The 115,343-nt window shown below is 71.7% G+C and carries 94 protein-coding genes and 1 pseudogene (2 of these 95 only partly in view); 40 read left to right on the top strand and 55 right to left on the bottom strand.

The features are described 5' to 3' along the window. Positions 1 to 1,053, bottom strand: partial view of a PP2C family protein-serine/threonine phosphatase gene (locus AMK10_RS32380; RefSeq protein WP_073752547.1) — the 5' portion only. Its footprint begins 144 nt before the window's first position; 1,053 of the gene's 1,197 nt are visible here — the first part of the coding sequence; it begins with the start codon at positions 1,051 to 1,053; its stop codon lies off the left edge, out of view. Positions 1,054 to 1,419: 366 nt separating this feature from the next. Between AMK10_RS32380 and AMK10_RS32375 the strand changes: the two genes are divergently transcribed. Next, positions 1,420 to 2,967: a glycoside hydrolase family 43 protein gene (locus tag AMK10_RS32375; RefSeq protein ID WP_073752545.1), complete on the top strand. Its 1,548-nt coding sequence runs from the start codon at positions 1,420 to 1,422 to the stop codon at positions 2,965 to 2,967. Between the two features lie 63 nt (positions 2,968 to 3,030). On the opposite strand, the gene AMK10_RS32370 is transcribed toward AMK10_RS32375, so the two are convergent. Beyond that, positions 3,031 to 3,372, bottom strand: a complete 342-nt coding sequence (locus AMK10_RS32370; RefSeq protein ID WP_073752543.1) for a GNAT family N-acetyltransferase — start codon at positions 3,370 to 3,372, stop codon at positions 3,031 to 3,033. Continuing rightward, positions 3,369 to 4,364 carry a pirin family protein gene (locus AMK10_RS32365; RefSeq protein WP_073752541.1) on the bottom strand — a complete coding sequence of 332 codons (996 nt, stop codon included), beginning with the start codon at positions 4,362 to 4,364 and terminating at the stop codon, positions 3,369 to 3,371. The genes AMK10_RS32370 and AMK10_RS32365 overlap by 4 nt, the downstream gene beginning before the upstream one ends. A 123-nt stretch (positions 4,365 to 4,487) precedes the next feature. Here AMK10_RS32365 and AMK10_RS32360 point away from each other — a divergent pair, with 123 nt between their 5' ends. From AMK10_RS32360 to AMK10_RS32345, 4 genes are all read left to right on the top strand, one after another. Next, complete coding sequence (locus AMK10_RS32360) at positions 4,488 to 4,976, top strand: carboxymuconolactone decarboxylase family protein (RefSeq protein WP_073752539.1); 489 nt, start codon at positions 4,488 to 4,490, stop codon at positions 4,974 to 4,976. A 173-nt stretch (positions 4,977 to 5,149) separates the two neighbouring features. Next, positions 5,150 to 6,682 (top strand): phytoene desaturase family protein, encoded by a 1,533-nt coding sequence (gene crtI, locus AMK10_RS32355; protein WP_073752537.1) that lies wholly within the window; start codon positions 5,150 to 5,152, stop codon positions 6,680 to 6,682. After that, positions 6,679 to 7,665: a phytoene/squalene synthase family protein gene (locus AMK10_RS32350; RefSeq protein ID WP_073752535.1), complete on the top strand. Its 987-nt coding sequence runs from the start codon at positions 6,679 to 6,681 to the stop codon at positions 7,663 to 7,665. The genes crtI and AMK10_RS32350 overlap by 4 nt, the downstream gene beginning before the upstream one ends. Continuing rightward, positions 7,662 to 8,678 (top strand): DUF5914 domain-containing protein, encoded by a 1,017-nt coding sequence (locus AMK10_RS32345; RefSeq protein ID WP_073752533.1) that lies wholly within the window; start codon positions 7,662 to 7,664, stop codon positions 8,676 to 8,678. The genes AMK10_RS32350 and AMK10_RS32345 overlap by 4 nt, the downstream gene beginning before the upstream one ends. Before the next feature lie 9 nt (positions 8,679 to 8,687). Here AMK10_RS32345 and AMK10_RS32340 read toward each other — a convergent pair whose 3' ends face one another. The 4 genes from AMK10_RS32340 to AMK10_RS32325 all read right to left on the bottom strand — a co-directional run bounded on the left by AMK10_RS32340 (position 8,688) and on the right by AMK10_RS32325 (position 14,378). Then, positions 8,688 to 10,232, bottom strand: coding sequence for an FAD-dependent oxidoreductase (locus AMK10_RS32340; RefSeq protein WP_073752531.1), 1,545 nt, complete (start codon positions 10,230 to 10,232; stop codon positions 8,688 to 8,690). Continuing rightward, the gene (locus AMK10_RS32335; protein WP_382563820.1) at positions 10,229 to 11,413 is read right to left on the bottom strand and encodes a lycopene cyclase family protein; all 1,185 of its coding nucleotides are present in this window, start codon (positions 11,411 to 11,413) and stop codon (positions 10,229 to 10,231) included. The genes AMK10_RS32340 and AMK10_RS32335 overlap by 4 nt, the downstream gene beginning before the upstream one ends. A gap of 17 nt (positions 11,414 to 11,430) precedes the next feature. Continuing rightward, positions 11,431 to 12,696: an NAD(P)/FAD-dependent oxidoreductase gene (locus tag AMK10_RS32330; RefSeq protein WP_073752527.1), complete on the bottom strand. Its 1,266-nt coding sequence runs from the start codon at positions 12,694 to 12,696 to the stop codon at positions 11,431 to 11,433. Positions 12,697 to 12,839: 143 nt separating this feature from the next. Next, positions 12,840 to 14,378 carry an alpha/beta hydrolase gene (locus tag AMK10_RS32325; RefSeq protein ID WP_073752937.1) on the bottom strand — a complete coding sequence of 513 codons (1,539 nt, stop codon included), beginning with the start codon at positions 14,376 to 14,378 and terminating at the stop codon, positions 12,840 to 12,842. Between the two features lie 92 nt (positions 14,379 to 14,470). Here AMK10_RS32325 and AMK10_RS32320 point away from each other — a divergent pair, with 92 nt between their 5' ends. Beyond that, complete coding sequence (locus AMK10_RS32320; protein WP_073752525.1) at positions 14,471 to 15,442, top strand: MerR family transcriptional regulator; 972 nt, start codon at positions 14,471 to 14,473, stop codon at positions 15,440 to 15,442. Between the two features lie 14 nt (positions 15,443 to 15,456). Here AMK10_RS32320 and AMK10_RS32315 read toward each other — a convergent pair whose 3' ends face one another. From AMK10_RS32315 to AMK10_RS32285, 7 genes are all read right to left on the bottom strand, one after another. Next, on the bottom strand, positions 15,457 to 16,065 hold the full coding sequence (locus tag AMK10_RS32315) for a TetR/AcrR family transcriptional regulator (RefSeq protein WP_073752523.1): 609 nt from the start codon (positions 16,063 to 16,065) through the stop codon (positions 15,457 to 15,459). A gap of 185 nt (positions 16,066 to 16,250) precedes the next feature. Continuing rightward, on the bottom strand, positions 16,251 to 17,972 hold the full coding sequence (locus AMK10_RS32310; RefSeq protein WP_073752521.1) for a CocE/NonD family hydrolase: 1,722 nt from the start codon (positions 17,970 to 17,972) through the stop codon (positions 16,251 to 16,253). A gap of 24 nt (positions 17,973 to 17,996) precedes the next feature. Beyond that, positions 17,997 to 18,935, bottom strand: a complete 939-nt coding sequence (locus AMK10_RS32305) for an MBL fold metallo-hydrolase (protein WP_073752519.1) — start codon at positions 18,933 to 18,935, stop codon at positions 17,997 to 17,999. Positions 18,936 to 18,973: 38 nt separating this feature from the next. Further along, positions 18,974 to 19,894, bottom strand: a complete 921-nt coding sequence (locus AMK10_RS32300) for an alpha/beta hydrolase (protein ID WP_073752517.1) — start codon at positions 19,892 to 19,894, stop codon at positions 18,974 to 18,976. 4 nt (positions 19,895 to 19,898) lie between these two features. Continuing rightward, positions 19,899 to 21,023, bottom strand: coding sequence for an FAD-dependent monooxygenase (locus AMK10_RS32295; RefSeq protein WP_073752515.1), 1,125 nt, complete (start codon positions 21,021 to 21,023; stop codon positions 19,899 to 19,901). A gap of 34 nt (positions 21,024 to 21,057) precedes the next feature. Continuing rightward, the gene (locus tag AMK10_RS32290; protein WP_073752513.1) at positions 21,058 to 22,011 is read right to left on the bottom strand and encodes a phosphotriesterase family protein; all 954 of its coding nucleotides are present in this window, start codon (positions 22,009 to 22,011) and stop codon (positions 21,058 to 21,060) included. A 51-nt stretch (positions 22,012 to 22,062) separates the two neighbouring features. Then, positions 22,063 to 23,037 carry a phosphotriesterase gene (locus AMK10_RS32285; RefSeq protein WP_073752511.1) on the bottom strand — a complete coding sequence of 325 codons (975 nt, stop codon included), beginning with the start codon at positions 23,035 to 23,037 and terminating at the stop codon, positions 22,063 to 22,065. Positions 23,038 to 23,582: 545 nt separating this feature from the next. Between AMK10_RS32285 and AMK10_RS32280 the strand changes: the two genes are divergently transcribed. From AMK10_RS32280 to AMK10_RS32265, 4 genes are all read left to right on the top strand, one after another. Continuing rightward, positions 23,583 to 24,320: a hypothetical protein gene (locus tag AMK10_RS32280; RefSeq protein WP_073752509.1), complete on the top strand. Its 738-nt coding sequence runs from the start codon at positions 23,583 to 23,585 to the stop codon at positions 24,318 to 24,320. A gap of 199 nt (positions 24,321 to 24,519) precedes the next feature. Beyond that, on the top strand, positions 24,520 to 25,935 hold the full coding sequence (locus AMK10_RS32275; RefSeq protein ID WP_073752507.1) for a PepSY-associated TM helix domain-containing protein: 1,416 nt from the start codon (positions 24,520 to 24,522) through the stop codon (positions 25,933 to 25,935). Between the two features lie 114 nt (positions 25,936 to 26,049). Then, on the top strand, positions 26,050 to 26,889 hold the full coding sequence (locus tag AMK10_RS32270) for a hypothetical protein (RefSeq protein ID WP_338014683.1): 840 nt from the start codon (positions 26,050 to 26,052) through the stop codon (positions 26,887 to 26,889). 285 nt (positions 26,890 to 27,174) lie between these two features. Continuing rightward, positions 27,175 to 27,921, top strand: a complete 747-nt coding sequence (locus tag AMK10_RS32265; protein WP_079180952.1) for a sigma-70 family RNA polymerase sigma factor — start codon at positions 27,175 to 27,177, stop codon at positions 27,919 to 27,921. Positions 27,922 to 27,956: 35 nt separating this feature from the next. On the opposite strand, the gene AMK10_RS32260 is transcribed toward AMK10_RS32265, so the two are convergent. After that, entirely contained in the window at positions 27,957 to 28,328 is a 372-nt protein-coding gene (locus tag AMK10_RS32260; RefSeq protein ID WP_073752503.1) for a VOC family protein, read from the bottom strand. A 163-nt stretch (positions 28,329 to 28,491) separates the two neighbouring features. On the opposite strand from AMK10_RS32260, the gene AMK10_RS32255 reads away from it, so the two are divergent. From AMK10_RS32255 to AMK10_RS32245, 3 genes and pseudogenes are all read left to right on the top strand, one after another. Further along, positions 28,492 to 29,397, top strand: coding sequence for a metallophosphoesterase family protein (locus AMK10_RS32255; RefSeq protein WP_073752501.1), 906 nt, complete (start codon positions 28,492 to 28,494; stop codon positions 29,395 to 29,397). After that, positions 29,394 to 30,074, top strand: a complete 681-nt coding sequence (locus AMK10_RS32250; RefSeq protein WP_073752499.1) for a 4'-phosphopantetheinyl transferase family protein — start codon at positions 29,394 to 29,396, stop codon at positions 30,072 to 30,074. The genes AMK10_RS32255 and AMK10_RS32250 overlap by 4 nt, the downstream gene beginning before the upstream one ends. A gap of 54 nt (positions 30,075 to 30,128) precedes the next feature. Further along, positions 30,129 to 30,419, top strand: a pseudogene (locus AMK10_RS32245) (TetR/AcrR family transcriptional regulator); the annotation flags it as partial. Positions 30,420 to 30,572: 153 nt separating this feature from the next. Here AMK10_RS32245 and AMK10_RS32240 read toward each other — a convergent pair. Further along, positions 30,573 to 30,923, bottom strand: coding sequence for a tetratricopeptide repeat protein (locus AMK10_RS32240; RefSeq protein WP_073752497.1), 351 nt, complete (start codon positions 30,921 to 30,923; stop codon positions 30,573 to 30,575). A gap of 120 nt (positions 30,924 to 31,043) precedes the next feature. On the opposite strand from AMK10_RS32240, the gene AMK10_RS32235 reads away from it, so the two are divergent. Continuing rightward, complete coding sequence (locus AMK10_RS32235) at positions 31,044 to 32,009, top strand: pirin family protein (protein WP_073752495.1); 966 nt, start codon at positions 31,044 to 31,046, stop codon at positions 32,007 to 32,009. Positions 32,010 to 32,022: 13 nt separating this feature from the next. On the opposite strand, the gene AMK10_RS32230 is transcribed toward AMK10_RS32235, so the two are convergent. Then, positions 32,023 to 32,523: a hypothetical protein gene (locus AMK10_RS32230; RefSeq protein WP_073752935.1), complete on the bottom strand. Its 501-nt coding sequence runs from the start codon at positions 32,521 to 32,523 to the stop codon at positions 32,023 to 32,025. Between the two features lie 691 nt (positions 32,524 to 33,214). On the opposite strand from AMK10_RS32230, the gene AMK10_RS32225 reads away from it, so the two are divergent. From AMK10_RS32225 to AMK10_RS32215, 3 genes are all read left to right on the top strand, one after another. Beyond that, complete coding sequence (locus tag AMK10_RS32225; RefSeq protein WP_073752933.1) at positions 33,215 to 36,133, top strand: ATP-binding protein; 2,919 nt, start codon at positions 33,215 to 33,217, stop codon at positions 36,131 to 36,133. Positions 36,134 to 36,421: 288 nt separating this feature from the next. After that, entirely contained in the window at positions 36,422 to 37,555 is a 1,134-nt protein-coding gene (locus AMK10_RS32220; RefSeq protein WP_198959837.1) for an SGNH/GDSL hydrolase family protein, read from the top strand. Between the two features lie 409 nt (positions 37,556 to 37,964). Then, positions 37,965 to 38,903, top strand: coding sequence for a MerR family transcriptional regulator (locus AMK10_RS32215; protein WP_073752493.1), 939 nt, complete (start codon positions 37,965 to 37,967; stop codon positions 38,901 to 38,903). A gap of 146 nt (positions 38,904 to 39,049) precedes the next feature. On the opposite strand, the gene AMK10_RS32210 is transcribed toward AMK10_RS32215, so the two are convergent. Continuing rightward, a complete protein-coding gene (locus AMK10_RS32210; RefSeq protein ID WP_073752491.1) occupies positions 39,050 to 39,928 on the bottom strand; it encodes an alpha/beta fold hydrolase in 879 nt (292 codons plus the stop codon). A gap of 107 nt (positions 39,929 to 40,035) precedes the next feature. Between AMK10_RS32210 and AMK10_RS32205 the strand changes: the two genes are divergently transcribed. Next, the gene (locus AMK10_RS32205) at positions 40,036 to 41,958 is read left to right on the top strand and encodes an AfsR/SARP family transcriptional regulator (protein ID WP_073752489.1); all 1,923 of its coding nucleotides are present in this window, start codon (positions 40,036 to 40,038) and stop codon (positions 41,956 to 41,958) included. Between the two features lie 44 nt (positions 41,959 to 42,002). Here AMK10_RS32205 and AMK10_RS32200 read toward each other — a convergent pair whose 3' ends face one another. The 3 genes from AMK10_RS32200 to AMK10_RS32190 all read right to left on the bottom strand — a co-directional run bounded on the left by AMK10_RS32200 (position 42,003) and on the right by AMK10_RS32190 (position 44,542). Beyond that, positions 42,003 to 42,587: a TetR/AcrR family transcriptional regulator gene (locus AMK10_RS32200; RefSeq protein WP_073752487.1), complete on the bottom strand. Its 585-nt coding sequence runs from the start codon at positions 42,585 to 42,587 to the stop codon at positions 42,003 to 42,005. Positions 42,588 to 42,652: 65 nt separating this feature from the next. Next, a complete protein-coding gene (locus AMK10_RS32195; protein ID WP_073752485.1) occupies positions 42,653 to 43,543 on the bottom strand; it encodes an SDR family NAD(P)-dependent oxidoreductase in 891 nt (296 codons plus the stop codon). 171 nt (positions 43,544 to 43,714) lie between these two features. Continuing rightward, positions 43,715 to 44,542, bottom strand: coding sequence for a class I SAM-dependent methyltransferase (locus tag AMK10_RS32190; RefSeq protein WP_073752483.1), 828 nt, complete (start codon positions 44,540 to 44,542; stop codon positions 43,715 to 43,717). A gap of 66 nt (positions 44,543 to 44,608) precedes the next feature. Between AMK10_RS32190 and AMK10_RS32185 the strand changes: the two genes are divergently transcribed. Continuing rightward, positions 44,609 to 45,208: a TetR/AcrR family transcriptional regulator gene (locus AMK10_RS32185; RefSeq protein WP_073752481.1), complete on the top strand. Its 600-nt coding sequence runs from the start codon at positions 44,609 to 44,611 to the stop codon at positions 45,206 to 45,208. A gap of 269 nt (positions 45,209 to 45,477) precedes the next feature. Continuing rightward, positions 45,478 to 45,843 carry a hypothetical protein gene (locus tag AMK10_RS32180; RefSeq protein ID WP_073752479.1) on the top strand — a complete coding sequence of 122 codons (366 nt, stop codon included), beginning with the start codon at positions 45,478 to 45,480 and terminating at the stop codon, positions 45,841 to 45,843. Positions 45,844 to 45,892: 49 nt separating this feature from the next. Here the strand turns inward: AMK10_RS32180 and AMK10_RS32175 are convergent, their stop codons facing one another. The 11 genes from AMK10_RS32175 to AMK10_RS32125 form a co-directional block, all read right to left on the bottom strand. After that, positions 45,893 to 46,090: a hypothetical protein gene (locus tag AMK10_RS32175; RefSeq protein WP_073752477.1), complete on the bottom strand. Its 198-nt coding sequence runs from the start codon at positions 46,088 to 46,090 to the stop codon at positions 45,893 to 45,895. 4 nt (positions 46,091 to 46,094) lie between these two features. Beyond that, positions 46,095 to 46,808 carry a hypothetical protein gene (locus AMK10_RS32170; protein WP_073752475.1) on the bottom strand — a complete coding sequence of 238 codons (714 nt, stop codon included), beginning with the start codon at positions 46,806 to 46,808 and terminating at the stop codon, positions 46,095 to 46,097. 211 nt (positions 46,809 to 47,019) lie between these two features. Then, entirely contained in the window at positions 47,020 to 47,598 is a 579-nt protein-coding gene (locus AMK10_RS32165) for a dihydrofolate reductase family protein (protein WP_073752473.1), read from the bottom strand. Between the two features lie 190 nt (positions 47,599 to 47,788). Further along, on the bottom strand, positions 47,789 to 49,129 hold the full coding sequence (locus AMK10_RS32160; RefSeq protein WP_274535363.1) for a UDP-glucose dehydrogenase family protein: 1,341 nt from the start codon (positions 49,127 to 49,129) through the stop codon (positions 47,789 to 47,791). Positions 49,130 to 49,175: 46 nt separating this feature from the next. Next, entirely contained in the window at positions 49,176 to 50,135 is a 960-nt protein-coding gene (locus AMK10_RS32155) for a GDP-mannose 4,6-dehydratase (RefSeq protein ID WP_073752471.1), read from the bottom strand. A gap of 25 nt (positions 50,136 to 50,160) precedes the next feature. Continuing rightward, positions 50,161 to 50,940: a hypothetical protein gene (locus AMK10_RS32150; protein WP_073752469.1), complete on the bottom strand. Its 780-nt coding sequence runs from the start codon at positions 50,938 to 50,940 to the stop codon at positions 50,161 to 50,163. Positions 50,941 to 50,958: 18 nt separating this feature from the next. Further along, positions 50,959 to 51,861 (bottom strand): gluconeogenesis factor YvcK family protein, encoded by a 903-nt coding sequence (locus tag AMK10_RS32145; RefSeq protein ID WP_073752466.1) that lies wholly within the window; start codon positions 51,859 to 51,861, stop codon positions 50,959 to 50,961. Then, the gene (locus AMK10_RS32140; RefSeq protein WP_073752464.1) at positions 51,858 to 53,051 is read right to left on the bottom strand and encodes a glycosyltransferase; all 1,194 of its coding nucleotides are present in this window, start codon (positions 53,049 to 53,051) and stop codon (positions 51,858 to 51,860) included. The genes AMK10_RS32145 and AMK10_RS32140 overlap by 4 nt, the downstream gene beginning before the upstream one ends. A gap of 35 nt (positions 53,052 to 53,086) precedes the next feature. After that, entirely contained in the window at positions 53,087 to 54,325 is a 1,239-nt protein-coding gene (locus tag AMK10_RS32135; RefSeq protein WP_073752462.1) for an MFS transporter, read from the bottom strand. Next, the gene (locus AMK10_RS32130) at positions 54,322 to 56,406 is read right to left on the bottom strand and encodes a thiamine pyrophosphate-binding protein (RefSeq protein WP_073752459.1); all 2,085 of its coding nucleotides are present in this window, start codon (positions 56,404 to 56,406) and stop codon (positions 54,322 to 54,324) included. Before AMK10_RS32130 ends, AMK10_RS32135 begins: the two co-directional genes overlap by 4 nt. An 85-nt stretch (positions 56,407 to 56,491) precedes the next feature. After that, the gene (locus AMK10_RS32125) at positions 56,492 to 57,331 is read right to left on the bottom strand and encodes a UTP--glucose-1-phosphate uridylyltransferase (protein ID WP_073752457.1); all 840 of its coding nucleotides are present in this window, start codon (positions 57,329 to 57,331) and stop codon (positions 56,492 to 56,494) included. Between the two features lie 715 nt (positions 57,332 to 58,046). Here AMK10_RS32125 and AMK10_RS38805 point away from each other — a divergent pair. After that, positions 58,047 to 58,865, top strand: a complete 819-nt coding sequence (locus tag AMK10_RS38805) for a ParB/RepB/Spo0J family partition protein (protein ID WP_158070915.1) — start codon at positions 58,047 to 58,049, stop codon at positions 58,863 to 58,865. A gap of 219 nt (positions 58,866 to 59,084) precedes the next feature. Further along, positions 59,085 to 61,004, top strand: coding sequence for a rhamnogalacturonan lyase (locus AMK10_RS32115; protein WP_073752454.1), 1,920 nt, complete (start codon positions 59,085 to 59,087; stop codon positions 61,002 to 61,004). Here the strand turns inward: AMK10_RS32115 and AMK10_RS32110 are convergent. The 11 genes from AMK10_RS32110 to AMK10_RS32060 form a co-directional block, all read right to left on the bottom strand. Next, positions 60,979 to 61,656: a hypothetical protein gene (locus tag AMK10_RS32110; protein WP_073752452.1), complete on the bottom strand. Its 678-nt coding sequence runs from the start codon at positions 61,654 to 61,656 to the stop codon at positions 60,979 to 60,981. The genes AMK10_RS32115 and AMK10_RS32110 overlap by 26 nt on opposite strands. Next, on the bottom strand, positions 61,653 to 62,345 hold the full coding sequence (locus tag AMK10_RS32105; protein ID WP_241839738.1) for a hypothetical protein: 693 nt from the start codon (positions 62,343 to 62,345) through the stop codon (positions 61,653 to 61,655). Before AMK10_RS32105 ends, AMK10_RS32110 begins: the two co-directional genes overlap by 4 nt. Then, positions 62,342 to 63,142: an ABC transporter ATP-binding protein gene (locus AMK10_RS32100; protein ID WP_073752450.1), complete on the bottom strand. Its 801-nt coding sequence runs from the start codon at positions 63,140 to 63,142 to the stop codon at positions 62,342 to 62,344. Before AMK10_RS32100 ends, AMK10_RS32105 begins: the two co-directional genes overlap by 4 nt. After that, positions 63,139 to 64,233 (bottom strand): FecCD family ABC transporter permease, encoded by a 1,095-nt coding sequence (locus AMK10_RS32095; RefSeq protein WP_079180948.1) that lies wholly within the window; start codon positions 64,231 to 64,233, stop codon positions 63,139 to 63,141. The genes AMK10_RS32100 and AMK10_RS32095 overlap by 4 nt, the downstream gene beginning before the upstream one ends. After that, positions 64,214 to 65,371: an ABC transporter substrate-binding protein gene (locus AMK10_RS32090; protein WP_073752448.1), complete on the bottom strand. Its 1,158-nt coding sequence runs from the start codon at positions 65,369 to 65,371 to the stop codon at positions 64,214 to 64,216. Before AMK10_RS32090 ends, AMK10_RS32095 begins: the two co-directional genes overlap by 20 nt. Positions 65,372 to 65,459: 88 nt before the next feature. Beyond that, the gene (locus AMK10_RS32085; RefSeq protein WP_073752446.1) at positions 65,460 to 65,843 is read right to left on the bottom strand and encodes a VOC family protein; all 384 of its coding nucleotides are present in this window, start codon (positions 65,841 to 65,843) and stop codon (positions 65,460 to 65,462) included. Between the two features lie 123 nt (positions 65,844 to 65,966). After that, positions 65,967 to 67,577, bottom strand: a complete 1,611-nt coding sequence (locus AMK10_RS32080) for a VWA domain-containing protein (RefSeq protein WP_073752444.1) — start codon at positions 67,575 to 67,577, stop codon at positions 65,967 to 65,969. A 22-nt stretch (positions 67,578 to 67,599) separates the two neighbouring features. Then, complete coding sequence (locus tag AMK10_RS32075) at positions 67,600 to 68,790, bottom strand: AAA family ATPase (RefSeq protein WP_073752442.1); 1,191 nt, start codon at positions 68,788 to 68,790, stop codon at positions 67,600 to 67,602. 299 nt (positions 68,791 to 69,089) lie between these two features. Continuing rightward, positions 69,090 to 71,156, bottom strand: a complete 2,067-nt coding sequence (locus AMK10_RS32070; RefSeq protein ID WP_073752440.1) for an iron ABC transporter permease — start codon at positions 71,154 to 71,156, stop codon at positions 69,090 to 69,092. 6 nt (positions 71,157 to 71,162) lie between these two features. Next, entirely contained in the window at positions 71,163 to 72,143 is a 981-nt protein-coding gene (locus tag AMK10_RS32065) for an ABC transporter substrate-binding protein (protein ID WP_073752438.1), read from the bottom strand. Beyond that, positions 72,140 to 73,036: an ABC transporter ATP-binding protein gene (locus tag AMK10_RS32060; protein WP_073752436.1), complete on the bottom strand. Its 897-nt coding sequence runs from the start codon at positions 73,034 to 73,036 to the stop codon at positions 72,140 to 72,142. Before AMK10_RS32060 ends, AMK10_RS32065 begins: the two co-directional genes overlap by 4 nt. A gap of 479 nt (positions 73,037 to 73,515) precedes the next feature. Between AMK10_RS32060 and AMK10_RS32055 the strand changes: the two genes are divergently transcribed. Continuing rightward, positions 73,516 to 74,298 carry a thioesterase family protein gene (locus tag AMK10_RS32055; protein ID WP_073752434.1) on the top strand — a complete coding sequence of 261 codons (783 nt, stop codon included), beginning with the start codon at positions 73,516 to 73,518 and terminating at the stop codon, positions 74,296 to 74,298. A 67-nt stretch (positions 74,299 to 74,365) separates the two neighbouring features. On the opposite strand, the gene AMK10_RS32050 is transcribed toward AMK10_RS32055, so the two are convergent. After that, positions 74,366 to 75,313 (bottom strand): methionyl-tRNA formyltransferase, encoded by a 948-nt coding sequence (locus AMK10_RS32050; RefSeq protein WP_073752432.1) that lies wholly within the window; start codon positions 75,311 to 75,313, stop codon positions 74,366 to 74,368. A gap of 247 nt (positions 75,314 to 75,560) precedes the next feature. Between AMK10_RS32050 and AMK10_RS32045 the strand changes: the two genes are divergently transcribed. The 8 genes from AMK10_RS32045 to AMK10_RS32010 all read left to right on the top strand — a co-directional run bounded on the left by AMK10_RS32045 (position 75,561) and on the right by AMK10_RS32010 (position 95,810). After that, positions 75,561 to 76,916 (top strand): lysine N(6)-hydroxylase/L-ornithine N(5)-oxygenase family protein, encoded by a 1,356-nt coding sequence (locus AMK10_RS32045; protein ID WP_073752430.1) that lies wholly within the window; start codon positions 75,561 to 75,563, stop codon positions 76,914 to 76,916. Between the two features lie 159 nt (positions 76,917 to 77,075). Further along, complete coding sequence (locus AMK10_RS32040; protein ID WP_073752428.1) at positions 77,076 to 78,134, top strand: FecCD family ABC transporter permease; 1,059 nt, start codon at positions 77,076 to 77,078, stop codon at positions 78,132 to 78,134. Beyond that, complete coding sequence (locus AMK10_RS32035; RefSeq protein ID WP_073752426.1) at positions 78,131 to 79,210, top strand: FecCD family ABC transporter permease; 1,080 nt, start codon at positions 78,131 to 78,133, stop codon at positions 79,208 to 79,210. Before AMK10_RS32040 ends, AMK10_RS32035 begins: the two co-directional genes overlap by 4 nt. Before the next feature lie 35 nt (positions 79,211 to 79,245). Next, on the top strand, positions 79,246 to 80,085 hold the full coding sequence (locus AMK10_RS32030) for an ABC transporter ATP-binding protein (protein WP_073752424.1): 840 nt from the start codon (positions 79,246 to 79,248) through the stop codon (positions 80,083 to 80,085). A gap of 114 nt (positions 80,086 to 80,199) precedes the next feature. Beyond that, on the top strand, positions 80,200 to 81,258 hold the full coding sequence (locus AMK10_RS32025) for an iron-siderophore ABC transporter substrate-binding protein (protein WP_073752422.1): 1,059 nt from the start codon (positions 80,200 to 80,202) through the stop codon (positions 81,256 to 81,258). A 43-nt stretch (positions 81,259 to 81,301) separates the two neighbouring features. Beyond that, entirely contained in the window at positions 81,302 to 83,086 is a 1,785-nt protein-coding gene (locus tag AMK10_RS32020; protein WP_073752420.1) for an ABC transporter ATP-binding protein, read from the top strand. Positions 83,087 to 83,224: 138 nt separating this feature from the next. Further along, a complete protein-coding gene (locus AMK10_RS32015) occupies positions 83,225 to 94,123 on the top strand; it encodes a non-ribosomal peptide synthetase (protein WP_073752418.1) in 10,899 nt (3,632 codons plus the stop codon). Next, entirely contained in the window at positions 94,110 to 95,810 is a 1,701-nt protein-coding gene (locus AMK10_RS32010; RefSeq protein WP_073752416.1) for an ABC transporter ATP-binding protein, read from the top strand. The genes AMK10_RS32015 and AMK10_RS32010 overlap by 14 nt, the downstream gene beginning before the upstream one ends. A gap of 1 nt (position 95,811) precedes the next feature. Here AMK10_RS32010 and AMK10_RS32005 read toward each other — a convergent pair whose 3' ends face one another. Continuing rightward, positions 95,812 to 96,927 (bottom strand): alpha/beta fold hydrolase, encoded by a 1,116-nt coding sequence (locus AMK10_RS32005; protein ID WP_073752414.1) that lies wholly within the window; start codon positions 96,925 to 96,927, stop codon positions 95,812 to 95,814. A gap of 253 nt (positions 96,928 to 97,180) precedes the next feature. On the opposite strand from AMK10_RS32005, the gene AMK10_RS32000 reads away from it, so the two are divergent. Both AMK10_RS32000 and AMK10_RS31995 read left to right on the top strand, forming a co-directional pair. Next, on the top strand, positions 97,181 to 97,393 hold the full coding sequence (locus AMK10_RS32000; protein ID WP_073752412.1) for an MbtH family protein: 213 nt from the start codon (positions 97,181 to 97,183) through the stop codon (positions 97,391 to 97,393). Positions 97,394 to 97,441: 48 nt separating this feature from the next. Further along, on the top strand, positions 97,442 to 97,963 hold the full coding sequence (locus AMK10_RS31995) for a GNAT family N-acetyltransferase (RefSeq protein ID WP_073752410.1): 522 nt from the start codon (positions 97,442 to 97,444) through the stop codon (positions 97,961 to 97,963). 84 nt (positions 97,964 to 98,047) lie between these two features. Here AMK10_RS31995 and argB read toward each other — a convergent pair whose 3' ends face one another. The 10 genes from argB to AMK10_RS31950 all read right to left on the bottom strand — a co-directional run bounded on the left by argB (position 98,048) and on the right by AMK10_RS31950 (position 108,583). After that, a complete protein-coding gene (gene argB / locus AMK10_RS31990; RefSeq protein ID WP_073752408.1) occupies positions 98,048 to 98,977 on the bottom strand; it encodes an acetylglutamate kinase in 930 nt (309 codons plus the stop codon). An 85-nt stretch (positions 98,978 to 99,062) separates the two neighbouring features. Next, the gene (locus AMK10_RS31985; RefSeq protein WP_073752406.1) at positions 99,063 to 99,716 is read right to left on the bottom strand and encodes an isochorismatase family protein; all 654 of its coding nucleotides are present in this window, start codon (positions 99,714 to 99,716) and stop codon (positions 99,063 to 99,065) included. A gap of 205 nt (positions 99,717 to 99,921) precedes the next feature. After that, positions 99,922 to 101,385 (bottom strand): hypothetical protein, encoded by a 1,464-nt coding sequence (locus AMK10_RS31980; RefSeq protein WP_073752404.1) that lies wholly within the window; start codon positions 101,383 to 101,385, stop codon positions 99,922 to 99,924. Positions 101,386 to 101,638: 253 nt separating this feature from the next. Continuing rightward, on the bottom strand, positions 101,639 to 101,722 hold the full coding sequence (locus AMK10_RS38800; RefSeq protein ID WP_443333127.1) for a putative leader peptide: 84 nt from the start codon (positions 101,720 to 101,722) through the stop codon (positions 101,639 to 101,641). A 157-nt stretch (positions 101,723 to 101,879) separates the two neighbouring features. Then, a complete protein-coding gene (locus AMK10_RS31975) occupies positions 101,880 to 102,737 on the bottom strand; it encodes a triphosphoribosyl-dephospho-CoA synthase (RefSeq protein ID WP_073752401.1) in 858 nt (285 codons plus the stop codon). A gap of 287 nt (positions 102,738 to 103,024) precedes the next feature. Continuing rightward, entirely contained in the window at positions 103,025 to 104,764 is a 1,740-nt protein-coding gene (locus AMK10_RS31970; protein WP_073752920.1) for an FAD-dependent oxidoreductase, read from the bottom strand. A gap of 26 nt (positions 104,765 to 104,790) precedes the next feature. Next, positions 104,791 to 105,561 carry an SDR family NAD(P)-dependent oxidoreductase gene (locus tag AMK10_RS31965; protein WP_073752399.1) on the bottom strand — a complete coding sequence of 257 codons (771 nt, stop codon included), beginning with the start codon at positions 105,559 to 105,561 and terminating at the stop codon, positions 104,791 to 104,793. Between the two features lie 396 nt (positions 105,562 to 105,957). Next, a complete protein-coding gene (locus AMK10_RS31960) occupies positions 105,958 to 106,782 on the bottom strand; it encodes an IclR family transcriptional regulator (protein ID WP_073752397.1) in 825 nt (274 codons plus the stop codon). Positions 106,783 to 106,890: 108 nt separating this feature from the next. Next, entirely contained in the window at positions 106,891 to 107,184 is a 294-nt protein-coding gene (locus AMK10_RS31955; protein ID WP_073752395.1) for a YciI family protein, read from the bottom strand. Between the two features lie 43 nt (positions 107,185 to 107,227). Then, on the bottom strand, positions 107,228 to 108,583 hold the full coding sequence (locus AMK10_RS31950) for an MFS transporter (protein WP_073752393.1): 1,356 nt from the start codon (positions 108,581 to 108,583) through the stop codon (positions 107,228 to 107,230). Between the two features lie 354 nt (positions 108,584 to 108,937). Between AMK10_RS31950 and AMK10_RS31945 the strand changes: the two genes are divergently transcribed. The 7 genes from AMK10_RS31945 to AMK10_RS31920 form a co-directional block, all read left to right on the top strand. Continuing rightward, complete coding sequence (locus AMK10_RS31945; RefSeq protein ID WP_073752918.1) at positions 108,938 to 109,702, top strand: SDR family NAD(P)-dependent oxidoreductase; 765 nt, start codon at positions 108,938 to 108,940, stop codon at positions 109,700 to 109,702. A gap of 50 nt (positions 109,703 to 109,752) precedes the next feature. Continuing rightward, positions 109,753 to 110,532, top strand: a complete 780-nt coding sequence (locus AMK10_RS31940; RefSeq protein WP_241839737.1) for an IclR family transcriptional regulator — start codon at positions 109,753 to 109,755, stop codon at positions 110,530 to 110,532. Positions 110,533 to 110,709: 177 nt separating this feature from the next. Next, the gene (locus AMK10_RS37535) at positions 110,710 to 110,859 is read left to right on the top strand and encodes a hypothetical protein (RefSeq protein WP_158070914.1); all 150 of its coding nucleotides are present in this window, start codon (positions 110,710 to 110,712) and stop codon (positions 110,857 to 110,859) included. A 155-nt stretch (positions 110,860 to 111,014) separates the two neighbouring features. Next, complete coding sequence (locus AMK10_RS31935) at positions 111,015 to 112,394, top strand: alpha-amylase (protein WP_073752391.1); 1,380 nt, start codon at positions 111,015 to 111,017, stop codon at positions 112,392 to 112,394. Between the two features lie 128 nt (positions 112,395 to 112,522). After that, entirely contained in the window at positions 112,523 to 113,449 is a 927-nt protein-coding gene (locus AMK10_RS31930; protein WP_073752389.1) for an adenosine kinase, read from the top strand. Between the two features lie 291 nt (positions 113,450 to 113,740). Next, on the top strand, positions 113,741 to 114,421 hold the full coding sequence (locus AMK10_RS31925; RefSeq protein WP_198959836.1) for a glycoside hydrolase family 11 protein: 681 nt from the start codon (positions 113,741 to 113,743) through the stop codon (positions 114,419 to 114,421). Between the two features lie 208 nt (positions 114,422 to 114,629). Continuing rightward, positions 114,630 to 115,343, top strand: partial view of an endo alpha-1,4 polygalactosaminidase gene (locus AMK10_RS31920; protein WP_073752385.1) — the 5' portion only. The gene runs 174 nt beyond the window's last position; the window shows 714 of its 888 coding nt (coding positions 1-714); its start codon is at positions 114,630 to 114,632; its stop codon lies off the right edge, out of view.

Here is a 115,343-nt window from a genome sequence, read left to right as displayed (position 1 = left end):
CTCCACGACGGCCGGCGGACCGTCGCGCCAGGACGTCCGCAGCACCTCGTCCGGCGTGAAGAAGCGCCCCTCGGCGTCGCGGGCCTCCAGGAGTCCGTCCGTGCAGAGCAGGAGCAGATGGCCCGGCCCGAAGGGACGGGACTCGTCCTTCCACGTGCCGATGTCGAACTCGCCCAGTCCCAGGGGGAGCCCCGGATTCTCCGGCTCCCAGACCTGGAGGGCGTCCTCGCTCACCAGGAAGGCCGGGCAGTGCCCGCGGCTGATGAGGCGCACCTCCGTGCCGTCGGCCGGGATCTGCGCGATGGCGGCGGTGGTGAACTGCTCGCTGTTCGCCGCGTCCTCGCCGCTCACCGCGGCGGCCTCACGGGTATGGCGGGCCACCGCGTCGTCCAGGTGGCGCGCCAGCTCCGGCAGGGTCGGCGTGTGGTGGGCGGCTTCTCGGAAGCTGCCCACCAGGGCGGCCACACCGGGGATGGAGTTCAGCCCCTTGCCGCGTACGTCGCCGATCAGCAGGCGTACGCCGTACGGGGTGTGCTCCGCCGCGTAGAGGTCGCCCCCCACCGCGGCGGCGGAGGAGGCCGCTTCGTACCGCACGGCGATCCATGTGCGTCCCCACCAGGCACGCACGGGCGGCAGGACCGCGCGCTGGGCGCTCTCCGCCACGAGTTTGGCGCCCTGGAGCCTGCGCCGCAGGGTCAGCCGCAGCCGGCACAGGGGGACGGACGCCCAGGCCAGGATCACCATGGCGACGTAGTCGATCACCGCGTGGCGGGTGCCGTCCGCCATGTGGCTCCCGAAGAGGAGGACCAGCCCGGCCGCGCTGTTGAGAAGGGCCACCCAGACGACCGCCCGCTGGGAGTACACGCACGAGGCAAGCATGGAGCTCAGGATCAGGAACACGTCCCCGCTGAACGCGCCGGGCGAGGGCAGATCGATCGCCAGCGCGAGGGCCACCAGGAGGAACGGCACGAACCGGGTCCACCGGGGAAGCAGGTCGCTCTCGTTCTTCTGCGCATGCGTCATCAGCCCTGTCGCGGTGCGGTACGGGCTCACGGCATCGCCTCCCGGAGACACGGGGCGGCGGACCGCCGTGGTGGCGGCGCCGCGCCCCTCCTCTCGACCTTGAAGCCGACAGCGCCGTCCCGCACTCCGGCGCGGGCGCTCCTCGGCCCTCACCGGGCGGATGGGTGGCACCCGGCACCGGTCCGGCCGGCCGTCGAAGCGCTTCGATCCTCGCGGTCCTGGCCCTCGCGGAGGATCGGCAGGAAGAAGCTGTCCGCAAGGCTGTTGACACCCTGCTGGCCGAATGCGATCTTCGAAGCGCTTCAACGACCTGTCCGTTGGGGCCCGCACGCCGGACGGCCCCTCCTTCACCGGTGGCCGTCCGACTGCGTGACCGCGACTCATCCGAGGACGGACATGGCGTTCTTCGACAATCCCGTGATACCCGGCTTCAGCCCCGATCCGAGCATCTGCCGTGTGGGCGACGACTACTACGTGGCGACGTCCAGCTTCGAGTACGTCCCCGGCGTGCCGCTGTGGCACAGCCGCGACCTCGTGAACTGGCGGCTGATCGGCCATGCGCTGGACCGGCCCTCGCAGCTGGCGCTCGCCGACGACGCGCCGTCCTCGTGCGGGGTCTACGCACCCACGCTGCGCCACCACGACGGACGGTTCTGGCTGATCACGACCGTGGTCGCCGGCGCGGGCAACGTCCTGGTGACCGCGAAGGACCCGGCCGGCCCGTGGTCGGACCCCGTACCGGTCGGCATCCCCGGGATCGACCCCGATCTGGTCTGGGACGACGAGGGCCACTGCTGGTGCGTGTTCTCCGACGGCGGGATACGCGGGGTGCGCATCGACCCGGAGACCGGCGAACTGCTGAGCGAGCCGGTGGCGATGTGGTCGGGCAGCGGGCTCCAGTACCCGGAGGGCCCGCATCTCTACCGGATCGGCGACTGGTGGTATCTGCTGCTCTCGGAAGGCGGCACGGAACGCGGTCACGCCATGTCGGTGGCCCGGGCCCGCACCCTGCCGGGGCCGTTCGAGTCGCACCCGGACAACCCCGTGCTGTCCCACCGCAGCACGGGCCACCCCGTACAGAACACCGGCCACGGCGATCTGGTGCAGGCGCACGACGGCACCTGGTGGATGGTGCTGCTGGGCACCCGGCCCCGCGGTGACACCCCGAAGTTCCACGGCATGGGCCGCGAGACCTTCCTCGCGCCGGTCCGGTGGGAGGACGGGTGGCCGCTGCCGGGACCGCTGGAGCTCCGCGCACCGGCGCCGGCCCTCCCCGCGCACCCCTGGCCCGACGAGCCGTACCGCGACTCCTTCGAGGCGCCCGTGCTCGCGCCCTGCTGGGTCTCGCTCCGACGGCACGACCCGGACGCGGTACGCCTCGACGAGCGGCCCGGCCGGCTGGTGCTGCATGCCCGCGCGGACGGCCTCCACAAGCCCGGCGCGCTGTTCGTGGGCCGGCGCCAGCGTGACCCCGACTGCAGCGCGCGCACCCGCGTCGAGGTGGGGGAGGGGGACAGGGGCGGTATCGCCGTGCGCCTCGACGAGGCGCACCACTACCAGGTGGAGACCGGCGACGGCACGGTGCGGGCGGTCGCCCGGATCGGTCCGGTCCGTCAGGCCGTCGCCGAGCGGCCCGTTCCTCCGGGCCCGCTGACGCTGCGGATCGACATCACCACGAACGTCGTCCTTCCGCCCACGGTCACGTCGGCGCCCGCGGACCCCGAGGAGGCGGCAGCGGCCGGCCTCCGTATCGGCGGCCCCGACACCCTCCGCCTCGGCTACGAGACCGAGGACGGGGCCTTCGAGGTCCTGGCCGAGCTCGACGGCCGCTACCTCACCACCGAGGTCGCGGGCGGCTTCACCGGCCGGGTCATCGGGATGTACGCGACCCAGGGCGCCCCCGCCTTCGACTGGTTCGAACTGAGGCCCGCCCAGGACGGGTGACGCACGCGCCCCGGGCCGGGGCACGGACCGCCATGCCCGGCGGACCGTGCCCCCGCGGGGACGTCAGTGCGCCCGCGCGGCCTCCAGCCACTGCAGGACCTCGGGCGTGACCGGGTCCGTGATGTCCGCGAACTCCTCGTGCTTCTTGAGGAACTTCGCCACATAGGGGCAGACGGGAACGATCCGCTTGCCCGAGGCCCGTACGTCGTTCAGCGCCTCCCGCACGAGAACGGACGCGAGGCCCTGTCCGGCGAACGCGTCGTCGACCTCGGTGTGGAAGAAGACCCGCTGCTCGTCGCGGTCGCGGTAGGCGGTGAGACCCGCTCTCACCTCGCCGACCAGGATCTCGTAGCGGTGCCTGGCGTCCACGTCGCGGACGGTCGGGGTGGCGGCGGGCTGGGTCATCGGGTGCCTCTCGGGTGTGTCGGGTTGCCTCGTGGGGCGATCGTTGCGTTGGGGAGCGAAGGGGCGGGGATGCGGTCACCGGGATAGCCCTCGACATGGCCGAAGCGCTCGGATCCGGCCTGCCACTCCTCGCGCGCCCGGACGATGTCCTCGTGGCTGCGGCCCACGAAGTTCCACCACATGACGATCCGCTCCTCGAACGGCGTCCCGCCGACGAGCACGGCCCTGGCCGGGGCGTCCGTCTCGTTGGTCAGCGTCAGCGTGCCGCTCCCCGGGGCCAGGTAGCCCAGCTCGGAGGGACGCAGCGACGTTCCGCTCATGCGGATGGTCCCCCGGTCGACGAGGAGACCGTGCTCGAAGGAGGTGTCCGTGTCCAGGGTCGTGGTCCCGTGGGGCTCCAGCACGATCTCCGCGCCGAGCAGCGGGGTGAAGGCCGGGACCGGCGAGGTGTCTCCGGCCAGGGAGCCGAGGAACACCCTGATCACGGCGTCGTCCCGGTGGACGGGGTCCGGCACGTGGTGCCGGAAGTCGCGTCCCGTGTCCCGGTGTTCACCTGGGAGTGCCACCCAGAGCTGCACGCCGTGCAGGATCGTGGTGCGGGGCGTGGAGACCTCGGTGTGGCTGATGCCGTGGCCACCCGTCATGAGGTTCAGCTCGCCGGGGCGTACGAACGCGTGGCTGCCCAGGCTGTCGCGGTGCTCGATCTCCCCGCTGAACAGCCAGCTGACCGTCTGCAGACCGGTGTGCGGGTGGGGGGCCACGTCCATCCCGCCCGTCTCGGCGACGTCGTCGGGGCCGTAGTGGTCGATGAAGCACCAGGCGCCGATGAACGTACGGGCACGCTGTGGCAGCGTACGCCGCACCGTCATCGCGCGCGGCCCTCCCAGGGGCACGTCACGCGGCGACAGCACCTCGACCGGCGTACGGGACGCGGACTCCTCGCCGCCGGGTGCCGTGTCCGGTGCGGCCGGGTCCGTGCCGACGCCGCTCATCGTGTGTCTCCCCGCACGACTAGAGTACTTTCAAGTTCAACAATCATGCTTGATCATACGCCGTCGCCCACCGGGGCGCACGGTCCGGCAAGGGGCGGCCTGCCCCGGTGAGGAGAGTCCAGGGTGAATGGTACGGAGGCCGTCGGCACCGACAGGCGGGTCTACGTCGACAAGCAGCACCCGAAGGCCTACCGCGCCCTGGCGGCGGCCGCCGAGGAGGTGCGTACGGTCGCGGCGGAAGCCGGCCTGGACCGCGTCCTCGTGGAGCTGGTCAACCTCAGGGTGTCCCAGATCAACGGCTGCGCGTACTGCCTGGACGTCCACACCAGGGCCGCACTCCGTGAGGGCGAGACGACACGCCGCCTCGGTGTGCTGGCCGCCTGGCGCGACACCGAGCTGTTCACCGTACGGGAGCGTGCCGCCCTTGCCCTGGCGGAGGCGACGACGCGCCCCGCCGACGCCGCACTCCAGGAGGACGCCTACGCCGAGGCGCGCCGGACGCTCTCCGACGACGAGACATCGGCCGTGATCTGGGTGGCCGTCACCATCAACGCCTTCAACCGCGTCTCCATCATGAGCAAGCACCCCGTCCGGGGCGTCCCCCGGCAGTGAGGCCCGCGCGGCGCGCGAGCCCGCGCAGCCGCTTCTCCCGCCCGCCGTCCGGGTGAACTCCGTCCCCACCCTGCCGCGCTCCGGGCAGGGATGCGCGCATCCGTGTTCCGGTCGCCTCTGGAATACCGGTGGGCGCGGTCGCGGGAACCGCGCCCGCCCGGACGGGAGGACGTATGAGGACCGTGCCCGGTCCCACGGACCATGTGGTGGTGGTCGGCGCCGGCCTGTCCGGCCTCGCCGCCGCCCTCCATCTGCTCGGCGCGGGCCGCCGGGTCACCGTCGTCGAACGGGACGCGGGGCCCGGGGGGCGCGCGGGGCGGCTGGAGACCGGCGGCTACCGGGTGGACACCGGACCCACCGTGCTGACCATGCCGCACCTGGCCGACGAGGCCTTCGCCGCCGTGGGGGACAGCCTCCACCGGAGGGTGGAGCTGATCCCGCTCCACCCCGCCTACCGGGCCCTCTTCGCCGACGGCAGCGGGCTGGACGTCCACACCGACGGCGACGCCATGGAGGCCGAGGTCAGGCGCTTCGCCGGGGCCGCCGAGGCCGCCGGCTACCGCAGACTGCGCGGCTGGCTGGAGCGGCTGTACCGGGCGCAGATGCGCCGCTTCATCGACACCAACTTCGACTCGCCCCTCCAGCTCCTGCACCCGGACCTGGCCCGGCTCGCCGCACTCGGCGGCTTCGGCCGGCTCGATCCGCAGATCGCCCGGTTCCTCTCGGATCCGCGGCTGCGCCGGGTGTTCTCCTTCCAGGCGCTGTACGCCGGAGTCACGCCCGCCCGCGCCCTGGCCGCCTACGCGGTCATCGCCTACATGGACACGGTCGCGGGCGTCTGGTTCCCCAAGGGCGGCATGCACGCACTGCCCCGGGCCATGGCCGACACGGCGGGAGACGCGGGCGCCCGCTTCCGGTGGTCCGCCGAAGTGAGCGCGCTGGAGCGGACGTCCGGCCGGGTACGGGCCGTCACCCTGGCCTCGGGCGAGCGGATCGCCTGCGACGCGGTCGTCCTGACACCGGACCTGCCCGTCGTCCACCGCCTCCTGGGCCGGGCCCCGCGACGCCCCGTCGCTCTGCGCCACTCGCCGTCGGCCGTGATCCTGCACGCGGGCACGGACCGCACCTGGCCGGAACTCGCGCACCACACGATCTCGTTCGGCTCCGCCTGGGAACGCACCTTCGACGAACTCACCCGCACCGGAAGCGTGATGAGCGACCCGTCACTCCTCATCACCCGTCCGACGGCACACGACCCGTCGCTCGCCCCGGAGGGCAGACACCTGCACTACGTCCTGGCCCCGTGTCCCAACACCACGACCGGCCCCTCGGCGGGCACCTGGGCTGACCTCGGGCCCCGCTACCGCGACAGCCTCCTGCGCGAACTGGAACGCCGGGGCCTGGACGGCTTCGAGGCGTCCATCGACCGCGAACTGCTGGTCACCCCCCTGGACTGGACGGCCCAGGGGCATGCGGCGGGCACCCCCTTCTCCGTGGCGCACACCTTCGCGCAGACCGGCCCCTTCCGGCCGCGCAACCTCGTACGCGGCTACGAGAACGTCGTGATCGCCGGGTGCGGCACGACCCCCGGGGTCGGCGTGCCGACGGTCCTGGTGAGCGGCAAGCTCGCCGCGGCCCGGATCACCGGCACCCGCCGCACCACCGGAGCGCACCGCCGCCCCGCCCTCGAAGGAGCGGGCCGGTGAGCCGCCGTGAACTCGACGCCGCCGGGATCACCGGCCCCGCCCTGCGCGCCGACTACGACCGGTGCCGCCGGATCAACGCCCGGCACGGCCGCACCTACTTCCTGGCGACCCGTCTGCTCCCGCTCGAACGCCGCTGCGCGGTCCACGCGCTGTACGGCTTCGCCCGGTGGGCCGACGACATCGTGGACGGCCTGGACCGGGGGAGGCCCCCGGAGGAACGCGACCGTCTGCTGCGCCTGCTCGAGAGCGACCTCGCCCACGGACTGCGCACGGGAGGCGGCGACGAGCCCGTCGTACGGGCGGTCGCCGACACCGCGGGGCGATACGCCATCGACCACGGCCTGTTCGCCGACTTCCTCGCGTCCATGCGCAGCGACCTGAGCGTCACCGACTATCCGACGTACGAGGATCTGCGCGCCTACATGCACGGTTCGGCCGCGGTGATCGGACTCCAGATGCTGCCCGTGCTCGGGACGGTCGTGGCCCGCGAGGAGGCCGCACCGCACGCGGCTGCCCTCGGTGTGGCCTTCCAGCTGACCAACTTCCTGCGCGACGTCGGCGAGGACCTGGACCGGGGGCGCGTCTACCTTCCCGCGGACCTCCTCGCCGCGCACGGAGTGGGGCGGCCCCTGCTGGAGTGGAGCCGCCGCAGCGGACGGCACGACCCGCGCCTGCGCGCCGCGTTCGCCGAGACCGACGCGATGATCCGGGCCGTCTACCGGGAGGCGGAACCGGGCATCGCCATGCTGGAGCCGCGGGTGAGGCCCTGCATCCGTACGGCGTTCACGCTGTACAGGGGCATCCTCGACGCGATCGCCGACGACGGATACGCGGTCCTGCACGGACGGGCCGTCGTACCGCGCCGACGGCGGGCCGCCACCGCGGCGGGAGGGCTCGTACGCATCCTGGGGGCGCGGATGCGCACACGGCGGGACGCGGCGGTTCCGGGTCCGGTGGCGGGGACGGAGGGTGTTGCGCGATGAACGCGCCCAGGAGAAGCGAGGCATGGACCCCGCCGCTGCGGATGCGGCGCGCACCCCGCTGGGAGCGACAGGCCCCGACCTGGCGTGAAGCCAGGCCCCCCGTGATCGCCGAGGCGCTGAAACGGGCCTGCGCGCGGCCGTCGGGCAACTGGTACGTCGCGGGCGCCTCCCGCGCGATCGGCACCCGGGAACGCCCGTACGGCCGCACGGTCGCCGGGGTGGAACTCGTCCTGTGGCGGGCCGGCGACGGCACGCTGCGCGCGGGCCCGGGGGAGTGCCCCCACCTGGGGGCCCCGCTCCGCGACAGCCGCGTGGTGTGCGGGACGTTGCTGTGCCACTGGCACGGAATGGCCCTGGACGGCGCGCCGTTCGCCGGATGGGAGCCCGTTCCGGTGCACGACGACGGGGTGCTGGTGTGGGTGCGGCTCGACGCGGCGGGGGGCGAACCACCGCTGGACCACCCCGTCGTGCCGGTGCGCCCAGGGGCCGGCGACGCGGTCGACGCGGTGTTCACCGCGGTGGGCAGGTGCGAACCGGAGGACGTGGTCGCCAACCGGCTGGACCCCTGGCACGGAGCCTGGTTCCACCCCTACGCGTTCGTCGGGCTGACGGTGACCGGCACCCCGGACGACGCCCGGGCCGCTGAGGAGGACGCCTTCGCCGTCGACGTCTCGTTCAAGGTCGCGGGCCGCCTGGTGGTGCCGGTGCGGGCGGAGTTCACCGCTCCCGGGCCGCGCACGGTCGTCATGCGCATCACGGACGGGGAGGGTGCCGGATCGGTCGTGGAGACCCACGCCACGCCCCTCACCGCGCCGGGTGCCGCCCGGCCGCGTACGGCGGTGGTGGAGGCCGTCGTCGCGGCCTCGGGCCGGCGGGGCTTCGCGCTGGCGCGGGCCGCCGCACCCCTTCTGCGGCCCCTGATGCGCCGGACCGCCGGCAGGCTCTGGCGTGACGACCTGGCGTACGCAGAGCGCCGCTGGACGCTGCGGCGCACGGGACGCTTCCCGGGCTGAGGGCCGCGCTCAGTACCGCGCCGCCCGGGCCGCCAGGGCGCGCAGGACCCGGGAGCGGCCGGCCCGCGGGACGGTCCTGAGCACGTGGCCGCGCACACCCCAGCCGGCGAGCAGTTGATTGGCGGCCAGGAAGCCCGAGGTCGCCGCCCGTTCCATGAGCGCGACGGGCAGACCGGTGCGGACGAGGTCACCCGCCAGCGTCACGCGCGGATGCGGGGTGCGCACGGCCGGACGGCGGTGGTGGCCGCCGACGGCGAAGACCGGGCAGTCCGCCCGCCACTCATGGACCGCGTCGACGACCCGGGCGTCCGCGGTCTCGGGGTAGACCTCGTGGAGCCGGTCGAGGATCCGCTTCTGGACCCGCTTGTGCTCCTCCCGCTCGTCGACGGCGTACGCGTGGAGTTCGACCACCCCGCCGCCGGTCCGTGCGGCCCAGCGTGCCGCTTCGCCCTCCCAGCGGTCGAGGACGCTGATGTTGTCGAGCCCGTCGTACCCACTCGTGCCGAGGAACCCCGCGCGGTCCTCGCGCACCGGGCGGTCGAGCCACAGCCTGGAGACGAGGAACGGCGGAGCCGTCCGCAGTGCGGCGATGTCCGCGCGCCAGGAGTCGTCCCCCAGCTCCTCCGAGGCGCCCACCACATGGCGCAGGCCGCCGGTGTCGAGCGCGAGGACCACGGCCTGGTACCGGTCGGACGCACCCTCGCTCTCCACGGCCAGGTCCCCGTCCGCGAGCGGCCGGACACGCCGCACCGGGGTCCCGGTGCGCACCTGGGTGCCGAGCCCTCGCAGATGTCCGGCCAGCGGCTCCCAGAGGGCCTGGGGGAACGGCTCGCGCGGCACGTCGAAGAGGAGGCCCTCGGACGACCCCAGGAAATAGATGTGGAACATCAACAGCAGTTCGGCCGCCGAGAGTTCGCGTGGGTCGGCGAAGAAGCTGCGGGAGAACACCTCGAAGGCCAGATGACGCGCGGCCCCGGGGAACCCGATGCGGTGCAGGAAGTCCTCGGCGCTGATGCCGTCGAACCCCTCGTACACCCCGGGCACGCGCACATCGAGCAGCGGCAGGGCCGCCCGGGCGTCCATCGCGGCGAGGTCCCGCCATCCGAACGTCGGGCTGAGCGCCACGAATCCGAGCGCACTCCACGGCGGGGTCCGGGGCACGCGCGCGAAGCTGTCCCTCAGGCCGTCGCGGTGCAGCAGCGGATAGTCCGGCAGGGGGGTGAGCGCCAAGAGCCCCGGATCCGTCCGGCGCAGCAGGCCGCGCAGGTTGTAGTACTGGCGGAAGAACGCATGGAAACCGCGGCTCATCGTCGCCCCGGACCCGTCGGCCAGCCGGACCGGCCACCCGGCGACGCGCCCGCCGAGGACCTGCTCGCGTTCGTACAGGGTCACGTGGACGCCCCGCTCGGCGAGCGCCGTCGCGGCGGCGAGGCCCGCGATGCCTCCGCCGATCACCGCGGCCGACGGCGCGTCGCCGGTGAAACGCTCGCGTCCCGGCGCGGGAAGGAGGATCTCCGCACGGCGGTCGCGCCCATGGGCGCCCAGCAGGGTCATCGGGGGCTCTCTTCGGATCGGCCGGTGGCCCGGCGGGCGAGGAACGGCAGTTCGGCCGCGGTGCGGAGCATCGGGCCCACAGGAGTGCGCAGACCGATCCCGAACTCCTCCCACGGCGTGCTCCCGCCGTCGAGGAAGCGCAGCAGCCGCTCCATCGGGACCCGGCGGAACAGCTCGGTGAAGAAGCGCGGCCCGTCGACCCGCCCGGTGTCCAGGGCCCGCAGCAGAACGGCGTCCATGGCGAGGGCCCGGCGGCCGTGCGGCGGCGGCACGGCCGGCCGGCCCCGCAGCACCGAGGCTGCGACGGCCCGGCTCTGGCGCTGCACGGTGGCGAAGGTGTAGCCGGTCGCCGGACGGGTGGCGCCCCCGGCTGCCCCGATACGGAACACGGCGGACCCGGTGCGGCGGGGGAAGCGGGCGTCCGTCATCGGGATGACGCCCTGCTCCGCGGAGTCCACGGCCAGGGGACCGAGCCGCAGCACCTCGGCCGTGTAGTGCCGCAGAGCCGCGTCGTACGCCGCCGTCGTCAGCGGGGCCCGGGAGAATTCGGTGTACTCCACCAGCGCCCGGTCCGGCGCGAGCGGCAGGACGTATCCGAACGCGAGGCCGTGGCGCGGCTGCGGCACCCGGAAGTCCATCAGGTCCGCCACGCCGGGATCGAACCGGGGCGAGGCGGTGCGCACGAACCAGCCGCGGAAGTGCTGGAGCAGCAGCGTGCGGTGGGGCGGCGTGCCGCGCACCGGCCGCGAGTCGAAGACGCAGTCGCCCCGCAGTGTGAGCGGCCTGCCCCCGGCCGTCGTGCAGCGCACCTCGGCGCCGTACGGCGCGTCGCGCACCTCGTGGGCGGTGGCACGCACGACGCGGGCCGTCGGGGAGGCAGCCAGCCGTGCGTGGACCAGCCGTTCGAACGGACCGGAGCGCACCATGCGGTAGCGCAGCGGCGCGGGCGCCGACTCGATGGCGCCGCCGTCGGGCCCGCGCACCCGCAGCCGTTGCCAGGAGGCGACGACGGCCTCCTCGAACCCTCCCGTGCCCGCCTCCCAGTAGCACCAGGTGCGCTCCGCGGGGCGCAGCGGTCCGTCGGGAGCCTCGACGAGCGTCACGCCCGTACCGGAACCGACGAGCCGGTCCGCCAGGCAGAGCCCGGCCGCGCCGCCGCCCACGACGACGACGTCGTCCACCCGCCGCCGGTACCCGCTCACACCCGGCCGGCCCGGACCGCCGCGCGGTCGGCCAGCACCTCGCGTGCCGCCCTGCTGCCGGAGGCCAGCGCACCCTGCACGGAGCCGGTCGCCCGGTGGTCCCCGCAGACGTACCGGCCCGGTGCGAAGCGGGTCGTGCGGCTCAGTGGCCAGGGCGGGCGCATGGCGGGCAGGGCGCCCTCCACGGTGTACGCGGCGACCGTCTCCCAGGTGCTCGTGTCCGTGTCGTACAGCTCGGCCAGCCGCGCGCGGACCGTCCTCTCCCCGCCGGGCGGCCCGGAACCGAGTACGGACGTCGAGACCAGGGCCGTGCCCGGGGGAGCGTAGGAAGGTACGACCTCGGTGAGGACACAGCTGTTCAGGACGGCGAGTCCGCTGTCGACGACCAGGGTCGGTTCGGTCAGCGGCGACCGGTCGGCCGCGTGGTAGTACGTCGTCACCGTGCGGCTGTCCGGCACTGCCAGCCCGGGCAGCAGCCGGGCAGCGGTCGCGGCGTCCGTGGCCACCACGACGCCGGCGGCGGGCCGCTCGCCGCCGTCCGCGAGGAGCACCCCGGAGTCCGTGATCCCGGCGACCGGTGAACCGAGCCGCAGGGCGCCTTCCGGCAGCCGGGCGGCGAGCTGGGCCGGCACGGCGCCGATGCCCTCGGCGGGCAGGCAGAGCGTGCCGCGCACCATGCTGCGCCAGACCAGGTGCAGGAAGCGCGCGGAGGTCTCGAGCCCTTCCTCCAGGAACACCCCGGAGAGGAAGGGCCGCATCAAATCCTCGATGGCGCGCGGCGAGAGCCCGGCACGTACGAGCGCCTCCGAGGCCGTCCGGTCGGGCACGCGCCGCAGGCGTTTCGCGGGAAGCAGCGCGTCACGGGCGGTGAGCGCGGCGAGCGCGGCGAGGTCGCGGCCCGGGAGCACACGTCCGGGCAGCAGCTGCGCCGCGTCCCCCGGCCGCCGGGTGGGGTCCGTGACGCGCACGCGCCCCGAGGGGGTCCGGGCGATCAGGCCGGGGGTGAACGGCCGCAGGCGCAGCCCGCGCAGATCGAGGCGCCTCTTCACCTGCGGATAGGAGGTGTTGAAGACCTGGAAGCCCCGGTCCAGCAGGAACCCGTCCCTGCGGTCCGTGCGCATGCGGCCGCCCACCCCGTCGGACGCCTCCAGCAGCTCGACGCGCAGGCCCGCCTCGACGAGGTCGAGCGCGCACGCCAGACCTGCGAGGCCGGCGCCCACGACGACGGCGTCCGGTGGCGATGGGTGCTGTGGTTTCGTCATCCGTGTCCCTCGGCTCGGTTCCCCGCGTCCGGCGACGCCACTGACGGGTGGTCAAGCCGACCACGAACGGGACGCCGAAGCCAGGAGCCTCCACGGGCATCCCCCTCAACGGGTGACGCGAGCGGACGGAACGGCGGGCACGGTCACCGGGGGGAGCCGTCGTCCTCCCCGCACAGGCGGTGCAGCACGGCCCGCACGGCGGCGTGCACCGCCTCGCGTGACTCGTCGGTCGGGTCGACGGTCTCGAAGCTGTGGTGGCCGTGCGGCACGTCGATCACCTCCAGCTCCGCCCCGCACGCGCGCGCCGCGTCGGTGAACGCGTCCACGGTGGCCGCGATCGCGGCCGTCTCCAGCCCGGCCCGGACCAGCACCAGGGGCAGGGAACCCGCATGGGCGACGGCTTCCGCCGGGCGGAAACGGGCCTCGAACCGTCCCCAGTTGGGCAGCGGCGCCATGATCGGGTAGTTGGCCGCAAGGCAGCGCAGCCACGGCGGGGGCTTGCTCAGCCAGTCGGCGGTGAGCGGGCCGCTGCCCGAGAAGAACCACAGCGCGATCCGGCCGGCGTCCACCCGGGGATCGGCCCGCACCCGCTCCACCGCCTCCGCCACATCGGCGGCCGACCGGGCGTAGTCGCCCAGGGAGTGGAGGCGGTGGTCGACGGTCACGGCCACCACCCCCTGGCCCGCGACGTAGCGGGCGTAACCGGTCATGCCCGGCCAGTCCCGGGGGGTTGGGCGCGCCTCTTGCGGCACCGGTCCGCCGTGGACGAGGACCAACGCCGGGCGGGGGCCCGTGGCGGAGGGCGGCGGATACAGGTCGATGGTGCCGGTCCGCTCGCGGGGGACCTCGGGCACGTCCAGCAGGAAGGGCCGCGGATGCTCGGCGCCCGCCGGAGTCAGACGGTGCCCCTCCCCGGCCGCCGCCCTCAGCAGCGTATCGGCCAGGGCGGCGGGGGTGGACAGCATGGGCCAGTGCCCCGTGGGCAGTTCGAAGAAGGTCACCCGGGGATCGGCCAGCGCCTGGAGCGTGGGTTCGCCGAAGCCCACCCGGGCCTGGACCATCGAGATGCTCGATCCGTTGGCGGTGCACAGCACCCCGGCCATGGGCAGCCCGGCCGCCGCCCCGGTCAGGACGAGTGGCTGGAGCAGCGTGTCCAGCGGCTGCGGCGACGAGAGAGCCGTCAGCCGGGACAGCGCGGCGCCGGACACGCCCGCCGTGCTGCCCCAGACACCCCAGTCGTCGCGCGAGGGAGGCGCCAGCGCCGCGCCCGCTCGCCGGCCACCCTCCCCGGCGGCGCGCAGCACCTCCTCGCGCACTCCCCGGTCGGGCACGGCTGCCAGGGCCGGAACCCCGTTCGCGGGCAGCCCCGAGTCCAGGTAGACGATCCGGGCGACCGACTCCGCACGCCGGTCGGCGGCGCCCAGGGCCGGATGGATGCCGTAGTCGTGGCCGACGAGCACGATCGCCCGGCCGGCCACCCGCCCGACCGAATCGATCACCGCGAGGACGTCCGCGATGTGGGTCTCCAGGCCGACGGCCGCATCTGCCGGAGGACGGCTCCCGCCGAGCCCGGTCAGGGCCACCGCACGCACATCGGCACCCGCCACCGTCAGCGCCGCGGCGGTCTCGTCCCACACGTGCGGGCCGGTGAACACACCGGACACCAGGATGAACACGGTCATCATCTCTCCTCGGTACGCAGTCGCTCGCGGACCGGTCGGATCGACCGGCCCTGACGCGGGTACCGTAGGAACTCCCCCTGAGGGAGGTTCAAGTGTTCTCGTCGTACGACGGTCTGTGCGGCATCGGCGAACTCGCCGAACGCGCGGGTGTCAGCGTCAAGACGGTCCGCTTCTACTCCGACAGCGGTCTGCTGCCCGAGGCATCCCGCAGCGCGGGGGGACACCGCCGCTACGCCCCGGAATCCGTCGAGCGGCTCCGGCTGATCCGCTCCCTGCGAGCCATGGACCTTCCGGTGTCCGCCGTACGCCGCGTCCTCGACGAGGAGGACACCGGCGGCCGGGCGGGCGGCGCCCTGGAGGACGCCGTCGCCGGGCAGTTGAGCGCACTCGGCACCCAGCTCAGGGCTCTGCGCTGGAGAGAGGCCGCGCTGCGGCTGGTGCAGGAGTGCCCACCGCAGGAGCGCGCGGGCCGCCTGCGGCTGGTCGGCGCGGTGACCGCGCCGCCGAGCACCGCGCCCCTCGCCCGGTTCTGGCGCGGCTGGCTGCCGCCGCGGATGCCCGCCCGGTCGGTCACCGCCTTCCTCGACGTCGCGGTACCGCAGCCGCCGGAGGACCCCGGCCCGGCCCAGGTCCTGGCCTTCGCCCGGCTGTACGCACTCGTCGACGGCCCGTGCGAGGGGACCGCGCCCACCCAGCCGCACGCCCACCGGGCAGCGGACGCCCGGGCCTCGGCCGTGCTCTACGCCGGGCTGGCCGAGGCCTACACCCTGGCGGCTGTCCAGATGCGCCAGGGCCGCGATCCGTATCAGGGGGAGGCCCTGGACGGATTCGTCGACGCGTACGCGCGCGCGGGCGACACCGCGGACACCCCGGGCTTCCGGCGGGTGCTCGCCCGACGGCTCGCGGCGGACCCGCGCATCGACCGGTACTGGGAGCTGACGGCCGAGCTGATCAGCCGCCCGGACGGACGGCCCGAGCCCACCCCGGGGGCCGCGCACGACTGGCTTCTGGCAGCTCTGAACGACCGGCCGGATACCGTGGGGACCGCCGGGGACCGCGGCTGACGGCCCCGTCGGAGTCAGGTCAGGAGCTGGGTCCAGCTCTCGGTCAGCTCGTGGAGCATCTGCTCGCGATCGAGCTTCCAGTCGGCGCCGTCCCAGTGCTGGGCGACGTAGTCGAGCTGGGCCATCGCCAGCACACCGCGGAAGTGGCGCTGGTGGGGCTCGAAGCGGTCCGCCTCGGTCAGCCCGTCCTCGACGTCGCTGATCGCCTCCTCCAGCCAGCGCTCGACCAGGTTCGACAGCTCGGGGTCCACGGCCGCGGCGTCCCGGCCGATCCGGATGATCGGCCGGATGGGCGGCCAGCTCTCGGCCGTGCTCCGCAGCCAGGCGGCGATGGCCTCCCGCGTGCCCTCGGCGACGGTGGCGACCAGGTCCTGGGCGGTGGAGCCGTGTTCGGGGGAGCGGACGCGCTTGAGCGCCTCGTTGAGCCGCTCGTCGATGAGCGCCTTCATCAGCTCGCTGCGCGAGGGGAAGTACGCGTAGAAGGTCACCCGGGTCGTCCCGGCCGCGGTCGCGATGTCGTCGACGGTCGTCGCGGCGTACCCCTTCGTCTTGAAGAGGTCCAGGCCGGACTCCAGCAGCAGACGTCGGGTCAGCTGTTTCTGGGCCTCTCGAAGGTTTGCCATGGTCCGATCCTAGACCTTGTGTGTAAGGCAAACACGCACCCAGGCCCCTTCCGGTACGCGGCGGACCGAACCCTGACGTGGCGTAAACCCGCACGTCACCGGCTCCACCGTCGCACCGTAGACGGCGGCCCCGTACCACCGGGAGGTGGTACGGGGCCGCCGGGGCATCGCGGAACGGACCGCTGCTAGTCGGTCGTGCGTACCGTGAACGGCAGCACCAGCCGGGACGGGTGGGCGGCGTCGCGGTAGATCTTGTGCGTGACGGGGCGGCCCACCGGAAGGTGGAAGGCGTCCGGCGGCAGCAGCGAGTTGTGCTCGTCGGCCAGCGGCTCGTCGTTGGACAGCTCCACCACGATGCGGTGACCGGGCAGGAACGTCGCCGCGAACGGGTAGAGCCGCAGCACGTACTCCTCGACCTTCCCGGGCTCCACCGGCACCGAGCGGGTGTGCGGGTGGTACGGGTTGCCCTCGGTGGTGCGGTCGTCCAGCTCGCGGTGCGAGGCCTTGAGGTACCCGGTGGTGATCAGTTGGCGCGAGCCGTCGGGCGCGCTGTCCCACATGCGCAGGATGAAGTTCGTGTCGTCCTGGTCGATCTCCGCGAAGATGTGCGCGGCACCCGTGCCGATCATCTCCGTCGGCTCCTCGAAGGGCGCGGTGCTCCAGCTGAGGATCTCCACCTTGTCGGTGACCGTGAGCGGCGCCTGGTAGAAGCCGTCCGGGGCCGCGTGCTCCACACCCATCGTCTCGGGCTCGAAGGAGAGCTTGCGGCGCGTGCGGAGGTAGAGCGGCTTGTACTCGACGTCCTTCGGCGGCCACTGCCCGGCCGTGACGACCTCGCGCGAGCCCTCGACGAACGTGCTCACGGCAGGCTCGTCCATGATCCCGTTGTCGATGCCCTTGAGCCAGTACTCGTACCAGCGGAACATCTTGTCGTGCTCCTCGACCCAGGGGCGCGACTGCATCGGCGGGTACGATCCGATGTCCAGCTTCTTCGGTCCCTTCAGCACATCGAACAGTTCGATGTGACCGTCCAGGGTCCAGCCGCGTCCCTGGTCGATCTGCAGATAGACCGGTATGTCGATGTTCTCGGCCAGCGTGATGGGGTTGCGCTCCTTGTACCACTCCCCGTCGAACTGGTTCATGACGATGTCGAACCAGAACTCGCGGTTCTTGGGGTACTTGAGCACATGGACCAGATTCGGCCAGGCCGCCACGTCCGGGTCGAGGAGCCGCTCGTCGACGAGCTTCCTGAGCTCCTCGGGGGAGTGGACGTCCTGCATCCGGGACCTGACGTTCGTGTGCGCGATACCGGAGTCACCGCCGCGGCCCTCACGGGCGGCACGCGGCATGAACCACATGATGCCGCCGTGGTAGGTGGTCTCGTAGAAGTCGTAGTGGCCACCGCTGACGAAGATCGCCTTGAGGTGCGGCGGGCGCTCGGCGGCGGCCAGCACCTGCATCGAACCGAAGTAGGAGATGCCGATCATGCCGACGTTGCCGTCGCACCACGGCTGCGCGGCGACCCACTCGACCAGGTCGTAGAGGTCCTGGCCCTGGGACACCCCGCCGAAGTTGTAGTTGCCGATCATCACGCCGCCCGAATCACCGGTGCCGCGCATGTCACCGATGACGTGCACGTAGTCCTCCTCGACCACGCGCGCGATGTCACCGGCCTCGATGCAGCCGTCCCACATCGGGCTGGGGCGCCGCTGCGGAGGCATCGTCAGGGCGAGCGCCTGGAGCTCCTTGCCGTAGGCGCTCATCGCGATCAGAGCGGGCCGCGGCCTGTCCTCGGTGCCGTGGTAGGCGTCCACGGCGAGCTCGACGCCGTCCCGCATCGGAACGTGGAGATCCTTGCGGACGGCGATCGTCCGCGCCCCCGCCCGGATCGACTGGAAGTCAGCCATGAGTGCGAAGCTCCTTGCCCTCTGTCACGAGTTCTGTGTGTGGTGCGTGCGGTAGCCGTGCATCGACGTGAAGAACGGCGACGGCTCGAGTGCGGGATCGCCGGTGTAGCCGAGCTCCTCGGCGACAGGGGCGAAGGGGGAGTAGGGCGAGTCCGTCTCCCGGAGGCCGTCCCGCAGGCAGCGCCCGGCCGCCCGGCTGACCCGGGCCTCGATGTCCAGGCTGCCCTGGAGCGCCTCCCGGGCCTGGGCGGCGTCCAGTTCGACGCCGTACGGCACCCCGTCGGCCGTGCGGTACGGGTGCCCGAGGTAGAGGTGCTGCGGCCGGACCTCGTCGCGGAGGTACTCCAGACCGGCGCGGTAGCCGGCCGGGTCGGTGTAACCGGGGAAGCCGTTGGCCGCCCCGTGCACCTGGACGGCGTCGCCGACGAAGACCGAGCCCTGGCCGTCGATCTCGTAGGCGACCGATCCGGGTGTGTGGCCCGGGACGGAGTGGGCGGAGACGGTGACGCCGTCACCGAGGGAGAGGGTCTCGCCGCCCTTGAGCAGCACGGCCGGCTCCATCTCGCCTGAGATGACCGCCTCGGCCGACGCCGTCACCCGGGCCTCGCCCTCGGGGTCGTGGAGATACCGCCCACGCCCCGCGAGGTACTCGTCCACATGGGCGCGCCGCGAGCGCAGCATCGGGGCGTCCGCCTCGTGGATCACGACCTTCGCGCGTCGGCCCGTGAGCTCCCACAGGGCGTACGCCCCTCCGACGTGGTCGATGTGACCGTGGGTCAGCAGGATCCAGCGGATGTCCTCGACGCGGCGCCCGAGCGCTTCGAGAGCGGGGGCCATGCCCTCGGCGGGCGAGGAGCCGATGCCCGTGTCGACGACGGCGGGCTCGGGTGCGTCGATGTAGAAGCTGTAGAGGCCGAAACGGCCCCACGGCGAGACCAGGGGATGGACTTTCACTTCGTTCATGGCTCTCTCCTTCGAGCTCGTTCGTGGGGCCGTCCGCGTCAGCGGCGGAGGAAGTCGCGCGTCTCGTCGAAGACCCGGTGGTAGTCCGGGATCCAGGAGAAGTGCTGGACGAATCCGTGCCCGGCACCCGCGTAGCGGCTGACCGTCGCGCTCACTCCGGCGTCGTCGAGCCTGCGGCCGTAGAGCTCACCCTCGTCACGCAGCGGGTCGTGCTCCCCCGTGACGACCAGGGCGGCGGGCAGCCCGGAGAGGTCGTCGCGCTTGACCGGCGAGACCAGGGGGTCCGCCGGGTCCGCGCCGCTGTCGACGTAGAAGGCGTTGAAGGGCTTCAGCCCCGCCGTCTCCAGGCCGTAGCCCTCCGCGTTCTCCCGCAGCGAGGCATAGCGGTCGATGTCGAAGTCCAGGTCCAGGGACGGGTAGTAGAGGATCTGGTGCGTGATGCGGTCGAACCCGTCGTCGTGGGCCATCGCCGCGACGGCGGCGGCGAACGTGCCACCTGAGCTGTCACCTGCGACCGCGAGGGTCGTGCCGTCCCACTTCAGGCCCTCGCCGTTCTCCTCGGCCCACCGGACGACGCCGTAGCAGTCCTGGAGACCCGCGGGGAAGGCGGCCTCGGGCGCCCGGCGGTAGCCGACGGAGACGACCTTGAGCCCGGTCTCCTTCGCCAGCGACCGTGCCACGTGGTCGTGGGTTTCCAGGCTGCCGAGGAAGAAGGCACCGCCGTGGAAGTAGACCAGCAGGCCGTACGCGTCGGCCTCGGCCGGTGTGTAGATCCGCACCGGAACCTCGCCGGCGGGGGTCCTGGCGGTCACGTCCTCGACGCCCGCGAGCGGCAGACGCCCCTCCAGTGGAGGGACCTGCGCCTCTTCGCCGGCGCGCATCGCCACCGGGTCCAGCGGGCCGTCGGGCGGGGCCGGCAGATGGCGGAGCACTTCGGCGATCCGGGGATGCAGTGTCATGGTCTCAGTCCTTCGCGGTGGTCGCGGCGGGCTTCTGGCCGGGGAAGACGTCATCGACCTCTTCCTCTGTCCACCCTTGGCGCGAGATGCGCTGCAACTCGTCCGTCACCGGCTTGCGGGTCGCCTGGAACAGGGCCAGCGCCTCCTTGACGGAGTCCGCCTCAAGCAGGGCGTCGGCGAGAGCGCCGCCGTCCATGATCGCGGAGTTCGCGCCCTGGCCCTGGTGGTGCAGCATCGAGTGGGCGGCGTCGCCCACGAGGACGACGGAGTCCGAGTGCCAGGTGGCGACCGGGTCGATGTCGTAGACCGCGCGGACGTTCACCGAGTCCAGTTCGAGGCCTCGCGTGATGTTCACGATCCGCTCGTCGAAGCCTGCCACCGTCGCCAGCAGGTCCTCCGTCGTGACCTTCGGCGACCAGGTGCTGTCCGGGCAGAGGGCGGTGATGTCGAACGACACCTGGTTGCGGTGGCGCAGGGGCAGCAGATAGACCTTCGTGCCCCGGCCTATGTACATCCGGAGGTTGTCGTCGACGACCATCCCGTGGGCGTCGTCGGCCGAGAGCACCGCTCGGTAGGCGTGTTCACCGGAGAACACCGGGCCCTTGTCGCTGAACATCTGCCGGCGGACCACCGAGCGGATGCCGTCGGCCCCGATGACGAGGTCGGCCGTCACCTGCTTGCCGCCCGCGAAGGTGAGCGTCGTACGGTCGCCGTGGTCCTCGACGGTCTCCAGTTTGTGGCCCAGCTGCACCATGCCCTCGGGGAGCACGCCCAGGAGAGCCTCGATGAAGTCGCCGCGGTGGATCAGATGGGTCCTGGTCTCCACGGCGAAGTCGTGGATGCCGGGCCACGCGTCCTTCATGATCGGGTCACCGGTGGCGCTGAGGATCTCGAAGTAGTCGCTCGGCGAGCTCACCTTCGCGATCGCGTCGAAGATTCCCCACCGGCGGAACCGGTCCATGGTGGACGGGCGCAGACCGATGCCGGCTCCGACCTCCCGGATCCGGCTCGCCTGCTCGTACACGGCGACCTTGGCGCCGAGCAGGCTCAGGGCCTTGGCCGCCGCTGCGCCGCCGTACCCCGCGCCGACGATGGCGACGTCCAGGTTCTTCAGGTCTGAGGGCTGCATCTCTCGTCCTTAGTCAGTTCTTGATCGCGCTGAATCAGTTCTTGATCGTGAGGAAGTCGGCGGGGTTGTCGACGAAGATCGTCCTGATGGCGGCCTCGTCGAGCCCGGCGGCCCGGAGATCCGGGATGAGGTCCTCGAAGATGTAGTTGACGGTGTGGCCCTTGACGCCCGGCCAGCCCAGCGGGCTGCAGTTGGCGTCCGCCGACGCGAGCACCTGGCCGAGGTGGCCCTGCCCGATGAACCGGAGGAAGTGGTCGAGGCGCTCCTTGCGGGGGCGGGCCCAGAAGGGCGGGTCCTCGAGCTCGGTCTCGTAGCCGAAGGTGTCGAAGCCGACCCGCCCGCCCTGCTCGGCGATCCAGGTGTCGCGCGTCTTGTCCGCGTTCACGCCGTCGTCGACGTGCCCGAAGAGCACCCGGTCCAGCGGGAGGCCCTCCTCGTCGAAGATGGCGATCGCGTTCTCGGCGTCGATGGCCAGGTGCGTCAGGACGGGGACACCGGTGGCGAGGGCGGCGCGCGCCGCGGCGCGGTAGATGCGCTTGTCGAGGTCCGTCATACGGCCGCCGCGGCTCACGCCGACCTTGATGATGCCGGCGCGGCCACCGGTGTCGCCGATGCCGACGGTGATCTCGTGGACGAAGTGCCGGGCCAGGTACTCCACGGTCGCCCGGGCGAAGAGCGGCAGCGCGGTGTCACCGCCGACGAACCCGGTGCTCGCCACGATGTGCACGCCGGTCTTCGCCGAGAGGGACTTGTAGTAGTCGACGTCGCGGCCGTTGCAGATGCCGGTCGCGTCGACGAAGGTGCCGCCGCCGTACTCGTGGAACCGGCGCAGCTTGGGCACGGTCTCCTCGTACCGCTGCTCCGGGGTCTTCCACCACCGGGTGTCCAGCTCGGAGCCGGGCATGCCGTACCCGATGTGCTCGTGGACGGCCACGATGCCCAGCTCCTCGGCCGGGACCGGCCCCAGGACGGTGTTCACTCTGGACACAACACTCACCTCAGATTGTCGAAGCTCGATGGGGTAGCTGCGGGCGAGGGCTCAGCGCACCGTCAGCAGATCGCGCGGGTTGTCGACGAGAATCCGCCGGACGTCCGCGTCGCCGAGGCCCTGCGCCGCGAGCAGGGGGACGAAGGCCGAGAGGATGTGGCTGTACGGCAGGTCGCGGCCGGGCTGCCCCTTGGCGACACCGATCGCGTTGCTCGACAGCAGGATCCTGTCGCCGTGTCCGGCCTCGGTCAGCTCGGCCACCAGGGCGGCGCGCTCCTTGTCGGTGACGTGGCCGTCGCCCTCCAGACCGACGTGGTCCAGGGCGACGTACGCACCGAGGCGGGCGACCTCCAGCGGAGCGCCGGCGGCCACGGCGTCCAGGCGGTCGAGCCCGCCGACGACCACGCGGCCGGCCGGAAGCTTCTCCTCCAGGACGATCCCGAGGTCGTGCACGGCGTCGTTCCCGTAGCGGACGGAGACCGGGACGCCGGTGTCCAGGGCGGTACGGGCGGCGCCGCGGAACAGGCTCTCGTCGGTGGGGGTCATGCCCTCACGGCTCGCGGTCGTCGCCACGATGCCCGCGCGGCCGCGCCGTTCCACACGCGGGACCACCATGCCCTCGACGACCTCCTTGGTGAAGAGGTCGGCGAACTTCTCCGCCGGCCACGGCGTCGGGGGGTTGGTCTGCGGAGTCAGGAAGTAGCCGCCGAGCAGCTCCTCGGGGCCCATGCCGGTCGAGGCGACGATGTGCACCCCGGTCGTGCGGGAGAGGCTCTCGTACAGCTTCACGTCGCGGCCGTGGAACATGCCGGTGCTGTCGACGATCGTCCGGCCGCCCTTGTCTCGGAAGTCCGTCAGCCGGGCCGCCAGGCTCTCGAAGATCTCGGCGCGGTCCATGGTGACGTCGAACGCGTGCTCCGCCCCCGGTACTACCGACAGCAGCGCCTCGTGGACCGAGACGACTCCGAGCTCGTCGGCGGGGACTGGGCCGAGGACTGTGTTGACGGTTTTGCTCTTGGCGGTCATGTCTGCCTCACGACTCCGGGATGAAGGTGCTTGGCACCCTGTGGCGCCCGTCACCGTAACCCTTCGGTTTACATGGCGTCAATGAAATGTACTCACGATTAGGTCTTTTTGCGGAGGGTGATTCTGGTGGCTGGATCGTCGTCCGGCCGGGGCTGCGAGTGGGGTCTGAGCTGCGCTTTCGTCCGAGGTCGGCCCTGCGGGGCGGACCTGTGGGTGCCGACATCATGAATCGAACGTGTGTTCAGTGATGTCTGTCAGGGGCAGCGGCAGCCGCGCTCGGACGCCCGCGAAGGCGCCGGGCGGAGCCGCAATCGTGTACGGAGCGCACGGGTGCGGCAGCCCGCTCGGGTGTGCTTGAGAGGTGAACCCGAGGGTGTGCGGGGCGCGACTTCGGAGTGTGCGGGACGCGATTGCGGTGAGCCGCGGCTGTGCCGTGTCGAGTTGGCCGACGGGGTGCGACGAACCCGATGTCGGCGGAAACACAACGCCCTCTAGCCTTGAGTGCAATAGTCCATTCAGCCGAGTTGCATACGAAAGGCGACAACATGACGGTTCCCGACAGCACTTCAGGCGGTGTGGCGGCCACAACGGCGCTGCTGCAGGCGGAACTTCCCCGACTCGAGGAACAGCAGCAGACGTTGGAGAAGGACCTCGCGTCCGTCACGGCACGGCTGAGTTCGGTGCGCTCCGCGCTGACCGCGCTGCAGGCTCTCTCCGCCGCGCCTCCGTTGCCGGGCGGTACGGAACCCGTCCAGGACGCGGAGCCGCAGCCCACCGCTCCGGCCGCCGCCGAGGCAGCGATCGTCACTGCGCCCGAAGCCTCGCCCCAGGAGGAGAAGGCCCCTGCCCCGGCCGGGAAGCAGGACGCTCCCTCATCCGCTCGCGGCAAGGCCCGCAAGGGCACCGCCAAGCGCGCGAGCGGAGCGGCCGCGCCGAGGAAGCGTGCCGAGCAGCCGGCGAAGAAGGCCCAGGCAGAGCCCGCCAAGCCCGCCAAGCCCGCGAAGGCGGCGAAGGCGGCGAAGGCAGCGAGCGCGCAGAAGGCCGTGGCCCCCACCGCCTCCGCCCCCGCGGTGGCGGACGGCGGAAGTCTCACCGAGCAGGTCATGGAAGTGGTGGCCGCCTCGGGCCACAAGGCACTGCGTGCCCGGGATGTCACCGAGGCCCTCGGCCGCGAGCTCACCGCGGGCAGCATCAACACCGTGCGCAGCACCCTCGACCGGCTCGTCGCCACCTCCCGGGCACACCGCGCGGGCCGGGGCCTCTACCAGGCGCCGCGCGCGTAGCCGGCGAGGACGGGCCGAGCGACGCGGGCCCTCTCCCGCGTGGACCTGAGCGGCGACCTCGTACGGGCGTCGTGCCCGTCCGGACACACTCCTGGCGTGACAACGGTGAACTGCCGGGAACCACAGCACCCTCCGAGCCGACTACCGGACCGGCCGACCACGGTCTGCCCGCCCGTTTCCGCGCGTGAGGAGAGCAGCCATGTCCGTCGAACCAGCGGTACGCCCGTCCCCCGACGGGCGGGAGACCCGCGACGCCCAGCCACCGGGGACACCGGCCGGCTGGGCGTCGCTCCGGCCGCTGGTGCTGCGGCTGCACTTCTACGCAGGGGTGCTCATCGCCCCGTTCCTCCTGGTAGCCGCCGTGACGGGCCTCCTCTACGCGGCCTCGTACCAGGCCGAGAAGATCGTGTACGCGGACGAACTGCGCGTTCCCGTAGGCACGAGCGAGCTGCCGGTCTCGAAGCAGGTCGAGGCGGCCACGGAGGCCCATCCCGAGGGGAAGGTCAGCGCGGTCCGTCCCTCGCCGGAGGCCGGAGCGACGACACGTGTCCTGCTGTCCGGAGTGCCGGGGGTGAACCCCGACCACACGCTCGCGGTGTTCGTGGACCCGTACACCGGAGAACTGGCGGGGGCCCTCGAACAGTACGGCTCCACCGGCGCCCTTCCTCTGCGCACCTGGATCGACGAACTCCACCGCGATCTGCACCTGGGCCAGACCGGCCGTCTCTACAGCGAACTCGCCGCGAGCTGGCTGTGGGTGATAGCAGGCGGCGGCCTGGTGCTCTGGTTCGCCCGCCGGCGGGCCCGCCGGAAGCTGCGCGGGACGAGCGGCCGTCGGCGCACGCTGTCCCTGCACGGCACGGTGGGAGTGTGGGCCGCGATCGGGCTCTTCTTCCTGTCGGCGACGGGTCTGACGTGGTCGACGTACGCGGGCGCGAGCGTCGCGGATCTGCGTGAGGCCATCGGACAGACGACCCCCGGGGTCTCGGCGGGCGTCGCGTCCGGGGGCGAGCACACCGAGCACACGGGGTCCGGGGGAGCCCCGGGCATGCAGGGCGCGGACGTCGGACTCGACGCCGTACTGGAGACGGCGCGCGCCGAGCGTCTGTCGAACCCGGTGGAGATCGTGCCTCCGGCCGACTCCTCGTCCGCGTACGTCGTGCGTCAGATCCAGCGCAGCTGGCCCGAGAAGCAGGACGCGGTCGCCATCGACCCGGCCACGGGCGAGGTCACCGATGTCGTGCGGTTCGCCGACTTCCCGGTGCTCGCCAAGCTGACGCGCTGGGGCATCGACGCGCACACGGGCGTGCTGTTCGGCCTGGCCAACCAGCTCGTGCTCATCGCCCTCACCTCGGGCCTGATCCTGCTGATCGTGCTGGGATACCGGATGTGGTGGCAGCGCGGCCGGGGTTCGGCCTTCGGCCGCCCGATGCCCCGCGGTGCCTGGCAGAAGGTTCCGCCCCACATCCTGGTCCCGCTCCTGGCGGTCGTGGCAGCCCTGGGGTACTTCGTCCCGCTCCTCGGGATCCCGCTGGCCGTGTTCCTGGCCGTGGACATCGCGCTGGGCGAGATCGCCTACCGGCGCGGCAGGCGCACGTACACGACCGCCGGCTGACGGGGCGGTGCGTGCGGGGCGCGGGCAGCCGAGGGCGGTGAGGCACTGCTGCGCTGCGAGGGGGGTGGGTGCGACGATGGGGCCGCCATGAGACCGGGCCGGTGTTCACGAGCTGTGCGGGCCGCGATGTTCGCGGTCGTCTGCGTGCTGCTCGCTGCGACCGGCCATGTCCTCATGTCGGGAACGGCCGTGTCCGGGTGGGCGATATGCCTCGCGCTCATGGGCACGGCGACGGCTGCCTGGGCGTTCGCGGGCCACGAGCGGGGACCGGCCGCCGTCACCTCGGGCGCCGTCGTCGCACAGGCCGCCCTCCACACGGGGTTCACGCTCGCCCCGTCTCCTGCCGCGGCTTCGCCGCCGGTACCGGTGTCCTATGCGCGCGAATGGGCCGAGCGCCTGTTGTGCGGAGACGGTGCGACCGCGCTGTCCGAACGCGATGCCACCGGCATCGTCGTGGACGCCGGGCTCGGGAAGCTGATTTCACAGGCCCCTCCCGGTGTCGACGCGGGCGGCCACAGCCTCCACGTGATGCACGGCATGACCACCGCCGCGTCCGACGGCCTCGGTCCGGCAGCGCACGGCCTCTTCGGGGCGGCGGGCCCGTCGGGGGCGGGGATGCTCGCCGCCCATCTGCTGGCCGCCGTGCTGTGCGGCCTGTGGCTCGCGTACGGGGAACGGGCCGTCTTCAGTGTGCTGCGTGCCGCCGCAGTGCGGCTCTGGACGCCGCTCCAACTCCTCCTCACGCTCTGGGTGCCCCCGAACAGTCCGCGCCCGCGCGTACGGCGCCGACGCGCGGTGCGTGCCCCGGCGCGGCTGCTGCTCGTCCACAGCATCACCTCACGGGGCCCGCCGACGGGAACGGCTGTCGCCCAGAGCCTCAAGTCCGGTCCTCCGGGGCGGATGCCGGTCACTGATCCGGCTCTCCCCGGTCCCGTCCGGCCTCGAGCGACCTGACCTGGCCCTCTCCGGTCCGATCCGGCCTTCAGTGACCTGATCCGGCCGTCCGCGGCGTGGACGGGTCTCTCCGGTCCGATCCGGCTTCCTCCGGCTTGGTCCGGCTCTCTCCGGTCCGATCCGGCCATCGCCGGACGGGGCCCTGGCGACGGCGGTTCCCCGAGAGCGCCCGGACGTTCCGGCGTGCCTCGGGCACCGGCGCTGCCGTCCGGCAGGCCGTTCCCTTCACCGGCACCCGCCCCCGCGCGGGGCCGGACATCCCATGCCCTTGAGGACTCTGTGGCGATGCCCCCTGCCCAGCACGCGTCTGTCGGCGGTCCAACCGCGCCGACAGAGCACACCCCGGTCTCCGACGCGAGCGCGACCCGGCTCGCGCTCGCCGCGCGGGACGGAGACCCCGCGAAGGCGGACCGCTTCGTCCGCGCCTTCCACCGCGACGTCCGGCGTTACGTAGCCCACCTCAGCGCGAACCCCCAGGCTGCCGACGACCTCACCCAGGACGTCTTCCTCCGCGCTCTCACCAGCCTGCCCTCCTTCGAGGGCCGCTCCTCCGCCCGCACCTGGCTGCTCTCGATCGCCCGCCGCACTGTGGCGGACAGCCTCCGCCATGCCGCCGCCCGGCCCAGGCTCGCCGACCGGTCCGACTGGCAGAGCGCGGCCGAGCAGACGCAGTCGTACGACCTGCCCGGTTTCGAGGAGGGGGTCGCCCTGGACGAACTCCTGTCGATGATCCCGGCCGAGCGCCGTGAGGCCTTCGTGCTCACCCAGCTCCTCGGGCTGCCCTACGCCGAGGCCGCGACGGCCATCGGCTGCCCCATCGGGACCGTGCGCTCACGCGTCGCGCGGGCGCGCACCTCGCTGACGGCACTGCTCCGCGACGCCGAAGCGGGCCCCTCGGCCGACAGCGCCGCGCCTCGGGCGGACATGACGTTCGTACCGGGTGAAGCGGCCCGGACAGCCTCGGCCTCCCGGGGAGCTTCAAGTCCCCTCAGCGATGGGCTTCTTCTCCTCGACCGTCCCGAGCGGCGGTGACGGCACGGATGTCCCGCACACCGCCGTCGGGGAGCTCACGCCTGGCAGAGACAGAACGGATGTCCCGCCGGGTCCGCGTACACGCGGAAGTCGCGCGAGCCGCCCTGGTCGTCGATGTCCAGTGGCGTGGCGCCCAGCGCCAGCACCTCTTTGTGGGCGCGGTCCATGTCCGTCACGTTGAAGTCCAGGTGTTCCTGCTGGGAGTTGCGGTCGCCGCGAGGCCATTCCGGGGGCCGGTGGTCCTCGGCCCGCTGGAAGGCGATGCGTGCGCCCTCCGGGACCTGGAGGATGTACCAGTCGTCGCTGGACCTCTTGACCTCACCTCCCAGAACCGCCTGGTAGAACGCGGCGAGAGAAGGGGGATCGGGGCAGTCGAGGGCGACGAGGGAGTAAGTGGCGATGTGCATGTCCGGTCCTTTCACGAGGTGCTGCGTCGCGGGCTGCCGACCGCGCTGTACACACGCCGCAGACTTCCCCCGAGTCACCTGATCAATCATTGCGGCCGAATGAACGTCGGGCATGTCGAGCAGGGTGCCTCCGAGTGGACCATCAAGACTGTAAATTCGAACAATGAGTCCTATGACTGGCGCCGTCCCTCGCACGCCGAAGGGAGGCGGCCGGCTCCTCGCGGTGAGCGATCTCCATGTCGGCATCGCCGACAACCGTCCCATCGCCGACAGGCTGCACCCGTCGTCCGACGAGGACTGGCTCATCGTCGCGGGCGATGTGGCGGAGCAGGCCGGAGAGGTCGAAGCGACACTCGAAGTGCTGGCGGGGCGATTCGCCCGGGTGCTGTGGACCCCCGGGAACCACGAGTTGTGGACGGTGGACAAGGATCCCCTGCAACTGCGCGGCCGGGCGCGGTACGAACATCTCGTCCAGGTCTGCCGCGAGCTCGGAGTGACCACCCCCGAGGACCCGTATCCGCAGTGGCCGGGTCCGGACGGTCCCGTGGCCGTGGCTCCCGTGTTCCTCCTGTACGACTACACCTTCAGGGCCCCGGGGACGGCGACCAAGGAGGAATCCCTGGCCCGGGCCCACGAGGCGGGCGTCGTCTGCACCGACGAGTATCTGCTGCACCCGGACCCCTACCCGAGCCGCGACGCATGGTGCCGCGAACGGGTCGCACTGACCGAACAGCGGCTGGCGGCACACGACCCCGGGGTCCCGCTCGTGATCGCCGGGCACTGGCCCCTGCTGCGCGAACCCACCTCCGTCATGTGGTACCCCGAGTTCGCCCAGTGGTGCGGCACGGAACTCACGGCCGACTGGCACACACGCTTCAACGTCGCCGCGGTCGTCTACGGCCACCTCCACATCCCCCGTACGACCTGGTACGACGGCGTACGGTTCGAGGAGGTCTCGATCGGCTACCCCAGGGAGTGGCGCAAGCGCGGCCACCCGCGCGGACTACTGCGCCAGATCCTTCCGTACGACGGTGAGCAGCCCCAGGCCGCGGCGGGTGACGGCGCATGATCGAGAAGCTGGTTCCCCAGGACGTCGCGTGCGCGGACACGTACGAGGCGGACGCTCCGCCCGGCAGCCTCTACCCGCAGGAGGCGGAGCTGGTGGCGAAGAGCGTGGAGCGTCGCAGACAGGAGTTCGCGGCCGTGCGCGCCTGTGCGAGACGGGCCATGGCCGGGCTCGGGTTGCCACCGGCGCCCGTGCTGCGTGGCCACCGGGGTATGCCGCTGTGGCCCGAAGGGACCGTCGGAAGCATGACGCACTGCGACGGTTACCGCGCCGCGGTGCTGGCGAGGGCCTCGGAGGTGCGCGGGATCGGCATTGACGCCGAGCCGAACGAACCGCTGCCGCCCGGTGTGTGGGACGTGATATCGCTGCCGTCGGAGCGGAAGCGGACACCCGAGGGTGCGAACGGCACGGCGGTCCACTGGGGCCGGCTGCTGTTCAGCGCGAAGGAGAGCGTCTTCAAGACCTGGTTCCCGCTCACCCGGATCGAACTCGACTTCTCCGAGGCGGACATCAGCTTCGACGGAATCCCGGACGGAACCCCGGGGAACGCGACCGAGGGCACGTTCACCGCCGAACTCCTGCGGACTGCACCGGGCATGCCTGGGTCGTACACGGGGAGATGGCTGGTCGACGGAGGACTCGTGGTGACGGCGATCGTGCTCCGGCCGGGGGAGGACTGAGGCAGAGGCCGGGGGCTGACGCCGTGGACGGATGATTGCCGGGTGAGCCTTCCGGCCGCCCAGATGATCATGTCGTCCACGACCGGCGTCGCGCTGATGCTCGTGTCCCGTCCGGCGGACTTCCCGGACGCCGGCGTGTCGGAGCGCGTGCGCGACGCCGTGCACGCCGCCGTCTTCACGCCGGACGCGCACGTGAGCAAGCTCGTGGACACGGAGGTGCCCTCCACGGTGGCCCGGCTGAGCGCGCTGCTGCGCCAGTCGCACGGGTGTGGGCTGAGCACGGAATCGGCGCTCATGACGGAATGGCTGGACCGGGTGTCGCACGCGGAGCGACGGACCGACTGAGACCGTTGTGGCCATGCGCCATGCGCCGCACGTCATGCGTCGTGCGGCGCTGGCCGCAGGGGCCTGCGCGGTGCTGTGCGGACGGCGCGCACGGCTCCGGGGGCGGCGGGGCCCGCCGCCCCCGGATGTGTCAGCCCTGCGTGGTCGTCGCGGCTAGGACTCCGGTGGGAAGTTCCCGGCCATGGCGTCGGCCAGCCGCAGATGCGGGGCCGCCTCCGCGTGCCGGCCCTGACGCTCGAGGGTGCGTCCGAGCATCAGCCGGGCGTAGTCCTCGACAGGGTTGCGCTCCAGCACCTCGCGCAGTTCCGCCTCCGCCTTGGCGAGCCGCGCCGAGTGGTAGTAGGCGCGCGCCAGCAGCAGCCGCGGCGCCACCTGCTCCGGCGCCTCCTCGACCAGCCCCCCGAGGATCCGGGCCGCGGTCAGGTACTCCTTCGCCTCGAAGAAGAACTGCGCTCGGTCCCAACGGTCGGCGGGCGTACCGAACTCGTAGTACGTCTCGTCCACTTCTCCTCCTCGGCCGGAATGCTTACAGCCGCGTCAACACGGCAGGGTAGTTAAACATTCCACTAAATTTTCGGCGTGGGGACCGGCGCTCCACGGCCGTACGGGAATAGGTTGTGCGCCATGAGCAATCTCGATCGCCAGGCCGCGCTCTCCGTCTGTGGAGGACGGGGCTTCGTCGTCGCCGAACCGGTCCGTGAACTCCTCACCCCGCGCCGTGTCCAGCTCGGCGAGTCCACCGAGGTGCGCAGACTGCTGCCCAACCTCGGACGCCGCATGGTCGGCGCCTGGGCGTTCGTGGATCACTACGGCCCGGACGACATCGCCGACGAGCCCGGGATGCAGGTGCCTCCGCACCCCCACATGGGCCTGCAGACGGTGAGCTGGCTGCACGACGGCGAGGTCCTGCACCGGGACAGCCTCGGAAGCCTCCGGACGGTCCGCCCGCGCGAACTCGGCCTCATGACCTCCGGCAGGGCCATCAGTCACTCCGAGGAGAGCCCGAAGCCCCACGCCAGGTTCCTCCACGGTGCCCAGCTCTGGGTCGCCCTGCCCGACACCGACCGGCATGTCGAGCCGGCGTTCGAGCACCACACCGACCTGCCCACCGTGACGGCGCCGGGCCTCACCGCCACCGTGATCCTGGGCGGACTCGACGGCTCCACATCCCCCGGCACGGCGTACACCCCGATCGTCGGAGCCGACCTCGCCCTGACCGCCGGCGCCGAGGCCAGGCTGCCGCTGGAACCCGACTTCGAGTACGCCGTGCTGTCGATGTCCGGAGAGGCCGAGGTCGACGGTGTCCCGGTCCTGCCCGGATCGATGCTCTACCTCGGCTGCGGCCGTACCGAACTGCCCCTCCGCGCCGCCTCCGACGCGGGACTGATGCTGCTCGGCGGCGAGCCGTTCGCGGAGGAGATCGTCATGTGGTGGAACTTCGTGGGGCGGTCCCACGAGGAGATCGAGCAGGCTCGTGCGGACTGGACGGCCGGCGCCCGCTTCGGCGAGGTGCTCGGCTACGACGGGGAGCGGCTGGCCGCTCCCGAACTGCCGCCCGTGGCACTGAAGCCACGGGGACGGGTGCGCTGAGCAGGCAAGGCGGTCACTCGAGGACGCCGCTGCGCCTGCCCTCCGCGAGCAGGGCCGGTACCAAGGGAGACTTCGCCCCGGGCGCGATCAGCCAGAGCGGCGCGGCGGAGCCGTTCCTGAAGATCTCGATGCGGTGGCAGCCCGTGACGAGTCCCGCTATCACCATGTGTTGCACACCGGTCACGTCCTTCCACGCGACCGAGTCGCGTATCCTCCCGAGGCGGCCGGTGACGGCCACGCCGTCCGTGCAGAGATAGCAACGGTTTACGCCGAGGCGGGCGGTGACCAGGCGCCATAGGTATCTCAAGGCGTACACCGCGACCACGACCGCCGTCGTCGGGATGGCGTTGTCGTTGACCGCGGAGGGATTGACGACCGTGGCGACGAGCATGAAGATCCACAGAATCAGCAGGAATCCCCTCATGACCTGCAGCATGGCGCCCAGAGCCGGGTTGATGACGGCGTAGTCGCCGCGGATCCGGCCGAGCCCAAGACCGGCCACTCTGTTACTCACGGACACTCCCTCGGTCGAATCCGTCTGCGTGCGGATGAGATGTACGGGGTTCAGATTCACGGGGTTCAGATGTGCGTGGTACTGAGGGGCGTACGTTCGTGGCGCGCCGGTGCCTCGAACCGGCAGCGTTCCGAGGGAGTGTGCGGGCGCATTCCCACCAGATCCCAGGCGAGAACTGCCCACGTCGTCGCGCTGAGTCCCCGGAGATTGATGCTGCCAGGATCCGCCCTCGGCGGGCGTCGGTGGAATCACGTACATCCCTGCGTAGCGCATCTCAGGGAAAGCACGGACGCGCGGCATCGCACCTGCTGGAAGGCTGGGGCCAGGCAGGTCGGCCGACACGGCGGAGGCGACCGGCTCAGGGGCGAGGGGGCTTGAGCGGGGACAAGCCCGGGAGGGAGGGGGCAGTGTGGCGGACAGGACGGGGCGACGGTCGCAGGGGCGGCCGTTGCCGGCGCAGCGCCCAGTCCTGTCGAGGCCGGCCGGCCTGGCTGCTCCCCCTCCCTCATCTCGCGGGACGGTGGCGGGGCGGGGAAGGGTACTGATTACTGATCGGCTGATCCGGGTGGAGGTCGCAGCTGCCGGAGACTCCCGGCAGTCCTGTTCCCCGGAAGCCCTTCTCCGGCCGGATGTGCTCCTCCACGGCCGGCTGCCCGACGTGGTAGACATTGCCGTGGAGTTCGCCAGAGGGATCACACAGGCGGAAGCGGCGCTCGGTGCCGCGACGGACCGCTTCGGGGGGCATACGCTCGTCGGCCGCGCGGCCGAGATCGCCCGGCTGGACGCCGTGCTCGATCGCCTGGGCCGGGGGAGCCCCGCGATCGTCGATCTCACGGGTGCTGCGGGAATCGGCAAGAGCCGCCTGGTGGGAGAAGTCTGCCGGCGCGCCCGGCGACGTGGAGCGACGGTGCTCCGGGGTTGGGCGACGGAATACGAACAGCACCTGCCCTTTCAGCCGTTCGCCGATGCCTTAGCCGATGCCTTGGCCGATGTGGACGACCGCGGTCCCAGCGTGGCGTCCGAGCTGCTCGACGCGGTGGCCCCGGTTCTCGGCGGCCGGGCCACAGGGCCGTCCCCCGTGACGGGCCCGCCCCACGTCGACCGCTTTGCCCTCCACCGGTCCACGGCACGGCTGTTGGCGCAGCTCGGCGCGGAGGGCCTGGTGGTGGCGCTGGACGACATGCACTGGGCGGACCCGGCATCGCTGGAACTCCTGGACCATCTCGTCCGGCACCCGGTGCCCGGCCCGGTCGTCCTCGTCGTCGCGCGCCGCGACCGCCAGACCCCGCCGGCGCTCGCCGCTGCGCTGACCCGTGGACTCGACACCGCCTCCGTGCTCCGGATCGACCTGGCCCCGCTCGAGGAACAGGAATGCGTCGAAGGTCTTGCCTCCGACCTGTCGCGTGTACAGGCGGCACGGCTCCACGCCGCCAGCGAGGGCAACCCCCTCTACTTCCTCTCCCTCCTGCACGCCCACCGGGTGGGCACCGCCCAGGGCGGCGCTTCCCCCTCGGCCTCGGCCGGCGACGGGGCCGACGGGCTGCCGGCCGGCCTCGGATCGCTGCTGCTCGACGAGCTGACGCCGCTCACCCCGTCGCAGCGCCGGACCCTGGAGGTGGTCGCCGTGCTCGGAGACCACGCCACACACCCCGTGACCGGTGCCACGGCCCGCCGCACCGGCGCCGAGCTCGACGACGATCTGGAGGCCCTGGCCCGGCGCGATCTCGTGCGCGCAGGGACGGGCGGCCGACTGGTGCTGCGCCACCCGGTACTCCGGACGCTGGTCCACGAGTCCACCCCCGCGTGGCGGCGCGCCGACATCCATCGCGCGGCCGCCGTGGAGCTGGCCCGCGCAGGTGCCCCGGCCGTCGACCAGGCGCAGCACATCGAACGCTCCGTGACGGAATGGGACGCCCGGGCGATCGCCGTTCTGGAAAGAGCCGCGGACGAGACCGAGGCGAAGGCCCCGACAAGCTGCGCGCACTGGCTCGGCGCGGTGCTCCGGCTCCTGCCGGACACGGCCGAACACGCCGTCGAGCGACGCCGGCTGACGTTGAGGCGCGCGCGTGCGCTCGGAGTCTCCGGCGGTCTGCGGGAGAGCCGGGAACTGCTGCACCAGGTCATCAGCGCGTCGGATCAGGACGAGGACGGTGTCCGGACGTCGGCCGTCGTGCTGTGCGCTCTGGTGGAGAGGCACCTCGGACGGTATGCCGAGGCGATCGCCCTCCTGCGCCGTGAACTGAGGAGGAAGCCGGGGCCATCGGCCGCCGAGAGAGTATCGATCGGGCTCGAACTGGGCTCGTCCGCACCGCACAACACCCCCTATCCGCAGGTGCGGGACGAAGTGGCGGGCACCCTCTCGGCAGCCCGGCTCCTCGAGGACGAACCGGGCGAGGCGGGCGCGCTGGCGCTCTCCGCCTTCGGCGAGGCCTACGAGGGCGCTACCGCCACGGCGGCCGGATTCGTGGGCCAAGCGGCGGAGCTCATGGACGGCCTGCCGGACGACGTCCTCCAGCCACTGTGCGAGCCCCTGGCCAGGCTCGGCTGGGCGGAGGCTTTCCTGGGCAGGTTCACCGACGCCGAACGCCACGCCGACCGGGGCCTGGAGATCGCCCGGCGCAGCGGGCAGGTCTACCTCCTGCCGCTCCTGCTGCTGTGCAAGGCGCACGTCCGGATCCAGACGTGCCGACTGCCGTCGGCACGGCAACTGGCCGACGAGGCGGAGGACATCGCACGCGGCATCGGCAGCGGTGAACTGCTCGCATTCGTCCTGGCCAACAAGGCACAGGTCCTCATCGTGGCATCCGCGCCCGGTGACCCGGAGGCACTGGCCGTCGCAGAGGAGGCGGTCGCTGGCATAGGGCCCCGCGACAACTGGCGGGCCTCCATGGCCTGGTGCATGCTCGGCTACGCGGCACTCACCGGCGGCGACCCGCACCGAGCCCGGGACGCCCTGCTGCGGGCGGGCGGCGACCATCTGCACGGCCTGCAGCCCTCGATGCGCCCCCTGTTCCTGGAGCTCCTCGTCACCGCGGCCCTGCTCACGGGGGACATAGGCTCCGCATTCGCCTGGGCCGAGCGGGCGCGCAAGGAGGCCGACCTGCTCGGGCTGCCCCTGCAACGTGCCTCCGCGCTGCGGAGCGCGGCGCAACTGTCCCTGCACGGTGGCGACCCGGCCACGGCCGCGACCCTGCTCTCCGACGCGGCCGAGGAATGCGCGAGGTCGGGCGCGGTCTTCTGGGAGGCGCGATCGCTGCTGATCGCCGCCCCGGTCCTCACGGCCGCCGGGCTCCCGGCCCGTGGTGAGGCGGCGCTCGAGAGGGGACGCCGACTGGCCACGACCGGGGGAGCGCACCTGCTCGCCGGTCTGGCGGCGATGGCGGGGGCGTCCGCACCCCCGGAGCGCCCCGGCATCCCGCAGCAACTGGTGTCCTTGACGGCACGTGAACGGGAGGTCGCCGAACTCGTCGCCGAGGGACTGACGAACCAGGCGATCGCCGACAGGCTGTACCTGAGCCCGCGCACCGTCGAGACCCACCTCTCCCGGGTCTACCGCAAGACCGATGTCACCTCCCGTGCCGCGCTGGCCGCGCTGATCGCCCGCTTCTGAGCGTGTCTCCGCGGCCCCGGGCGGGCCAGGGCCGCGGACCGGCCGCCCCCTACCGCGGTGCCTCGGTCCAGTGCCGGCCACCAGTGAGGCCCGGAGGCATCGAACCGATCGCGCGCCGCAGCCGTGGTCAGTGTGGGCACCGCACCACAGGGCGAGCCATGCGCCCTCCAAGCCTCCCGGCGAGCGTGCCGGGCCCCGCACCGAAGGCTTCTCCGTTCACCCGCACGGCAGTCATGGGAGCGCTCCCGCATCACGTCTGCCGATTCCACGCCAACGGAAGGAACACGCATGCGAAGCATTCCCGCTCTCTCCCGGAGGGCGCTGCTCACGGCCGGCGCGGCGGGCGTCGTCGCCCTTGCCACCCCCGCCCACACCGCCGTCGCGCGCCCCTCACGGCCGCCCGTCGCCGCTGCCTCCTTCCGGACGGTGGGCCGCGTCAAGAAGGCCGCCGACGGATTCGTGGAGTACACCTGGCCCGGCATCGCCTTCGAAGGCCGGTTCAAGGGCACCGGCGTCGGGATCGTGCTCGCCGACTCCGACAACGACTACGACGTCCAGATCGACGGAGAGACCGTCAGCACCCTCGTGACACCCGGTCAGGTCACGTCCTGGGTCGGCGATCTCGCCGACGGGGTGCACAGCGTGCGGCTCGTCAAGCGTACGGAAAGCCCGTGGGCCGTCGGACGGTTCGGTGGGTTCGTCGCGGCGGGGGGCGGCACCGTCCTCCCGCCCGCCGCGCCTCGCCGCAGACAGATCGAGTTCATCGGCGACTCCTTCACCGCCGGATACGGCAACACCTCGGGCACACGCGACTGCTCCCCGATCGGAGGGGTCAACCGCAACAGCAACGCCTATCTCGCCTTCGGCGCACTGACCGCCAGGAGACTCCGCGCCGACTACCAGCAGAACGCCTTCTCGGGCCGAGGCATGGTCCGCAACTACAACGGCGGCGAGCCCGGTACCGACTACCGCACGTACTACGAGCGGGCCCTGCTGAACATCGCGGGCGACGTCTGGCGGAACCCGGGCACCTGGCAGCCTCAGGTCGTCGTCATCGGCCTGGGCATCAACGACTTCTCGACCCCGCTCAATCCCGGTGAGCAGTGGGCCACCCAGGACGACCTGGTCACCGCCTACGCGAGCGCCTACCACGGCTTCCTCGACACCCTGCGCGCACGCTACGGACCCCGGACCCACCTGGTGGTCAGCTCCACCCTCGTGTCCGGCACCCCCTTCGCCGACACCACACAGCGCATCGTGCAGGAGCGCAACGCGCGGGGCGACGGCCGGATCGTCCACTGGTACTACGACGATCCGGCCCTGGACCGCCTTGGCTGCGACTGGCACCCCTCGCTGCACGACCATCGGATCATCTCCGGCCTGCTCGACCAGAAGCTCGCCACGCTTCCGCTGGGCTGGTAACCGGTCGCCCGGGCCGGGTCTTCCGAGGCCCGGCCCGGGCGGCTGTGTCCCGTCCGGCCGTACCGGGCGCCCGCAGAGCCGGATGCGGTGACGCCACCCCTGGTGGGAGGTACCGGTTCCGCGTGGCATCCGGTCGGTCTTGCAGGCGACCCTGCCGGCCCCGCCCGGGTGTGGAGGCCGCGGGGATGCTCACTGCCTTCACCCCGTTTCGGACATCGCACAGTTCGGGCAGGATCGGTAGTGCCCGATGAGGTCCCCCGAGCACGCGCCGACGCCGAGGCAGGGGGCCACCCGGTCGAGACGTGGCCCGCAGGGCGGCCCCGACGCGGTGAGGAGCCGCATCGGGCGCGGCGCCCCCGGAGAGCGGGGCGCTTGAGTCTCCAGCAGGGGGAGACCTGAGAGTGGGGACATGAACGGCCACACGCTCCACTCGATCGGCGAGCTCGCCCGGCGAACAGGTATGACGGTCAAGACCATCCGGTTCTACTCCGACAACGGGCTCATCCCACCCGCGGACCGCAGCCCGGCCGGCTACCGCCTCTACGACAGCGGTGCCGTCGCACGCCTGGATCTCGTGCGTACCCTGCGCGATCTCGGACTGGATCTCGCAGTCGTCCGGAAGGTCATGGACCGGGAACTCGCCCTCTCGGACGCCGCCGCCGCACAGGCCGAGGCGCTGGAGGCGCAGATCCGGATCCTGCGGATGCGGCGCGCGGTGCTGAGCGCTGTGGCGAAGCGCGGAGCCACCCTTGAGGAGACCAACCTGATGCACCGGCTTGCCAAGCTCTCCGAAGCCGAACGACGGCGGCTGATCGACGAGTTCCTCGAAGCCACCCTCGGCGATGTGGGCAACGGCCCGATGCCCGCGGGGATCATGCGCTCGATGACTCCGGAACTGCCGGACGATCCCGATGTGGAACAGGTCCAGGCCTGGGTGGAACTGGCCGAACTCTCGCAGGACCCGGAGTTCCGTGCCCATCTGAGGCAGTTGGCCGAGGAGCAGGTGGCCGGGCATCCTCAGGGAGAACCACCCACAGCACAGGGCGACTTGGCCGCGGTCGTCCGTGACCGGATCGCCCCGGCCGTGGCACGAGGCATCGACCCCGACTCATCCCTGGCCGAACCGATCGTCTCCGACCTCATGAGCCGCTGCGCCCCTCTCGTGGATTCCCCGGACGACACCGATCCCCGCGTGCGGCTTCTGTCCCGGCTGGAACGCATGAACGACCCGCGCAGAGAGCAGTACCTCTCGCTGCTCGGGGTGATCAACGGATGGCCGGCCCCGGAGAGCCTGCGGCCGGTGCTCGACTGGTCCGTCCACGCTCTGCGTGCGCGGATCCGGAGCTGAGAGGGCGGGCGCGGGGCGCCGCCCGGAACGTCGTCGGAGCCGGACCGGCGAGTTCCCTGGCTGTACGGCCGCCATCGCGCCCTCCCGTACGCCCTGGAGCCCGCCGGCCGGGACGAGGCCGGCCGGCCAGCTCCGGGGCAGGCGATTCAGCGGGCCAGCAGGTCCCGGATCGCCGTCGCGATCTCGTCGGGCGCCTCCTCGGCCATGAAGTGCCCCGCCCGGGTCAGCCGGTGGTCCAGGTCCGGTGCCCACGCCTTCCACACCGCGGCGGCGTCGTACCCCAGCTGCGCGCCCCAGTCCTGCTGGACGACCGTCACGGGCATGGCCAGCTGTGACCCCGCGTCCAGGTCCGCCTGGTCGTGCGTGACGTCGATCCCCGCCGATGCCCGGTAGTCCGCGACGATCGACGTCACCGCCTCGGCGCTGGCCCGCAGGTACTCGGCACGCACATCCTCCGGCAGGGCGGCCGAGTCCCCGGCCCAGGCGTCGAGGAACGAGCCGAAGAACGCGTCCGCGCTGTTGCTGATCAGCGTCTCCGGCAGGCCCGGCGGCTGCGCCATCAGGAAGAGGTGGTAGCCGACCGCCGCCGAGACACCGTGCAGGACGTTCCACATGTCGAGCGTCGGTACGACGTCCAGGATGCCCAGGTGCGTGACGGTCTCGGGGTGGTCCAGCCCCGCCCGGAAGGCGACCAGAGCGCCCCGGTCGTGGCCGACGAGAGCGAAACGCTCGTGGCCGAGCGCCGCCGCCAGGTCCACGATGTCCGCGGCCATGGTGCGCTTGGAGTACACATCGGGGCCGGTGGCCGGGGGCTTGCCGCTGGCGCCGTATCCCCGCAGGTCGGGGCAGATCACCGTGTGCTCATCCGCGAGCCGCTCGGCGACGTGCCGCCACATCAGGTGGGTCTGCGGGAAGCCGTGCAACAGCACGACCGGGCTGCCGGTGCCGCCGACGGCGGCGGCCAGTTCCACACCGCCCGCACCGGGCAGGCGGGTGTGGTCGAAGCCGGGAACGGTGAGCGTCATGACGGGCGTCCTTCGGTCGGGGGCTGACCGGATCAGCCTGTACGGAGGCGATCAGCAACTGATCAGTACGGTTGGGCGCGGCGCTCCGCGACACGGAGGATGGGGGCATGCGAATCGACGTGCTCGGCGCCGTGCGGGCCCTCAGCGACGACGGCAGCCCGGTCGACCTGGGCGGACCCCGTCATCGCGAGGTGCTCGCCCGGCTCGTCGCCGCCGAGGGGCGCATGGTCACCACCGACACCCTCGTCGACGACCTGTGGACCGATCCGCCCGCCCGCGCCGTCGGCGCGTTGCGGACCTTCGTCGCCGCTCTGCGCCGCGCCCTCGAACCCGACAGGCCGCCCCGCGATCCGCCGCGCGTGATCGTCACCGAGGGGCCCGGCTATGTGCTGCGCCTGCCGCGTGAGGACGTGGACGTCCATCTGTTCGAGGACACCCTGGCCCGCGCCCGGCGTGACTCCGCCGCCGTGCCCGCTCTCGGCGCCGTGCTCGCCGCCTGGCGCGGTCCCGCCTATGCCGACGTTCCCGGCTCCCCATGGGCGCAGCGCGAGCGGACCCGGCTGGAGGAGTTGAGGCTGGAGGCGGTGGAACTGCGCGCCCGCATCCTGATCGACTCCGGGGAAGGGCCCGGCCTCGTCGCGGAACTCGGTGCCCATGTCTCCGAACATCCGTGGCGCGAGCCGGCCTGGGGGCTGCTCGCCCGCGCGCTGTACCGCGCGGGCCGCCAGGCCGACGCCCTGGCCACGCTCCGCCGCGCCCGCGCGATGCTCGTCGGCCGGCTCGGACTGGACCCGAGCGCCGAACTCCAGCGCCTGGAGACGGACATCCTCAACGGGACCGATCCCCTCGACGGCGTACGTACGGGGTGGAGCGGCCCCGGTGTCCCGCTGGGCCCGCGTACCACCGTGGATCTGGCCCGCACCCTCGCACTGGCCGGTGGCGACGCCCTGGTCCACTCACGGCGCGACCGCCTCGCCGCGGTCCAGGCGGCGGAACGTACGGGAGACGTCTCCCTGACCGCCCGGATCATCGGTGCCTACGACGTGCCCGCCGTCTGGAGCCGGGCCGACGATCCTGAGCAGTCACGCGCCGTCGTCGCGGCTGCCGAGCGCACGCTCACCGCGCTCGGCCCGGACGGTCCCGCCGCCCTGTCCGCCCGCCTCCTGGCCACGATCGCCGTCGAGAGCCGCAGCGGCGATCTCTCCGCGGCCGAGCTGGAGCGCGCGCGGCAGGCGGCAGGGCAGGCCGAGGCACTGGCGCGGGACCTGGCCGATCCCGCCCTGCTGGCCTTCGCCCTCAACGGGGTGTTCCTCCAGTCCTTCCACCGGCCCGGGCTCGCGGGGGTACGGGACGCGATCGGCTCCGAGATCGTCGACCTGGCCACCCTGCACGGGCTGCCCAATTTCGCCGTGCTCGGCCGGCTCGCCCGCCTGCAGTCCGCCTCCGCGCTCGGCGACCTCGACGCCGCGGCCGCGCACGCCGAAGCCGCCGAACAGCTGGCCGATCTCACCGAGGCGCCCCTCGTTCCCGTCCTCACCGGATGGTTCCGGGCCAGGGCCGCTGCCGCCCGCAGCACCGAGCCCGGCGGCCCGACGGCCGCCACGGCCGCAGCGCTCTACCGCGCCGCCGAGGACGCCCTTCGGGCCGCCGGAATGCCAGGGCTCCACCGCGGCCTGTTCCCGCTGGCCCTCCTGGGGCTGCGGCTGCTGCACGGCCGGCCCGCGCCGACCGACCCGCAGCTCGACTGGGGTCCGTACCTGCCATGGGCGCGCCCCCTCGTGCTGCTGGCCGAGGACCGGGCCGAGGAGGCCCGTACCGCCCTGGCCGTGATGCCCGAACCGGCGCACGACCACATGCAGGAGGCCATGTGGTGCCTGACGGCCCGCGCCGCCGTACGCCTGGGCGAGCCCGGGATCGCGGCACGCGCCGTGGCCTCCCTGCGGGATGCCGCCGCGGAGGACGCCGGCGCCACGAGCGGAATGCTGACGCTGGGCCCGGTGGCGGTATACCTGGCCGAGGCCGGGGGCTGAGACCCGGTCCGTGTGAGCCCGGTCCGCGTGAGGGGGTACGCGGCTCACGCTTCCGGGGGTACGGCTCGGAGGCCCCCGAGGAGTGCGGTCAGATAGCGACGAGCGGTGCCGACCCTGTCGGCGGGATCTCCGCCGTGGACGTCCACGGCGTAGGCGATTCCGCACATGAGCGGGACCAGGTCGGCCGGGGTCAGATCGGGGCGCACGGTCCCGGCCGCGCGAGCCCGGTCGAGGAGCGCGGTGCCTGCCGACCAGAGCGACGCCTTGAGTGCCGTGGTGTGCGGCAGGACGTTCTCAGCCGCCGCGGTGACAGGGGCCAGGGATGCGTCGCCGACCTGCGCTTCGACGGTGCGGGCCAGGAAGCCCTCCAGGGCGCGCAACGGGTCGGGGTCGGCCAGCGCCTGCTCGCCGTGTGCCGCCAGCGCTTCCAGACAGGGGGTGGCGACGGTCTCCAGCAGCGCTTCCGGTGTGGCGAAGTGGCGGTAGACGGTGCCGACACCCATTCCGGCACGTCGGGCCACGTCGTTGAGCTGCAACGGTGTGCCCTCGTCGACGAGGGCACGGGCGATGGCGACGATCTGGTCCCGGTTCTGGGCGGCGTCCTTGCGCAGTGGCGGCGTCGTCGGCATGGGGACATGGTAACCGGATGCCTCATCCGTATAGCTCGTCGCCCGTGCCGTCGCCGCAGGGCGGCTCAGGCGGACGCGAGGGGTGCGTACTGCTCGCTGAGCCGCCGGACGGCGTCGGCGACGCGAGGGTCCGTCGCGGTGCGGTGCGGTGCGACCGGGCGTGTGCCGGCGCCGATGACGAGGCCCGTACGACCCGTCAGGGTGCTGTCGGTGGCGGCGATGACGGACGACCGGGCCGCCGTGGACGCCGGGCCGGAGGTCGAGCGTGCGAAGGTGCGACGCACCAGCGGCCACAGCAGCCGCAGCCCGGGGGAGACGATCTTCGGGTCGTTCATGGTGCCGTTGGTCATATCGGTCGCGGCGCCGCCGGGGTCCGCAGCGAACACGGATACGCCCGTGCCGTCGAGCCGGGCGGCCAGGTCGAGCGTGTAGGCGAGGTTGGCGAGCTTGGCGCGGCCGTACCAGTGGAAGCCGTAGTAGTCCCCGGGCGGTTCGACCGTGTCGAACACCCGCTTGGCGGCGACGACCGCACCCGAGGTCACGTTGACGATCCTGCTCGGGGCGCCGGCCGTCAGTGTGGGCAGCAGCAGCTCGGTCAGGAGATACGGCGAGAGATGGTTCAGGACGAACGACGCCTCCACGCCGCTCAGTTCACGTCGGTCCGCGAACATCGCCCCGATGTTGTTGACCAGGACCGTCAGTGGCTCACCCGAGACCGCGTGCTCGGAACCGATCCGGTCGGCGAGCGCGCGCACCGCGTCGAGGGAGGAGAGGTCGGCGGGGAGGAACCGGGCGGGGTGGACCGGGTTCGTCGCGTTGATCCGGCCGACCGCCCGGGCGCCCCGGTCGGCGTCTCGTCCGACGACGGTGACCGAGAATCCGGCGGCGGCCAGTCCCAGTGCGGTCTCCAGGCCGATACCGGCTGTTCCGGCTGTGACGACGGCGGTCCTCTTCATGATCGTTCACTCCAGGGCCGGTTATGCGGATAGGTCATCCGGTTGACGGAGCGTAACACGTATGCGGATGAGCTATCCACTTATCTCGCGCAGGGGTGAGTGGCGCCCGTCGAGAGCTCGCCGGCCGCCCCGTGCCGGGTCGGCGCGTCGCCGTCGGCCCGGCGGACGAGTTCAGGAGGTGCCGGAGCGTACGGCGGTCACGGCCGGCGTCGTGTAGTGCATCGTGAAGCGTCCGCCCAGCGAGTCGATGGCGGTCCCGACCGCGTCCAGTACCTCGGCCAGTTGCTCGGGGCGGAGCTGGGTGAGGCCGCCTGTGGTCGGCAGCAGGTCCAGCCACTGGTCGCGCGTATAGGACCGTTCCCAGTCGAACTGCCACTGCTCGGGTTCGTCGAAGTGGCCGGTGTCGCGGATCGTGTCGGCGGACTTCTCGTACGCCGCCCGGTAGAGGCTGAGCGGACGTCGGGCGGGCCGGCCGCTGAACGGGGAGTCGGGCGCGGCCCGCCGGTAGGCGGCGGCGAAAGGATCCGCCACCTCGGCAGGCGGCTCGTACACATGGCCGAAGATCGCCAGCCGCCCTCCGGGGCGCAGTACGTGAGCCGCCTTCAGGGCGCCGGCGGCCGGATCCACCCAGTGCCACGACTGGGCGGCGACGACCGCGTCGAACATGCGGCCGTCGGACTGCCAGGCTTCGAAGCCCGAATTTTCCACCCGCAGGCCGTGGCCTCGCGCCAGCTCGGCCATCCGGGCATCGGGCTCTATGCCGAGCACCGCGCAGCCTGCCGCCTGGAACTGCCGGGCTGCGATGCCGGTACCGCAGCCGACGTCGAGCACGTCGCGCCCGGGGCTGCCGGCCACGATCCGTGCCACCAGTGCCTCGGGGTAGCCGGGTCGGGCCCGGTCGTAGCGCTGTGCGTCCGTTCCGAACGCCTCGGCCATCCGCCGGGCCTTGTGCGGCTCCGCACGCGACGGTTCTGGTTGTTCTCGCAAAGGAATGGGCATGTGCCCACCTTAGTGGGCGTGTGCCCATTCGGTAAAGTGTGCCGCGACGTACGAGAGGAACTGCGAGTGCCGACTGGGGTACACCTTCGCGACGCGCGGCAGCAGCTGTTCGACGCCGCCGAACGCATCCTTCTGCGGGACGGGCCGAACGGGCTGACCAGCCGGGCCGTCACCGACGAAGCAGGCTGCGCCAAAGGCGTCCTGCACCGGCACTTCGCCGATTTCGACGCCTTCCTCACCGACCTCGTCCTCGACCGGGCCGCACAGCTCGACACGCAGGCGAGCCTGCTGCGAAGGACCGCCGGGACCGGCACGGTGACCGACAACCTCGTGGGCGCGCTGGCCGCACTGTTCGGGCCGGTACCGGTGGCGATCATCCCGCTCATCACCTTCCGGGACGAACTGCGCACCCGGTTGCGGCAGACCATGCCAGGCGGCGGCATCGCTATTCTCGCCCAGGCCACGAAGGCGATCTCCGGCTATCTGGCGGACGAGCGAGAGCGGGGCCGCATCGCGGCCGATGCCGACATCGACTCGCTCACCCTCTCCCTGGTCGGCGGCGGGCATCTCCTGTTCTCGGACCGCGACCCGGGCCCGCCGTCCACGGCAGCCGTCAGCAGATTCGTGACGGCGGTCATCCCCGACGCCGTGCGGCGACCTGCCTAGAGCGACCTGCCCAGAGGTCTGTCGGCCGGTTCGGTGGCGTGCCACGGGCCGGCTCGCTCACCCGCCCCACTCACCGCCGACGACCTCAACCGCGTGACGCAAGCCCTCGAACACCGGTGAGGGCCGCCGTGACCGCGCCGGGGCCGGAGAGGTGCCAGCGCCACGGAACGCCCGGGCTGTCCGCGCACGTGTCCGCCGAGAGCAAGGGGTCTGTTCCATGAGGAGCACCCTGCTGGGGCCCTGCCGTCGTCGGCCAGTACAGTCGCCGCATGGCAACACCAGTACTACGGGCGATCGAGTGGGACGGGACGTCGTGGGACGACCCGTCCGACGACCGGATGCATGACCTGCTGGCCGACATGAGCTTGACCTGGCGTTTCGTCATCTTCGAGCGACTCGACCTCGAACCCGCGGACCAGCACTACATGCAGGTCTACCTCAACGACGACCTGAGCTACCGGGTCGAATACCGCGACGGCGGCCCGGACAGGCACTTCCACGCGCATGTGCCGCGGACGAACGACGCGTTCGCCGTGGAGCCTGTTGCCAAGGTGGTTCAGGACTGGGCCCATGGCGACCCTGCCTGGCGAAACGCTCTTGCCTGGGCTCCGTGGCCACCTGCGGAGCGTGCGTAACGAGCCTCGTGCGGCGCGACGGCCGCGCCGCAACCGGTGCAGGCACTGGTCAGATCTCTCCGCCCCGCGAGTGGATCGCGGCGGGAAACCTGCTGATCTCACCGCGTTCCCGGAGTGGCGAACGTCGTGGGCGGACTGCCTTCGTGCGTCGGTAGAGGGAGTCGAAGCCGTCGGCGTTGCGGTTGTGGACCATGTCCCGGACCTGGTCCGCGCCGATGAACCTCGCCTTGGTGATCGAACCCGACACACCGTCATGCGGAAGCCCCGGGCGGTGCGTAGTGATACAGGTAGTCGCGCAACTGTGGTTCGAGCTGGGACAGGTCGCCGCCGTTGACCCCGTACCAGAGACGGTTCTCGATCCAGAAGCGGTGAGCGAACTCCTCGAACGACGGCGCACACCAAAGGATCGCGGCCCTCTGCTCCCTCATGTCATCGAGGTCGTTCCCTGTCTCCTCCCTGTCACGCCGGGCTTCGAGCTCGTACTCGTAGTCGAGGTGAGAGTGCACGACGAACGTCTCGCCGGAAGGGCGGAGGTAGAGGTACCAGATGACGCAGTCCTGCTGATCCCGCAGGAACCGTACGAGGAATGAGCCGGGCTCGACCGGACTGGGCAGCGGTTGCGAGATGTCGGTCCAGCAGCTGGTCACCGAGACCTCGTCCAGTGAGCCGCGCAGATTCGCGCTCGTCTGGAAGGTGACGAAGTCCTGCGGCAGAGACAGCCCTTTGCTCGCCAGATCTCCTGCCACGTCGTTGAGCTCGGCGACCTGCTCAGGGTCGGGCCCTTGGGCGCCACCGAGCCACTGGAACGCTCCCGTGAACAGGCTGGAGTCCAGCGGCGGCAGGCTCTCGTACGGGTAGCGCTCATAGGTGTAACGGCAGGCGCGGTACTCGCCGAGGTCGGTGGCGCACCACGCGGCGTCGAAGCCGGTCGAGGGCAGCACGGACCCGGAACGTTCATCAGGCATGGGAACCCCAGTTGATCACCGCGAGCGGAGTTGTCAGTGGTGCCAGCTTGGCAGCCGCCACTGACAACGCCGGTAACGGGCGGGGCGGGCCGATCTGCCGGAGCCGGGGCGATCACTGCCCGTACGAGCGACTGCCGGCCAGGAGGTGACGTTGGGGCCGAGCCACGAAGGGAACTCCGGCAGGCCGGTCCGATCTCGTCGAAACGGTGGATCACGCCACGGGCCGGCGCACCACGCGGTAGCGGAGGCAGTGGACGTTCGACGGGAAGGTGCGGGTTTCCAGGAGTTCGAGGTCCACCCGGCGTTCGTTCCGGGGAAAGTACGGAATGCCCCCACCGACCAGCACCGGATGGATTCTTGGCCGGTACTCGTCGATCAGGCCGAGTGCGGCGGCCTCGGCGGCGAGGGTCGCGCCTCCGATCGCGATGTCGCCCTCTCCCGGTTCGGATCGCAACCGCTCGATCTCCTCAGCGAGGCTGCCGGAGGCCAGGCGGGCATGACCCTGCACCGTCGACAGCGTGGTGGAGAACACCACCTTGGGCAGCGGATTCCAGAGCGCGGCCCACTCGAGCTTCAAGTCGTCGAGCGGAGGATCCTGCTCGGCGGCTGTCTCCCAGTACAGCATCGTCTCGTACAGTCGGCGCCCCATCAGATGGACGCCGACCTGGCGGAGCTCGTCGGTGGCGAAGCGGAAGAGATCGTCGTCGGGGCCCGTCCAGTCGAAGCCGCCGTCCGGACCCACGATGAAGCCGTCCAGGGAAGCGTTCATCGAGTAGGTCACACTGCGCATCAGGGTTCTCCTCTGGAGCGGTCCGAAGGTGCCGGAGGGGTCTGGATCACCGGGGTGGTGGCAACCCCGTCTGCTGCACCCTAGGCCGGGCGGCGTTCCGCTTCGTGGCCATTCGCCCTTCAGCAGCCGGGTGGCGGCGCGGTGCCGTGTCCGGAGGACCTCGATGAAACGGGCCGTCGATGTGCCGGGTTCAACCGTCCTCCCCGGCCGGCGCAGGTGACGGCCGCCCCGGGGCGACGTACGTCCACCCCGCCCGGCGCCACTCGGCGTCGTCCAGTACATGGCGTGCGTCGACGATTCTCCGGTGCCGCACCACTCGGCCGAGCGGGCCGGGCTCCAGCGCGGCGAACTCGGGCCAGTCGGTCAGCAGGGCCACGGCGTCGGCTCCGGCGGCGGCCGTCAGGGCGTCGGGGGCGTAGTGCAGGAGAGGGAAGGACCGGCGGGCGTTGTCCATGGCCCGGGGGTCGTGGACGGTCACCTCACCCCCCTCGCGCTGTATCTCGTTCGCGACGTGCAGGGCGGGCGAGTCCCTGATGTCGTCCGTCCCCGGTTTGAACGCCGCCCCGAGGACGGCGATGCGCCGGTCCCGGAACGTTCCGCCGCACTGCTCGCGGACCAGCTCGACCAGCCGGTCCCGGCGGCGCAGGTTCACCGCGTCGACCTCCGCGAGGAACGCCAGGGCGCGGTGGGCTCCCAGCTCGTCGGCGCGGGCCTGGAACGCCCGGATGTCCTTCGGCATGCAGCCGCCGCCGAAACCGAGCCCGGAGGTGAGGAACTGCCCGCCGATCCTCGGGTCGTACGCGAGGGCCTCGGTCACGACCTTGACGTCGGCCCCGCACGCCTCGCAGAACTCCGCGATGGCGTTGATGAAGGAGATCTTCGTCGCCGTGAAGGAGTTCGCCGCCGACTTGATGACCTCGGCGGTGGCGAGGTCGGCGACCACCACCGGGACTCCCGCCTCGATCAACGGGGCGTAGACGTCACGCAGCGTCTTCTCCGAGTGGGGGTTCTCCACACCCAGGACGATGCGGTCGGGGCGCAGCGTGTCGGCCACCGCCTTGCCCTCGCTGAGGAACTCGGGGTTCCAGGCCACGGACAGGACGTCACCCGCGGGCGCGTGCTCACGCAGCACGGCCGTCAGATGCCCGGCCGTCCCCACGGGCACGGTGGACTTCCCGACGACCAGGCACTCCTTGGTCAGATGGGGGGCGAGACCGGCCGCCACGGCGTCGATGTGGCTCAGGTCCGCCGACGTCCCGTCGGGCCGCTGCGGGGTGCCTACGCAGATGAAGTGCACGTCCGCGGCCCCGGCCTCCTCGTAGGACGTGCTGAAGCGCAGCCGTCCCGACCGCAGGTGACGGACCACCAGTTCGTCGAGACCGGGCTCGAAGAACGGCAGCCGGCCCTCGTTGAGAAGTGCCACCTTCTCGGCATCCACGTCGATGCCGATGACGTCGTGACCGAGCTCCGCCATGCCCGCCGCATGGGTGACGCCCAGGTATCCGCAGCCCACCACAGAGATCACGTACACGGTTGCGCCCTCACCGTCTTCCCGGAGTCCGACATCAGTGGCGTCCTCATCCGCTGAGGCCCTGACGCGCCTGCCTCATGGCGGCCACCGTGAGCCCGAGCCCCTGGGCGAACGAGACCTGCGGCTCCCAGCCGAGTTCGCGCCTCGCCAGGCTGATGTCCGGACGGCGGCGCCGGGGGTCGTCGTGGTCGGCCTCGACGTGCTTGAAGGGCGAGCCGCTGCCCACCGCGTCCCGCGCGAGGCGCGCGAGTCCGAGCACGCTGATCTCCTCCACGTTGCCGATGTTCACCGGCTGCCCGAGGCGGCTCGACGCCACGGCGAGGATGCCGCGGACCGTGTCGTCCACGTAGCAGGGCGACCGCGTCTGCTCACCGTCGCCGTGGATCAGCAGGGGAACCTCGTCCAGCGCCTGTGCGATGAAGTTGGGGATCACCCGGCCGTCGTCCCGCATCCGGGGCCCGTAGCTGTTGAAGATCCGGACGATTCCGGTGTCCACGCCGTACGTCTGGCGGAAGGCGACCGTCATCGCCTCCGCGTACCGCTTGGCCTCGTCGTAGACGGCGCGGGGGCCGATCGGGTTGACATGGCCCCAGTACGTCTCCTTCTGCGGGTGTTCGAGCGGATCGCCGTAGACCTCGGAGGTCGAGGCGAGCACATAGCGCGCACCGTGACTCCGCGCGATGCGCAAGGTGTTGTACGTTCCCGCGCTCCCGGCGAGCATCGTCTCGATCGGCAGCCTGGCGAATTCCGGAAGTGAGGCCGGGGAAGCCAGATGCAGGACGAGCGTGACGGGTTCCCGGATCTCGAATTCCTCGGTGACGTCCGCCTCGACGAGTGTGAATCCGGGGTGGTCCTCAAGATGCTCGACGTTACTCCGGTGGCCGGTGGAGAAATTGTCCACACAGACAACTTCGGTGCCGGCAGCCAGTAGTCTGTCGCACACATGGGAACCGATGAACCCGCCCCCGCCCGTGACGACCGCCCGCTGTGGCCGTTGCATAGCCATCTCCTCGCTCTCGATGTGCGGCGTGCTATTTCTTGTGCAGTCCTTCGGTCTCCAGGAGGCGTTCGAAGCATTTGAGCTTGATGTCCTCGTCCTGGGTTCCGTGCATACTGCCGGCGTTGAAACGCAGATCGCAGTGCCGGACGCGCAGCGGCCACCGTCCCGGCCAGGCGATGCTGCGGCCCCCGGTCCGCCCCACATGGCTGGCGAGAGCCTCCCAGTGGTACTCGAACCCCATCTTCCCGGTGAAGACGTCCCGGTCCCACGCTCCGAACCGGCGCGCCACCGGCTCGAACCGGCGGGTCTCGTACGCCATGAACTGATCCACCACGCGGTTCACGGACCTGACCCCGGGCTCGATCTCCGGACCGACGTCGATGAGGGGCGAGTCCCACTCCTCGTGGTCGTCGACCTTGCTCAGCAACGTCACTTCGGGGTTCTGCTCGAACAGCCTTGCCGTCGCGTCGAGGACGTCGAAGTTCTCATCCGTCTTCCAGATGAAGGAATCGTCCGTGAAGACGATGAGATAGGGGTTGGTGACGGTGAAGTTGTTCCCGTGGAAATTGTTCGACGGAAGGCCGGCGAAGGAATTGCGATCGGTGCGCCGGAAGCGGAGTTCATCCACCCCGAACTCCTCCAGCCGGGGCAGCAGCCGCGCGACCGCGTCATCGGTGGCCCGGTCCGCCACCAGGATCACTTCGAAGTCATGGCGGGTGGGTCGCGTGATGGACCTGATCGCCAGGGGCAATGTCCTTTCCAGAAGCCGTTCCGTGTCGTGGAACGCGCACGCGATGGTGAAAAAGGCCATGGGCGATTCCTCCTGCTGTCAGGGAAGCAGACCTGCCAGTGCGGCAGCGAGTCCGACGCTGTCGTGGGTGATGCCGTCCGGAAGGGCCAGCGGCGCCTGGACGACATCGATCTTCACGTCGTCCAGCGGGAGCGCGCCCCCGCTGCTGACCAGCACCAGGTCCGGCTTCACACCGTGGTCCATCAGCGCGGCCACATGAGCGGCGACGTCGTAACCCGTGGTCTCGGCCCGTTCGGGTTCGAGGTTGCACACGTACACCTTCCGCGCGGCGGTGGCGTTCAGGGCGGCGAACACGTCCGGTACGAGTGCGGCGGCCAGCACCGATGTGTACACCGACCCGGGGCCCATCACGACCTGGTCCGCCCGCAGGATGGCGTCCACCACCCCGTCCGGCGCCCCGCACCCGGGCGGATCCAGGGCGACCCGGTGCAGGCCCGCGGTCTGCGACACGGCGTACTGGCCGACGACCTCCTGCCCGTCGACCGTCGTCGCCCGCAGGCCGACCTGATCCACCGTGGCCGGGAAGACCTGGGCGCTGTCCGGGTGGACGCCGAGCAGCGCAGCGAGCTCCCCGACCCCCTCCGTGAACCCGCCCCGCACCGTGGCAAGACCCGCCAGCACCAGATTGCCGAGCGCGTGCCCGTCGAGATCCGTACCCGGAAAGCGGTACTCGAAGGCCCTTCCGATCGGGTCGTCCTCCACACCCGCCATCGCGAGGAGACACCGCCTGATGTCACCGGGCGCCGGAATGGACATGGAGGCGCGAAGCCTTCCCGTCGACCCGCTGTCGTCGGCCGTCGTGACGACGGCGGTGGTGTGGCCGGCGTACCGGCGCGCCGCCCTCACCGTCGCGGTCAGCCCGCGGCCACCACCGATGACCACGACACGGGGCGTACCGCGCGCCCGCTCCGCGGTCGTCACTTCTCGTCGGCGAAGCGATCGATGGCTCCGATCGGCTCGCTCGGGCGCCAACTCAGCCCCGGAATGTGTGAATTGACGAGTTCCCCGTCCTCCTGGAGGATCGACGCCGGCGGGTGGGCCATGTGGAGCAGCACGTCCTCGTAGCTGTCGAACGCCGAGTTGAAGTCCATCCGGTACGCGAAGTCGTTGTCCTCGCCGCCCCAGCCCTCGTAGCGCTCGTCCATCCCGGAGATCAGGTCGAAGGCGCTGCGCCGCACCCACAGGCAGCAGCCCGGGGGCCGGCGGAGCTCGAAACCGCGCAGCAGCGCCGGGTCGGCCTGCTCCTCGCCCCGGAAGAGCCGCTGCTCGATGGCCTTCGACGTCGCGCGCTCACTGAGGCTCAGCATGTTGCGGTACGTGAGATGGCCGCTCGTCCCGGGGCGTTCGAAGCGAGCCGCGTTACGGGCGATGAAGTCGCGGTCCGCGAGGACGTCCGCGTCCAGGATGCAGATCGCCTCGGCGCGTCCGGGAGCGTTCAGCACCCCTACGTTGACGGCCCAGGACTTGTTGAACGAGGCGGGCTTGGGAGCGAAGATGTGGTGGTCGACATGCGGTTCCAGGACCTCGCGCCACCGCGGTTTGTCGTCGGTCTCCACCACCACGATCTGGTAGCGGTCACGGGGATACGACTGGTCAGCCAGCGAGAGCAGGCACGCCATGAGGTTGCGCAGACGCATGCCGCCGGTGTCCCGGTCCCGGAACGGAATGACGACGACGATCTCGGCGTCCGTCCGGCCGCTGGGCGGTGCCACCGGAGTCAGGTCGCGCAGTGCGTCCAGGGACACCGACTCGGCGCCGTTCTCGTACTTGTCGCCCAGGTGGTACCCGAGCCGGTTGTTGCACTCCGCCGCCCACGCGGTCTCGAAGAGGGGCACGACGGACGGGTCATCCGCTCCACGTGCCGCGAGCACCGATCTCAGCGCCCGGTGGTGCCGGGGGTCCGCCGGGCTGTCGAGCAGGCTCTGTCCCAGCGTCCTGATCTCCTCGTCCTCGCTGCTTCTGACCGCGTCGACGACCGCCCGCAGCCAGGGCTGGGCGTTCTCCCAGTAGAAGAGGCAGGAACGGCGGGAGTCCGCGTCCACGGCGACGACAAGGCTGTCCGCCACCGCGGTAGCCAGCACATCGGGATCGGTGGGTATCAGACCGGGCATTCTTCTCTCCCTGTTCGAGACGCGATGGAAGGTGTTCACGAGGAAGGAACGGGCGGGGACGGGACGGACGGGGCCGACCCCTGCGATCTCCTGATGACGTACAGGAGGACCGGGGAGGTGAGGGCGAGGAGGCTCACCGTGCTCAGTGCCGCGGACAGTCCGACGGCCTCGGCCAGGAAGCCGACCGCCGGCGGGCCCACGAAGAAGCCGGTGCCACTGATGCTGGAGACCAGGGTGATGGCGGGGCCCGCGCGGTCGCCGCCCAGCCTGCCCGCCATGGAGAAGATCACCGGGATGTTGACGGACAGGCCGAGACCGAGGCAGGCGAAACCGAACAGGGTGAAGCCGGCGTTCCCGGTCGTCAGGGTGAGAGCGAAGACGGCGGCGGCCGGGGCGACCGACCACATGACCACGCGCATGCTTCCCCACCGGGCGGTCGCCCTGTCGCCGAACACACGGCCCGTCGCCATGAAGACCGAGTAGGCGGCGTAGCCAAGCGCCGCGACACTCGCGCTCTGGCCGAGATCCTCCCGCAGGTGGACCGCGCCCCAGTCGGCGGTGACACCCTCGACGGCCATGCCGCACAGGCCGGCGATCGACAGCAGCAGCAGGGGGAGCCGCCCGCTCCGCGGCAGTGAGACCCAGCGGCCCTGCGAGCCGGTCCGAGGGACGGAGTCCAGCCCGGCGGGCAGGAGCCACGACGCTCCCACGGCGGCGAGCGCGGCCCCCACGACGGCGACGAGCGCGAAGTGCGCCTGCGGGCCGATCCCCTGACCGGCGACGGCGCCACCGGCCACGGCCCCGAGAAGGGCGCCCGCGCTGTACGAAGCATGGAGCGAGGACAGGACCGGACGGCCCAGGGCCTTCTCGACGGTCACGCCGTGGGCGTTCATGCCCACGTCGACCACACCGAGCGCGGCGCCGAACCCGACGAGGGCCAGCCCCAGAAGGACCGCGCTGTCGACCAGGGCGGGAAGCACGAGAGCCGGACAGCTCAGGAGGATGCCCACCCGGGCGACGGGCGCACTGCCGAACCGGGCCACGGCCTGTCCCGACATCTGCTTGGACACCAGGGCGCCCAGCGCGAGGCCGAGCAGCGCCAGGCCGAGCTCACCGGTGCCCGCGCCCACATGGTCCTTGACCGCCGGAATACGGGAGGCCCAGTGGCCGAACAGCGCCCCGTTCACGAAGTAGACGACGATCAGGCCCAGGCGCGCCCGTCGTGGCCGGCCCACGTCCCCGGCCGGTTCCGCCCACGTGTCCGCCGGTGTCATCGGGCGAGGACGGGGATCGGTGCGGAGTCCTCGGACGCCGGGCCGGCACCCTCGGGCTTCGTGCTCTCGAGCCCCTTCGTGAGCCAGATCCCGGCCCACACCTCGGGCGCGGACGGCAGCACGAGTTCCACCATGCACGGCCCGTCGACGGTGGCGGCGTAGGCCAGAGCGGCATTGAGCCGGACCACAGCCTCCCGCACCTCCTCGGCCGCGCCCCCGACCGGAACGGCGACGCGCACACAGGGGATGCCGATGGCCTGGGCGATCGCCTCGTAGCGGAGTCCGGGGACGTTCGAGAGGTAGGGCCGCTCCTTCGTGCCGAGCGACGTACGCCCCTGCTTCTGCAGAGACACCGATTCGCCGTTGTTGCAGACGACGTACAGGACACGGGCCTTCTGTTCCATGGCCGAGACGAGCCCCTGGAACGAATTGGTGAAGGCCTGATCGCCCAGCGTGCACATCACGCGTGCGCCGTGATCGCCGATGGCGAGCCCCGTCGCGTACGACAGCCCGCTGCCCACGAAGGCGCCGTGCCCGCCGAAGACCCGGAGGCCCTTGGGCAGCAGATCGTAGTGCTCGGCTATCAGGCCGCCGAACATCTGGCTGTCGTCCACCAGCACCGGCCGGTCCCATCCGGCCAGCACGTGTGCGAGTGCCTCCACCACCGGGCGGCGCCCGTCCCGGGCCCGGAGGCCCTCCTCGTCGGAGTCGGAGCCCTCCGGGTCCCGCGCCTCGGCGCCGAACCACGGGGCTCCGGGGGCCGTTCCCCGTTGCTGGAGCCCGGTCGTCAACTCGTTGAGCAGCTCGGTCGGCTGCCCGACGAGCAGCAGGTCCTTCTCCTGGAGGTACTCGTTCTTGATGGCCTTCTGCGGGTCGGTGTTGACCGCGATCTTCCGGCAGCCGGGCAGCCTGCCCACGACCCGTTCGTAGATGTTGCGGTCCTCCACGGTGACCAGCAGATCGCAGGAGTCCAGGAGATCGGTGTGGGGCTCGGCGAACGGATTCAGCCAGCCGACGAAGTTCTCCACCTCGTCCTGCCGCAGTCGTTCGAACAGCATGGGGCCGCGCCGGTAACGCACCTGCAGCACCGGCGCTCCGAGTCGCCTGCTGATGCCGTCCAGGGCCTCCCGGAATCCCGGATAGGACAGGGCGTAGTCATCGATGAGGAACAGCGGCCGTTCAGCCGCGGCCATCTCCTCCAGTACGCGTTCCACGGCCGACCGCCCGGACTCGGACACCTCCGGGACGGCCGGCCGGGAACAGAGCACATCCAGCGGAATCCACGGCGTCTCCAGAACGTCCTGGGGGACGCCGAACAGGGCGGGCCTGTGGGGCGGTTGCGAGGACGCGGCAAGGGCTTGCCGCAGCCGGAGCACGAAACGCCCCGCTTCGCGCAGACGTTCCGCGCGGCCGGACGGCACGGCCGGGGCCTCCCACACCCAGTCCACCAGCCCGCTCAGGCCTGCCAGCAGGTCGGCCTCACCGTGCGGAGGGAGGAAACGGGCCGAGCCCGACGAAGGTAGCCCCACCACGCAGAGCGTCCCCGCCTCGCTCCTCCGGGCGTCCGCCACGGCGCCCATCGCGTTGGTCAGCCCGCGGGCACCGTGCAGGAGTGCCACGCCTCGGTTCGGCTCCAGGAGCGAGGCACCGGCCGCCATGAACGCCGATTCCTTGTCGCCGCGTCCATTGACGAGGTCGATGCCGTCGGCGCCCGACACGGCGTCGCACAGGGAGAGTTCGGAGGTCCCCGCATAGGCGAACACGGTGGACACTCCCGCCAGCACGAGTGACACGGTCACCGCCTCGGCGCCGGTGAGCTCGATGGCCCAGGAGGCCACTTCGTCGACCACGGCCTGGGCCGAAAGGCCCGAGGGCACGAGCCGCCCGGCGGCCGCACGGCCGAGCGCGTCACCGATGCGGCGCCCGGCCGCCTCCTTGCCCTCGGCGAGGAGCAGCGCGCAGCGCACGGGGTCCGGCGACCCGTCCGGACGGCGGAAGAAGTCGAGTACGGCTTCGGCTTCGGCCGGCTCCTCCAGAAGAAGGCGGCCGCCGAGTGCCGAGAAGACAGCTAGGTTGCGCATCGAGATCAGACATCTCCGATCAATGACGGTTCCGGGGTCTCTTCTGCGGTACGGCGCGGTGGCGGTCCGTGCAACGGCACAGAGGTCAGCCGTCGCGGGAGGCGTCCGCGACGAAGGCGCGCAGATGGCCGTCCCGGTGTCCGGTGTCGTGGCGGCTGCCCGAGACGATGACACCGTGGACCGGCCCGCCGCCGGAATCCTGGTGGGCCATGCCGTGGAGGGCGTCGGTGAGCTGCAGTTCTCCGCCGTGTCCCGGGGGAGTGCGCTCCAACTCCGCGAAGACACCGGGGTCCAGGACGAACCGGCCCACCACGGCCAGATTGCTGGGAGCATCACCGGCCCCGGGCTTCTCCACCAGCCCGGTGATCCGGACGACGTCCTTCTCGTCGGTCGGTTCCACCCGGGCGGAACCGTAGAGGTGGATCTCGGAGGGATCCACCTCGGTGAGGGCCACCACGCTGCCGCCCGCGCGCCGCTGGACAGCCGTCATGCGTTCCAGCAGTCGGGCCCGCCGATCGATGATCTCGTCGGGAAGCAGGACCACGAAAGGCTGGTCGCCCACATAGGTGCGGGCGCAGAGAACCGCGTGACCCACCCCCCGTTCCTCCCCCTGCCGTACGTAATGGATCTCCGCCAGTTCCGAACAGGCGCGTATCTGTTCCAGCGCCGATTCCTTACCCTCGCGAATGAGGTGCTGCTCCAGTTCGATCGACCGGTCGAAATGGTCAGCGATCGCCTGTTTGTGGCGGCCGACGACCATGAGGGCCCGGTGCAGTCCTGCGGATCTCGCCTCCTCTAGCACATGCTGGGCGACCGGTTTGTCGACGAGAGGAATCAGCTCCTTGGGTATCGCCTTGGTGGCCGGCAGAAAACGGGTTCCGTAACCGGCGGCCGGTATCACGCACTTCATTTCCGGTACGCCCATGTGGCTGCCACCTACGGCCTCCTTTTCGATGCGGGTGGGCCATAAGAGCCGCGCAAGGTGAATGGAGCGGACAAGTGCTCGGGTAGTTAACTCGCGACCGAACGACGGGTCAAGGGCGGCATTCACCGGCACGAAACACCCGGTGCGCCGACGCCGTGGGGAGCCGTGCCACCGTCCGGACGGGACGGCGGGCGACAGCGCGGTCCGGGCGGGAGGCCACGCCGGTGGTTCGCTTCTCCCATGCCCTGTCGTCCTGTTGCCCCATGGCCGTCGTGCTCGGGGGACGGTGCTCGAAGGGCCCGGCGGACCGCTTCTCGGCCAACTGTCGCAGTCGTCTCCGCGACTCTTCTCATGTCCCGGCCGAAGGACTAGCATCCGACAGGCTGATGGGCCATGGGAGCGCTCCCTGAGTGGTAATGAGGCTGCATGTCCTCATGGCCGGATTGTCTGGACCGTCTTTGTCGCGGGGAAGAAACGAAGACGGATCGAGGCGAAGTCACCGGAATGCGGAGCGGCTTGCGGGGAGGGTGAAGTCTTGGCACGCGAGGGTGGCCCGGTTTTGACGCTCATGACCCTGACGCCAGTGATCATGATGCCTGTCGGGGAGATTCGTCCGGGTGGGCATGTCCGGATAGGCGGAATAGACAAGGATCACGTCAGAATTCTCACCGAATGCGATGAAGAGCTTCCGCCCATCGTCGTTCAGAGCAGGACCATGCGCGTCATCGACGGCATGCACAGGCTGAAGGCCGCCCTTGCCTGCGGGCGGACCGAAATCCGGGTCAGGCTGGTCGACATGAGCGACGTACAGGCATTTCTGTACGCGGTGGAGGCCAACATCGCCCACGGTCTCCCGCTCACACTGGCGGACCGCAGGAACGCCGCCCGGCAGGTCATCGCGCTCTACCCGGCATGGTCGGACCGCGCCGTCGGCAGGGCGTCCGGGCTGTCGGGCAAGACGGTGAGTGCCCTGCGCGGCAGGGCGGGGCAGGGCGAGCCGGGCCCTCAGGTGCGGATCGGCCTCGACGGACGGGCCAGGCCGCTGGACAGCGCGGCCCGGCGCAGCGCCGCCAGGGAACTCCTCACGGCGCAGCCCGACGCGTCGTTACGGGAGATCGCCAGGCAGGCGGGCATCTCGCCCGGGACGGTGCGGAGGATCCGGGGCGACATGGAGAAGGCGCCGTCGGGATCCGCGGTGCCGGCGGCCCTGACCCGTGTGTGCAGCGCCCGGGTTCCGCAGACGCCGGCCGAGCAGGAGGCTTCCGCCGCTGCCGTCGACGTGGAGGCGGCACTCGCGAATCTGCGGCAGGACCCCTCGCTGAAGTACCAGGCGAACGGGCGCGGTCTGCTCAGGCTCCTGCACCAGAGGCCCGCGCAGATGCTGAGGCGTGATGTGCTCGAAGCCATCCCGGTGCACTGCGTCCCGATCATTCTGGGTGTCGTACGTGCTCAGGCCCAGGAGTGGCGGGAGCTGGAGGACGCGCTCGACAAGGTGGCGAAGGCGCAGCCCGAGGCTGTGCAACCGCGGAGCTGACGCAGTTGCACACCGCGCTGTCCTGAGGACGGCTCTCAGGCACCGATGTGCAGGGCACCGGGCGTCACCATCGCCGGTGAGGCGCTCACCGCCGGGGGAGCGGCGCTGATCGAGGACCGGCTGCACAAGGGAGGTTGACGGCCCACGGCAACCTCCTGGGCACCGGTGGCGACCCACAGGGCGTCAGACCCTCTCCCCACCCCGACACGAGGTCGCCCGATGTTCCGATCCCCGCGCGGACCCCGCTCCTCCGCCAAGTTGGCCGGCGCGCTCCTCGCCGCAGCGCTCGCCGCGACCGGCGGCGTCCTCCAGCAGACGGCCGGGGCCGCCGAGGAACAGGCGTCCCCGGCCGCCGCCGGCACCGTGCGCGCACAGGCCGCCGCGCGCGTCGCGGAACGGCTCGACCGGGGGCTGGTCGCCGTGCCCGCGAGCGGCGGAGTCCTGGTCACCTGGCGGATGCTCGGCGACGACCCCTCCACCGTCTCCTTCAAGCTCTACCGGGGCACCACGCTGGTCTCCACGACCACCAAGACCAACTTCCTCGACACCGGCGGGAGTTCCTCGTCGACGTACGAGATCCGAGCGGTCGTGAACGGCGTCGAGCAGCCGGGGGAGAAGGCGGCGGTCTGGACCGCGGGCCGACGGGACATCCCCCTGCAGAAACCGGCGGGCGGCACCACCCGCGACGGGGTCGCCTACACCTACTCGGCCAACGACGCCTCGGCGGCCGACCTGGACGCGGACGGTCAGTACGAACTCGTCCTCAAGTGGGTGCCGTCGAACGCCACCGACGTCGCCAACTCCGGCACCTGTACCGGCCCGACGGTCTTCGACGCGTACGAGCTCGACGGCACCCGGCTCTGGCGCCTGAACCTCGGCACCAACGTGCGCAGCGGCTCGCACTACGACTCGTTCCAGGTGTACGACTACGACGGCGACGGCAGGGCCGAGATGGCCGTCCGCACCTCCGACGGCTCGAAGGACTCCGCCGGCACGGTCATCGGCAGCGCGACCGCCTCGCACCTCGCCGAGAACTGCGCCGTGCTCAGCGGTCCCGAGTTCCTCTCCGTCTTCGACGGCAGGACCGGCCGCGTCATGGACTCCGTCCCCTTCGAACCGGCGCGCGGGTCCGTCTCCGACTGGGGCGACACCTGGGGGAACCGCGAGGGCCGGCTCCTGTCCGCCACCGCGTACGTCAACGGGACCACGCCCAGCATGATCTTCAGCCGGGGGATCTACGAACGGATCGCGATCGCCGCCTGGGACTGGAACGGCACCGACCTCGTCCGCCGCTGGAAGTTCGACACCAACTCGTCCACCAACGCGGGCAGGGGCTACGACCAGCAGGGCAACCACAATCTGGCCGTCGCCGACGTGGACGCCGACGGCCGCGACGAGATCGTCTACGGTGCGATGGCCGTGGACGACAACGGCAGCGGCCTGTGGACCACGAAGCTCGGGCACGGCGACGCGCTGCACGTCGGGGACCTGAACCCGGCCCGCCCGGGGCTGGAGTCGTTCAACGTCCACGAGCACACCGACTCCGCCTACGGCTTCGAGATGCATGACGCGCGGACCGGCGAGATCCTCTGGGGCGCACGGACCGGCACCGACGTCGGCCGGGGCATCTGCGCCGACCTCACCGACGCGTACGCGGGTGCCGAGTGCTGGTCGAGCGGCGGCGGACTGTACGCCGCCGACGGTACGGCGATCAGCACCGCCGTCCCCACCTTCAGCGGTGCCGCCTCCTACAACTCGGCGATCTGGTGGGACGGCGACGCCAACCGGGAACTGCTGGACCACCGCTGGTCGGGCACGGCGGGTTCCGGCTACGGACAGATCCTCAAGTACACCGGCTCCACCGAACTCGGCCGCATCTGGTACGACCAGGCCGCTCGCTCCGCCAACTGGACCAAGGGCAACCCGGCGCTCTCCGCCGATCTCCTGGGCGACTGGCGCGAGGAGATGATCTGGCGCAACGACGACTCCACGGCGCTGCGCCTCTACACCACTCCGTACCCGACCGAGTTCCGGCTGCCCACCCTGATGCACGACCCGGTCTACCGGCTGGGCGTCGCCTCGCAGAACACCGGGTACAACCAGCCGCCGCAGGTCAGCTACTACCTCGGGACGAAGTAGGGGCCAAGACGGCCGGCAGGCCGGCGCCCGTCCAGCGCAGCAGACCGTACAGGAGCTGGGTGGCTCCGGGCATGAAGCGGGAGCCGTGGTGGTAGACCGGGTCCATCGTGGTGACGATCAGCCGGCCGGGGGTGGAGACCAGGTCCTCGTACAGCAGGACCTGGCGGCGCTCCGGATCTCCCTCGTCCTCCAGCACGGTGTGGACGAGGGGGGTCGCGCCCTCGGGCGGTTCGAGCAGCCCGTGGTAGTGCCAGCGGACGGCACGCTCGGAGAGGTGCGCCCACGCCGGGTGGTCCGCGTGGCCGAGGCGTACGCCGTTGTCGTCGCCGGTGCGCCACCACCAGAAGTTGGTCTCGGCCGGGAGATGGCCGCGCAGCCCGGGCAGCCAGCCGGTGATCCGGTTCTCGCCCAGCACCACCACGGTGCCGCCGTTCTCCGCGACCCGCAGCAGCGCGGGCGCGGTGTCCGCGAGCAGGCCGGGGTGGAGGCGGTCGGAGACGATCAGGGTGTCCAGGCCGTCGAAGTCGTCCTTGCGGGCCTCGGGGAGATAGATCTCCCGGGGACGCCAGGCGCGGACGGCCGGGTCGGCGAGCGCGGCGAGCTGGTGGAAGGCACCGCCGTGCAGGAAGCCGAGTCGGGACGGGGAGCTCATGTCAGGGAGCCTTTCAGCCAGTCGAGGAGGCGCGGGCCCAGGTTCCGGGTGGAGCGGCCGGGGTCGCAGAAGCTGTGCAGATCGTTCCCCGCATGGGACAGCACCGCCCCTTCACCCAGGGGGTACAGCACGTCCACGGGCAGCCTGTAGGGTCCGATCGCGTTGATGACCGTTCCGCCGTCGGGCACGAAGGCGTGATAGCCGCGGCCGTAGAAGCCGGCTACCCCGACCCGCGCGAGTTCCTCCCCGACGGGTGTCCCGGGGACGCCGGTGCGGAACAGCAGTTCGTCGTGGTCGACGTCCTCCCACACCGGGTGCGGGTTGACGGGAACGATCCGCAGGTCGGCCGGCCCGTGATGGTCCACGGCCCGCCAGGGGGCGAGTCCCGGGAGGAAGGGGCGGAGCACATGCCCGTTGACGACCACCCGGCCCCCGCCCCGCACGAACTGCTCCAGCGGGGCCCGGCGGCGCTCCAGGAAGACCTGGTCGCAGCCCAGGGAGAACATCAGGCCCCTGACCCCGTCGGCCAGAGCGGATTCGAGGTCGTACAGGTCGACGGTGGCGACGGTCCGGCCGGGCGAGATCTCCACGGCCGGGTGCTCTCCCATGGTCACGTACCGGACGGACCCGTCCAGGGGGAGGGACATCCCGGGGGCGGCAGGGAGCCGGAGTGCGGCGGCGGACGTCATGCGGCGGTCTCCTTCACGAGGGTGGGTGCGCAGGTGGCCGCCGGCGCGCTGCGGGCGGGGCCCAGATCCGGTACCACGACGGTGCGGGGTCCGCGGGGGCCCTCGACGCGTGCGGTGGCCACGGGCAGGCCGTACAGCTCGCCGAGGGCCCGCGCGTCGAGGAGTTCGGCCGCGGGACCGGTACGGACGTCGTCCGGGCCGAGCACCAGGACGGCGTCGTCCGCGAGATGCAGCGCGTGATCCGGGTGATGAGTGGTCAGCGCGATGCCCATGCCGTCGGCCGCCAGTTCCTGGAGGAGGGTCAGCACCCGGGCCTGATTGCGCAGGTCCAGTGCCGAAACCGGCTCGTCGAGCACCATCACACGGCACTGCGCGGCCAGGGCGCGCGCGATCAGCACCATCTGCTGCTCGCCGCCTGACAGTTCCGCGTACGAGCGGTCCGCCATGTGCGTGATGCCGACCTGGTCCAGGGCGCCGGCGGTCAGTTCACGGTCCTTGCGGCCCGGGACCGCGTACGCCTTCAGATGACGGGAGCGGCCCATGAGGACCATGTCGGCGACCGAGTAGCCGAACGCCGCGCTGTGCGACTGCGGCACGTAGGCCACCGGGGCGCTCGCGGTGACGGTGCCCTCGGTGGGGGTGAGCAGGCCCGCCAGCGCACGCAGCAGGGTGGACTTCCCACGCCCGTTGGGGCCGAGCACGGCCAGTACACGGCCCTCGTGCGCGGTGACGTCGACGCCTCGGAAGACCCAGGCGTCCTTGGTGTAGCGGTGGCCGAGGCCACGCGCTTCGATCATGGGGACCACATCCGGTTGCGGGACCTGGCGAGCAGGCCGATGAAGAACGGCGCGCCGATCACGGCGGTCAGGATGCCCAGGGGCATCTCCGCCGCGGTGATCGTCCGCGAGAGCGTGTCGATGAGCGTGAGGTAGGCGCCGCCGATCAGGAAGGCGGCGGGCAGCTGGACCCGGTGGTCACTGCCCGTCCACAGCCGGGCCAGGTGCGGCACCACGAGGCCCACCCAGCCGACCAGTCCCGCCACCGCCACCGAACCCGCGGTCATCAGGGCGACGGCGGTGAGCAGCAGGAGCCGGGTGGTGCGCGGCGGGACCCCCAGAGCCACGGCGTCCTCGTCGCCGAGCGAGAGCACGTTGAGCCGCCAGCGCAGGGCGAGGACGACGGCCGCGCCGACGAGGACCGGCACAGCGGCGGTGACGACCTTGGCGTACGAGGCCGTCGCCAGCGAGCCCAGCAGCCAGAAGACGATGGAGGGCAGCTCCGACTCGGGGTCGGCGACGTACTTCGCGAACGACACCAGGGCGGTGAAGAAGGCGCCGGTCACCGTGCCGCCCAGCACGATCATCAGGATGGGGTTGCCGCTGTTCAGACGGCCTATCAGGAGGACGGCGCCCAGCGCGACGAGACCGAAGCCGAACGCGCCGCCCACCACGCCCGCGGAGCCGACGCCCAGCAGCAGCGCCAGGACGCCGCCGAAGGACGCGCCCGACGAGACGCCGATGACGTCGGGGCTGACCAGAGGGTTGCGGAAGACGCCCTGGAGGGCCGCGCCGCCCAGCGCCAGCCCTCCGCCGACCAGCAGCGACAGCAGGACCCGGGGCAGACGGACGTCGAGGACGACGGTCTCCTCGTTGGAGGTCCAGGTCCGCTCGACCGGGAACACCTGACCCAGGAGCAGCCGCACCATCTCGTTGGGCGGTACGACGAAACGGCCGATCGCCAGCGCCGCGAGGGCGATGACCAGGGTGGCCGCGAGAAGCAGCGGAAGCCGGGGGAGACGGCGGCGGGCGGGCGTGGTGGGCCCGTCGGGGGAGGGGGAGCCGGTGCCGCTGGCGCCGGACCCCCGGCCGTCAGGCGCGGAAACCGGCATAATTCGCGCTCTTGGCGTTCAGATCGAGGCGGAGGACCTCGTCTGTCTGCGCGGTCGAGATCTCGTAGCCGTAGAGCAGGTCGAAGGTCTCCTTGATCTTCTCGCGCAGGCCGCTGCGGGCGGCGATCCCGGGATGGAGGACCTGGGCGGCCCAGCGCCACATCAGCGGGGACTCGCAGCACGGCGGGTCCCAGCGGTAGCCGCCGAGCGGCACCTTGTAGACGCGCCGGTCGCGCACCGCGGAGACCGAGGACAGGGACCTGTCGCCGTAGAGGTCCGAGGGCGCCTTCTCGTCGAACGCGGACAGGAAGATCACTTCCGGGTCCCAGGCGATGATCTGTTCGGTGGAGACCTGCGGGGCGTCGGCGGAGACCTTCTCGGCCACGTTGCGGCCACCCGCCAGCTCCGTCCAGTGCGTGACGTAGTCGGCGCCTGTGGCGGTGGTGAAGCCGTCCGCCGCCGCCTTGAGGTACAGCACCTTCTGGCGACCGCTGCTCAGACCGGGCGCGACCAGCTTCCGTATCGCCGCGTCCTCGGTGTGCATCCAGTCGAGCAGTCGGGAGGAACGTTCCTCCTTGCCGAGCAGTTTTCCGAAGAACGTGACCCAGGTCTCCATCATCTCCTGGGTTCCGTAGGTCAGGCCGATGACCTTCAGCCCTGCGGTCTCCAGCGGCTTGATGATCTCGTCACCCATGTCGGCCCACTGGAGCACCACGTCGGGTTCGAGGCCCATGACGGACTCGACATTGGGTACGAAATCGGCTCCGGCGATGGTGGTGGTCTTCTTCGACTCGGGGAAGACCGTGCCGAAGATGCCCTGGCGGTTGGCGGTCAGGGTGGATTCGTTGATGCCGACGATGTGGGAGTAGGTGCCGTCGACGGCGGCGAGCATCGAGGGCGACGGGATGATCGCGGTGACGATGCGTTCGACCGGGCGGTCGAAGGAGATCCTCTTGCCGCGCTGGTCGGTGATGGTGAATCCGGAGCCGGACGACGCGGTGGCCGCGGTCTCCTGCACCTCGCGTGACGAACAGGCCCCGAGCAGCCCGGCACCGCCTGCGGCCACGGCTCCGGCGCCGATTCCGCGCAGCAGGTGCCGGCGGGTCGGCAGGGTGGACTTGTGCTCATAAACGGGCATGGGAGCGCCTCCATGAATTAGGTGAGGCTAACCTAACCACATGGACGATGGCTGTCCGTATTGAGGGGGGTGTCCGGGAATGGCTCGGTCAGACGGGCTGAATCCGGGTGCGCAGCAGACAGAACTCGTTGCCCTCCGGATCGGCCAGGACGTACCAGCTCTCGGTGCCGGTCTGGCCGACGTCGGCGCGCCTGGCGCCGAGGGCGAGCAGCCGCTCCAGCTCGGCGTCCTGATCGCGGTCGGTGGCGCTCACGTCGAGGTGCAGCGGGAGTTTTCCGCCCCGGGGGTCGCTGCTGGGGCTGAGGACGAGGGTGGGCTGCGGGCCGCCGAAGCCCACGCCGGGCGGCCCGATCTCGATGCTGCCGTCGTCCTCCCGGTCGAGCTCGACGTAGCCGAGGACCTCGCTCCAGAACGCGGCGAGCCGTTCGGCGTCGGCGGCGTCGATGACCAGTTCGCTGATGCGGCATGCCATGCCCGGCAGTGTACGGAGGCGCTGTGAGCAGAGCGGCTCCTCCGGTTGCCCGGAAGCGAGGGGTGCCCTCGGGGCGTCGCCAACCAGGCGTCCGAAAAGGTGAGTTCTTGTGTTCCGACGCGGTCAGATCACCCGGAAGAGGTCGGCGGCCGTGTGGACGTCGGTGAAGTCCTCGACGGAGCGAAGGTTGTCGCACAGGGCCTCCAGGACCGAGCCCGCCTCGGCGGCGCCCGGGGCGCCGACGGCCACGCCGAAGACCCGGAAGCCCAGCCGGCGCTTGGAGTCGTTCCAGCCGCGCATCCACTCCTCGCTGACGCCGCATTCGTCGTCGGTGATCATCACGATGTCGCCGCGTGTGCGGGCGGCGTCGTCGAACTCCGCCTCCAGCAGATCGACGGCGGCCGACAGTGGTGTCTGATAGCTGGTGCCGCCGCCGAGGAAGGACTCCGCGAAGTCGAGGACCCGGTCGATGCCGGCTGGCTGCCCGGCCGGGAAGCGGAAGACCTGGATCTTGTCGGCCGCGGAGAACAGGATGCCGACGAAGTCGCGTTCGGCGTGGCGGGCCTGGTCCAGCAGCGCCAGGGCGCACCCCTTGGCCCATGCCTCCCGGGTCACTCCGCCGGGCCCCGCCACATACATGGAGTGCGAGGTGTCCACGCACGCGATGATCGCGCCCCGGCCGGTGGTCTGCTCGCCCTGGCTGTCGTAGAGCATCAGCTCCCCTGCGGCGTAGCGCGCGGCGAACACCGCGCGCAGCGCGGGCAGGCCGAGGCCGGCCAGCTCGGAGGGGATCACCCGGGACAGGTCGTCGCCGAGCGTCACCCCGACCAGCTCCCCGGTGGCGTTCTCCACCTTGCGGGCCCGCTCGCCGGCCGCCATCTCCCGGAAACGGCCGATCAGTTCGGCCCACTGCGCGAGCCGGCCGTCGCGCAGCCGCTCGGCGAGCCGGGCGCGCCGGTCGAACGGCATCCGCTCCAGCTCGCCGGGGCCGACACCCCAGGCCCGCATCAGCGCGGACTCCTCCCGCGTGGCATCGGCGGCCTTCGCCACCCCGTTCCGGGCGGCGGAGCCCATGCCGGGGACCCCTGCCGCCACGGCCTGCGCGGCGCCCAGGGCCGCCCGTCGCCCGGCTGCCTCGGCTGCCTTCACCGCCCGGTGCACGGCGTCGGCGGCCGGGTCCGGCACGGTGCCGTCGTCGTCGGCCTCGTCGGCGGCCCGCCGGAGCGCCTTGCTCACGGCTGCCGTCGCGGTCTCCGCGTCCTGCCGGGACCTCGCCGCCTGCTCTGCCCGCTCCCCGGCCTCGCGGGAGCGGGCCAGCATCTCGCGCAGCGCGGTGGCCTGGGCGAGCACGGCCATGGCGGCGGCGTAGGGGTCCTTGGCCGTCTCCTGGTGCAGTCCGGCGTACTCCGGCGACTCCATCAGCGCACTGACCACGTGGTGGTTGACCAGTCGGGAGGGCGTCATCTCCTCGCGCTCGCGCAGCCGGGGACGGGCCTTGTAGGCGGCCAGGAACACATCGGTCAGGAGGTCGGTGACGCCCTCGTGACGCCCGCTCAGTTCCGCTGCCAGCTCCCGGAGTCCGGCCGACTGCGCATACGTGTCGAGCCAGGTGATCCGGTCGAACCGGTCCGCGACCACGGCCCCGCTGTGCGCTTCCGGGGCGGTGGACGACAGCCCGAGCCATCTGCCGGCCAGGCTCGCCAGCCCGTCGAGTCTGTTCGGTGTCGTGTCCATGGTCATGATCGGGCCCCCGGGGTCAGAGTTGAGCCTGCGCCACGCTCGCGTCCATGCCGAGTGCCTCGGTGAGAACGCGGGTGCGGACGGCGCGCTGGCGGCCGGTGACCCGGTCGATGGCGGTGGTGGAACGGCCCGCGCCCGCCGCCTCCTCGCGGAGCTTCTCCAGCCGCTTGCCCGCCATGGCCAGCTTGTTGTGGGCCTTCTTGATGACCCAGTCGCTCAAAGCCTCGCGCGACTGTCCGGCCATGGCGTCGAGCTGGGCCTCCAGCTCGTCGATGACGTCCGCCAGGTCGAGCGCTTCCTTGGCGTCCGGGTTGACCAGGTGCAGCACCTCGCGCTCCACGATCGGGCGCTGGGCCGGGGAGTCCCACAGCACATGGGTGAGCACCGACAGGTCGGTCTCGGCGACCGCGGGGCGGCCGTCGAGGTACGCGGACGCCTGGAGCAGGCCCACCGCCTGCCGCCAGCGGCGGTCGGACGCGACGAGTTCCTTGCGGCGCAGGGCGGCCCGCAGCGTGCACACCGCGTCCACGATCATGTCGGGGACGGCCACGGCCGGGACGGCTTCGGCCACGGCGTGCTGCAACGCGGACAGCTCGACCGTCGTCCGTACCGGTGCCGCCGGACGGCTCACGGCGGAGCGGACCAGCGCGGCGAAGTTCGACGGGTCCTCCAGATAGCCGACCTCGATCCGCACCAGCAGCCGGTCGTAGATCGCGGCCGTGTCCTCCCCGGCGGGCAGTTCGTTGCTCGCCGTGATCGCGCCGATCAGGGGGCAGCGGATCGGTTCGCCGCCGCTCTCCGGGTGGTAGATTCGTTCGTTGAGAAAACCCAGCGTCTCGTTGAGCGCCGCCGTGGAGCACTTGAATATCTCGTCGATGAACGCGATGTGCGCGGTCGTTGCACGGCCGTCGTACACCTGGCGGTACTCGCCCCGGGCCAGCGCGGCGATGTCGACGGGCCCGAACATCCGTGTCGGCGCGGTGAACTTGGACAGGAGGATCTCCCAGTAGGCCGCGCCCTCGACCCGGCCCGTGAGCTCCCTGGCCAGTTCGGACTTCGCCGTCCCCGGCGGGCCGAGCACCAGGGAGTGCTGCCCGGCCAGCAGGGTGACCACCAGCGTCCGCACCACGTCGGCGCGTTCGTAGAAGCGGTCCGACAGCTCCTCGCCGATCGCCCGCAGTCTCCTGGCCGTGTCCTGCGCGTCCATGTCCAACTCCTCGCCTGTGACGCCCCTGCCGGGCTGCCGCCCAAAATACGTTCTCCCGCGAAGCCGGGTGACAGCCCCTCCCCGGCCGCACGTCCGCCCCGCCGTTCGGTCCCCGGCAAGCCTTCCGCTGATCGTCCACGGAAGATGACGTGGCGGACGAAGCCCCCGGCACCGGGCGGAGCGGTCGGCGGACGCGACGGCCCTGCCGGCCCTCGTGCCCGCCGACGGCGCGCGGGTGGGCAACGCGACGGGCCCCCGGCCGACGCGAGGTCGGCCGGGGGCCCGCGGTGCGGTCCGGTTCAGCGCCGTGTGCGGACCAGCAGGTAGACGAAGTACGGAGCACCGATCACGGCCGTCATCAGGCCGGCGCCGAGCTGCGCCGGGGCGATCACGGTGCGCCCCGCCAGGTCCGCGAGGCAGACCAGGAGCGCCCCCAGCATGACGGCGACCGGGACCACGCGTACGTGCCGCCGGCCGACCAGGGCGCGCGCGGCGTGCGGGGCGACCAGTCCGACGAAGGCGATCGTCCCCGCGGCGGCCACGGCGGTCGCGGCCAGCAGGACGGACACCACGAGGAAGCCGAGACGGGCCCGGGGGAGACCGAGGCCGAGGAGCCTCGGGGTGTCCTCGTCGAGCGCGACGAGGTCCAGCTCCCGGCGGCGTACCACCGCCACGACGATCCCGGTGGCGAGCACGACGGCGACCGGCACCACATCGGGCATGTTGCGCCCGTACGTCGATCCGGACAGCCAGGTGAGGGCCTTCGTCGTGTCGAACGGGTCGCTGAGCACGATGACCAGACTGATCAGAGCCGCCGCCGCGGAGGACACCCCGACACCGAGCAGGACCAGCCTGTTCTGCCGGAACCCGCCCCGGGCGGCCAGCCCGAACACGATCGTCGCGGTGACCGCGGCCCCGCCGAACGCCGCCCCGGCGACCTCCCACGAGCCGGGTGAGGCCGCGGTGGTGACCAGGAGGACGGCGCCGAGACCGGCGCCCCCCGAGACACCCAGGACGCCCGGTTCCGCGAGGGGGTTGCGGGTCACGGCCTGCACCAGGGTGCCGGACAGCGCCAGCGCGGCGCCCGCGAGAAGAGCGGCCGTCACCCTGGGAACCCGGGTGTCCAGCACGAAGGTGACGATCCGTCCGGACGTGCCCTGCGCCCAGTTGACCACGTCGCCCAGCAGGAGTTTCGCGTCACCGAGGAGCACGGCCGAGAACATGACGGCGACGAGGGCGACCGCGAGCACGACCACGGTGACGAGGAACGCCGCCCGGCTCGGTATCCGCAGTCTGTCCGGCACTTCGGCCGACGCCGTGTCCCGGGTGCGCAGTGCCATCACGACGAGGAACACCCCGCCGACGACGGTCGTCACGACGCCGGTCGGCACCTCGACAGCGGTGTCGGAGGGCACGATCGCACGCAGCAGCACGTCCGAGCCGAGCACGAGGGCCGCACCGACGAGCCCCGCCACGGGCATGCTCACCCGGGAGCGTACGAGGCCCCGGAACCGGCGGCCCAGGGGCCGCACGAGCGCGGGCGCGCAGAGACCGACGAAGCCGATCGGCCCGGCGAGCGTGACGGCCGCGGCCGAGAGCAGCGTCGCGAGCACGACGGTGGTCACCCGGGTCCCGCGGACCGGCACGCCGAGTCCGCGGGCCGCGTCGTCGCCGAGGGCCAGGGCGTCGACGCGGCGGGCGACGAGCAGCAGCCCGGCCAGGCCGACGGCGACGACCGGGGCCATCTGGAGAACACCGTCGAAGCCGTTCTGGCCGATGTTGCCCTGGTTCCAGCGGTACAGGCCCTCGGTCTGCTGGGGGAACAGGAGCAGCAGCGCCTCGGTCACGGCGTTCAGCCCCAGCGCGAGCGCGCTGCCCGCGAGGACGAGCCGGACGGTGCCCTTGCCGAGCCCGGACAGCCCGAGCACGACGGCGGCCGCCGCGAGTCCGCCGACGAACGCGGCGCCGGACGAGGCGAGGAGCGGCAGGGTGGTGCCGGTGACGGCGAGCACGCCGAGCGCCAGGTAGGAGCCGGCGTTGACGGCGAGGGTGTCCGGCGCCGCCAGCACGTTCCGGCTGACCGCCTGGAGGGCGGAGCCGGCCATGCCGAGCGCCAGTCCGACGAGGACGGCGGCGACCATCCTCGGCAGCCGGGAAGCGACGACGACGGAGGCGTCCCCCGCCTCGGCGTTCCCGGTGAGCGCGTGCCAGACCTCCGCCGTGCCGACGTCGGCGGTGCCCTGGGTGATGTCGACGGCTGCGAGGACCGTGACCAGCAGCACGAGCGTGGCCGTCACGGCGACCGCGCCCGTCGTGGCCGCGGCGGTGCGGTCACGGCCGACCGCGGTCTTGTCGATGACGGCCACGGTGCGCTACTTCGTCAGCGCGGTGACGAGGGAGTCGATGTACGCCTCCATCGAGCGGGGACCACCGAACATCCAGACGCCGTCGGGCAGCCGGTGGACGTTGCCGTCCTTCACGAAGGGCAGCGACTTCCACACGGCGTTCTTCGCGAGCGGGCCGGTGAACGTGTCACCGTCGGCGTCGTTGGCGACGTAGGCGAACTGGACGTCGCCGAGGCCGGTGAGGCCCTCGACGTCGGTGGTGGCGAGGCCGTAGCTCTCGTCGCCCTTCACCTTCCAGGCGTTCTTCAGGCCGAGCTTCTCGTTGACGGCGCCCAGGAGGGACGTGCCGGTGTAGGCACGGATGGAGACCTGGTTGGACGCCTCGTAGCCGTCGGCGGAGGCGATCTCGGCGCCGCCGAGACCGGCGTCCTCGAGGGCCTTCTTCCCGTCGGCGAGAGTCGCCTCGAAGTCCTTCTTGAGGGCGTCCGCCTCGGTCTCCTTGCCGGTGGCCTTCGCTATGAGGTCGAGGCCCTCCGTCATGGTGCCGATCTGGTCGGCGCCGTCGGCGGACGTCACCTCCAGGACGGGGGCGACCTTGCGGAGCTGCTTCACCACGGCCGGCGCGAGGTCGCTGGTGGCGACGACGAGGTCGGGGGCGAGGGCCGCGACGGTGTCGATGCTCGGCTCGCCGCGGGTGCCGATGTCCTTGGGGCTGCCGGTGAGCGGGGCCGCGGTGTTCCACGCGGTGTAGCCCTTCACGTCCGCGACGCCGACCGGAGCGACTCCGAGGGCGACCAGGTCCTCGACCACGTTCCACTCGGTGGCGACGACCTTCGTCGCGGGGCCGTCGAGGGTCACCTTCGTGCCCTTGGCGTCGGTGAGGGTGATCTTCCCGGCGGGCTTGGCGGAGGCGGCGGCGTCGTCGGAGGACGGCTCGGTCGTTCCGCAGGCGGCCAGGGAGAGGGCGGCGACGGCGACGGTGGCCGTGGCGAGGAGGTGGCGTCTCATGAGGAGGTGCTGAGCCTTTCGGATCTGGAGTGGTGGCGGCCCATCGCGCGGGTGCGCAGCCGCCCTGTCGAAGGATCGGTGCCGACGTCGATGCGGATGCCGTAGACGTCGGACAGCAGTTCCGGTGTGAACACGTCCTCGGGCACACCGTCGGCGACGACGCGGCCCGCGTGCAGCAGGGCGACACGGTCGGCGACGGCCGCGGCCTGGTCGAGGTCGTGGAGGACGACGCCCACGGCGATCCCGTGGTCGTCGGCCAGATCGCGTATCAGGTCGAGCAGTTCGACCTGGTAGCGGAGATCGAGGTAGGTGGTGGGCTCGTCGAGGAGCAGGACACCCGTCTCCTGTGCGAGGCAGCTCGCCAGCCACACGCGCTGGAGCTGTCCGCCGGAGAGCTGCTCGACGCCCCGGTCGGCGAGGTCGCCGACACCCGTGAGGCCGAGCGCCCGGTCCACCGCGGCGGTGCCACGCGGATCGGGACGGCCCCAGCGCCCCCGGTAGGGGTAGCGGCCGAAGTCGACGACGTCGCGGACGGTGAGTCCGCCGGGCGTCGACCTGGACTGGGTCAGGAGCGCGACGCGGCGCGCGAACTCGCGGGCGCCGAGCGCGAAGCCGTCCGTGGCCCCGTCCGGGCCCGCGTCGACGGTGAGCGAGCCGGCCCGCGGGACCTGCAGCCGGGCGAGCGTGCGCAACAGCGTCGACTTCCCGCTGCCGTTGGGGCCCACCAGGGCGGTCACCTCAGCGGGCCGCAGGGTGATGGCCGCCTCGTGCACGACGTCGACGCGGCCGTACGCCACGGTCACCCCGTCGGCGGACAGACCATGCCCGCGGGTACGCCCGACGGCAGCCACAGGGGTGTCCACAGCCCTGGTAGTGCTCTCACCAGCTCTCATGCGGATTAGGTTAGCCTGACCTAAACCGTTGGTTGAACGCTGCCCTACCTTTTTCTTCGGGGCGCCTCCGGGGCGGCGGGCGGCCGCTCTCCCGGGTTCGGCGCAGGACGTGCGTCAACTCGCTCCGGAATGAGCGATGTTGACCCGAGGAGTTACTCCGGCGCCCGGGGTGGGCCGCCCACTGTGATCTTCTTCATCGTGGGAGGGGATTCGAGGCGCAGGACGGCGGACGGCTCCTCGGCCTGTCGCCGAGGAGGGTCTCGCGGCCCGCGTGGACGTGGTCCTCCTGCTCCTGCGCCGTCCTCCGGCGCCTCGGCGCCCGCCCGTGCGGGCGTCAGGCCGATGCCGGCCGTCGGCCCGCCTCCCCTTCACCCATGCCACGGCTCCGCTCGCGACCCCGGCGCGTACGGTCTTCGGCGGGTGGGAGTCCCATCCGTCCACCCGCAGCCCGATCCGCACCGCCGAGAGGGAAGTACCCGTTGAACACCGGCAGCTACTACGAGCCCGTCGACGCGCACCGCTACCAGCCGACCGTCCACGCGGGCGGCGCATGGGACGTGGACGAACAGCACTTCAGCCCGCTCGGCGGACTCATCGTCCATGCCATCGACCGTCACCTGTCCGATCGGCCCGACAGCGGCCTGTTCCTGTCCCGGATCAGCTTCGACATCCTCGGGCGCCTCGCCCTCGACGCGTGCGAGATCCGGGTCGAGATCATCCGGCCCGGCCGCACCATCGAACTCGTGGAAGCCGTGGCCCTCATCGGGGGCCGCCCCGTCGTCAGGGCCCGTGGCTGGCTCCTCGGCTCCTCGGACACCACCGCCGTCGCGGGTGGGGGCGCCGAGCGGCTCACTCCTCCCGACGGCCTCGAACCCTGGCCGATGGCCTCGGTGTGGCCCGGCGGGTACATCGCCTCCCTGGACGTCCGTCCGCTCGCGCCCCCGCAGCCGGGCCGGGCCACCGCCTGGATCTCCACCGGCCTCGATCTCGTCGCGGGGGAGAAGGCCGGCCCGCTCGCCTCCTACATCGCGCTCGTCGACACGGCCAACGGCATCGCCGTACGCCAGCCACCCGGCGCGTGGATGTTCCCGAACGTCGACCTGACCGTCCACCTCCACCGCCGGCCCTCGGGGCGATGGACCGGTCTGGACACCACGGTCGCCTTTGGGCCCACCGGGCAGGGCGTCACCAGCACCGTGCTCCACGACCTGGACGGCCCTGTCGGGCACGCCCAGCAGATCCTCACCGTCCGTCCCCTGTAGGGCGGCGGCGGTGTGCGGCGGTCCCGTTCGCGGGGCCGCCGCACAGTTGTTCCGGCGTGCCGCGGTGTCAGGGGCGGCCGGTCAGATAGCCGCCCATGGTGACGAAGTAGTCCGCCGCGGGAAGTTCACGGCCGTCCTCGGTGCGGACACGGGTGATGGCCAGACCGTGGTTGCGGCCGGTGCGGGCGTCGGAGCCCGCGACGATCACCACGCCTTCGCCCTCGCGGTAGAAGATGCGTCCCGGCGTTCCGCCGTACCGGCCCTCGGACACCACCGCGGCGAGGACTTCGAGGCGCTTGCCCTTGTGGAAGGTGAATGCGCTGGGGTACGGCTCGGACTGGGCCCGGACCAGGCGTTCGAGGTCCTCCGCGGGCCAGCCCCAGTCGATGCGGATGTCCTCGGCGGAACGCTTGTGGAAGAAGCTCGCCTGTGAGCGGTCCTGGCGGGTGAACTCCGTCTGTCCGGACGCGATCAGGTCGAGCGCGCCGATGGTGACGGGTCCGATGAGGTCGACGGTCTTGTGGAAGAGGTCGGTGGTGGTGTCCCTCGGGCCGACCTGCACCGCCTCCTGCCGGACGATGTCACCGGCGTCGAGCTCGTCGTTCATCATGTGCGCGGTGACGCCCACCTCGGACTCGCCGTTGATGAGCGCCCAGATCAGCGGGGAGAACCCGGCGTACTTCGGCAGCAGCGAGTCGTGGACGTTCAGTGTGCCGTGGCGCGGGAGCCGGAAGATGCGCGGCGGGATCCATGTCCGCCAGTTGTTCGCCACGATGATGTCCGGATCGGCCTCCCGCAGCCGCTCGAACAGTTCCTCGTCGTCGGGGCGGTTGCGGATCAGCACGGGCACGTCGTGCTCCTCGGCCAGATCCGCGACGGAGTCGCTCCAGATCTTCTCGTACGCGTGATCGCTCTTGGGATGCGTCACCACCAGCACCACGTCGTGCTCGGAGTCCAGGAGGGCTTGAAGGGTGCGGTGCCCCCAGGTCTGGTAACCGAACATGACGACCCGCATGGGGTTCCTCCTCAGCGCAGGGAATGACCGATGCTCAGTAAAGCGAGGCTCACCTAACTTTGCAACGGGATGCCACGTCAGGGCAGTTGGCGGCCGGGTTGACTCCTGGTGGTCCGATTTGCCCTATCGACAGGTTCGAGAGATGAGCTTAGGCTCACCTAAGTTCAAGCGGGCCATTCCGTCGGCATGCCCCGCCTTTCAACTTCCCCACGCCTGATAGGCGGCTTGCCCGCACGATGGGAGTGACATGTCTCAGGTTCTGCCTGGCGACGCACCACAGGTCCACGACCTCATTGGAATCGGCTTCGGCCCCTCCAATGTGGCCATGGCGATCGCGTTGAGCGAGCACAACGCCGGCGCCGGCGCACAGGGGACGGTCAGCGCCCACTTCTTCGAGCAGCAGCCGCGCTTCGGCTGGCACCGCGGGATGCTGATCGACGACGCGACGATGCAGGTGTCCTTCCTCAAGGACCTGGTCACGCTCCGGAACCCGACCAGCGAATTCAGCTTCCTCTGCTACCTGAAGAGCAAGGGCAGGCTGGTCGACTTCATCAACCACAAGAACCTCTTCCCCCTGCGCGTGGAGTTCCACGACTACTTCGAGTGGGCCGCGGCCAAGGTCGACGACATGGTCTCCTACGGCCATGAGGTCGTCGGCGTCACTCCCGTACTCCTCGACGGAGCGGTGGAGTACGTGGATGTGACGGTCCGTTCGGGCGAGGGGCTCGAGGTCCACCGGGCCCGCAACGTGCTCATCGGGACCGGGCTGCGGCCGCTCCTGCCCGAAGGGGTGGAGCGTGGCGACCGGGTCTGGCACAACTCCGAACTCCTGGCGAAGGTCGCGGAGTTGGGTGAGGATGCGGCACCTGAGAGGTTCGTCGTCGTGGGTGCCGGGCAGAGCGCCGCAGAGAACGTCGCCTATCTGCACCGCCGTTTCCCCAAGGCCGAGGTCTGCGCGGTCTTCTCCCGGTACGGCTACAGCCCGGCCGACGACAGCAGCTTCGCCAACCGGATCTTCGACCCCGACGCGGTCGACGAGTACTTCGCCGCGCCCGAGGACGTCAAGCGCCGGCTGATGGACTACCACGGGAACACCAACTACTCCGTGGTGGACATCGACCTGATCGACGACCTGTACCGGCAGATGTACCAGGAGAAGGTGCTCGGCACCGAGCGGCTGCGCTTCCTGAACGTCTCCCGGCTCGTCGGTGTCGAGGAGACACCCGGCAGGGTCCGGGCCACGGTGAGGTCGCTGGTGACGGGCGAGGAGACCCTCCTGGACTCCGACGTCGTGGTCTTCGCCACGGGGTACAGCCCCGTCGACCCGCTCGGACTGCTGGGTGACGTCGCGGACCACTGCCTCCGCGACGAGGAGGGGCGCGTGCGCGTCGAGCGCGACTACCGCATCGCGACCGACCCCGAACTGCACTGCGGGATCTACCTCCAGGGCGGTACGGAGCACACGCACGGCATCACCTCGGCCCTGCTGTCCAACACCGCGATCAGGGTCGGGGAGATACTCGACTCGCTGCTCGACCGGGGAGTGAAGGCCGCCTCCGACGAGGCCAGGCTCGTCGCGGACAAGGCCGGTGCGGCCGACTAGGGTCCGCCGGCCCGTCACCACGCCCCCGGTCCGTGCCGGGGGCGTGCGGTGCGTGGTGACGAGGCACCTCGCGTGAGGCCACGGACAACCGGGCCCACCGCGCGATCAGCCCAACTCCCCGTGCTTTCCCCGAAGATCAAAGGGATATCGTACGTCGACATGAGCACGACTGCAGTGGAGCGTCCCGCACCCCGGGGCGCAACGGAGGCCCGTCGGTACCGGGTCGGCGGACTGGGGATGCTCGTCGCGGTCCTCGTGACCGCCGCGGCCGTGTCCCTGGCCGTCGGCGCCCGCTCGCTGAGCCCCACGGAGGTGTGGCAGGGGCTGTTCGCGGCCCCCGGCGACGACGCGGGCCTCACCGAGATCCGGCTCATCGTGCAGACGGTACGGGTGCCCAGGACCGTGCTCGCGATCGTGGCGGGCATCGCCCTGGGGATCGGCGGGTCCCTGATCCAGGGGTACACCCGCAACCCGATCGCGGACACGGGGCTGCTGGGGGTGAACGCGGGCGCCTCGTTCAGCGTGGTGTCGGTGATCGCCGTCTTCGGGTTCACCGATCCGTTCCAGTACGTCTGGTTCGCCTTCCTGGGCGCGGCTGCCGCCGGTGTCGTCGTGTTCGGGCTGTCGAGCATCGGCCGGGGCGCGGGCAACCCGCTGACGCTGGCGCTGGCCGGGCAAGGGGTCACCGTGTTCCTCGCCGCGATGACGATGGCCGTCGCGCTGTCCAACCAGAAGTCGCTGAACGCGCTGCGCTTCTGGAACTCGGGCTCCGTGGCAGGGGTCGGCTTCGACGTCATCTGGCCGCTGACGGCGTTCATCGTCGCCGGGGTCGTGCTGGCCCTGACCATGCTTCCGTCCTTGAACCTGCTCAACCTGGGTGACGACGTGGCGCGCGGGCTGGGTGTGAACATCGCCTTCAGCCGGACCGTCGGCATCGTCGCCATCACCCTGCTGGCCGGCGCGGCGACGGCGGCGTGCGGCCCCGTCGCGTTCCTCGGGCTCATGGTCGCGCATGTGGCCCGGTATCTGACCGGGCCGGACTACCGCTGGCTCGTGCCCTACGCGGGACTGCTCGGTGCGGTGCTCCTCCTGGTCTGCGACATCGTGGGCCGTGTGGTGGCGCGGCCCGGCGAGTTGGACGCGGGGGTCGTCGTCTCCCTTCTGGGCGCCCCGTTCTTCGCGGTTCTGGTGTGGCGTGGAAAGTTCAGGAGCGCATGAACGCGACAGATGTGAAGCGACCGGCGGACGCGAAGCGGCCGGTGACGCCCGGCGTGCGGCTCGGGCAGGTGTCGTTCGTGTGGCGGCCCTGGCTCGTCCTCGTCACGCTGCTGCTGTCGGCGGCGGTCTTCCTGGTGTTCTGCCTGTCGATCGGGGTGGGGGACTTCCCCATAGGCCTGTCCCGGGTCATGGCCACGATCGTGGGCCGCGGTGAACAGGTCGACGAGTTCGTGATCATGGATCTGCGGATGCCGCGCGCCCTGGCCGGGCTCGTCGTGGGGATCGCGCTGGGGGTCTCCGGGGCCATCACGCAGTCCGTCGCGCGCAACCCCCTGGCCAGCCCGGACATCCTCGGGATCACCGGGGGAGCGAGCGCGGTCGCGGTGTTCCTGGTGACGGTGACCGGTGGCACCACGGCCGCGGTCGTCAGTACCGTGGGACTCTCCGCCGCGGCTCTCGCCGGCGGTCTCGGCACGGGGCTGCTGGTGTACTTCCTGGCGTGGCGGCGCGGGATCGACGGCTTCCGGCTGATCCTCATCGGCATCTCGGTGAGCGCCGTGATGGAGGCGATCACGACCTGGCTCCTGAGCACGGCGGACATCAGGGACGTGGCGCGGGCCCAGGCGTGGCTGGTCGGTTCGCTGGACAACCGGTCGTGGGACGAGGTGCGGCTGGCCACCTGGTGCACGCTCGCCCTCCTGATGGTCGTGGCCTGCGCCGCCTTCCAGTTCAAGCCGCTGCACCTGGGCGACGAGGTCGCCGCCGGGCTGGGTGTGCGGTACTCCAGGGTGCGGGCGGTCCTGCTGCTCTGCGCGGTGCTGCTGGCCGCCGCGGCGGTGAGCGTGGCGGGGCCCGTGCCGTTCGTCGCGCTGGTGGCGCCGCAGGTCGCGATGCGCCTGGCGAGGTTCCCCACGCCGCCCATGGTGGCCTCCGGGCTGACGGGTGCGCTGCTGCTGATCGGTGCGGACCTGATCGCGCGCACGGCGCTGCCGATCACCCTTCCGGTCGGCGTGGTCACCGCGGCCGTCGGTGGCCCCTTCCTTGTATATCTGCTGGTGCGGGCGAACCTCAGATGAACGACACGATCGGACAACCCGGACAAGGGGGGCCTGTGGCGGCTCAGCGCACGACCAAGACCGATTCCGCGGTCGACGACGTCCCACGACTGGCGGCGAGAGGGGTCACGGTCGGCTACGGCGGCCGGACCGTCATCGACGGCCTCGACGTGGTGATCCCTTCGGGCCTGATCACCACGATCATCGGCCCCAACGGCTGTGGGAAATCGACCCTGTTGCGCACCCTGACCCGGCTGCTCAAGCCGACGGGCGGCAGCGTCGTCCTGGACGGCCAGGACATCGCCACGCTCAGGACCCGGGAGGTGGCGAAGAAGCTCGGGCTGCTCCCGCAGGCCCCGGTCGCCCCGGAGGGGCTGACGGTGGCCGACCTGGTCGCCAGGGGGCGCCATCCGCACCAGAGCTGGCTGCGGCAGTGGTCGTCGGACGACGCGTCCGTCGTGGAACGCGCGCTGGCCATGACCGGGGTGTCCGAACTGGCCGACCGGCCTGTCGACTCGCTCTCCGGCGGCCAGCGCCAGCGCGTCTGGATATCGATGACGCTGGCTCAGGGCACCGATCTGCTGCTGCTGGACGAGCCCACCACCTATCTGGACCTGGCGCACGCCGTCGACGTACTCGACCTGGTGGACGACCTGCACGAGTCGGGCCGCACCGTGGTCATGGTGCTCCACGACCTCAATCTGGCCACCCGCTACAGCGACAACCTCGTCGTCATGCGGGCGGGGGAGATCCTGGCGCAGGGACACCCGTGCGACGTGATCACCGCCGAGCTCCTCGACGAGGCGTTCGGGCTACGGGCCAAGGTGATCGACGACCCGGTCGGCGACCGTCCGCTCATCGTTCCGATAGGTCGCACGCACGTTCAGATCAACTGATGGTTTCCTGCCGGAAATTGGCAGAGTTAGGCTAGGCTAACCTCATCTCGTATGGGTAGTGTTTGGCTGCCTCGGTCGGGGCGTAGCGGACAGCGCGAAAGCAGGGGAATTCGAATGCCTTTCCACAGAACGACGTTTCTGAAGCCATGGCGGCGCGTGGCCGCGACGGTGTCGGCCGTGACGCTCGGCGTCGGCCTCCTCGCGGGATGCGGTTCCGACACGGCGGACGAGACGAGCGACAAGGCGACGGCAGCGGCCTCGGACGCCGGCGCCTTCCCGGTCACCGTGGAGCACGCGTTCGGATCGACGAAGGTCACCAAGGCCCCCCAGCGGGTCGTCTCGGTCGGCTACACCGACGACCAGGCCATCCTGGCGCTGGGCACCAAGCCGGTCGGCATGGTCGACCAGTACCCGAACCCCGCGGGCACGTCCCCCGACATCAACACCCAGTGGCCCTGGGTGAAGGACAAGTGGGGTGACACCAAGCCCGAGGTCGTCATGAGCAACGGCGACTCCGGTCCCAACTACGAGAAGATCGCCTCCCTGCGCCCCGATCTGATCATCGCGGTCTACTCCGAGATCGACAAGGCCGCCTACGACAAGCTGTCGAAGATCGCCCCGACGGTGGGCCGCACCAAGACCGAGAAGGAACTCTTCAGCGCCCCCTGGCAGGACAACGCCGTGCACATCGCCAAGGCGCTCGGCAAGGAGAAGGAGGGCGCCGCGCTGGTCGAGGGCATCCAGGAGAAGCTGGACGCCGCGGCCGAGGCGCACCCGGAGTTCGCGGACCAGACCGCTGTCGCGCTGTCCTGGTACGAGGACAAGGTCGCCCCCTTCACCACCACCGATGTGCGCGGACGGCTGGTGACGGGCATCGGTTTCAAGGGCAACACGAAGATCGACGAGATCGCGGACGGCCAGTTCTACACCCAGCTCTCCCCCGAGCGCATGGACCTGATCGACGTCGACCGCATCTTCGTCATCAACGACAAGGCCGACCAGGAGGCGCTGAAGAAGTTCGAGCTCTTCGCCAACCTCCCCGCGGCCAAGGAGGGCAAGGTCTCCTACCTCCTGGACAGCGAGGGCCCGGCCGTCGGCGCGGCCATGTCCCAGGGCACCCTGCTCTCCCTGCCCTACGCCATCGACGAGCTCGTCAAGTCGGTCGACCAGTGATGCGGATCCACCCGTCCCTTCGAAGGACCGGACCGGTACCTGAGTGAGCGTCACCGACACGCGCGTCGCCCCGGCCACCCTGCACACGGCGGCCGGAGGCGAGTCCACCCGATGGGTCGCGGCCCGCTGCCGCGAAGTGCCGTGGCTGACCGCCGCCACCGTGCTCAGCACGGTGGCCGGGGCGGCGCTCCAGGTGCTCCCGGTGCTGCTCCTCGGCCGGGTGGTCGACGGGGTTGTCGACGGCGAAGGACGTTCGGTCCTGGTCACGATCGGGATCCTGATGGGGGCCGCCGCGCTGCTCGGCGCGGCGGTCACCGCGGTGTCGACGTATCTGACCGGGCGGCTGGGAGCGGATCTGCTCGCACAGCTCCGGGAAGGCGCCGTCAGGGCGGTCCTGGGCATGCCGAGCGCACGGGTCGAACAGGTGGGCCGGGGCGATGTGCTCTCCCGGGTCGGCGACGACGTGGCCGTGCTGTCCCGGGGCATCCGTACGGCGATCCCCACCGTGTTCTCGGCGGGCGTGCTCGTCGCCATCGCCACGATCGGGATGTTCGGACTGGACTGGCGGCTCGGTCTGGCAGGGGCCGGCGCGCTGCCCGCGTACGCTCTGGCGTTGCGCTGGTACCTGCCCCGGTCCGCCCCGCTCTACCAGAAGCAGCGGGCCGCGCAGGCCGAGCGGGCGCAGTCGCTGATCAGCGGTCTGAACGGCATAGACACCGTCCGGGCCTACCGCCTGGAGGACGCGTTCCGGGAGAAGGTCACCGCCAAGTCGTGGCGGGTGCGCGAGCTCGGGATCGACGTCTTCCGGATCTTCGGCCGGTTCGTCGGCAGGGAGAACCGCGCCGAGTTCATCGGCCTGGTCCTCATCCTCGTCGTGGGATACGCCCTGCTGGAGGCCGATGCCGCCACGCTCGGCCAGGTGTCGGCGGCCCCGCTCATGTTCCACCGGCTGTTCACCCCGCTCGGCGCCATCATGTTCACCTTCGACGAGGCGCAGAAGTCGGGCGCGAGCCTCACCCGGCTCGTCGGGGTGCTGGGGGAGGCGGCGGAGGACCGGCTCGTGGGAGACACCTCCGTGGCGCGGGCGGACACCGTGCACGCTGTGGAGGTCGAAGGACTGACCTTCACCTATCCCGGTTCCGACGAGCCGGTCCTGCGGGACGTCAGCCTGACGATCCCGGCCGGCGGTTCGCTCGCCCTCGTCGGTGCCACCGGCGCGGGCAAGTCGACCCTGGCCGCGCTGATCGCGGGCATCGGGACCCCGCAGACCGGTTCGGTGCGCATCGGGCCGCACGAGCTCTCCGAACTGGACGAGGCCGGCGCGCGGGCCCTGGTGAGCATCCTGACGCAGGAGACGCACGTGTTCTCCGGTCCGCTCGCCGACGACCTGCGTCTGGCCGCCCCGCGAGCGACCGACGCCGAACTGGCCGACGCGCTGCGCACCGTCGGCGCCGACGGCTGGGTCGAGGCACTGCCCGACGGCCTCGGCACCCTGGTCGGTGAGGGCGGCGAACGCCTGGACGTCACGAAGGTGGCCCAGATCGCCCTGGCCCGGCTGGTGCTGACCCGGGCACCGGTGGTGGTGCTCGACGAGTCGACCGCGGAGGCGGGCAGCGAGGGCGCCGCCGAACTGGAGAAGTCCGTACTGGCCGCGTGCTCCGGCAGGACCACGCTGTTCGTGGCGCACCGCCTGACCCAGGCGATGGCCGCGGACCGGATCGCGGTGCTCGACGCGGGACGCGTGGTGGAACAGGGCACGCACGACGAGCTGGTGGCTCTGGGAGGCCGGTACGCCCGGCTGTGGCGGGCCTGGCGAGAGGGCAGCTGAGCGAGCCCGAGCCGAGCCGGGTCCGAGCTGGTTCAACGGCGAACCGGTTCTGGTCCGAGTCCGGATCAAGTCCGTTGGGGCCGGGCCCGAGTGGGGCCGAGCCCAGCTTTTCTACGCTGGAAGGACGATGAGTCTTCGATGACGGATCCGATTGCCCGTCCGGTGCTGCTCTCTCCCGCACACCTGGCCGACGTACGCAGGCGTGCCGGCGACTACTCCGACAGGACCATCGCGCAGGCGTGCGCCGTCGGGCTGGCGTACTGGGCGACGGGCCGCAGTCCCGACGGCATGGAGCTCGCTCCCGGCACCCTGTTCACCGACGTGCTCGGCTGGGCCGACAACGGCGGCAGCGCGCCCGAGGGCTGGGCGGCAGCCGCCGACGGATCCGCCATCACCGTCCCCGAAGGCGTCGACCGCGGCGAGGCACAGCTCGCGCTGGACGACCTCACCGACTTCCCCGACCGGCCGGTCGGCACCATTGCCCCCTCCGACGCGGCGGCGAGGATCGAGGCCCTCACCCGGTGGAACGACACCGGGGCCGATCGCGTCCGCCCGACCATCGTGGAGATGTTCCGCGAACAGGCGCGCCTGAGGCCGGACGCCGTCGCCGTCGTCGACGAGGAACGATCGCTGACGTACCGTCAGGCGGTTGAGTACTCCGCCCAGCTGGCACACGAGCTGATCGGCCGGGGGCTCACCGCCGAACAGGTCGTCGGCATCTCGCTGGGCCGCTCCGCGGACATGGTGATCGGACTCCTCGGTGTGCTGCAGGCCGGGTGCGCGTTCGTGCCCCTCGACCCGCAGTGGCCCGCCGCGCGCCGCGCCGTCGTCATCCAGGACGCCCGGGTCGTGCTCCAGCTCAACGACTCGGGTGAGCACGACCCCGACGAGCCGGCGGCCGTGGCCGTGGGCCTCGGCGACTGGCGGTTCGGCGCCCGCCCCGTCGAGGCACCCGAGGTCGCCGTCCCCGGTGACGCCCTGGCCTACGTGATCTTCACCTCCGGCTCGACCGGACGGCCCAAGGGCGCGATGATCCGCCACGAGGCGATCAGCGAACGCCTGCTCTGGCAGGTCGACGAGATCCTGGGCTTCGGCCACGACGACGCGTCCCTCTTCAAGGCACCGCTGTCCTTCGACATCTCCATCAACGAGATCTTCCTGCCGCTGGTGTGCGGCGGCAGGCTGGTGGTCCTGAGGCCCGGCGGCGAACGCGACCCGCACCACCTGCTCAGTGTGATCGCCGAGCAGCGCGTGACCTTCACGTACCTGGTGTCGTCGATGCTCGACGTACTGCTGGAGATGGCAGGCGAATCCGGTCGGCTGGACAGCCTGCGGCACGTCTGGTGCGGCGGTGAGGTGCTGACCCCGGAACTGTACGAGCGCTTCCGCACCCGGCTCGACATCCCCATGTACCACGGCTACGGCCCGGCCGAGACGACGATCGGAGTCTCGCACGTCATCTACCGGGGCGAAGCGGAACGCCTGTCGACGTCCATAGGCAGGGCCAACCCCAACACCCAGCTGTACGTGCTGGACGACGAACTGCGCCCGGTCCCGGTCGGGGTCGGCGGCGAGCTGTACGTGGGAGGGTTCCTCCTGGGGCGCGGATACGTCAACGCGCCCGGCCTGACGGCGTCCCGGTTCGTCGCCAACCCCTTCGCGGACGACGGCTCCCGGCTGTACAGGACCGGAGACCTCGCACGGTTCGCCCCGGACGGCTCGCTGGACTTCCTCGGCCGCGCCGACAACCAGATCAAGATCCGCGGCATGCGGCTGGAGATCGAGGACGTCGAGATCGGTCTCGCGGAGCACCCCTCCGTACGCCACACCTGCGTCGTCGCGAAGAAGAACTCGGCGGGCGGCACCTATCTGGTGGGATACGTGATCCCGGCGACCGCCGGCGAGGAACTGCGGGCGGACGACGTCCGGGCATGGGCCGCCGGGCACATGGTGGAGTACATGGTGCCCGCCCACATCGTCGTCCTGAAGGAGTTCCCCCTCACCGCCAACGGCAAGCTCGACCGCGGCGCGCTGCCGGAACCCCACGTCGGTACGGGCACCGTCGTCGCGCCCGTCACCGAGAACGAGCGCGTGGTGTGCGCGACGGTGGCGGCCGTGCTCCAGCTCGACGAGGTCGGAGTCGACCAGGACTTCTTCCGCCTCGGCGGGGACAGCATCCTGGCGATCTCCCTGCTGAGCGCACTGCGCGAGGCGGGACTCTTCGTCACGGCACGGCAGGTCTTCACCCACAGCGTCGTGGGAGCGCTGGCGGCGGTGGCCGGCCGCGAGGACGTCTCCACCGCGGAGCACGACGACGTCCCGACCGGACCCGTCGTGGGATCGCCCATCGTGCAGTGGCTCGGCGGGACGACGGACGCCATCGACGGCTTCGTGCAGTCCGTCGTCCTGAACGCCCCGGCCGAGCTGACCGCCGAGACCCTGGACCGCGTCCTCACCGCGCTCGTGGAGCGGCACGGCATGCTGCGCGCGAAGCTGGTGCGCGGCGACCGCTGGAGCTTCGACATCCCGGAGGCCGACGGCGCCGTCGCGGGGTGGCAGGAGAGCGGTCTGCCGCTCGACGCCTGTGTGGACCTCGCCACCGAAGGCCTCGACCCGGACGGCGGAGTGATGCTGCGCGCCGTCTGGCGCCGCGCGGAACGTCAGCTGGTCGTGGCCGTCCACCACGTGGTGATCGACGGGGTGTCCTGGCGTGTGCTCATGGAGGACCTGGCCACCGCATGGCAGCAGATCTCCACGGGTCTGCCGGTCGAACTGCCCCCGGTCGGCACCTCCTTCCGGCGCTGGACGCAGCTTCTGGAGCGTACGGACTTCGCGGCGGACCGCGCCCACTACCTGCGCCCTCTGCCGGGAACCGACCACCCGGTGGGCCGGCGTGCGCCGTCCCCGGCCGACACCGTCGCCCGGGAGCGCGTCCTCACCGTCCAGGTCGGCCCCGACGCCACCGCCGCGCTGCTGGGGGAGATACCCGCGAAGTTCCACGCGGGCGTCAACGACGTGCTGCTGACCGGGCTGGCCGTCGCCCTCGCCCGGTGGCGCCGCGACCTCGGGCAGGACCAGACGTTCGCGCACATCGAGCTGGAGGGCCACGGCCGCGAGGGGCGGTTCGTGGCGGGCACAGCCGGCTTCGAGCCCGAACTGTCCCGCACCGTGGGCTGGTTCACCACGCTCTTCCCCGTGGTCGTGGACCCCGGGGCGACGGACGATCCCACCGCGCCCGCGTATCTGGCCGCCGCGCTCAAGGCGGTCAAGGACGATCTCGCCCGGGTTCCGGGCAACGGCCTGTCCTACGGAGCCCTGCGGTATCTGCACGGCACCGCGTTCGAGGCACCGGCCCCCCAGGTGCTGTTCAACTACCTGGGACGCTTCGGCTCCGGCACCTCGGGGGACTGGCAGTTCGCGGGCGCCGCGGGGCAGCTGGGCGAGAAGCGCGACCCGAGGATGCGACTGCCGCGCGCCCTGGAGTTCAACGCGATCGCCGAACCCGGCCCGACCGGCGCCCACGAGCTGGTCACCACCATCTCCTGGCCCGAGGGGATGTTCACCGACGAGGACATCGCGACCGTCGGCGCCTATCTGACGGAGGCGCTGACCGGAATCGCCGCACTCGACCAGGGCGGTCACTCTCCCGGCGACTTCGGCCTCGTACCGCTCACCCAGGCCGACGTGGACGCCCTGGACGGCCCCGCGCTGCGCGACATCCTGCCGCTGACCCCGCTGCAGGAGGGCCTGTACTTCCACTCGGTCTTCGACGACGACTCGGCGGGCAGCTACGTCGAACAGCAGCTGCTGACCCTGGAGGGCGAGGTGGACCCCGCCCGTCTCGCGGCGGCGGCGAACCGGCTGCTCACGCTGTACCCGAACCTGGCCGCGCGCTTCACCGCCCTCGCCGACGGCCGTGTGGTCTCCGTCCTGGAGAGGGGTGTCACCGCTCCCTTCACCACCCTGGACCGCCCGGGGATCACCGAGGCGGAGATCAGCGAGCACGCCGAGCACGACCGCCGCGCCGGGTTCGGCCTGGCCACGGGACCCCTGATGCGGTACACGCTCATCCGCGCGGGCGGCGGGCGCAACGTACTGGTGCAGACCGTGCACCACATCATCGCCGACGGCTGGTCGGTGCCGCCCATGCTCCGCGCCCTGCTGGCCGAGTACCACGCGCCGGGCAGCCTCTACCCGGCCGGAGGCTTTCCCGAGTACGTGCGGTGGCTCTCCGGACTCGACGAGGACGAGAGCGACCGGGTGTGGCACGACCAGCTCGCCGGTCTGCCCGGACCCTCGCTGGTCGCCGAAGGACACACCCCGTCCGACCGGTTCACGGACACCTCGGTGGTGCCGGCGGACGACATCGACGACGGTGTCAGGTCCGCGGGCGTGCCCTTCAGCGTCGCCGTGCACAGCGCCTGGGCGCTCGCCCTCGGCGGCATCCTGCACGGCAACGACGTGGTGTTCGGCTCCACCGTCTCCGGCCGCGACGCCGATGTGCCCGGCATCGGGGACATGGTGGGCCTGTTCATCAACACCGTTCCCGTGCGGGCCCGCTGGGACGACCGCACCACGGCGCGCGAGCTCCTCGCCTCGGTGAGGGAACACCAGAGCGCGGTGCTGCCGCACCAGCACGTCTCGCTGGCGAGGATCGCCCGCCGGACGGGCGGTGGCGGCTCCCTGTTCGACACGCTGGTGGTCTTCGACGTTGCCACCGACGTGGGGGAGCTGCGTGGTCACGGCGACGAGCTGGTCATCACCGGCATCGTCAACGAGGGCGCCCCCCACTACCCGCTCACCCTGGTCGTGGAGCGCGAGCCCGACGGCCGTCCGCGCTTCAACCTGATCTACGACGGCGAGCTGCTCAGGGAGGAGAGCGCCCGGGCGATCCTGGACACCTTCACCCGGACCCTCACCGGCCTGCTCACCCGGCAGGACGCCCTGGTCGGCGAACTCGCGCCGGACGAGACCGGGCTGCCCGCCCGGATCACCCCGACGACCCTGGACCGGCTGTTCGACGCGGCGGCGCGGCGCGGCCCGGACTCCCCGGCCGTCACGCTGTGCGGTCTGGACGGCTCGGCCACCTCGCTGACCTACCGCGAACTGGCCGACGCCAAGGACGAGCTGGCGGCGTCCCTGCGTGCCGCCGGTGCCGGTCCGGGCACGCGCGTCGCCGTCGCCGTGCCCCGCTCCCTGGAGCAGGTGGTCGCCCTGATCGCCGTCGTCAGCGCGGGCGGCGCGTACGTGCCGCTGGACCTGGCGTACCCCGACGACCGGCTGGAGTACATCCTCACCGACGCCGCACCGCAGGTCGTCCTCGTCGACCCCGCGGAGCGCGAGCGGTTCACCGGGCTGCTGGACCGGAGCGGTGTGCCGGCCCGCGTGCTCGTGACCGGCGAGGAGACACCGCGGCAGGACGCCGCGAACCCCGCCGCGACCGGGCACGGATGGCACGACCCCGCCTATGTGATCTACACCTCCGGATCGACCGGCAGGCCCAAGGGCGTCGTCGTCCCGCACTCCAGCGTGGTGGCCCTGCTCGAGAACACGCGGCCTGCCATGGACTTCGGCCCGCACGACGTGTGGGTCCAGTTCCACTCCTTCTCCTTCGACTTCGCCGTCTGGGAGCTGTGGGGCGCGCTGACGCACGGCGGTGAACTCCTCGTGCCGGACTACGGGCTGACCCGCTCCCCGGTGGACTTCCACCGGCTGGTCCGCGAGCGCGGAGTGACCGTCCTCAACCAGACACCGTCCGCCTTCTACCGCTTCGTCGAGGCCGACCGGCACGCCGGTGAGCCCCTCCCCGCCCTGCGCCGGATCATCTTCGGCGGCGAGGCGCTGGACCCGGGACGCCTGCGCGGCTGGGTCGAGCGCCACGGCACCGGGACGCCCGAGCTGGTCAACATGTACGGCATCACCGAGACCACCGTCCACGTCACCCACCGGGTGCTCACCGACGAGGACTTCGGCGCCGACGTCAGCCCGATCGGCGGACCGATCCCGGGCCTGACCACCTATCTGCTCGACGACCGTCTCCGGCCGGTGCCGCCGGGCCGGGAGGGCGCCATCTACGTCGCGGGCGACCAGGTCTCCCTCGGCTACCTCGGCAGGCCCGGACTGACCGCCGGCCGCTTCGTGGCCAACCCGTTCGCGGACGACGGCTCCCGCATGTACCACACGGGCGACCTCGCCCGTCGCACGCTCGACGGCGAGCTGGAATTCACCGGCCGCGCCGACGACCAGGTACAGCTCAAGGGCTTCCGCATCGAATTGGGCGAGGTGGAGTCCGCGATCCGTGAGCTCGACGGCGTGGTCGACGTCGCCGTCACGGTGGCGGCCGACGGCGACCACCTGGTCGCCCACCTCGTGGGCCGGGTGCCCGGAGACCTGACCGCCCTGCTGTCCGCGAAGCTTCCCGCGCACATGGTCCCCGGCCGCGTGCTCCCGGTCGGTGCCCTGCCGCTGACCGTCAACGGCAAGCTGGACCGCAAGGTGCTGGCCGAGCGAGCCGCACAGGACGACACCCCGGCCGCTGCCGGGAGCGCCTCCGCGCTGGACGCGCTGATCGGCATCTTCGCCGAGACCCTGCCCGGCGCCGCCGCCGTGGACGGTGACACCGACTTCTTCATGGCCGGGGGCGACAGCATCGTCGCCATCACGGTGATCAACCGGGCCCGGGCACTCGGGCTGCCGATCGCGCCCCGGGACGTGTTCCTCCTCAAGACACCGCGCGCCCTCGCCGGACACCTGACGGCGGACGCACCCCCGGCCCCGTCACCCGGGCCCGTCGTCCCCGAGGACGGCCCGCTGACGCCGTCACCGATCATCCTGCGCCAGCGGGAACTGGGCGCGTCCCTCGCCCGGTTCGCCCAGGCCAGGACCGTGGAGGCGGCCGAGGACACCGGGTTCGCCGACGCCGTGCGCGCCGCGAACGCCGTCGTGGCCGCGCACCCGGTGCTCCGGATGGAGTTGCGCGTCGAGCACGGGGTGTGGGCGCTGCGCACCGGTCCCGCCCGCGAGGTCACCGTGGCCCGGACGGACACGGCCGACGCGACGGCCGCCGCGAACGAAGCCGCCGGGCGACTCGACCCGGAGGCCGGTGACGTCATCGCGTTCACCTGGCTGGAGCCGAGCAGGACCCTGGTGGTGACCGTCCACCACCTCGCGGTCGACGCGGTCTCCTGGCTGATCCTGCTGGACGACCTCGCCGCCGCGATGCGCGGTGCGGCGCTGCCGGCGCCGACCACGTCCTACGCCGCGTACGCCGAGGCCCTCAGCTCAGGGGCCGCCCATGCCACCGCGAGCCTCGGGCACTGGATCACCACCCTCCAGGCGCCCCCGCTCCTGCCCTCGGCCGGGAGCGGCCTGCGCACGGTCACGTCCGTGCTCGCCCCCGAGACGAGCGACCGGCTGACGCGCACCGCGCCCGCCGCGCTCGGGACCGGGCTGACCGAGCTCCTGTGCGGGGCGCTGCGCACCGCGCTGACGCATGTGCAGTCCTCGCCCACGGATCTGGCGATCGAGCTGGAGCGGCACGGCCGTGTCCCGGTGCTGGAACACCACGACTACACCCGTACCGTCGGCTGGTTCACCTCCATCGCACCCGTGCGCCTCACCGCGCACACCGACCCGCTCGCGGCCGCACGCGAGGTCGCCGAGCGCCAGCCGGACGAGCGCGGGCACCTGGCCTACGGGCAGCTCAGATACCTCGACCCGCAGACCGCCCCGCTGCTGGGCACCCGCCCGCAGGTGCTGTTCAACTACCTCGGCCGGGGCGACGAGTCCCGGGCGCCGCGCATCACGGGCGGCGACCAGGGCAGCCCGTACGCCGTCGAGGTCAACGCCTGGACCGACGGGGCCACCCGAAGCCTGCACGCGGAGTTCACCCTCGCCGACGGCATCCCCGACGAGGTGACCGAGCACTGGAACGCCGCACTCGAACGCCTCGCGGACGCCTCCACGACCGCCGAACGCACGGCGCCCGTCACCCCGCTCCAGCGAGGCCTGTTCTTCCAGGCGCAGATGGCGGGCCCGGCCGGACACTACGTCGCGCAGAGCTGGTTCGCCTTCGACCGGCGCCTCGACACCGACGCGCTGGCCGAGGCGATGGCGTACGTCATCGCACGGCACCCCGTCGTGGGCGCGGGCTTCACCACCGACGACCGGGGCAACCCCGTACAGGTCCTCAAGGCGGGCCGACGGGTCGCCGTCCGTACGGTCGAGCTGCCGACGGACGAGGCCGTGGACGCCCTGCGGGCCCGGGACCGCGACACGGGCTTCGACCCGGGCGAACCGCCGCTGGTCCGGCTGACCGTCGTACGGCTGCCCGGCGGGCGCGACGGCCTGCTGCTCAGCTACCACCTGCTGCTATGGGACGGCTGGTCCCGCGAGATCCTGCTCCGGGACCTGTTCGACGCCTACGAGGCCGTCCTCGCGGGGGGCGAACTCGACCCGGCCCCGGCCACGCCCGGCTTCGAGGAGTACGCCAGGGCGCTCGACGCCAAGGACTCCGCCGTCTCGGAGCGCTTCTGGGCGGAGCACCTGGCCGGCCTCACGAGCCCGACGCTGCTGGCCGGACCGCAGCCGGCCTTCGCGGACGAACTGCCGCGCGCACTCGTGCACCAGCTGTCCTCCGCACAGTCGGAACTGCTGCGGGACGCGGCCAGGACGCACGGCGTCACGCTGAACACGGTGCTGACCGGCGCCTTCGGCCTTCTGCTGGGCGCGCACACGGGCCGCTCCGACGCCGTCTTCGGCGTGACCGTCTCCGGCCGCGAGGGCGAGGGGCTGTCCGACATCGTCGGAGTGCTGCTCAACACCGTGCCCCTGTGGACGTCGGCCCGGCCCGGTGACACGGTCCGTGCCTACCTCTCGGCCGTCCAGTCGGCCAGGATCGAGGCGATGGAGCACGAGCACCTGGGGCTCGGCGAGATCCAGCGGGCCGGCGGCCACGAGAGTCTCTTCGACAACCTGTTCGTTCTCCAGAACTTCCTGGACATGGACGCCTTCGCCGAGATGAACGCCAGGCACGGCATCACGGAGGTGAAGGCCGACGACTCGACGCACTATCCGTTTACCTGGGTCGTCACCCCCGGAGACCGGCTCACGGTCAAGCTGGAGTACCGCGACGGCGACGGCGGCAGGGCCCGCCGGCTCGTCGACGACTACGTGCGGGTGCTGGAGGACCTGGCCCGTTCGACCGGGCCGGTCGGTGCCCTGCGCGGACTCGGGGCCGCACCCGAGCCGGCCGCCCGCACGGACATCGGCACGGACACGGTCGTCGACCGTTTCGACCTGGCGGCCGACCGCGACCCGGGGCGGACCGCCCTCGTCTCCCACGGCTCGGCCATGACCTTCGCCGAACTCCGTGACCGGAGCAGGGCGGTGGCCGGGGTCCTCGCCCGGCGCGGTATCGGCCCCGAGCGGACCGTGGCCCTCGCGATCCCGCGCTCCCTCGACTCGATCGTGGCGCTCTTCGCCGTACTCCGCGTCGGCGCCGCCTATGTGCCGCTGGAGCTGGACCACCCGGACGAGCGGATCGCCGCGATCGTCGACAGCGCCCGTCCGGACGTGATCCTCACCGTGAGCGGGGTGTCGCACCGGCTGACCGGCGAGCTCATGGAACTCGACCGCCCGCTGCCGGACGCCGAACCCCGCGTGACGTTCGCCCCGGACGACCCGGACCGGCTGAAGCACCCCGCGTACACGATCTACACCTCAGGATCGACCGGGAAGCCCAAGGGTGTGGTCACCGAGTACGCCGGGCTCACCAACATGCTGATCAACCATCAGCGCCGCATCTTCGAACCGGTGCTGGCGGACCACGGACACCGCGTCTTCCGGATCGCGCACACCGTCTCGTTCGCGTTCGACATGTCGTGGGAGGAGCTGCTGTGGCTCGCCGACGGCCACGAGGTGCACATCTGCGACGAGGAACTGCGCCGCGACGCGCCCCGTCTGGTCGAGTACTGCGCCGAGCACGGGATCGACGTCATCAACGTGACGCCGACCTACGCGCAGCAGCTGGTCGCCGAGGGACTGCTCGACGACCCCGAACGGCGCCCCGCGCTCGTGCTGCTGGGCGGTGAGGCCGTCACCCCGCAGCTGTGGCAGCGGCTCGCCGAGACCCCGGGGACGGCCGGCTACAACCTGTACGGGCCCACCGAGTACACCATCAACACCCTCGGCGTCGGCACCTTCGAGTGCCAGGACCCGGTGGTGGGCGTGGCGATCGACAACACCGAGGTGTACGTGCTCGATCCGTGGCTGAGGCCCCTGCCGGACGGGGTTCCCGGTGAGCTCTACGTGTCGGGCGTGGGCATCGCGCGCGGCTACCTCGGGCAGCCCGCCCAGACCGCGCACCGCTTCGTCGCGTGCCCGTTCGGCGCACCCGGCGAGCGGATGTACCGCACGGGGGACCTGGTGATCAGGCGGCCCGACGGGAATCTGATGTACCTCGGCCGCACCGACCAGCAGGTCAAGATCCGGGGCCACCGGGTCGAACCGGGCGAGGTGGAGGCCGTGTTCGCCGCCCATCCGGCGGTGCGGTTCGCCGCCGCGGTCGCCCAGCCCGACCCGCAGGTCGACGGAGCGTACCGGCTTGCCGCCTACCTCGTGCTGGACGGCTCCGACCTGGCCACGGTTGCCGCGGAGGCGGGCGCGGGGCTGCCGGACTTCCTGCGCCCGACGCACTACGCCCAGGTCGACGCGATCCCGCTGACCGTGAACGGGAAGGCCGACACCAAGGCGCTGCCGGAGGCGAAGCCCCTCGGCGTGCTGACCATGGTCGAGGAGCGCGCCCCGGAGACCGGGACCGAGATCCTGGTCTGCGAGTTCTTCGCCGAGGCACTCGACCTGGACGACGACGAGGTGAGCGCGGTCAGTGACTTCGCCTCCCTCGGAGGACACTCGATGCTGGCGGTGCGCCTGATCGGGCTGCTCCGCCGGGAGTACGGTCCTGTGATCACGATCCGTGATCTGCTCACCCTTCGAACCCCGGAAGCGATTGCCCGCCATCTTGATGACAACTCCTGACCCCAAGGGCCCCCGGGAGGGGGCCGGCATCCTCCGGACCGCCCTGCGCCGCAACGCCGGCGCGGTGGTCCGGGGCACCGTCCTCATGGGCCTCTACCAGGCCGGCGAGACCGCCTTCCCGATCGCGCTGGGCCTGATCGTCGAGTACACGATGCAGGACCGCAGCCTCGGCTCTCTCGGCCTGTCGATCGGCGCGCTGGCGGTGATCATCACCACCGTCTCGCTGTCGTGGCGGTTCGGGATGCGCGTCCTGCAGAAGGCCAACACGACCGAGGCGCACCGCTGGCGGGTGAAGGTCGCCGCCTGCGGACTCCAGCCCGTGGCCAGGGACGTCGACCTGAAGTCGGGCGAGGTGCTGACCATCGCCACCGAGGACGCCGACCAGACCGCCGACATCGTCGAGGTCGTGCCGCTGCTGATCAGCTCGCTGGTCGCGGTGGTGGTCGCGTCGGTCGCCCTGGGCCTCGCGGACATCCGGCTCGGTCTGCTGGTGATCGTCGGAACGGTCGCCATCCTGTCGATCCTCAGCGTGATGTCCCGGCGGATCGGTTCGAGCACCCGCGAACAGCAGGCCAGGGTCGCCCGGGCCGGAGCCAAGGTCGCGGACCTGATCACCGGCCTGCGCCCGCTGCACGGCTTCGGCGGCAACCAGGCGGCCTTCCTCTCCTACCGGAAGGTCAGCACGGAGGCGAAGCAGCAGGCGATCACCGTCGCCCGGGTGAACGGCGTGTACGCCGGCACCGCCCTGGCCCTCAACGCGGTGCTCGCCGCCGCCGTGACCCTGACCGCCGGCTGGCTGGCGTACGGAGGCCGGATCAACATCGGGGAGCTCGTCATGGCCGTGGGCCTGGCGCAGTTCATCATGGAACCCCTGAAGATGTTCTCGGAGATGCCGAAGTACGTGATGATGGCGCGCGCCTCGGCCGAGCGGATGGCCCTGGTGCTCGCCGCACCACCGCTGACGGCCCCGGGCACACAGAGCCCGTCCGGGGACGGGGAACTGGAGATCGACGGTGTGCGGTACGGGGCGCTGCGCGAGCTGAAGTTCCAGGTGCGCGCCGGCGAGTTCGTGGCCATCGCCGCCTACCAGCCCCGCGCGGCGGCCGACCTCGCGTCGATCCTGGCGGTGAACGTCCCGCCGCAGGACTACGAGGGAGTGGTGCGGATCGGCGGCCGGGAGATCACGGACCTCTCGATCGAGGCGCTGCGCGAACACATGCTGGTGAACCCGTACGACGGGGAGATCTTCGCGGGCAGTCTCCGCACCAACATCGATCCGTCGGGCACCAGCCGCATCCTCCCCGAAGCCGTGGAGGCCTCACTGCTGACCGATGTCGTGGCCCTCCACCGCGAGGGGCTCGACCACGCCGTGCGCGACCGGGGCGCGAACCTCTCCGGCGGCCAGCGCCAGCGGCTCTCGCTGGCCCGGGCCCTCGCGGCCGACTCCGGCATCCTCGTCCTGCGCGACCCGACGACGGCGGTCGACGCGGTCACCGAACAGCTCATCGCGCGCAACCTCGCGCAGCTCCGCCGGGGCCGCACCACCGTCGTGCTCACCAGCAGCCCGGCCCTCCTGGATGCCGCCGACCGGGTCCTCGTGCTGGACGACGGCGTCATCGCCGCCGAGGACACCCATCGCAACCTCCTGGCCACCGACGAGAACTACTGCCTGGCGGTCGCCAGATGACCTACTGATCCAGCGCCCAGGCGACATCCCTGAGCAGGGCGTGCCGCCAGCCGGCCCGGTCGTGCCCGGACGGCGACCGGGAGACCCGCACCGTCGCACCGGCCTCCCGGGCCAGGGCCTCGGCCGCCTCGCAGTGGGGCAGCATCCGCGTCTCGTGTTCCCCCACGTCGAACGCGACCCGGAGCCCGGACAGGCCGGGGTGCTCCCGCAGACGTGCGGCGAGGGCGCCACCGGCCGGACCGCCCAGCGGGTCGGGCCGTTCCGGGGCCCCGGGCTCCCACCACAGCGAGGGCGACTGACAGGCGACACGGGACACCAGGTCCGGGAACTCCAGCGCCGCGTACAGCGCGCTCAGCCCGCCGAGGCTCTGCCCGGCGACCACCAGCTTGTCCCAGTCGGCGAGGACTCCGGACTCCGCGACCAGCGGCGGCAGTTCGTCCCGGACCGCCTCCCAGAGCTCCGGCCGGCACGCGAACTCGGCCTCCCTGTCCTTGGCCGGGAGGAAGACGAGGGTGACCGGAGGCAGATCACCGGCGGCGACGGCCGAGTCGAACGCGGCCATGGCCGGATGGAGATACAGCCAGTCGTCCCCGTCGAGCAGCAGGACCACCGGCCCGCCGCCGCCCGCCGGATGCACCCGCACGGTGCGCCGCCCGCCGAGCCGCTCGCTCGCCCAGCGGACACGGGTGCGGGGGAGGGGCAGCACGTCGTCGGGACCGACCGCCGGCCAGTGCGGCTGCGGCGGGGCGTCCGGCGTCGCCGCGAGGGAGCGGTCACCGCCCGCACCCGCCGGGTTGAGGGGGTCGGCGTACGCGGCGCCGCCCGCCTCACCGTCATCGAGGAACTGATAGGTCACCCGCAGCCGCGCCGGCATGGGCACCTCGGCGTACCAGCAGTCCGTGGCGCCCCACCGGCGCAGGGGCACGGGGTCCGACCAGCTCTCGAAGCCGATGCTCGCGGGCGACCCGCGCCACAGGAACAGCGTCACCCAGCCCCCGTCCTCGACGGGCCTCGACGCGGGTGTCCGCGCCGCCGTCCAGAACGCGTCGGTGCCGGGCTCACCGGACAGTCCGAACGCCTCGAAGGCGTGCTCTACTCCTGCGGAGGGCGCCGTCACGGCCGGCCGCCGACGCTCCGGAGGGACGTGCTCGAGGGCGTGCCCCCGCTGCCCGCTTCGCGGACCCGATCCAACACCCGGCGCATGAACATCTCCTTGTGAGCGGCAAGTTGAGAGGCTAAGCTCGCGTCGATTAGGCGAGCCTAACCTAATCACGGCTCTCTCTTCCATACCGGCCGAACCTCGCCCGAAGGCATGACGCACACCCTCGACGCGCCGCCCCGGCCCGTCGGACCCGAGGAGGACACGCGGAATGAGCACCAACCCCTTCGACGACCCCGAAGGCCGCTTCCTGGTCCTGGTGAACGACGAGGGCCAGCACTCGCTCTGGCCGTCCTTCGCCGAGGTGCCCGGAGGGTGGAGGACCGTCCTCGAGGAGAACACACGCGAGGCGTGCCTGGACTTCGTCGAGACCCACTGGACCGATCTGCGCCCCCGGTCCCTCGCCGGGCCGTTGGAGGCCTGACCTTCCTGGCGCAACGATGCCGACAGCGGAACCTGAAGAGGACACGTCTTGATCACGGTCACGCCGGGCCCTGCCCCGGTACGCCACGGGCGGCTCGCGCCGGCACCCCTGCTCCGCCCGGCCCGTGAGGCGGACGCTGCCGCACTCGCCGGCCTGGCGTGGCCGTTCGTACGCTCCGGGGCGCTCCGGGACCGGCCCGCCTCACACTACGCCCGCCACGCGGCCGACTTCCTCGTGGCGCAGGCGCCCGGCGGCGCCCTCGAAGGCTGCGTGGGCCTGCGGACGTATCCGGCGGGGGCGGTGGACGGCGCGGGCTCCGCGGGTGTCCTCTACAACTTCTGTGTGGCGGGCCACAGACAGGGGCGCGGGGTGGGAGGCGGGCTCCTGCGCACCGCGCTGGCCATGGCCGGCGCCCAGGCGCTCACCGGGCTGTTCACGGCCACGACCGGGGACGGCGCGCTGTTCCTGCGCCATGGCTTCACGCCCGTGCACGTGGGGTCGGCGCCCCCGTCCTGGGCCGATTCCCTGGACCCGCGCCGCAACGCACGGGTGCTCGCGCTGGCGCTGTGAGAGCGGGCCGGGCGACCCGCGCTCACAGCGCCGGCGCAGCCCGGACGGCCGTGCGGAGTCGCCGGCCGTGCGGACCCGCGTACGTCAGCCGCGGCCCGCGGCGGGTGCGAGGCGCGCCGCCCCGCTTTCCTGGTCCTCGACGCGGCCGGGCACCACGGTGGTGCCGGGGCTGACCTCGTCGAGAACGCCGCGCAGCACCGCGTGCGGCACACGGCCGTCCAGCACGTGCGCCCGGCGCACACCGCCCCTGACGGCCCGTAGGCAGCCCTCCATCTTGGGCAGCATGCCGCTCGCCAGCCCCGGCAGGAGCGTGTGCAGCGCGTCGGCGGTCAGCCGCTCGATCACCTCGGTGCTGCGCGGCCAGTCCGCGTACAGCCCCTCCACATCGGTGAGCATCACGAGCCGCTCGGCGCCGAGCGCCACGGCCAGTGCGGACGCGGCGAGATCGGCGTTGACGTTGTAGACCTGCCCGTCCTCGCCGCGGGCGACAGGGGAGACCACGGGGATGTGCCCCTGTTCCAGGAGCGTGCGCAGCATGCCCGGGTTCACGTCCACGACGTCGCCGACGAGGCCGATGTCCACGGGCCGCCCGTCAACCCAGGCCGGACGTCGCACCGCCGTCATCGTGTGCGCGTCCTCGCCGGTCATCCCCACCGCGAACGGACCGTGGCTGTTGATGTGGCCGACCAGTTCACGCTGGACCCCGCCCGTGAGCACCATGCGAACCACCTGCATGGTCTCCGGTGTGGTCACCCGCAGACCCGCCTCGAAGCGGCTCTCCAGGCTCAGGCGGTCGAGCATCGTGTTGATCTGGGGACCGCCGCCGTGCACCACGACGGGGCGCAGGCCCGTGCGCCACAGCTCCACCACGTCGTGGGCGAAGGTCCGTTGGAGGGCCGCGTCGACCATGGCGTTGCCGCCGAACTTGACGACGACGGTGGCGCCGCGCGGGCCGGGTGGCCCGGCGGACGGATCGGCGTCCTCGCGTTCCGTGACGAGCGGTCTCGGTCTCATCTCTCTCCATCCCGTTCGCGAGTTGTGAGTGCCGGCCGTGTCCGCCTCGTGCCGTCCGTGTCAGCCTCGTGCCGTCCGCGTGAGGTCACGTGTTCTTCGTCCTGTCACGCGCGCGGAGTTCCCGCACCAGGGAGTCCGTCAGGCGGACCGTGCCGCTGCGCGCGACCCAGCGAAGGGCCATGGCATGGTCCTCGGCGGAGAGGTCGGCCACCGCGTCCGCGACGACGAACGGCTGTATGTCGTGCATGAAGGCGTCCGCCGCGGTGAGCAGGACCCCCAGGTGGGCGTGGACCCCGCAGACGATCAGCTGGTCACGGTTGCCCGAACGCAGCAGAGTGCCGAGATGGCTGCCGAGGAAGGCGTTGTGACGGGTGCTCGGCAGCAGATGCTCGCCGGGGCGGGGCGCGAGGGGCGCGATGATCGCGGCGGCCGGTCCGTCCTCGATGCCGGGCCCCCACACGTCGGCGACGAGCCCGCGCCGGTGCGGTGGCTGCCCGGCGGGCTCCGCGGTGAAGACGACGGGGATGCCGAGGGTCCGTGCGGTGTGCCGCAGCGATGCGATGTTGTCGACGAGCTCGGTGACGGGGGAGAAACCCCGCCGGAACGCGCCGACGAAGTGGTTCTGCATGGTGTGGACCAGTAGCACGGCGCGTGCCGGATCGGCGGTCCAGCTGACGTGGGTCCGGGGGAGGGCGGTGCGGTCGGGCATCGGATAGGAACCGAGGGAGGGCATGTTCATGGGCCGGCTTCCTCCCCCCGGGGCGGCGCACACCACTGGGCGCCTGCGGTCATTGTTAGGTTACCCTAACCTAAATTGTGACCGTGGTGGTAGAGGGCGGCGAAGGCCCCGGCGGTGACCAGCGTACGGTCAACCGGCCACCTGCCGGGGTGTGTTGATGCGACGCGGCCGTGGCGGGCAGGCCGGGGCCGCCCGCCACGGAGACTCACTCCGCGGCGATACGCAGAATGCCGGTCACGGTGCCCTGGAGATAGGCGCCGTCCCGTGTGATCGTGCCCGCCATCTGCAGGGTGTCGTACAGCGATCCCACCCCGACCTGCGCCGAGCGCTTGACCTTTCCGTCGGCCGGATCGATCTGCACGTAGCGGTACGGGTCCAGCAGGCTCGTCCCCTTGGTGCCCGGGATCAGCGGGTCGCGCACCACCGTGTGCAGGAGGCCGTCGGCCGTCGACAGCTTCGGGACGGCGGCCGAGCGCAGGGCGTTGTCCCACACCAGCGAGCAGCCCGTGCCGTCCGCGCGGACGTCCACCCGGGACAGGCCGCCCGCGAAGTCGGCCGAGGCGGGCACGCTTGTGCCCGCACCCTCGGGCACGGCCGGGTACGGGTAGCCGTACGTTCCGGCCACGAAGACACTGCGGCCGATGCCCACCGGGGAGTTCTCGCTGCCGGGGCCGCCCGCGGCCTTGAGCACCGGGACCGAGCAGACGTCCGAACCGTCGGAGGCGCGGTAGACCTTGAGGTTCGCGGAGGCGTCGGCGTTGTCGACGATCGCGACGTACTCCGTGCCGGTCCCCGGGCCGAAGAACGTCGGGGTCGAACCGCTGCCCCAGCTCAGCAGACCCGGTTTGCGGGCGGTGCCCCTGTCGTAGGCCTTGCGCCAGACGATCTTCGGGGTGCCGTCGGTGGTGGTCAGGAGGTAGGTGGCATGGGTGGTGGTGACCGCCGTGCCCTCGGGGGCCGTGGAAATGCTGTTGGCGACCCGCTCCCCGGCCGGCAGGGCGAGGGTCTTCACGGTGCCGGTGGTGTCGTCCGCCGTGCCGACCACACCGCCGCCCGTGGCGAACCAGACGCGTCCCTTCCAGTCGGGTGACAGACCGGTGACCGCGTCGTCCTCCGGAATCACGGAGGCCAGGGAGAGGCTCCTGTCGACCGTCAGGCTCCAGTCGCCGTCGCCGTCCTTGTGGTGTCCGATGCGGAGCAGGCTGCGGCTGCCGTCCGCGACGACCAGCCGGTCCTGGTGGTCGATGTACGCGTACACGCCGCCCAGCAGCGAGCCCTTGGTCAGCTTCAGCGTGGTCAGGGAGGAGCCGTCGGCCGGGTCGAGGAGATGGACGGTGGGAACCTGGCCGAAGATCGGGGTGCACAGGGCCACCGGATAGCCGTCCGCCCCGACCAGCACGGTCGGGCACGCCGACGCGAGAGCGGCGCGCGAGGAGTCCAGCGTGCCCGCGCCGGGACCGGCCAGCGGCGTGGTGTCGGAGGAACCCGTGTCACCGTGCATCGTGGCGCTGCCGTCGGGGCCCGCGTAGGGGTTGTGCGGAGGTGTCGGGCCGAAGGACCCGGCCGGGACGGCCGAGGCTGAGCCGGCGCAGCCGATGACGAGGGCCGCGAGCAGGGCGCCGAGGGGTTTCCAGGAAACGGCTCGGCGGAGGCCGGGGGATGGGGACACGGTGGGATGGTCCTTTCTGGGGACACAGGTCCGGGGGCACAGGGATGCCGGGAAGGCAGGAGAACGCACGCCGACCGCCTGGTGGGGCAGGGCGGACCGGCCTGTCGGGAACCGCGACGCGAGCACGGCTGGGACCGCTCGCGGAGCGGGGAGCCGTCTCAGAGGGGGCGACACACGGCAGCGCATCCGCGAGGAAGGGCGGATGCGAGGACGCGGGATCAGGAGGCGGGCGCGAAGAGGCCGCCTCGTACGGTCAGCCCGCGTGGAGACAGAGCGCGCCGGCGGTACGCACGAGATCGACGTGACGTCGTCGCGTGAGACTCTGGCAGCGCTTCATGTGCATGATCAAAGCAGTACGCCTGACGCCTGGTCAAGACCGCGCGCGCTGGAGACAAGTACGGTGCGGCCTGCCCGGCCGCGCGGGCGCCGACGCGCGGTGTGCTTCACAGCGCTTCCCCCAGCGGTCGGCAGCCGACGGCCACCGGCCGAGCCGCCTACGACCCGAGGAGCCGGGCCGTCCGCGCGGGGCGACCGGCGCGCACCGGCAGCGCGTCCGCGAACAGCGCGCCGGCGAGGAGTCCGGCGCTGCCCCTCGGACTCCATCCGCGCGCGCGGAGCTCGGAGTCGAGAGCCGCCAGGGCCGACGCCCCCGCGTCCGTCGCCGAGCCGCCCGCGTCCAGGACGCCACGAGCCTGCGCCTGGACGTGACGCAGGCCCACGGGGCCCGCGCTGTGCAGCAGTTCGGTGTCCTGGAGCGTCGACATCACGGTCAGCAGGGCGTCCAGCCGGGCCTGGTCCTCCGCGGCACCCGCCGTCCGGGCGGTGGCGAGCGCGGTCAGCGCACGGCGTACGTGGGGGAACCCGGCCCTGCCCTCGCCCCGCGCCCCGGCGGCGCCGTACGTCGCCGAGATGGTGGCGCCGCGCGACGGTCTGCGGGGCGCGCCCCGGTCGGGGTGCGCGGCGATGCGCCGGGTCAGGAGCGCCACGTCGGCCGCCCGCGCGTCAGGCTCCAGTGCCGCCGCCGCGACCAGGAGGCCCAGCGTCCACAGCGCGCCGCGGTGGCCGCCGCCCGCGAGGTCCACCGAGTGCGCGGTGGACCGTCCGATCGCGCCCAGCTCCGCCCGGAGCCCGGGCGTGGGCGCACCCGCGCGGCGGGCGGCGGCAGCCATCGCCACGAGACCGGGTTCGAGCGCCCTGGCCGACCAGCGCACCGCACGGTGATCCCGGTGGACCGCTCCCGCGCCGAGGTCCCGGGGGTCGGGCAGGCCCGGCTTGGGGCACAGGGCCACCTGCTGGGTGAGGGCCTCCACGGCCGCCCGTGCGAGCGCCTGGTCCTCGCGACTGCTGTTCATGCCCCGGGCCTACCGGGACGCCGCGGAAGGAGAAGCCGCGGACGGGGAGACGGCGCCGCACGGGGCGACCGCCGTGCCACCGGGGATCGCGAGGGCACGGCGTCGGGTGATCCGCTGGCCTGGGTGGTGTCCGCTCATGGTCCGACGGTAGGAAGGCAGCCTGTCAGGGACGAGGGAGACACCTGTGGGAGCGCTGTGATTCCTCCGTCCGTGGGCCCCTGGGGCACGTGGCCGCGTCCGTCCCGGGCCGGTGCCCCGGCTGCCGCAGTTCCTCGCCCCGTGCGGTCTCAGCCCTCGCCGTTCCGGCTCGCGGCCGGCTGGAGCCCGCCCGTGCGCTCGGCGGCGTGCGCCGCGATGTCCCGGCCGACCTGGTAGCCGAAGACCATGGCGGGGCCGATGTTCGCGCCGTATCCCGGGTAACCGCCGCCGAAGACACTGACGGCGGCCGTACCGACGGCGTACAGGCCGGGTACGCCCTCGCCCGTGGAGGCCATGACCTCGCTCCGGCCGTTCACCGAGAGTCCCGCGTAGGTGCCGAGGTCGCCCATCTGGATCTTCACGGCGTAGTAGGGGGCCTTGTCGATGGGTGCGAGGTTGGGGTTGGGCTTGTGCTCCATGTCGCCCTTGAAGTGGTGGAACCAGTTCGAGCCGCGCCTGAACTTCACGTCCCGCCCCAGGGCGGCATCCGCGTTGAACTCCTCCAGGGTCTCCCTCAGCGCCGTGGCGGGCACATCGATCTTCGCGGCGAGCTCCGCCACCGATGAGCCCTGGACCAGGTAGCCGACCTTCTTGTAGTACCAGGCAGGCAGCGGCCAGGGCTTGGCGTACCCGATGCCGTAGGTGTGCATCGCCTTCCTGTCGGCGACGATCCAGCCGAAGGTGTCCCGCTCGCCCGCGTCCTCCTTGATCATCTCCACCCCGAAGTCGTGGTACGAGTACGACTCGTTGGCGAACCGCTCGCCCTTGCGGTTGACCGCGATCAGCCCGGGCAGGCCGAAGGCGCGCAGATGCGGGAAGATCCGGTCCTGGCCGCGCAGGTTCTTCCAGACGGTGACCGGCCCCCAGGAGGCGGGCTGGTGCGGCCGGGTGTCGAGCACACCGCCGTGCGGTTCGGCCAGGAAGTAGCTGTCCCCCTGGTGGCCGATGGTCGGCGTGAAGTGGTTGTCGCCGCGCGGGTCGTGCCCGAAGGCCTGGGTGCGCAGCCTGGCGTTCCCCGAGAAGCCGCCGGCCGCGATGACGACGCCGTACCTCGCGCGGACCGTGCCCGACCGCGGGCCCGTGATCACCGCGCCGTTCACCACGCCGTCCTCGCCCTTCAGGACCTCGGTGACCCGGGTGTCGGTCCACATCGGGATGTCCATCGCTCCCGCGCTCGCCAGCATGCGGGTCATCAGCGCGTTGCCGTTGGTCCGGGTGAACGCGCGCCGGAACAGACCGCGTTCGGCCCAGGTCCTGACCAGGCGCTTCGTGACGTAGAGGAAGGCCTTGGCGGACCGGTTGGCCTTGATGAAGGTCGCGATGTCCGGGCCGATCTCCGGCATGTAGCCGAACACGGTGTACGTGTGGAGGTACGGCTGGACGCGCAGCCGGTTCTTCTTCAGCATCCGGCCGTCGGCCTTCTTCACCGTCAGGGCCCGGCCCGACTTCCGGGCGCCCGGGGTGTCCATCTGGTAGTCGGGTGCCGTCTCCGGGTAGTGGAACTCGACATCCGCGTCGTTCTCGAAGAAGTCGAGCGCCTCGGGCACCAGGTCGAGGAAGGTGCCGACCGCGTCCGGATCGTAGGACTCACCCGCGAGGGCCCTGATGTAGGTCTCGGCCTCCTCGCGGGTGTCTCCCTCGGCGACGCCCTGCTTGTTGCCCGGCACCCAGAGCCAGCCGCCGGAGACGGCCGTCGTCCCGCCCAGATACGGTTCCTTGTCGACGACCAGCACGTCCAGGCCCTGCTGCTTCGCCTTGAGGGCGGCCGAGATCCCGGCGGCGCCGGAACCGATGACGAGGACGTCGTACTCGTAGGTCTTGTCACTCATGATGTCCAACTTTCGCGGCTCGGAACTCAGTGGGCGGTGTAGCCGCCGTCGATGACGAGCTCGGTGCCCGTCGTGAACGACGACTCGTCGGAAGCCAGGTAGAGCACGCCGTACGCGATCTCGTCCGGTTCGCCCTGGCGTGCGATCGGGTTGCCCTCGACCAGCAGGCGGTAGTACTCCTCGGCGCCGAGCGGGCTGCGCTCGGCCGAGGAACGGCTCATCCGCGTGCGCATGGAGCCGGGGTGGACGGAGTTCACCCGGATTCCGTGCGGGCCGTACACCACGGCGTCCGACTTGCTCAGCAGCCGTACGGCGCCCTTGGACGCGTGGTAGAGCGGCACGTTGCCGCCGCCCGTCAGGCCGTGGATCGAGGAGAAGTTGACGATGCTGCCGCGCCCCCGCTCGATCATGTGCGGCACGACGTACTTGGTGAGCAGCCAGGTGCCCTTGAGGTTGACCCCGATGACGGCGTCGAACTCCTCCTCCGTCGACTCGTGCGAAGGAGCCGGCCGCCCCAGGATGCCTGCGCCGTTGACCAGGACGTCCGGGGGGCCGAATCGTTCCGTCACCTGGCGTACGGTGTCCTCGACCTGCGCGGCGTCGGTGATGTCGAGGGTCCAGTCGGCCACCGACTCGCTGTCCCAGGGGGCCGGCGGCGGTGTGCGGTCGAGGTTCGCGACCCGGGCGCCGTGCGCGCTGAGCATGCGGACGACGGCTGCTCCGAGGTCGCCGCTGCCACCGGTGACGACGGCGACCTTGCCGGCGACGCGTCCCGTGTGCTGCCGATCGGTGTTCATACGGGTACCTCTCGTTCGGTCCTCGCGGGTCACGGGGTGCGTGCCGCGGTGAGCCGGAGCGCTTCGGCGGCGCCCGACTCCGGGTTGGTGAGGGCCATGGGCCGTCCGGTGCAGTTCTCGGCCAGGAAGGCGCGCCCGGTCACGGAGCCCGTGACCGGGCCGAGTTCGCCGAGCGGCGGTTGTTCGTCCTGGCGTAAGTGGTACGCGGGCGAATGCGTGCGCGGGAGCCGACCGAAGTCCCGTCCACGCGGTGGAGGAGCCGGCCACGAGACCCCGGAACATCGGACGGGGCCCTCGACTCGCCTGCGCGCTCCGCTCGTCGGCCCCGGTGCGGGGCCGGTGATCGGTGTGATCAGCGTGCGGTGCGGTGGGGGTGGCCCACAACACACATTCCGCTCAATGGGAAAAGCGCTGCCGGCCGTCGCCCGGGAGCCGGGGGCCGTGGCTGCGCAGTACGTCCTCGTCCACGGCGGGAGCGCCCATGGCGCGCGAGATACCGCGGCCCGCCGCCTGCAACGCGGGGACGGGGGCCCGGGGATGGGGGTCGGCGGCCGGGATGACGACGGAGAGCGCCGCCACCACCTCGCCGTCCTCACCCCGCACCGGGACGGCCACGCCCGTGCCGGCCTGACTGATCATGCGGGTGGCCACCACGAACCCCTCGCGGCGCACCTGTGCCAGCAGGGAGCGCAGTTGCGCCGGATCGGTGACGGTCCGGGGCGTGTAGCGGGGCAGCGGCTGGGAGAGCACCTCCTCCTGGAGCTCCAGGGGGCTGTGGGCGAGGAGCACGAGCCCGGCCGACGTGGCGTGGATCGGCAGCCGGCCGGCGATCCTGGTGATGTTCTGCACGGCGCCCCTGGCCGACAGCCGTTCCAGGTACAGCACGTCGGTGCCTTCCAGCACACCGATCTGGGTGTGCTGACGCACCACGGTCTGGAGGTCCTCCATGAACGGCATGGCGACCTCGCGAAGATCGAGGGCCCGGGACGAGCGGGACGCGAGCTCCCAGAGCTGGTAGCCCATGCGTACCTGTCTGCCCTCGACGCGGTCGAGCGCCCCGAGCTCGACCAGCTCGTTGACGAGCCGGTGGGCGGTCGCCACCGGGAGACCGGCCCGGCGGGCGATCTCCGACACGGTGAGCGTGGGCGAGCTGGACGTGAACAGCCGCAGGATGCGCATCGCGCGGGTGAGCACCGACTCACCGGCGTTCGACCTGGCCATGAACGGTCACCTTCTGTTCCGGACTGGCACTTTTCACGGTAGCCCGGTCACCGCGAGCCGTGGGTCCGCGGTGACCTGGGTCCTCCGTGCGGGACTGTGCGGCTGTTCTCAGATCTGCGAGGCCAGCCGGCCCAGCACGGGGGTCCACTCCCGTGCGGTGACCTCGCTCACCAGGCCGTTGAGCCGGAACGGGTCGTCGTCGGTGAGCCCGAGCGCCTCGTCCCTGGTGCCGGCGCGGAGCAGGAGGAGCGCACCGGGGGCCTCCTCCGGGCCGAACGGCCCCGAGCAGAGGTTGATGCCCCGGTCACCGAGACCTCCCAGGTACTCCCTGTGCGCGGGGCGGTGCTCGTCGCGCCCCGCGGTGTCGTCGGTGTAGGTGTAGATGACAGCGAAGACCGGCATACCGGTTCCTTCCTCGTGTACGGACGCGGGCCCGCCGGCCCGCTCAGCGGCGGGGGAGCGGCTTGCCCAGCTCGGCCAGCGGCACCTTGTGGGTCTCACGCGCGGTGAGGACCGCGACCGCGGAGACCAGACCGCATGCCGCGGCGAAGACCGCGACGGGGATCCAGCCGGTGACGCCGTCCCCCATGATCGCGAATCCGATGGCCGGGGCGAACCCCGCGAGCAGAAAACCGAACTGGCTGCCGGTCGCGAAGCCGGAGTAGCGCACACGGGCGGCGAACAGCTCCGAGAAGTACGCGGGCCAGAGGCCGTTCATCCCCGAGTAGGCGAAGCCGTTGAGCAGGACGGCGGCCACGACGATCAGGGGGATGCTCCCGGTGGACACCGCCCAGAAGTAGACGCAGACCAGGACCGCACAGCTCAGCGCGGACGTGATCCACACAGGCCTGCGGCCCACCCGGTCGGAGAGCGCGGCCGACGCGGGCACGGCCACCACCGCGACCGCGTTCGCGGCCACGGACACCCAGAGCATGGTCGACCGTTCGAGACCGACGGCGTCCGACGTGGCGTACGCCAGGCCGAACACCATGAAGACCGTCTGGAACACGGCGAAGAGCGAGGCGAACATGACCTTGACGACATCGGCCCACTGGGTGCGGAAGAGATGGGCCAGCGGCAGCGGCCGCAGCTCCTCGGCGTCCGCCTCGGCCACGAAGACCGGCGTCTCGTCCAGCCGCCTGCGCACGACGTAGGCGAGCACGATCATGACGATGGAGAGCCAGAAGGGCACCCGCCAGCCCCAGGACATCAACTGGTCCTCGGGGAGGGCGGCCACCGGGATGAACACGAAGTTGGCCAGCAGGATGCCCGCCATGGTGCCGGACATCGCGAAGCTGGTGAAGAAGCCCCTGCGCCCCTCGGGCGAATGCTCCAGGGTGAGGGTGCTGGCCCCCGCCGCCTCGCCGCCGGCCGAGATGCCCTGGCCGAGACGGGCGATCACCAGCAGCACCGGGGCGATGATGCCCACCTGCTCGTAGGTGGGCAGCAGGCCGACGGCCAGGCTCGACACGCCCATCATGAGAAGCGTGAAGACCATGACCTTCTTGCGGCCGACCTTGTCGCCGAAGTGGCCGAGGATGATGCCCCCGAGCGGGCGCGCGGCGTAGCCGACGCCGAAGGTGGCGAGGGCCGAGACGGTGCCCACCGCCGGGTTCCCCGAGGAGAAGAAGAGGGTCGGGAAGACCAGGGCGGCGGCAGACCCGTAGATGAAGAAGTCGTAGTACTCGAGCATGCTGCCCAGGAACGCGGCGAGCGCGGCTTTTCTGGGCTGTGCTCGCGGCAGCGCGGTCTGGCCGCCCGGTGGACGGGTGGCGGTCGGGGTGTGGGTGTGCGCGGACATGGATCCTCCGAACGCGGCTCGCGGAGAGAGTTCCTGTGTGGTTCGCATGCGATGGCCGGATGAGCGTGTCCGCCGTCACACGGGCCGCGATACGGCCATTCCGTCCAATGGGAAACTTTCCGATCCGCGATCCGCCCCGCCCGCCGTACGCGCCCGACGTGTACGTCTCCGCTGATTGTCCCTCTCGGAGGGACAAAGATTCAGGAGTCATTACTCCTCGGGAGGTGGATGTATCTTGAGAATGGAAGCAATCGGGGAAATCGATATGCGGCCCTTCGGGTTTCCGCTCCAATACTGTCCCTCAGAGTGGGACGATGAAGTGGGTGTCGAAGGCGCAGTGAGGAGCGGATGAACATGGCAGGCGGACGGGTGCAGGGCAAGATCGCCGTCATCACCGGCGGCGCGCGGGGCATCGGGGCGGAGATCGGGAAGATCCTCACCGCCGAGGGCGCCACCGTCGTGGCGGCCGACCTCGCTCCCGCCGACGGCGTACCCACCGCCGCCGAGGGCGGTCCGGCCGCCTACCGGCGGATGGACGTCACCGACGAGGCGTCGGTGCGCGCGGCGTTCGACGACATCGCCGCCACCTACGGCCGGATCGACATCCTGGTCAACAACGCCGGCGTGCCGGGACCGATCAAGCCCTCGCACGAGGTCGAGGAGAAGGAGTTCGACCTCCTCTTCGACGTCGACGTCAAGGGCGTCTGGCTGTGCACCAAGCACGCGGTGCGCCACATGCTGGAGCAGCGTTCCGGCAGCATCGTCAACATGTCGTCCATCTACGGCCTGGTCGGCGGCGCCCATATCCCGCTCTACCACGCGGCCAAGGGCGCGGTCAGGCTGATGACCAAGGCGGACGCCGCCACCTACGCCACGTCGAACATCCGGGTGAACTCCGTGCATCCGGGCTCGATCGAGACCGAGTTGAGCAAGTCGCTCTCCGCCGCCCCGTCGCCCGAGGCCGCCGCCTACGCGCAGCGGATGCTGGACAACACCCCGGTCGGCCACCGCGGCACGCCCGAGGACATCGCCTACGCGGTGCTCTATCTGGCCTCGGACGAGTCGCGCTTCGTCACCGGCACCGAGCTCGTGGTGGACGGCGGTTACTCCGCCGTCTGACCGGCCCGGAATCATGGGGGCCGGGCGCCGCACCATGAACACGGCACCCCATGAACTACCGAGAGGATCCCGTGGCCGACGCCAAGAGCTACATCATCGAGTCATTGGACACCGGACTGCGCCTCATGCGGCTCTTCCTCACCCATGACACCCTGTCGGTCACCGACGCCGCCCGGGAGCTCGACGTGGCCCGGTCCACCGCGCACCGGGTGCTCAGCACCCTGGAGGCGCGTGGCTTCGCCACCCGCGACGCCTCGGGCCGGGGCTACTCCGCGGGACCCGAACTCGTCACGCTGGGACGCCCGGCCGGATACGGCCCCGAGATCAGGGCACGCCTCCAACCGGTGCTGGACGCGGCAGCAGCCGCCACCGGGGAGACCGTCAGCACCGCCGCGCTCATCGGCGCTCAGGTGATCATCACGGACGGCAGGGAATCGCCCCACCCGGTACGCGCCGTCCTGGAGACCGGCCGCGCCCACCCCGCGCACGCCACATCGGCGGGCAAGGCGCTGCTCGCCCAGCTCACCACCGAACAGGTCTGCGCCCTCTACCCGGACGAGCTGCTGCCCGGTGTCACCGGCCGCACCCTCACCTCCCGGACCGAGCTGCTCGCCGAACTGGCCCGCATCCGTACGCTCGGGCGCGCCGACAGCGCCGGCGAGTCGGTCCGGGGGATGAACGCCGTCGCGGTGCCGCTCGCAGGCAACAGCTGGCGCGACCGGCTCGCCTTGATGGCGTCCATGCCGGCCGACCGGGGCGGCGAACCCGAACTGGCCCAGCACGCCGTGGAACTGCGCAGGGCCGCGCTCCTGCTGTCGCCGCCCGCCTGACCCCGCGCCCTCGGCCTTCCGGCGGGGCGGCGCCCCTCATCGCACCGAAGGAGAACGGGCTGGCTGCCCGTCGACCAGGCGCTGGTTCATCTCTCGTCCGACGCTCTCGCCGCCGTCCGGCACCCCCGCGCGGCCACCGCACTGTCGGCCGGCACCGCCCGGGACGCGCTCCTGCTCATGCGCCGTGACCAGGCCCCGCGGGCCGAGGACCCGGTGGACGCGGCCCGTTCGGAGGCCGGTGTGGACCACGCCCGCCGGGCTCTCGTGGCGTGCCTCTCCCGCCCGCCGGGCCCCTCCCGCACCACTCCCGCCGGGCAGGACGGCTGACTCCAAGATCTTGCGCAAGGAATTGAAAGACCTTGCAGAAATCCTTGACGGCGGCACGCGGGGAGCGGCAGGCTCCGACACGTTCCCCCCACGGCAGCCAGGCGCGTGGCTGTCTTCGAGGGCACAGCTGTGCCCTGTCGTCGAAGGAGCCGCACATGCAGCACCGTTTCCGTCTGATCGGCGGAACGCTGGCCGGAGCCGTCACGGTCGCCGGTCTCACGACACTCGCCCCCTGGCAGTCCCAGGCCGCGCCGCCCGGAGAGAGGACCGTCACCGTCACGATGTTCGAGCGGCAGTACGCCGATGTGGCCGCCGCCTGCACCGACCAGCTCGGACCCGCCGGGTACGGCTACGTCCAGGTGTCGCCCGCCAGTGAGCACATCCAGGGCGACCAGTGGTGGACCTCCTACCAGCCGGTCAGCTACCGGATCGCCGGCCGCCTCGGCGACCGCGACGCGTTCGCGGGCATGGTCGAGGCATGCCACGCCGCGGGCGTCAAGGTCATCGCCGACGCCGTCGTGAACCACATGGCCGCCGGCTCCGGCACGGGCACCGGCGGCACGGCCTACACGAAGTACGACTACCCCGGCTCCTTCCAGGACGCCGACTTCCACACCTGCCGCACCGCGATCAGCGACTACGCCGACCGCGCGGACGTGCAGAACTGCGAACTGGTGGGGCTCTCGGACCTGGACACCGGCAAGGACGAGGTCCGTTCCGCCATCGCCGCGTACCTCGACGACCTGCGGTCGCTGGGCGTCGACGGCTTCCGGATCGACGCGGCCAAACACATGGCGGCCGACGATGTCGCCGCGATCAAGGGGAAGATGAGCGATCCGGGCTTCTGGGTCTCGGAGGTCATCCACGGCGGCGGCGAGGCCGTGCAGCCCGAGGAGTACACGGGGATCGGCGACGTCGACGAGTTCCGCTACGGGGGCCACCTCAAGAGTGCCTTCCAGGGCGGCGGCCTCGCGCAGCTGAAGTCCGTCGCGGACGGCAAGCTGGGCAGCGCCGACGCCCGTACGTTCGTGGACAACTGGGACACCGAGCGCAACGGCTCGACCCTGACGTACAAGGACGGCGCGGCCTACACCCTCGCCAACGTCTTCATGCTCGCCTCGCCGTACGGTTCGCCGAACGTGTACTCGGGCTACACGTGGTCCGACAAGGACGCCGGCCCGCCGAGCGGCGCCGACGGCTGGACCGGCACGCACGCCCAGCAGGCGATCACCGGTCTCGTGGGGTTCCGCAACGAGGTGGGCTCCGCCGAGCTCACCGACTGGTGGGACAACGGCGGCGCCGCCATCGCCTTCGGCCGCGGTGACAAGGGGTTCGTCGCGCTCAACAACGGCGACGGCGCCCTGGAGGGGACCTTCACGAGTTCCCTGCCGGGCGGTACGTACTGCAACGTCGCCGCGGCGCCTGCGGGCAGCTGTGACGGCAACACCGTCACGGTCGGCGACGACGGGACCTTCAGCGCGACCCTGCCGGCCCGTGGGGCGCTGGCCCTGCACGCCGGAGCCCGGACGGACTGACCGGCCGGACCAGACACACCCGGCGCGCGGGACGGAGTCACTTCCGTCCCGCGCGCCGGCGACGGTCACGGCCACGTGGCTGCTGACCATGACGCACGTTCACCGACCCGAGAGGCACGACCATCTCCATGCGCAAGCAGACCGACGTCCTCGTCCTGGGTGGCGCGGGCGTGGACACGATCGTCCATGTCCCCGAACTCCCGCTCCCCTTCGCCGACAGTCACATGATCAGGCCGGGCATCGAGACCCGCGCGGGGCAGAGCGGGGACTTCGTCTCGGTCGGGCTGCACGCCCTCGGCCTGAGGACCCGTCATCTCGACATGCTCGGGGACGACCACGAGGGGGAACTGGTCCGCGCCCTCCACCGCGACCGGGGCATCCCGCTCACCGCCGTACACCTTCCGGCCGGGACCAAGCGCGCGGTGAACCTCGTCGGTCCGGACGGGCGGCGGCTGTCCCTGTACGACGCCACCCGTACGCCCGACACGGAACGCTTCGACGAGTCCACGGTCCGCGAACTCGCCACCGACGCCCGCCACGCACACGTCGTGATCACCCAGCCGTGCGACCTGGCGCTGCCGGCGCTCCGCGAGGCGGGCGTGACCATCTCCACCGATCTGCACGACTGGGACGGAGCCAACCCCTACCACGAGACCTACGCTCTCCAGGCGGACACCGTCTTCCTGTCGACCACCGCCCTGGCCGACCCGGAGCGGACCATGCGTGACATCGAGGCCCGGGGCAGGGCCCGGATCGTCGTCGCCACCGCGGGCGCCGAGGGCTCGTACCTCCTGTACGACGGCGAGCTGACGCACACACCGGCCGTCACCCCGCACGCCCCGGTGGTCGACTCCAACGGCGCGGGCGACGCCTTCGCCGCGGGCTTCCTCCTCGGCGTGCTCAACGGCGAACACCCGCGGCGTGCCGCGCTGTTCGGAGCGGTGGCCGGCGCCTACGCCTGCACCGTGCCCTCCACGCGCACCGATGCCATCGGGCGCGATGCGCTCCTCGCCCGGGTCGAGGAGCTGTCGTCCGGGGAACTGACACCCCAGTAGATCTCGAAAGAATTTCGAAACTTTCGACCTCCTCATTCGAATCATGATCTCGGAATTATGCACTCCACGGAAAGGTGGTGCATTCGAATCTTCAATAATCAGCCCTGACCTGGCACAACTGGTCTCGATGCTCTCCTTGGTGGGATCGGCACTTTCGTAATCCTTGCGGAAACTGTTGACACTTGACGGGGGCAGATCAACACTGGCGCCGTCGCAGGCCGTCCGCAGGACTGCGGTACCCCCACCTGTCACAGGGCTCCCCATGAGCCGCCACGAGGAGGAAGCGTGACCATGGACAACACCCCCACCCAGCCGATGGATCGCAGGGGATTCATCGGCCGGGCCGGCGCCCTGGCGCTGGCGACGTCCGGACTGATGCTGCCGAGCACCGCGCACGCCGACACCGTCATCACCACCAACCAGACGGGTACCGACAACGGCTACTACTACTCGTTCTGGACCGACGGCGGTGGCTCGGTCTCCATGAGCCTGGCGTCCGGCGGCAGCTACGGCACCTCGTGGACCAACTGCGGCAACTTCGTCGCCGGGAAGGGCTGGGCCAACGGCGCCCGCAGGACCGTCAACTACTCCGGCAGCTTCAACCCGTCGGGCAACGCGTACCTCACGCTCTACGGCTGGACGGCCAACCCGCTCGTCGAGTACTACATCGTCGACAACTGGGGCACCTACCGGCCCACCGGAACGTACAAGGGTACGGTCACCAGCGATGGTGGTACGTACGACGTCTACCAGACGACGAGGGTCAACGCCCCCTCCGTCGAGGGTACGAAGACCTTCAACCAGTACTGGAGCGTCCGGCAGTCGAAGCGGACGGGCGGCAGCATCACGGCGGGCAACCACTTCGACGCGTGGGCCCGTTACGGAATGCCGCTGGGCAGCTTCAACTACTACATGATCATGGCGACCGAGGGCTATCGGAGCAGCGGGAGTTCCCGCATCTCGGTGAGCTGACGCACCGCCGGAAACCGAGGCGGCGCGGCGGCCCCCGGGTCGCCACGCCGCGCGCGGATGCCGTGCGGCTGTTCGGCCGGCGGGGATTCCACGGCCGCAGGAGGGGGACCGGCTTCCCGGCCCGACCCGCGCTCCCGGTACCCGGCGGGCCGGGCCCGGAAGCGATGGCGGAGGATGGGGGAGATCCTCTTCGACATCTGGAGTACGTGTGGCCGCCCGCGACCTTCCCCCGCTTCTCCGTCGCAGGCGCACGGCGGGCGGTGCGGCCGCACTCGTCGCGGCCGTGCTGGGGGCGAGCGTGCTGTCCGGGTGCGCGGCCGAGGACGGCCCGTCCCGCGATGCCGCGCCGGTGAAGAGCCCGGCGTCCGAGGTGCTCCTGCCGACGGCCGGCATGGCGTTCGACTACCAGATCGGCGGCGGCTACACGCCCCCCGGCGGGGTGCGCGCGGTGTCCCGCGACCGCGAGGACGAACCGGCCCCCGGCCTCTACAACGTCTGCTACGTCAACGCCTTCCAGGCGCAGCCCGGTGCCCTGGACTGGTGGAAGGACACCCATCCCGACCTCCTGCTCACCGACGCCGAAGGGGAGCCGGTCATCGACGAGGGCTGGGACGAGGTGCTCCTGGACACCTCCACGGCCGCGAAGCGCGAGCAGCTGGCGGAGATCGTCGGGGACTGGATCGACGGCTGCGCGGAGAGCGGCTTCCAGGCGGTGGAGCCGGACAACCTCGACTCCTTCGAGCGCTCCGACGGCAGGCTGACCAAGGCGCACAACGAGGCGTTCGCAAGGACACTCGCCGAGCGGGCACACGATGACGGCCTCGCGATCGGACAGAAGAACACCACCGACCTGCTCGACCGGCACGCGGCGATCGGCTTCGACTTCGCGGTGACGGAGGAGTGCGCCCAGTTCGACGAGTGC

The organism is Streptomyces sp. CB02058, assembly GCF_001905505.1.
Classification (GTDB): domain Bacteria; phylum Actinomycetota; class Actinomycetes; order Streptomycetales; family Streptomycetaceae; genus Streptomyces.
The sequence above is the reverse complement of the archived record's forward strand: the minus strand, read 5'-3'. Positions and strand labels throughout refer to the sequence as shown.

What these genes read in the sequence shown, in the direction of transcription:
- AMK10_RS32375 (WP_073752545.1), top strand. Translation starts at nt 1,420, where the DNA reads ATGGCGTTCTTCGACAATCCCGTGATACCCGGCTTCAGCCCCGATCCG.
- AMK10_RS32370 (WP_073752543.1), bottom strand. Translation starts at nt 3,372, where the DNA reads ATGACCCAGCCCGCCGCCACCCCGACCGTCCGCGACGTGGACGCCAGG.
- AMK10_RS32365 (WP_073752541.1), bottom strand. Translation starts at nt 4,364, where the DNA reads ATGAGCGGCGTCGGCACGGACCCGGCCGCACCGGACACGGCACCCGGC.
- crtI (WP_073752537.1), top strand. Translation starts at nt 5,150, where the DNA reads ATGAGGACCGTGCCCGGTCCCACGGACCATGTGGTGGTGGTCGGCGCC.
- AMK10_RS32345 (WP_073752533.1), top strand. Translation starts at nt 7,662, where the DNA reads ATGAACGCGCCCAGGAGAAGCGAGGCATGGACCCCGCCGCTGCGGATG.
- AMK10_RS32340 (WP_073752531.1), bottom strand. Translation starts at nt 10,232, where the DNA reads ATGACCCTGCTGGGCGCCCATGGGCGCGACCGCCGTGCGGAGATCCTC.
- AMK10_RS32330 (WP_073752527.1), bottom strand. Translation starts at nt 12,696, where the DNA reads ATGACGAAACCACAGCACCCATCGCCACCGGACGCCGTCGTCGTGGGC.
- AMK10_RS32325 (WP_073752937.1), bottom strand. Translation starts at nt 14,378, where the DNA reads ATGACCGTGTTCATCCTGGTGTCCGGTGTGTTCACCGGCCCGCACGTG.
- AMK10_RS32315 (WP_073752523.1), bottom strand. Translation starts at nt 16,065, where the DNA reads ATGGCAAACCTTCGAGAGGCCCAGAAACAGCTGACCCGACGTCTGCTG.
- AMK10_RS32310 (WP_073752521.1), bottom strand. Translation starts at nt 17,972, where the DNA reads ATGGCTGACTTCCAGTCGATCCGGGCGGGGGCGCGGACGATCGCCGTC.
- AMK10_RS32305 (WP_073752519.1), bottom strand. Translation starts at nt 18,935, where the DNA reads ATGAACGAAGTGAAAGTCCATCCCCTGGTCTCGCCGTGGGGCCGTTTC.
- AMK10_RS32300 (WP_073752517.1), bottom strand. Translation starts at nt 19,894, where the DNA reads ATGACACTGCATCCCCGGATCGCCGAAGTGCTCCGCCATCTGCCGGCC.
- AMK10_RS32295 (WP_073752515.1), bottom strand. Translation starts at nt 21,023, where the DNA reads ATGCAGCCCTCAGACCTGAAGAACCTGGACGTCGCCATCGTCGGCGCG.
- AMK10_RS32285 (WP_073752511.1), bottom strand. Translation starts at nt 23,037, where the DNA reads ATGACCGCCAAGAGCAAAACCGTCAACACAGTCCTCGGCCCAGTCCCC.
- AMK10_RS32280 (WP_073752509.1), top strand. Translation starts at nt 23,583, where the DNA reads ATGACGGTTCCCGACAGCACTTCAGGCGGTGTGGCGGCCACAACGGCG.
- AMK10_RS32275 (WP_073752507.1), top strand. Translation starts at nt 24,520, where the DNA reads ATGTCCGTCGAACCAGCGGTACGCCCGTCCCCCGACGGGCGGGAGACC.
- AMK10_RS32265 (WP_079180952.1), top strand. Translation starts at nt 27,175, where the DNA reads ATGCCCCCTGCCCAGCACGCGTCTGTCGGCGGTCCAACCGCGCCGACA.
- AMK10_RS32260 (WP_073752503.1), bottom strand. Translation starts at nt 28,328, where the DNA reads ATGCACATCGCCACTTACTCCCTCGTCGCCCTCGACTGCCCCGATCCC.
- AMK10_RS32255 (WP_073752501.1), top strand. Translation starts at nt 28,492, where the DNA reads ATGAGTCCTATGACTGGCGCCGTCCCTCGCACGCCGAAGGGAGGCGGC.
- AMK10_RS32250 (WP_073752499.1), top strand. Translation starts at nt 29,394, where the DNA reads ATGATCGAGAAGCTGGTTCCCCAGGACGTCGCGTGCGCGGACACGTAC.
- AMK10_RS32235 (WP_073752495.1), top strand. Translation starts at nt 31,044, where the DNA reads ATGAGCAATCTCGATCGCCAGGCCGCGCTCTCCGTCTGTGGAGGACGG.
- AMK10_RS32220 (WP_198959837.1), top strand. Translation starts at nt 36,422, where the DNA reads ATGCGAAGCATTCCCGCTCTCTCCCGGAGGGCGCTGCTCACGGCCGGC.
- AMK10_RS32215 (WP_073752493.1), top strand. Translation starts at nt 37,965, where the DNA reads ATGAACGGCCACACGCTCCACTCGATCGGCGAGCTCGCCCGGCGAACA.
- AMK10_RS32210 (WP_073752491.1), bottom strand. Translation starts at nt 39,928, where the DNA reads ATGACGCTCACCGTTCCCGGCTTCGACCACACCCGCCTGCCCGGTGCG.
- AMK10_RS32205 (WP_073752489.1), top strand. Translation starts at nt 40,036, where the DNA reads ATGCGAATCGACGTGCTCGGCGCCGTGCGGGCCCTCAGCGACGACGGC.
- AMK10_RS32200 (WP_073752487.1), bottom strand. Translation starts at nt 42,587, where the DNA reads ATGCCGACGACGCCGCCACTGCGCAAGGACGCCGCCCAGAACCGGGAC.
- AMK10_RS32195 (WP_073752485.1), bottom strand. Translation starts at nt 43,543, where the DNA reads ATGAAGAGGACCGCCGTCGTCACAGCCGGAACAGCCGGTATCGGCCTG.
- AMK10_RS32190 (WP_073752483.1), bottom strand. Translation starts at nt 44,542, where the DNA reads ATGCCCATTCCTTTGCGAGAACAACCAGAACCGTCGCGTGCGGAGCCG.
- AMK10_RS32180 (WP_073752479.1), top strand. Translation starts at nt 45,478, where the DNA reads ATGGCAACACCAGTACTACGGGCGATCGAGTGGGACGGGACGTCGTGG.
- AMK10_RS32170 (WP_073752475.1), bottom strand. Translation starts at nt 46,808, where the DNA reads ATGCCTGATGAACGTTCCGGGTCCGTGCTGCCCTCGACCGGCTTCGAC.
- AMK10_RS32165 (WP_073752473.1), bottom strand. Translation starts at nt 47,598, where the DNA reads ATGCGCAGTGTGACCTACTCGATGAACGCTTCCCTGGACGGCTTCATC.
- AMK10_RS32155 (WP_073752471.1), bottom strand. Translation starts at nt 50,135, where the DNA reads ATGGCTATGCAACGGCCACAGCGGGCGGTCGTCACGGGCGGGGGCGGG.
- AMK10_RS32150 (WP_073752469.1), bottom strand. Translation starts at nt 50,940, where the DNA reads ATGGCCTTTTTCACCATCGCGTGCGCGTTCCACGACACGGAACGGCTT.
- AMK10_RS32140 (WP_073752464.1), bottom strand. Translation starts at nt 53,051, where the DNA reads ATGCCCGGTCTGATACCCACCGATCCCGATGTGCTGGCTACCGCGGTG.
- AMK10_RS32135 (WP_073752462.1), bottom strand. Translation starts at nt 54,325, where the DNA reads ATGACACCGGCGGACACGTGGGCGGAACCGGCCGGGGACGTGGGCCGG.
- AMK10_RS32130 (WP_073752459.1), bottom strand. Translation starts at nt 56,406, where the DNA reads ATGCGCAACCTAGCTGTCTTCTCGGCACTCGGCGGCCGCCTTCTTCTG.
- AMK10_RS32125 (WP_073752457.1), bottom strand. Translation starts at nt 57,331, where the DNA reads ATGGGCGTACCGGAAATGAAGTGCGTGATACCGGCCGCCGGTTACGGA.
- AMK10_RS38805 (WP_158070915.1), top strand. Translation starts at nt 58,047, where the DNA reads ATGCGCGTCATCGACGGCATGCACAGGCTGAAGGCCGCCCTTGCCTGC.
- AMK10_RS32115 (WP_073752454.1), top strand. Translation starts at nt 59,085, where the DNA reads ATGTTCCGATCCCCGCGCGGACCCCGCTCCTCCGCCAAGTTGGCCGGC.
- AMK10_RS32110 (WP_073752452.1), bottom strand. Translation starts at nt 61,656, where the DNA reads ATGAGCTCCCCGTCCCGACTCGGCTTCCTGCACGGCGGTGCCTTCCAC.
- AMK10_RS32105 (WP_241839738.1), bottom strand. Translation starts at nt 62,345, where the DNA reads ATGACGTCCGCCGCCGCACTCCGGCTCCCTGCCGCCCCCGGGATGTCC.
- AMK10_RS32100 (WP_073752450.1), bottom strand. Translation starts at nt 63,142, where the DNA reads ATGATCGAAGCGCGTGGCCTCGGCCACCGCTACACCAAGGACGCCTGG.
- AMK10_RS32095 (WP_079180948.1), bottom strand. Translation starts at nt 64,233, where the DNA reads ATGCCGGTTTCCGCGCCTGACGGCCGGGGGTCCGGCGCCAGCGGCACC.
- AMK10_RS32090 (WP_073752448.1), bottom strand. Translation starts at nt 65,371, where the DNA reads ATGCCCGTTTATGAGCACAAGTCCACCCTGCCGACCCGCCGGCACCTG.
- AMK10_RS32085 (WP_073752446.1), bottom strand. Translation starts at nt 65,843, where the DNA reads ATGGCATGCCGCATCAGCGAACTGGTCATCGACGCCGCCGACGCCGAA.
- AMK10_RS32080 (WP_073752444.1), bottom strand. Translation starts at nt 67,577, where the DNA reads ATGGACACGACACCGAACAGACTCGACGGGCTGGCGAGCCTGGCCGGC.
- AMK10_RS32075 (WP_073752442.1), bottom strand. Translation starts at nt 68,790, where the DNA reads ATGGACGCGCAGGACACGGCCAGGAGACTGCGGGCGATCGGCGAGGAG.
- AMK10_RS32065 (WP_073752438.1), bottom strand. Translation starts at nt 72,143, where the DNA reads ATGAGACGCCACCTCCTCGCCACGGCCACCGTCGCCGTCGCCGCCCTC.
- AMK10_RS32060 (WP_073752436.1), bottom strand. Translation starts at nt 73,036, where the DNA reads ATGAGAGCTGGTGAGAGCACTACCAGGGCTGTGGACACCCCTGTGGCT.
- AMK10_RS32050 (WP_073752432.1), bottom strand. Translation starts at nt 75,313, where the DNA reads ATGCGGGTCGTCATGTTCGGTTACCAGACCTGGGGGCACCGCACCCTT.
- AMK10_RS32045 (WP_073752430.1), top strand. Translation starts at nt 75,561, where the DNA reads ATGTCTCAGGTTCTGCCTGGCGACGCACCACAGGTCCACGACCTCATT.
- AMK10_RS32040 (WP_073752428.1), top strand. Translation starts at nt 77,076, where the DNA reads ATGAGCACGACTGCAGTGGAGCGTCCCGCACCCCGGGGCGCAACGGAG.
- AMK10_RS32035 (WP_073752426.1), top strand. Translation starts at nt 78,131, where the DNA reads ATGAACGCGACAGATGTGAAGCGACCGGCGGACGCGAAGCGGCCGGTG.
- AMK10_RS32025 (WP_073752422.1), top strand. Translation starts at nt 80,200, where the DNA reads ATGCCTTTCCACAGAACGACGTTTCTGAAGCCATGGCGGCGCGTGGCC.
- AMK10_RS32015 (WP_073752418.1), top strand. Translation starts at nt 83,225, where the DNA reads ATGACGGATCCGATTGCCCGTCCGGTGCTGCTCTCTCCCGCACACCTG.
- AMK10_RS32010 (WP_073752416.1), top strand. Translation starts at nt 94,110, where the DNA reads ATGACAACTCCTGACCCCAAGGGCCCCCGGGAGGGGGCCGGCATCCTC.
- AMK10_RS32000 (WP_073752412.1), top strand. Translation starts at nt 97,181, where the DNA reads ATGAGCACCAACCCCTTCGACGACCCCGAAGGCCGCTTCCTGGTCCTG.
- argB (WP_073752408.1), bottom strand. Translation starts at nt 98,977, where the DNA reads ATGAGACCGAGACCGCTCGTCACGGAACGCGAGGACGCCGATCCGTCC.
- AMK10_RS31985 (WP_073752406.1), bottom strand. Translation starts at nt 99,716, where the DNA reads ATGAACATGCCCTCCCTCGGTTCCTATCCGATGCCCGACCGCACCGCC.
- AMK10_RS38800 (WP_443333127.1), bottom strand. Translation starts at nt 101,722, where the DNA reads ATGAAGCGCTGCCAGAGTCTCACGCGACGACGTCACGTCGATCTCGTG.
- AMK10_RS31975 (WP_073752401.1), bottom strand. Translation starts at nt 102,737, where the DNA reads ATGAACAGCAGTCGCGAGGACCAGGCGCTCGCACGGGCGGCCGTGGAG.
- AMK10_RS31970 (WP_073752920.1), bottom strand. Translation starts at nt 104,764, where the DNA reads ATGAGTGACAAGACCTACGAGTACGACGTCCTCGTCATCGGTTCCGGC.
- AMK10_RS31965 (WP_073752399.1), bottom strand. Translation starts at nt 105,561, where the DNA reads ATGAACACCGATCGGCAGCACACGGGACGCGTCGCCGGCAAGGTCGCC.
- AMK10_RS31960 (WP_073752397.1), bottom strand. Translation starts at nt 106,782, where the DNA reads ATGGCCAGGTCGAACGCCGGTGAGTCGGTGCTCACCCGCGCGATGCGC.
- AMK10_RS31955 (WP_073752395.1), bottom strand. Translation starts at nt 107,184, where the DNA reads ATGCCGGTCTTCGCTGTCATCTACACCTACACCGACGACACCGCGGGG.
- AMK10_RS31950 (WP_073752393.1), bottom strand. Translation starts at nt 108,583, where the DNA reads ATGTCCGCGCACACCCACACCCCGACCGCCACCCGTCCACCGGGCGGC.
- AMK10_RS31945 (WP_073752918.1), top strand. Translation starts at nt 108,938, where the DNA reads ATGGCAGGCGGACGGGTGCAGGGCAAGATCGCCGTCATCACCGGCGGC.
- AMK10_RS31940 (WP_241839737.1), top strand. Translation starts at nt 109,753, where the DNA reads ATGAACTACCGAGAGGATCCCGTGGCCGACGCCAAGAGCTACATCATC.
- AMK10_RS37535 (WP_158070914.1), top strand. Translation starts at nt 110,710, where the DNA reads ATGCGCCGTGACCAGGCCCCGCGGGCCGAGGACCCGGTGGACGCGGCC.
- AMK10_RS31935 (WP_073752391.1), top strand. Translation starts at nt 111,015, where the DNA reads ATGCAGCACCGTTTCCGTCTGATCGGCGGAACGCTGGCCGGAGCCGTC.
- AMK10_RS31930 (WP_073752389.1), top strand. Translation starts at nt 112,523, where the DNA reads ATGCGCAAGCAGACCGACGTCCTCGTCCTGGGTGGCGCGGGCGTGGAC.
- AMK10_RS31925 (WP_198959836.1), top strand. Translation starts at nt 113,741, where the DNA reads ATGGACAACACCCCCACCCAGCCGATGGATCGCAGGGGATTCATCGGC.